This window comes from Streptosporangium album, assembly GCF_014203795.1.
GTDB classification, from domain to species: domain Bacteria; phylum Actinomycetota; class Actinomycetes; order Streptosporangiales; family Streptosporangiaceae; genus Streptosporangium; species Streptosporangium album.
Genome location: NZ_JACHJU010000001.1, coordinates 170,501 through 285,843 on the forward strand (window position 1 = coordinate 170,501; position 115,343 = coordinate 285,843).

Here is a 115,343-nt window from a genome sequence, read left to right on the forward strand (position 1 = left end):
CGTGCCTCCAGCCGGAACTCCGGGGCCGCGTCCAGCTCGGCCGCGGCGAGCTCCCAGGTCTGCACGGCCCGCAGGTACGGCGAGCACCACACCACCTCGGGCGCTCCTCCGGCGGCCAGGCGCCTGCCCAGCTCGCCTGCCTGCCGCCGGCCGAGCGGGCTGAGCGGCGTGCCGTGGTCGGGCTCCCCCAGGTCGACGGCCGCCCCGGTGGCGGACGCCTCGTCGAAGGCGGCGTTGGACGCGCTCTGGCCGTGCCGTACAGCGATGATCACAGAAGGCATGACTCCAGCGAACCCTCCCGGCGCTCCGCAGGCAAGGCCTACCGCCCCGACGTGGTGTCGCGCCGCTCCAGCCACGGAGATCGGTTCGTCACATGAAGTCCACCTCCGCGTGCGGCAGGCCGTCCGACAACGACGGGAAGCCGGGGCCCCGGTCGAAGAACGGCGCGTCGGCGGGCAGGAGTGCCTGAAGCTCGGCGCGGCGCAGGGCGGTGGCCTCGTCGTCGACGCGCGGGTCGTCGCCGGAGCCGCGCAGGACGACCCCGTAGTCGTCGCGGGCACCCTCGGCCGAGACCTTGCCGTCGCGGACGTCGGCGGCCACCAGCTCGGGATCGCGCTCCAGCGCCGGACCCCAGCCGCCGCCCCCGGTGGTGCGCACCCGGACGACCTCACCGGCGCGGACCGGCGAGTCGTCCACCAGACCCTCCATCTTCCGCCCCTCGATCTCCACGACGAACGGCCGACCGGCCCGGCCGCCGTTCACGCCCCAGCACGACAGGATCGAGCGGTCGGCGATGGACATGAACGAGGCGTCGCGCAGCATCCGCAGGTGCTTGTCGTAGCCGAGGCCGCCCCGGTAGAGGCCGGGGCCGCCGGAGTCGCGGGCCAGGGCGAGCCGTTCGACCCGGAACGGCCAGCGGGACTCGGCGAACTCGACCGGGATGTTGCGGGAGTCGGGGACGACGTGGATGGTGTCCTCGCCGTCGGCGTACCACCGGCCGCCGGAGCCGCCGCCCAGGACCTCCCTCATCAGGTACGGCGTGCCGTCCGCGGCGGCGCCGTGGACGCCGGTGTAGCGGATGGTCTCCTGGTCGGCGGGCATCCGGCCGCCGGTGGCCTTGGCCAGCACCCCGGCCAGCACGCCGAGCAGCCGCAGGATCACGAACGTCCGCGCGTTCGTGGGGGCCGGGAAGATCGGGGTGAGCAGCGTCCCCTTCTCCGGGAACCTCATCTCGATGAGCGGGACGACCCCCTCGTTGACGTCCAGCTCGGCCATCCGCTCGGGCGTCTCGGCCAGGTTGCGCAGGATCGGCGCGAGCCACTTCTTCAGGAACACCCCGTCGGCGTAGTCTCCCGCGTGGTTGATCGGCCCCTTGGCCTGAGGTGACGTGCCGGTGAAGTCGATGACCAGCGGCGCGGGCGCGCTGTGGTCGACGGTGAGGGTGATCCGCTGGGCGTGCAGCCGGGGCTCGTCCACGCCGTCGTGCTCGGCGTAGTCCTCCCACACGTGGGTGCCCTCGGGGATCCGGGCCAGCAGTTCGCGGCGGAACGTCTCCGTGGTCTTGGAGATGATCGCGTCGAAGCACGCCTCGACCGCCTCACGCCCATAGCGGCCGAACAGCTCCCCCAGCCGCCGCGCGCCCATCAGGCAGGCCGAGCACTCGGCGTCCAGGTCTCCGGCGAGCGAGTCGGGCATCCGCGAGTTGCGCGTCATGATCGTGAGGGCCGCCCGGTTGGGCACGCCCCGGTCCCACAGCTTGATCGGCGGGACCATGAGCCCCTCCTCGAACACGCTGCGCGCGTGCGAGGGCATCGATCCGGGGACCGCCCCGCCGATGTCGTCGTGATGGCCGAACGCCTGCACGAAGGCGACCACGGCGCCGTCGTGGAAGACCGGGACCGTCACGCACAGGTCGGGCAGGTGCCCGATGCCGCCCTCGGACAGGTAGACGTCGTTGTGGAAGAACACGTCGCCGGGGTTCATCTCGGCTGCGGGGAAGTCCCTGACGACGGGCTGGACCAGCGCCGAGTAGGACCTGCCGGTCAGCTTGCGCAGCCGTACGTCGTGGATGCCCGCCCGGAAGTCGTGCGCGTCGCGGATCATCGGGGAGCGGGCCGTGCGCGCGATGGCGGTCTCGACCTCCTTCTCCACCGACGCGAGCGTGCCCTCCACGATCTCCACCAGCACCGGGTCGGCTCCGTTCATCGGCCACTCCGCGCTCACCGGTCGCTCATCCCTCCTCGATCGCCGCTCATCCGGTCGTTCAGCGCTCACGGCGGACCTCCAGGTTTCCGAACTCGTCCACGGTGGCGGTGAAGCCGGGATGCACCGGCAGGGTGGAGCCGTACTCCTCGATGACCGCGGGGCCGGTGACCGTCGATCCGGCGGTCAGGTCGGCGCGCCGGTGGATCGGCGCCGGGCCCCACCCGTCGTAGAAGACCTCGCGGACCGTCACCGGCCGGGGGTCGGCCGTGCCGTACGGCCTGCGCCCGATGGCGGGGCGGGTGATGGGGCCGATGCCGGAGACGCGGAGGTTGACCCACTCGACGCCGTGCCGTGGGTCGTCGCGGTAGCCGTAACCGTAGAGCCTGCGGTGCGCCTCGTGGAAGCGATCCAGCACCTCGGCGCGCCACGCCTCGTCCAGCGGCCCGGCCGGAGCCGGCACCCGCACCTCGTAGGCCTGGCCGTAGTAGCGCAGGTCGGCGCTGCGCGCGTAGACGTGCCGGTCGGCGGCGAACCCCTCGCGGTCGAGTGCCTCGGCGGCCTGCCCCTCCAGGTCGCCGAAGATCTCGGCGGCCGAGTCGAGGGAGAGGTCGCGCGTCACGAAGGTGCGCACGTAGTCGTTCTTGACGTCCACGGTGAGCAGGCCGAATGCCGACACGTTGCCGGGGTCGGGCGGGACGATCACCGACGGCAGGCCGAGGATGTCGATCAGCCGGCAGACCAGCAGCGGGCCCGAGCCGCCGAAGGCGACCATCGGGAAGTCACGCACGTCCAGGCCGCGCTTGACGGTGAGCCGGCGGATCGCGTTGGACTGGTTGAACGCACTGATCTCCAGGATGCCGGCCGCGGTCCGCTCGGGGCTCAGCCCGAGCTTGCCCGCCAGCGCCTCGACCCCCTGCCGGGCGGCCTCCGCCTCCAGCGGGATCTCCCCGCCGAGCAGGTGCGCCGGCACCCGCCCGAGGAAGACGTGCGCGTCGGTGACGGTGACCTCGGTGCCGCCCCGGCCGTAGCAGAGAGGGCCCGGATCGGCCCCGGCCGACTTCGGGCCGACCTTCAGCGTGCCCTCCGGCGAGATCCACGCGACGGACCCGCCACCCGCCCCCACGGTCACGATGTCGATCATCGGGATCTTGCACGGGTAGCGGCCGACGCTCCCCTCGGTGGTCAGCGACGGCTCCCCGTCGACCACCACCGCGACGTCGGTGGAGGTGCCCCCGCCGTCCAGGGTGATCACCGACCGGTGTCCGGCGGTGGACGCGACCAGCGCGGCGCCGAGCGCGCCCGCAGCGGGACCGGAGAGCACGGTGGTGATCGGCTGGTTGACCACCTCGGCGGCCGACAGCACGCCGCCGTTGCTCTTCATCACCGAGAACGGCATGCCGAGGCGGCCCGCGAGGCCGGCGATGTAGCGGCGCATGGTCGGCTTGACCGCGGCGTCCACCAGGGTGGTCACCGACCGCTCGTACTCGCGGTACTCGCGCAGCACGTCACTGGAGATCGAGACGACCGCGCCGGGGTGCTCCCGTTCGATGACCTCGCGCATGCGCAGTTCGTGTGCGGGGTTGGCGTAGGAGTGCAGGAAGCACACACCGATCGCGGTGATCTCCCGTTCCCGGAACCACCCGGCCGCCGCCACCGCCGCCGCCTCGTCGAAGGGCCGGACCTCGGCGCCGGTGTGGTCGAGGCGCCCGCCGACGGTCCTGACCCGATGCACCGGGACGATCCGGGGCGGTTTAACCCAGAAGTAGGAGTTGCCGTACCCGTCGGGGACGCTCTGCCTGGCGATCTCCAGGATGAACTCGAAGCCCTCGGTGGTGACGAAGCCGAGGTCGGCGATGCGATCCTCAAGGAGCTGGTTGGTGGCGACGGTGGTGCCGTGCACGACCGCCGACACGGTCTGCAGTCCCGCTTTCGTAAGAACCTTCCGCACCCCCTCCAGGAACCCGTCGGCGGGATCGGCGGGTGTGGAGGGGGTTTTGGTGGTGGTGATCTCACCGGTCTGCTCGTCCACCGCGACCACGTCGGTGAACGTGCCCCCGGTGTCGACCCCTATACGGACGCTGCGCATGTCCCCGTGTCTACCCAGTTCTACGGAACCGGCAAATCGGCGGACCCTGCCGAAGCTGGGCCGCGTCCTTGGGCACTGTTGGCGGCGGGAGCCCATGACGGGGTCGATCACCTTGGGCACGGTCAGCGGCGCGGGCCCGCGGTCGGGCCGATCACCGCGGGCCGATCACCGCGGGCCGTCAGCGGCGGCGCGGGCCCATCGTCGAGCCGATCACCGCGTCGGCGTCGTGCGCGTGCACCTTCGCCGCGAGCCGGATGGCCATCTCGTTGGTACGGCGCAGCTCGGCCTCGACCCGGTCCTTGCCCGACTGGCCGACCTGGACGCCGAAGTAGGCGCCGATGATGGCACCCGAGACACCGACCAGACCGGCGAAGGGGGCCGCGGACTCGCCGTTGCGGAACGCGATCACCACGAAGGCGATGAGAAGGACGATCAGGCCCGTGACGACGACGTAGAACCCGTAGCGCCAGCGGGCCGCCTCGGCCTGCGCGGCGACGGTCTCGTCCTCGCTCATCATCGCCGCGAGCGCGATGGGCATCTCGGTGGTCTCGGCCGACGACATGGCCGGAGACGTGGGTGCGGGGATCTTGTTGAGGGGCGGACCGGAGTTTTTGGTGGTCGTCACAGGGTCTCCCACTTTCGATAGGCCAAAATGAATCTCCCATGCTTCGAGCAATAGCGCCAAGTCAGGCTATGTCACGTTGGTTCACCACTCTTACCAGCGCACCGCCTGCCCAAACACTCCCATCAGACCCACTAAGCTGACCCCCCGTGACCGAATCGTCTGCCCTCTCAGCCGTTCCCGTCGGATCCCGTGACGGGGTGCTGCGCTTCTACTTCGGCCCGATGGACTGCGGCAAGTCCACGCTGGCCCTGCAGATGAACTACAACCACGGCCGCCAGGGCAGGCGCGGACTGGTGCTCACCAAACACGACCGCTCGGGCGGCCCGCAGGTGACCAGCCGGATAGGTCTGGGCAGCGAGGCCATCGAGGTCGTCGACGACCTCGACCTGGTGGCCCTGGTCCGCGGTCACCAGCGCGTCGACTACGTGATCTGCGACGAGGCGTGCTTCTACACCGTCGACCAGATCGAACAGCTCGCCGACCTCACCGACGACTTCGGCATCGACGTCTACGCCTTCGGCCTCGCGTCGGACTTCCGGTCACAGATGTTCCCCGCCGCCCAACGCCTGTTCGAGCTGGCCGACGAGATCAACCGCCTGCAGGTGGAGATCCTGTGCTGGTGCGGCCGCCCCGGCCGCCTGAACGCCCGCGTGGTCGGCGGCAAGCTGGTGCGCAGCGGCGAGCAGGTGGTCATAGGGGACACCGGCGCCGATCCGATCCGCTACCAGGTGCTGTGCCGCCGCCACTACCGCGCGGGCGACCTCGGCGTCTCCGGCTGACCCCTCCCCTCTTCTCCTCTCGTAGCCGGGCCCCGCGTCAAGGGAGGCACCCCGATACGCGGGGCCGGGCCCACGGCGTCAGCGGGCTGTGCGACGTCCGTACCGGCCTCGGCGGGCCGGTGGTGGACCGGGGCCTCCACACCCCTGACCGTTCCTCCCCATACGACTGTTTGAAGTGGTCAGGCGTTCAATCGTTCCAACCCGAAATCCGATAAATGCGGCGTTTCTACTTCGAATATTCGCCCCATAAGCCTCATCCGTCACAGCTATGTTGATCAAGTTTCACCGACAGCCCCGATGGAGCTCCCTTGATCCTCAGTCGACGGACGACGATCCCTGTGATCGTCACCGCTCTCACCCTCATCGCCTCGGGAGGTGCCGCCACCGCGGCGGCGCAACCCGCCGCGACGGCGTCACCAAGCGCGACAGCGTCACCGAGCGCGACGGCGCCGACGGACATCACCGTGCCCGCATCCAGCAACATCTTCGTCAGCCAGGCGGAACCCACGAAGTCCTTCGCCGACGCCACCTGGATGTCCGTCTGTTCCAGTACGTGCAACGGCAAGACCAACGGCGAGCGCCGCGCGCTCACCGGCTTCACCCTCTCGGGCATCCCCAAGGACGTCGAAGACGTGAAGCTGACCCTTGAGGTGATGCCCACCAGGACCACCGACACCGTGATCACGGTGCACAAGGTGACCGACACCTGGTCCAAGGACACCACCACCTGGAACAGCAAGCCCGCGCTCGGTGAGACCGTCACCACCCACACCGGCTTCACCGCGAACAAGGCGGCGCAGTTCGACGTCTCCTCGGCCTTCACCGGCAACGGGAGTTACTCCTTCGCCCTCACCTCCGGGGATGGTCCCGTCAGCGTCCTCTACTCCTCGCGGGAGACGGGCGACAGGGGGCCGCGTCTGAAGATCAGCTATACCCCGGCCTCCACCACCACCCCGCCGCCGGCGAGCGGGAACTGCCTGCCGTTCGACAAGCCCTCACCGGCCGCGCTGCGCTCCTTCGACAAGAAGGTCTTCGCCTTCTACTTCCCGCCCTATCCCCTGTCGATCGACAACAAGGACCCCGCCAAGGACCAGTACGCCTCCTGGCTCGACCCGCTGGGCTCCAACGGGATGTACGCCGCCCAGGGCGGGCACTCACGTGACCGGCCGCTGCCGCGCCCGGTACGCTCGGACAAGAACTGGCGCCAGCTCGACTTCGAGGTGGAGGTACGGCAGGCGATCGCGATGGGCCTCGACGGGTTCATCTACGAGCATCACACCTCGGCCACCGACCAGCGGTTCAACCAGTTCCCCTTGATGCTCGCGGCGGCCAAGGCAGTCGACCCCGGCTTCCGGATCATGCTCAGCCCCGACTTCCCCACGGCCAAGGACGCCTCCCCCGACAAGGTCATCTCGGACGTCCTGATGGCCAAGGGACACCCGTCGCTCTACACGCTCGACGACGGCACCATTCCGCTGGCGCCGTTCTATCCGGAGCGGCAGTCGCCGTCGTGGTGGGACAACGTGCGCGGGAAGCTGGCCGCCAAGGGCATGAAGACGTCGCTCATGCCGATCTTCCTCGATTGGAACAGCAGCGGGAAGACGGAGTGGAACGACCACGTCACCGGCTACTCCTCGTGGGGCAACAGGTGGGTGAGCTCGGCCGACACCCTGCGTAAGGCGAGCGTCGAGGCGCACAAGCGAGGGCGCCTCTACATGGCGCCGATCGCGTTCGAGGACGTGCGCCCCAGGGACAAGCGCTTCTGGGAGCCGTCCAACAGCCAGAACCTGCAGCAGTCGTTCCTGAAGGCCGCGGAAGGCGACGCGGACATCATCTCGCTCATCACCTGGAACGACTACGCCGAGTCGTGGCTGGCGCCCTCGGTCGAGCGGGGTTACGCCCCTGCCGACCTGATCGCCTACTACACGACACTGTTCAAGACCGGGAAGACCCCGGTGGTGGCCCGCGACGCGCTCTACTACTTCCACCGCAGCCACCGCACCGACGCGCCGTTCGACGCCACCAAGCAGACCATCGGCGCGATCAAGATCCCCTACGGCGACACCGCGAAGAACACCGTGGAGCTCGTCGCCTTCCTCAAGACACCGGGCAAGCTGGTGATCAGGCAGGGCGACCAGGTCAGCACGTCGGACGCGCAGGCGGGGCTGGTCTCGTTCAAGGCGGAGATGGTGCCGGGTACGACACCCGTCTTCGAGCTCCAGCGTGGCGGGAAGACCGTCCAGACCCTGACAAGCAAGACCCCGATCCGTAAGAGCGTCGTCTACCAGGACCTGATCAACCACGCAGGAGGCGGCCTGACCTGCAAACGCCCGTGATCACTGGGGTGGCGTCCCCTCACCGGTGGGGGGGACGCCACCTCAGGTGTGTCCGTAGGGACCGGCGCGGATACCGCAGGCGTCCTCAGGTCGCGCAGTAACCGTCGTTCTCGCAGGCGTCTCCGTCGACCTTGGCGGCCGTCGGTGTCTGGCCGGTCCGCTCGGCGACCTCTTCGAGGGCGGCGAGCAGGGTGTCCTCGGGCTGAGCGCCGGAGACGGCGAACTGGCCCTCGAACAGGAACAGCGGCACCGAGCTGGCCCCCAGCGCGCGGGCGCGTGACAGCTCCTCCTTCACCGCCGCCGCGCCGTCCTCGCCGTCGAGGTCGGCCCGGACGCCGATCTCGTCGGCCAGCCCGGCGAGCACCTCACGCGAGCCGACGTCGAGGCCGTCGGTGAAGTGGGCGCGGAAGAGGGCGTAGAGCGCCGCCTCCCCCTTGCCCTGCTCCCCGGCGAGCTGGATGAGGCGGTGCGCGTCGAAGGTGTTGGCCTGGATCGAGTGGTCGAAGTCCAGCGCCAGCCCGTCTTCCTCAGCGACGTGGGTGACGCGCCCGAACATCTGCGCGGCCCGCTCGGCCCCGCCGAACTTGGCCGCCGCCCATTTCAGGGTGAGCTCGCCGTTGGAGCCGTCCCCGGCCGAGTGGATGGTCCACCTGCGTTTCTGCTTCAGGTGCTTGGCGACCACCTGCTCGCAGGTCAGGCGGGTGCCGCCGCCGAGGGTGAGGATGAAGGAGGAGCGGACCCGCAGCACGTACGCCTGCCGGTGCTCCTCCAGGAAGGTGCGCAGTTGGGGGCAGGCGCCGTACACCTCGTCCCCGGCGACGAAGTCGACGCGCATGCCGTCGGCATAGGCGCCGGTGAGCAGGTCGATGGCCAACTCGCCCTTGGTGGCGAAGGCCGGCTCCAGCGGCAGTCCGATGATGATCGCGATGACCGGGTCGTCGATCTGCTCGGCGGGGATCCACTGCCGTGAGCCGAACAGCGCGTGCCCGGCCCCGCTGCGGATGTAGGCCAGGTGGACGGTGTTGATGCCGTTGTCGATGCCACCCGCGCAACCCATGTGCCGGCGCTTAACGCCCGCTGTGGCCTGCACGGCCCCGGCATGTTGAGGATTTGATCGGGTTTGATTCTTTGCGTGTGACCGGTGCCGACCTTCGCGGCCGGTAATCTCTGCCCCAATCCGGGCATGAGAGGGGGCACGACTCCCCAAGATCGGGGTTCTCACACCAACCGATCTCCAGGGGGAATCGTGCCCGCTGCCGCCCTATCATCGCCGACCAGCCCCGCCCGAGGTGCCGGCTTGGGTCATGACGTGCCATCCGGTCGTGGTGGTGAGGGCGGGCTGAGGGCGCGATTCCGGGTTATCTGTGACAAACGGGCCGTCTACAACACGCTGCATTCCCTGGAGTCGATTTTGGCGGTGGCCGCGTTCGGTACGGCGACGGTGGGAGGGGACACGGTGACCGCGATCAGCCACTGGGCCGATGATGCCCCGCAGGAGATCTTGGCCGGGCTGGGGTGCAGGCGCGATCCGTTCACCGGTCGGCACTATCCGCCCAGCGAACGCACCCTGCGCCGGGTCCTGGCCCAGACCGACGGGGACGAGCTGGACCGGCAGACCTGCTCCTACCTGGCCGGCGGCCACGACGTCCGCGATCTGTCGGCACCGGGCCACGGGGAACGGGCCGGAGAGCGGGACGGGGGCGATGGCCGGGAAATTCCCGCCGAGCTCCGCGTCGGTCAGGGCTGTGAGCGTGAGGGGCGCCGGGCCGCTCAGCGGACGCGGGAGCGTCCTCGGCCTGCGGGGATGCTGGAGGCAGGCGCGGCTGACGGCAAGACCGTGCGCGGCGCGGGCCATGGGCAGGCGAGCGCACCGCAACTGCTGTCGTTGCTGCATCACCGCCGTGGCGTGGTGCTGGGTCAGCGGCAGATCGCCGACAAAACCAACGAGGTGCCCGAGCTCGCGCCCCTGCTGGCCGACGCCTTGTGCGGCAGCGACGTGGCCGTTATCACCGCGGATGCGTTGCACACCGCCCGCGAAAGCGCCCGGCAGATCAGCGAGGACTTCGGCTGCTACTACGTGCTTGTCCTCAAGGAGAACCAGCCCAGTCTCCTGGCCGCGGCCCAGGCCCGGCTCGCCCCTGGAACGGATGCAGACCACGAGCGGGCCGGCACCGGGCACACCGAGGCCGACCGAGGCCACGGCCGCATCGAAAGCCGCACCATCCGCACCGCGCTCGCCATCGGTCTGGACTTCCCGCACGCCGCACAGCTCTTCCGGATCGTGCGACACGTCGCCGACCTGGACGGCCACGGCACCAGCAAAGAGGTGGCCTACGGGATCACCAACGCGCCCCCGGACGTGGCCGGTCCCGCGCATCTGAGCACCTACGTTCGCCAGCACTGGAGCGTGGAAAATTCCGAGCACTACGTCCGAGATCGCACCTTCCACGAGGACGACTGCCAGGCCAGAACCGGACAGCTGCCTCACGTCCTGGCCACCCTACGCAACCTGGTCATCAGTACGTTTCGTCAACGCGGTCATGTCAACATCGCGCACGCCCGCAGGCATTACACCCACGTCCCACAACGACTCCTCACGCTGTTCACCCTGTGAACGCGGTATCAATCGGACCAGCCACACTCAAATCCTCAACATGCCGGGGCCGTGCCCGAGAATGTCGATGAGCGCCTCCCATATGTGACCGGCCGAGGCTAAACGATCCCCCTTCTTGACCTCGTAGTTCGACTGCCACGGCGAGACGCTTCCGCACGGAGCCGTCGCCGCTGCCTGCGCCAGGGGCACGGCCTGGCTTTTTTTCTTCGGCGACGGCGGGGGCGTCGTCTCACGAGGGGCCGGCTCCTTCACGAACCGTCCTTCAAATAGTAAGGCGTTCTTCGGCGGTTCGGCCCTCGGTGAAAGGTTTTTCACCTGCGCCGTTGTCGATGTACGGCCCGCATCCACGAGCGAGGGGAAGCCGGCTGCCGTCCCGGTCGACTGGACTGGGACCGGCCCGCCCCGAAGGGCGACGACCGCAGGCACCGCCGGACCGGAGTCAGCGACCACAGGTCCTGCGGTCAACGCCAAAAGGCCAGGAAGTAATGCCAGCAGGGCCGGCACTCTCATATTGGCCAACAAGCGCGATAAACGAATCAATGACAAACTGCGGCGCATATGCCGTCACACTCCGAACCACAACGAGGGGGCTCGCAAGGAACCCGAACGTCGCTCTCAACCGCTACGGAGGCTCGTGCGGTTCGGAGCATTCTTATGTCGTGATCAAGATATGCATTGACTGTCACATTCAACAAGAGTCGCAATAATCACAAAATGAAAACGAGCCCTATCCGGCAAGCGACGTTCCGTAATCACCTCTTCAATTCGGAGAGGAAAGGCCGAGCCGTGACCTGCCGGATCAGACTTCAGGGTGAGGGAACGGAACCCGGGACGAGGAGAAATGTGCCGGCCTCCGCGCACAGCGACCGCGCCGCCCGGCCGCTCCCCCATCGAAGGTGCGTTCGCCGGCGCCGCCGCAGAGCTCTGCGGCGGCGCCGGCGAACGGCGCCGCCCCTACGGGGTCTGCGGCGAGGGGCGGAGTTCGAAGGCCACCGCCGGGTCGAGCGCTCCCCAGACCAGGAACATGTCGGGGCCGTAGGCGTTGGACACGCCCACCGTGGCGCCGCCGTCGCGGACCCGCTCGTCGTCGGGCAGGTCGCCGTACTGCAGGAGGATCCGCCCGTCCGGGTACAGCACCGCCTCGAACGAGATGCGCAGTTCGGTCCCTCTGAGCCCGACGTTGCGCCATTCGACCACGAACCGCTGGTCGGCCCCCTGACCCGTTGTCGCCGTGAGCACCGCGGCGCTGTCGTCGACCACCAGGTCCGCCCAGAACGGGCTCGCCCACGACCATTCGGGGTTCAGCGGGTCGTAGAAGAGCAGGGTGCCCGTGGGCGTCACGCCCACGGCGTTGAAGGTGCCGCGGGACAGGGGGAAGGCGAACGGCAGCGGAATCATCGCGCTCTGCATCTCGCCGACGTCGGCCGGGTCGGTGGCCGGGACGTACGCCTTCGGCTTGCGGGAACAGGCGAACCCGGAGGGGTCGATCGGCATGCCCGCCGTCAGGTCGAGCACGGTGTCCTCCGCGACCGCTATCTTGCGCTGGGCCTGCACCTCGCACGCGCGGGTCAGCACCTGGACGAACTGCGGGCCGCCGTGCACCCCGGTCAGGGTGTACGCGCCCTTGTCGTCCGTGGTCGTGGACGGTGTCCTGGAGTCCTGGAGCGCCACCATCGCCCCGGCGAGGGGCTTGCCGGAGCTGTCGCGCACGGTTCCGGTGATCGTGTTGTCGCCCGGGTAGACGGTCAGGCCGGCCGTGACGACCTGGCCCTCCTCGGTGATCGTGGCGGAGGCCCTGGCGTACTCCCACTCCACGTCGGTGATCACGACGCTGTACGCGCCCTGCGGCGCGAAGAACCGGTAGACGCCCGAGGCGTCGGTGACCGCGGTCAGGATCACGGTGGCGTCGCTCGGACGGTACAGGCTGACTTCGAGGCCGGAGACGGGCTTGCCGTCGGCGGTGCCGACCACGCCCTGCACGACGCCCGAGCCGTAGAACCTGATACCCATCCCCGGCCGCAGCGACGGCTGGTTCACCGAGTAGTCGAACGCCTCCAGGCCCGTGCCGTTCTCCAGGCCGACGGTGGCCGAGCCGCCTCGTGGCGCGTTGCCGACCGGAAGGGTCTTGTACTGGAAGAAGATCTGCCCGTTCTCGTGCAGTTCGAGGGAGAAGGTCAGCCGGGCGGTCGGCTGGGCGACCAGGCTGACGTTGCGCCACTCGATCAGGAAACGGCGGTGGGGCGCCGTGCCGAGCGACGCCGACAGCACGCTCGCCGAGGAGTCCACCATGAGGTCGTCCCAGAAGGCGTAGACGGACGCGTTGGGCAGCCCGCCGCTGGGGATCGCACCGTTCTGCGACTGGTTGTTGAGCCGCTGGAAGTTGAGGAAGCCGTTGGTGGAGATGTACGCCTTGGTGTACGGCTTGCCGTACAGGGGGAAGGTGAACGGCAGCGTGACGGCGGTCGCCGCGTCGTCGCCGGTCAGCGGCAGCACGGTGGTGCCCGCGGTCCAGGTGGGCTTGGGCAGCACGTCGCACTTGTTGCCGAAGCCGTCCTTGCGCAGCGGTGTGTTGATGGTGACGTACTCGTCGCCGTCGACGACGACGGTCGTCGTGGTGGAGGCGCCGCAGCGGGCGCCCTTCACGCTCACGCGCCAGGTGCCCACGGGCACCGCGGCCATGCCGAAGGAGCCGTCCGCGGACGTGGTCACCGTCGGGTACGGCGTCCCCTCGATGGTGACCGCGACACCCGGCAGCGGTTCGCCTCCGGTCTGCAGCACCTCGCCCAGGACGTCGTACTTGGGCAGGCTGGCCAGGTGCCATTGGAGGGTGGAGGTGGCGCCCGAGGTGACGGTGGCCTTCAGGGTGGCGGGTGCGAAGCCGAACGCGGCGGCCGTGACCTCGTACTCGCCGGGGGCCGCCGCGACGCTGAAGACGCCCTGGGCGTCGCCGGTGACCGTACGCCGCGCGCCCGAGGCCGACACGGTGACGGCGGGGTTGGGCAGCGGGGTGCCGTCGAGGTCGGTGACGGTACCGGTGAGCGTGCCGGTCGCGCCGCGCGGGGCGAGCAGCACGGCGGCGAAGGCGTCGAGCCGTCCCTGGCCCCACACCCGGTTGTTCTCCTTGGTGCCGCCGCAGCTGTAGTCCTCGGTGTCGACCGCGGTCTCGTCCAGCAGGCGCCTGGTGGTCGCGATGTCGCCGCGCAGGCTGGGAGCGGCCGACCAGAGCAGCGCGATCGCCCCCGCCACGTGCGGGGTCGCCATCGAGGTGCCGCTGAGGACGTCGTACTTGCCGCCCGGCACCGAGGAGCGGACCGAACTGCCGGGCGCGGTGATGTTGGGCTTGATCCCGGTCGCGTCCTCGGCGCCCCGGCTGGAGAAGGAGGCGATCTGCCCGTCCTCCCCGAACGCGCCGACGGCGTAGGAGCCGTCGTAGTCGCCGGGGGAGTGCGCGGTCCCGCAGGCCGGCCCCTCGTTGCCCGCGGCGAACACCGGGAAGATGCCCGCCTGCGTCCAGGAGCTGACGATCTGCTGGTAGAACGGGTCGGCGGCGGCGCCGCCCCAGGAGTTGCTGACGATGTTCGGCGCCAGGTCCGGCCGGGGGTTCTGGCCCTTGAGGTCGGTGGGGGCGAGTATCCACTGCCCGGCCGCCAGCAGGTCGGCGTCACTGCACGAGCTGGTCGCGCAACCCTTGGCGGTGATCCAGGTGGCGCCTGGCGCGACGCCCGTGTGGTTGGCGCCGCCGTCGTCGCCGACGATCGTGCCCATGGTGTGCGTGCCGTGCCCGTTGTTGTCGCACGGGGTGACGGACGGCACGCCGCAGACGAGGGTCGGGTCGAACCAGTTGTAGTCGTGGACGTAGGCGCCGCCCGCCCGGTAGCCCCGGTAGTGGGTGGCCAGCGCCGGATGGTCGTACTGCACCCCCGAGTCGATGGTGGCCACCACGACGCCCTCGCCCCTGACACGCAGTTCGTTCCACACGCGCGGGGCGCCGACGCGGTCCACGCCCCATTCCACGCCCGCCGCCTGGGCCAGGGCCCGCGGCTGGACCTCCGGCTTCGGCAGCTTGACGGAGCCGGCCATCCTGACCCCGGCCACGTCGGACCGCGCGCCGAGCCGGTCGACCAGTTCGGCGTCCGCGCCCCGCACCAGGATCGTGTTGACGAGCCAGTAAGGCGTGAAGTCGACGTGGGCCTTCCTCAGCAGCGCGCGCAGACCGCGCTGGCTCCGGTCCGCGGTCGCGGTGAGCGCGCGGAAGCCGTACGCGGTCTTGTCCGCGTGTTTCTTCAGTGAACGGGTGGCCGACAGGTCGGCCTTCTCCTTCAGGGTCACGAAGACGTCGGCGCCGCCCCGGGTGGAGAGCGTCTCGGCCAACCGCGGTTCGAGCCGGGAGGCGGGTGTGGGAGGCGCGGCCGAGGCCTGGGCCCCGTTCGCGGACAGGGCCGTGAGCAGGGTCAGGACCACGGGCAGGGCGAGCCGGGGCACGAGGGAGGCCAGGCGCATGGCGGGGAGTTCCTTAGTTGAAGATCGAGTCGAGGTGGGCGAGTACCTGGTTGGCGGTCATGCCGACCAGTGCCTGGCCGTCCACCGCGGAGCGGTCGTCGCGCAGGATCGCGCCCATGGTGCCGCCGCCCGGGGTGTCGGCGTCGGCCTGGATGTAGGCGTCGACCAGGCCGTTGATCTCGTCGATGAGGTTCTGGGTGATGATGACGCGATCGCCCGCGGGGGTGCCGACCGTGTGGAAGGCGGGCTCCATCGACTGCATGAGATGAGCGGTCTTGCCGCGCAGTCCGTCGTCGGCGACGAGCAGGTCCATGGCGCGGCTGTTGGTGCGGGCGTAGAGCTGGGCGTAGTGCATGGCGGCGCCCGACTCGGCGTTCTCGAAGAGCTCGCGGGTGCGCAGCAGGGCCGCCACGGTGGCGTCGGTGCTGGAGCCGTCCGGGTCCATGGCCTCCAGCCCCACGCCGGTCAGCGACTCGTCGGCGAAGCACATGCACCGCTGGCGGGGCGACTCGTAGGTGCCGTCGATGCCGACCGCGCCGAACGCCCGCCACACCTCCTGGCCCTCGGGCGAGGTCTTGCCGTACAGGTCGTAGGCGGCCTGGATGGCGCCGACGCGGGTGTCGGTGAATCGGGAGGAGGGGCCGAGGTAGACGGTCAGGTCGCGATAGGCGATCTCGGCGGTCTTCCGCATGCCGATCCTGGTGGCGAGGATGTACCAGGCGTGGCTCGGGATGAGGCTGTTGGCGTGCACCCAGCCGCTGTCGATGCAGCCGAGCCGGTATTCGCTGTAGTGCGCGGGATGCGGGCCCCACGGATCCGAGACCGCGTGCGGGTTCGCGAGGTCGCGGATGATGCCCAGTGGAGTGCCCACCCCCGCCTTCCAGGCGGTGCTGCCGGTGACGCGCTGCTCGACCATCGCGGCGAACACGTCGGAGAAGCTCTCGTGCAACGCGCCGCCCTGGAACAGCGGGAAGAGGCTGGCCGAGCGGTAGGTGACGCCGTGCTGCCACTCGTGGGCCACGACGGTCAGCGTGCCCATGCCCTCGCCGAAAGCCGTCTGCTCCTCGTTGGGCATGAAGAAGGCGTTCCGCTCGGGCGGGCCGTTGACCTTGGAGGAGTAGCGCGCGCCGGCGTTCATGGCCGCGCCCTGTCCGTCGAAGCTGTCGAGGCCGAAGGTCGACAGCATGTAGTCGTAGAACATGCCGCTGTGGTCGTAGATGTCGTTCACGTCGGCGACCGAGGCGGGACCTTGGCCCTCGTTCCTGGCCGGGTCGTCGTCGGTCTCCGGGTTGTTCTTGAGGTCCCAGACGTGCCGTTCCCTGATCTCCAGGCGGGTCGGCTCGAACTTGACGATCCGGCCCGTGCTGAGCGCGTCGACGAAGTAGGCGGTGGAGCGGCCGTCGGCGGTCGCGAGCCAGACCCGCCAGGTGAGGGTCGCGGGCACGGACTTGCCGGGGTGGGGATCGTCGGGCAGCACGTAGAGCGCGGGAGGCTCGACCAGTTCGGCGCCGGGAAGGACGCGCGCCGCTGCGGCGGTGGCCGCCTCCGGTGCCAGCGTCGGCACCGTCGCGGGAACGGCGAGGTCGGGGATGAGGCCGTTGGTGAGCGCCTGCACGGTCCTGCCCTTGACGTCGCGGTGCACGCCGACGCGGGCACCGTAGACGGGGACGCCGCCGATCTCCTGCTGGAACCAGTCGTGGCGTCCGCCGAGCCGGTCCTTGAGCCGCGCGGGCAGGGCGCGCAGCTGGGCGACCGGGTCCTTGACCGCGAACAGGCCCGCGTTGGCGCGCAGCCACGACTTCACGTCCTTGCCGACGGGGCTGTCCACCGACACCTGTGTCGGCACGCCGAGCCACGGGTCTCTGGCCAGGTTGACCGACATGTCGCCGGTCGGCTTGAGCCGGTCGGTCCGCGCGCCCACGGCGGCGAGCGCGGCGCTCACGCCGGGGCGGTAGTAGTCGGCGGGCGGCTCCTCGGGCGCCCCGGCCGCGGCCATCGTCATCGGCTCGGCGGGCTTGCCGGAGCCGGAGCCGGGTCTCGGCGCCGCGACGGCCGAACCCGGCACGGTGAGCTGCGCGATCAGGAGCAGTACGGCGAACCCGGCCAGCGCCTTGACCTGCCGCGGCAGCCGTACGGCCCGCGCCACCTGGCCGAGCAGGCCCGCGCCCGCGCACCACGCCAGGCCGAGGCCGAACGCGACCGCGGGAGGGGTGCTGACCGTGGCGAGGGTGCCGGGCGCGAGTGCGGCGGTCACGGTCGCGGCGAGGGTGACGATCGCCGCGTAGACGGCGGCGGCGGCCAGCAGCCGGGTCCCGCGCCGGTAGGTCCCCGGTGAGCGTGCGCCGGCGGTGAGCCAGCCGGCCGCCAGGCCGCCGAGCAGCGGGCCGAGCACGAGCAGCGCCAGCGGGGAGCCCTGCAGCAGGAACTGGACGGGCCAGATCCTGCCGCCGGAGTGCAGCGCGGGCGCCCACCAGTCGACGGGCCCGCCGGTCGCGGCGGCGGCCGTGGTCGTCACGCCGTTCGCGCTGCCGGACAGGAAGCCGCCGACCAGCCCCTCTGTGCCGCCGGTGAGCAGGGCGAGCACCGCCCAGGTCACCGCGGCGCAGACCGCAGCGGCGACGGAGCCCGCCCTCAGTGCGACCAATGATCCATGCAATGCCTTGCCCATGGGGGCCTCCACGCGTCAGCCGGGCATCGTCGAAGAAACGTCGAAGGAGAGCGGGGAGATCCGGCCGGGACCCTTGATCACCTGGAGTGTGCGGCCCTGATTAGTGCCTTGTCAATCATGAAATTTCGGTCTTGACCGCCTATCGGTAAGGGGTTACGTTTTAGGCCAATTTGATCTTCGGTCCGGCGGAGTGAGCCGCCCCGAGCCTCACTGACCAGCCCGTTCGAGGATTCATCCCGCGTGTCCGGGAGGCCTTAGGTGCTTCGCAGGTTTTACCTGATCATGCTCGCCGCCGCCGTTCTCTCCGTCAGCCTCACGCTCCCCGCGCTGGCCGACCCCGACCCCGGCCCCCAGCCGACGTCCCGTGACCGACACACGGTCTCCGTCGGGGTGCCGGGCCAGAAGAAGACCACGCGCGAGCGCGCGGCCAGGTCGGCCCAGGCCGCCAAGGACCGCTCCGCCGCTCCCCGGGCGGCGTTCGCCGGAGCCGTGGACCCGGTGGGCACCACGGCGGCCGACGCCGTGGAGTTGGCCGTCGCGATGGAGTCCGACGGATCCGTCACCGGAGCCAGGTATCTCACGACCCCGCCCGCACCCGGCACCAACGGCGTGGCCACCGGCCTCGCGGGCGTGTCGGGCGCCTCGGCCCTGCTCACCACCGGCGACGCCATGCTCGCCCCCGAGCCGAACGACTTCCAGTCCTCGGGCCGCAACTCGGGAGGCGGCAAGGTCCGCGGCGACAGCGCGTACGACGTCACCGTCCTGGAGGTCGACGTCAACGCGCCCGCGTGGGCGACCTGCCTGACGTTCGAGGTGAAGTACTTCAGCGAGGAGTTCCCCGAGTTCGTCCGCAGCGCCTACAACGACGGCTTCGTGGCGGAACTCGACAGGACGACCTGGACGACGGCCGGTTCCACGATTCTGGCGCCCGACAACTTCGCCTACGACCCGTCGGGCAACGTCATCTCCACGAACACGACCGGCCAGCTCGCGATGAGCGCGTCGGCCGCCGTGGGCTCGACGTACGACGGGGCGACACCGCTGCTGCGGGCCGGCACCCCGGTCGAGCCCGGCGCGCACAAGGTGTTCCTCTCGATCTTCGACCAGCACGACGCGGTCTACGACTCCGCCGTGCTGCTGCGCCAGATGCACTTCACCCAGGACGAGGCCGGCAAGTGCGGCGCCGGCGCGAAGCCGGTGACCAAGCCGGTGATCTTCGTACCCGGCATCCTGGGCAGCAGGCTCGTGGACGAGTCGGGTGAGGAGTGGTGGCCCAAGACGGGGACGCTCCTGACCAGCCGCAAGGACGAACACCTCGACAACATCATGCTCAACGACGACGGCCAGACCGACGCCAAGAGCAACGGCGTCTACGCCTCCGAGGTCATCGACAAGATCGCGCTGCTGCCGATCTACTCCGGCGCCATCAAGCTCATCGAGGACGCCGGATACGTCCGCGGTGACATCGAGGCCCCGCACGCGGGTGAGAACTTCTTCCTCTCCCCCGTCGACTGGCGGAAGTCCGCCGCCCACAACGCGGCCGAGCTGCTGCGCAGGATCGACAGGGTCAGACAGGCGACGGGGGCCGACCGGGTGAACCTCATCGCCCACTCCCAGGGCGGGCTCGTCACCCAGGCGCTGGTCAGGGACCCGGACTCGGTCGGCAAGGTCAACCGCATCGCCAGCCTGGGCACGCCCTACCTCGGTGCGGCCAAGGCGATCGGCGTCATGCACTTCAAGAACCCGTGCGTGATCGACCTCCTCGGCAAGTGCCTGCTCAACCGCGACGAGGCCGCGAAGATCACCCGCAACTTCCCCGGCTTCCTCGAACTGCTGCCGTCCGACGCCTACCACGGCGTGGTCGGCTCGCCGGTCAACAAGATCCCCGGAGGGCCGCTCAGCCCCGGCGAGGTGCGCGACCTGATGCGGGACAAGAACCTGACCCTGATCGACAGGGCGCGGGCCTGGCACCAGGCGGTCGACAAGTGGGACCCCGTCGACCCGCACGTCGGCCTCACCCGGCTCGTGGGCGACGGCGTGACCACCCCGGTCAGCCTGGACTCCTTCAGCGAGATGGCGTGCGACGAGAAGCACGGCTGGTGGCGGAGCTGCAAGCCGCAGGACGCCTCCCGCGTCAACTGGAGCGACCACGGGGACGGCACGGTCCCGCTGGGGTCCGCCCAGCTCACCGCCGAACTGCGCGGCAACGCGGTCACCCTGGCCCCGTACGACAAGGTCAACCACACGGGCCTGCCGAACAAGTCGCAGGTCATGAGCGCCGCGATCTACTCCATCCAGGGTGAGGGGCCGACCCAGGGCACGCTCGGCCTGCTCGACCAGGAGGCGCCCGTGCCCATGGTCGACGCCAATGGCCTGACCGGTACCGAACTGGTGGTGAGAGGGCCGGTCAACGTGCTCCTCACGGACGCGTCCGGGCGGCGCACCGGGTTCACCGACCCCGCCACCGAGACCGAGGTCGAGGACATCCCGGGTAGCTCCTACGCCGCGGGAGCGGGGACGATCAAGCACATCTCGGCGCTCCTCACCGCGGGCAAGGCGTCGGCGGTGATCAACAGCACCGACTTCGGCTACGTCTACATTCAGGTGCGCAACTGGGTCAACGGTGCCGTGACCTCGACCTACGCCTACGAGCCGATCCTGATCGACCCCAACAACCGCATCGCCTTCGCATCACCCGGCATCACGGTGCCCGCGACCAAGGTCGGTGTGGTGCCATGCGACAGCTGCCCCACCCAGCAGCCGCTCTCGACCGTCACCGGTGCCGCCGCGGGCGACGAACTGCCGCCGAACGCGACGGCGACCGTCACCTACGACGAGTACCAGGGCCGCAAGCGCGTCCACATCACGGCGAGCGCCGGCGACACCGGAGGCGCGGGCGTCGAGCGCATCGAGTGGGCCATCCAGCCGAGCGACGACGCCGAGCGGCCGGCGTACGCGACCTACGGCCAGCCCTTCTACTACTTGAAGCCCGAGGGCTCCTCCTCCACGTGGACGCTGTACGTGCGCGCCATCGACAAGGCGGGCAACATCGAAAGTTCCTACACGCAGATCCCGCTCAACCTCTGAGGTCAGGCGGAACGACCGCCCACCAGGTCGCAGAGCGACTCCAGGACCCGCCGCGCCGGCGAGTCGGGGAGTCGCTCCGCGGCGGCCCTGGCCCGTGCCGTGTACTGCTCGGTCACCAGGCGGGCCGAGGCCATGCCCGGTGAGGCCCGCAGCAGGTCGAGCGCCTCAGCGTGCAGCGCGGGGTCCGTCACGGGCCCGGCGCCCAGGATCTCGCGCAGCCGTACGGCTCCCGCCTCCCGGAGGGCGTGCAGCATCGGCAGCGTGACCAGGCCGGCCCGCAGGTCGGTGCCCTGCGCCTTGCCGGAGTCGACCGGCGGCGACAGGATGTCGATGAGGTCGTCGGAGAGCTGGAAGGCGACACCGAGGGCTTCGCCGTACTCCGCCAGGGCCTCGACGACCCGGTCGTCGGCGCCCGCGCAGATGCCGCCGAGCCGTACCGCGAGCGCGATCAGCGCGGCCGACTTGTCGCGGACCACGTCGAGGTAATGCTCGACCTCGTCCTCACCGGTCCCCGGCCCCGCCACCTCCCTGACCTGTCCCCTGACCAGCCGTTCGAAGGCGTGTGCCTGCGCTCTCCTGGCGGGCTCGCCGAGGTTGAGGCTGATGGTGGCGCCACGTGCGAACAGGTGGTCGCCGACCAGGATCGCGATCGTGTTGCCCCAGCGGATCTGGGCGCTGGGCACGCTGTGCCGCAGCGGCGCCTCGTCCATGACGTCGTCGTGGTAAAGGGACGCGGCGTGGATGAGCTCGACGGTCACCGCCGCGTCCAGCACCGAAGCGGCCTCGGGGTCGCCGAACTGCGCGCCGAGCAGCACGAGCAGGGGGCGCCACCGCTTGCCTCCCGCGTCGAGGAGGTAGCCCGCCACCTCGACGATGAGCGGATCGGGAGAGTCGGTGGCGACCTCGCGCAGCCGGACCTCCACCTCCCCCATGCTCTTACGCAGGTGCGCGGCCAGCCCGTCGTCGGCCGGAAGGAGCTGCTCCAGAGCGGATCCCCGCATGTCCGTCTTCCCCCGAGTCACGAAATTTCAGGACCTTGGGGACTCTAGCGCTTCATGATCCGCCTTGTGGACAGGTGTCCTTCGCCGGGGCCGCGGAGCCCCGGCCCGGACCACCTCATGCGAGACAGAGCCGGGCCGGGGTCATCGGGCGCGCGGAGAATCAGGACTCGTCGGCCATCTCCTCCAGGCGGGCGGCGAGCCGGTCGGCTTCGTCGTCGGCCAGCGCGGCCGCGGCACGCCACCAGGCGAACCACTCACCGCTGCGCCACATCCAGTCGACGCGCTCGATCGCGGCGATGACGTCGCCCCTGACCCGCCAGGGCTCACCGCCCTGCCCGGCCGAGGCGCCGTGGCGCAGGGCCCAGACGCGCAGGATCTCCGCGGCGGCGGCGTCCACCGGCTGCGCGTAGGGGTCGGGGTCCTCCTCCAGCGGGTGCGGACCGAGACCGGCCGCCACACTCCAGCTCCACTGGGCCTCGGCCGGACGGGAGTAGCGCAGCGAGTCGAAGTCCAGGTTGGAGCCGAGGCTTCCGTCCGGCCGTCCGAGCACCACGGCGTCGAGCCGGCCACCCGCGTCGAAGGAGACCACGACCCGCTGTCCCGGGGCGGCGTCCCCGGGCAGTTCGATGCGGTCCTCGGCCTGCCAGGAGTTCAGGTCGGTCACCCCCGCCGGCCGGCCCCACACCTCGTCGGCGACGTCGTCGGCGATCCAGACGGCGAGCGTCTCCAGCACCGTCAGATCGGTCCACGGTTCGATCGCGGTCGCGGTGCCGAGCAGCTCGTCCGGCGCGGGCAGTTTGCCGCCGCGCGACCGCCGCCACCACCGCCCGCCCAGGTCGCGGGTGCCGACCAGCAGCCCGGCCAGCGCCGCGAGCTCGGTGGATCTGCGGGTCAGCGGAGCGCCTCGGGCCAGCTCGGCACAGCGGGCGACGCGGTCGGCACCGAGCGTGGCCCCCGCCTCTCGGAGCAGGACGCCGGAGTCGGGGCGCTCCTCGCCCAGCAGGTCACGGATCAGTCGTCTGGCCTCGGTTCGGGCGTCCTCCGCACGTGCCTCGCGCATACGGGCCACGTTACGCCCGGCGCTCCCCCCGCGCGAGGGCCGCCGTCGCCAGGGCGGCTGCCCGGCTCCCTTCACGCGTGAGGGCCGAGAGGCGGGACGGCGGTGCCGTCGTCGTCCGGCGAGCCGGACCGGTAGGCCGCCCGCCCCACCATGTAGGCGGCCACCGTCGCCGTGACCACCTGGTACAGCAGGACCAGCGCGCCCACGCCGGTGACCAGGAACGTCATGAGCAGGGCCAGCGCCGGGGCACACACCGCCGCGGCGGCGTGCAGGATCAGCAGCGGCTCCATGTTCCCCCGGGCCCGTCGTCGGCCGACTCACCCGAAAATGACATGAGACGCGCGTTTCATTACGGGGACGCGCCGACCGCTTGACGCGAAAAGCCCTCAGTCTTCACCAGTGCATGATCGGCTTTTCCTGCCGACGCGGTCTCAGCTCCTCCTGCCGGTACGGCCGAGCAGCCAGCCGATCACGGCGCTGCCGAGCGCGATGCCCGCGCCCATGCCGAACGCCGCGAGGACCGGCCACACGCGGGCGTCCGTCACGGGCCGGTCTGCCGGACGCTCGAAGACCTGCGGGGCCGTCTCCCGGACGGCGACGGTCCCGGCCGGAGCGGTCACGGCGGGAGACGTCACGGCCGGGGAAGGCGCGACGGGGGCCGTACCGGAGGAGAGATGGCTTTCGACGGCGGAGAAGAACTCCCCCGCGGTCCTCTTGGCGACCGAGCTGAGCATGCGCTGGCCGACGCCGCCGATCATGCCGCCGATCACGGCCTCGGCGTCGTAGTCGATCCGGGTGCCGCCCTCGATCTCGCTGAGGCGGACCTCCACGGTGGCGTCCACGGTGCCGGGCGCGCCCTGGCCCCGGGCCCTGAGCACGAAGCGCTGCGGGGCGTCGGGCTCGGACAGCGCGACCTCCCCCTGGTAGACGCCCTTGATCGAGGCCACTCCGGCGGTGACCGTCATCCGGTAGGTGTCGGGTCCCGTCTCCTCCAGGCGCTCGCAGCCCGGGATCGTGCGCACGAGCACGGCCGGGTTCTGGAGCGCGGACCACACACGGTCCCTGTCGATGCCGAGCACGGCACTGCCTGCGAGCTTCACACCATGAACCCTAGGCAATCCCGTCCCGTACGGATAACAGCAACATCTGCCCTCCGGCACGGCGCGTGATTGTCAGAGACATCCGCGCCGTACGGCGTGCGGGACACCGGCGGGCTGCCGGGCCTCCTTACTTGGAGGAGGCCGGGTCCGCTACGGAGCCGCGAGCCCGCAGCGGTGCCCCCACCTCGTGCAGGTGCCGCAGTGCCTGGGCGTAGGAGCTGAAAAGCCCGCTCTCGAGATAGTCGATGCCCAGCTCCTCGCAGTACGCCCGCACGATCGGCTGGGCGCGGCGCAGGTTCGGCATCGGCATGCTGGGGAAGAGATGATGCTCGATCTGGTAGTTGAGCCCGCCCAGCACCGTGTCCACCACCCGTCCGCCGCTCACGTTGCGCGAGGTCAGCACCTGACGCCGGAGGAAGTCGAGCCGCTCCGCCCCCCGCAGCATCGGCATCCCCTTGTGGTTGGGCGCGAACGTGCAGCCCAGGTAGACGCCGAAGATCGCCTGGTGCAGCAGGAGGAACACCACGGCCTTGCCGGGCGACAGCACCGCGAACAGCGCGGCGAGGTAGGCGGCCACGTGCACGACCAGCAGCGCCGTCTCCAGCCCGCGGTTCCTCAGCGACGGGCGTGACAGGGCCCGGAAGCTGGCCACGTGCAGGTTGAAGCCCTCCAGGGTGAGCAGGGGGAAGAACAGGAACGCCTGCCTGGGGCCCAGGAACCTCGACAGTCCCCGGCTGACGGCGGCCTGCTCGACCGACCAGATCAGGACGTCGGGGGCGACGTCCGGGTCGTGGTCTTCGTGGTTGGGGTTGGCGTGGTGGCGGGTGTGCTTGTCCATCCACCAGCCGTAGCTCATGCCGATGCTGAGGTTTCCGGCCACCAGGCCGGCGATCTCGCTGGAGCGCCGGGAACGGAAGACCTGCCGATGGGCCAGGTCGTGGGCTACCAGCGCCACCTGGGCGAAGACCAGCGAGAGGAAGATCGCCACCAGCAGCTGGTACCAGGAGTCGCCCACCGCGAAGAAGGCGGCCCAGCCGCCGACGAAACAGACGGCGACGAGACCGAGCCGCAGGGCGTAGTATCCGTGGCGCCGCTCCAGCAGCCCCGCCTGGACGATCCGGCGTGAAAGCCTGGCGAAGTCGCTGCCCCGCTCTTGGTCTCTCCCGTCTACTGTTTCGGCGGCATCGATCGCGAGCGAGTCGGTCACGGTTCTCCTCAGGGGATCGGAACACCAGACATGATTAGCTGGCTATTAGCGCGTTATGAATTGGCACAAAAAAGCCGACTGGCCTAGGATCCCGCGACTGCCGTGATCACGGACCCCCGCGCCCACCCGGACTCGTGGTAGTGCTGACCCTACCCCGGCACCCGGCGGCGATATGGGGGGTAATCAAAGCTTTTCGGAGCGTTAGAAGCGGCCCCCGCCAAGCACCGCGCCCTCGGGGGCGGGCGGGGGACGGGAGGACGGCCCGCGGGGAGCGGAGACGGAAAGGGCGATCACCGCTGGTCACGGCGGAGGGGATGGTCGCCGGGGATCTCGACCAGGACGATGGGCACGCCGTCGGGATCCTCGATCCACATCTCGATCAGCCCCCACGGCTCCCTCTGCGGCGGGCGGACCACGCCGACCCCCGCGTCGCGCAGCCGTACGTGTTCGGCGGACAGGTCCCGGACCTGGAGCCAGATCGCGGAGATCCCCGCCGCCGCTCCGTCGGACCGGCCGGAGAGCTCAAGGAACCCCTGCCCGAGAAAGAAGACCAGACCCGGGTCCTCGGGAGGGCCGAACTCGCGATAGACCGCCAGCCCCAGGACGTCACGGTAGAACCGGCGGCTGCGCTCGGGGTCGGCGGGACGCACGAGGATGCGGCCGCTCAGTACTTCCATACGTCGACCGACCTCCCCCGCCTCCGGCCCCCGGCTCCCCGCCGACCGGCGACCGGCCGGTTCTCATCGGACTGCGGCATGTGTCCCCCTTTCCCTACCGGCAGCCTCCCCCCCAACGGCCCCATCCATGCCTCTCCGCGCCCGCCCCACGGGCTCGTGCCCGCCATAACGGCAGGTCGGCCCGGTGCGGAGTCGTGGACGGGCGTTGACGGGTCGGTTGGAACCCCGGCTGCTGGCAGGATGGTGGCCCATGACATCGGGGATATCAGGGACATCAAGGACGTCGCGGGCGACCAGATCGGCGGCGGCGTTCATGGTCCTGGCGGCGGGCGCCGCCGGATGCGGCGGCGACACCACCGGAGGTGCCCCCCGGCCCGGCCGCACCTCCTCCCCGGCCGCCAGCGCCTCTCCCACCCCGCCTCCGGGTCCCCCTGGGGCCCTGCCCAGGCCGGGTGAGGTGGGCCGGATCCCCCGGCCCACCGACGGACTGCCACCGGTGATCAGCTCCATCCCCACCAGGAGGAAGGTGGTCTTCCTCACCATCGACGACGGCTGGGAGCAGGACCCGGGCTTCATCACCCAGGTCAGGGACCGGCGGATCCCCATCACGGCCTTCGTCACCCGTGACGCCGTGGAGGCCAGGGGCGCGACGGACCCGACCGCCCAGGGGGGCAGGTTCGTGGGTGCCGGCAAGTGGGGCTACATGCGTGACCTGCGCGACGCGGGGGCGACGGTGGAGAACCACACGCTGACCCACCCGAACCTCATCACGCTCGGCTACGGAGGACAGAAGGCCGAGATCTGCGGCACCTCCGCGCTGATCCGCAGGCACCTCGGCAACAGGCCCACGCTGTTCCGGCCGCCGTTCGGCAACCAGAACATCCTGACCCGCAGAGCCGCGAAGGCCTGCGGCATCGACGCGCTCCTGCTCTGGACCGCGACCGTACAGCCCGGCGGGAAGATCGCCTACCAGGTGCCCGACAAGAAGCTCCGCCCCGGCGACGTGCTGCTGCTGCACTTCCGGCCGGACCTGTCACGGGACTTCCGCATCCTGGTCAACAAGATCAAGCGCCGGGGGTTCGAACTCGGCAACCTGGACGCCTACCTGAAGGCCGCGACCCGGTAGTCCGCACGCGACCCCGGACGGCCCGTCTCCCCCGCTTCCGTTCCAGCGCCATACTCGCGGCTCTCCGGAGCGGCGCTTGCACCGGGGATGCACGGTCCGCGGCGCGGCAGGCCGGGCCGTGTGACGAAGATCGCAGTAGTCCGCGGCGCCGGATCGCCACATTGCTCTACAGCTTGTAGTACTACTCTTAGTAGAACTACAAGCTGTAGAGCTTTTGACGGCGAGGGAAAGATGGACGCACTGGACCTGGCGCGGTGGCAGTTCGGGGTCACCACCGTTTACCACTTTCTGTTCGTACCCCTGACGATCGGCCTCGGCGTCTTCGTGGCCGGCCTGCAGACCGCGTGGCACCGTACGGGCAAGGAGCACTACCTCAGGCTCACCAGGTTCTTCGGGAAGATCTTTCTGATCAACTTCGCGATGGGCGTGGTGACCGGGATCGTGCAGGAGTTCCAGTTCGGCATGAACTGGAGCGAGTACTCGGTCTTCGTCGGCGACGTCTTCGGCGCCCCGCTGGCCCTGGAGGCGCTGCTCGCCTTCTTCCTGGAGTCGACGTTCCTGGGACTGTGGATCTTCGGCTGGGACAAGCTGCCCAAGCGCGTGCACCTGGCCACGATCTGGGCGGCGGTCATCGGCTCCAACCTGTCGGCGTACTTCATCCTCGCCGCCAACGCCTGGATGAAGCATCCGGTCGGCTACGAGGTGGTCGACGGCAAGGCACGCATGACGGACCTGTGGGCGGTTCTCACCAACTCCGCCGCGCTCGCGCAGGTTCCCCACGTGGTGGGCGCGGCCTTCGTCGTCGCCGGCGGGTTCGTGCTGGCGATCTGCGGCTACCAGGTCCTGCGGGAGCGGCGCGCCGGCCAGAGCACGCCGGCACGGCGGGGCGCGGGCATCTGGCGGACGCCGATGCGGGCCGCGCTGGTCATGACCGCGATCGCCGGGGTCGTGGTCGCGGTCAGCGGGGACACCTCCGCCAAGCTGCTGTACGAGCAGCAGCCGATGAAGCTGGCCGCCGCCGAGGGCCTGCGGCACGACACGGCGGGCGCGCCGTTCTCCCCCGTGCCGGGGGTGGAGGTGCCCATGCTGCTCAGTTTCCTGGCCACCAACGACCCGGACGCGGTCGTCCAGGGCACCGAGGACCTGCAGGCCCGGTACGCCAGGGAGTTCGGCCCGGCCGACTACCGGCCCAACCTGCCCGTGGTCTTCTGGTCCTTCCGTGTGATGATCGTCTTCGGGATGGCCACGGTGGCCCTGTCGGTCCTCGGCCTCTGGCTGACCCGCAGGCGCCGCCGCGACCCCGACGCGCCGCGCGCGGTCCCCGCGTGGTTCGCCCGCGCCTGCCTGCTGGCTCTGCCGCTGCCGACCGTCGCGATGATCTCGGGCTGGCTGCTCAGCGAGATCGGCCGCCAGCCCTGGACCGTCCAGGGCGAGCTGCTCACGGCCGCGAGCGTGTCGCCCGGCGTCAGCCTCACCGAGGTGGCCGTCTCGCTGGCGGTCTTCACCGCCCTGTACGGCGCGCTCGCGCTGGCGGAGGCCGTACTGATCGTCCGTCACGTCAAGACGGGCCCCGAGCCCGTCTCCCCCGCCCCGCCCGCGCCCCCCTCACGTGACGACGAGGACGCGGCCGCCCGGCTCCAGCCGTCCCTGATGTACTGAAGGCGGAAACGATGGAACTCACCACCTTCTGGTTCGCGGTCATCGCGTTCCTGTGGACCGGATACTTCGTCCTGGAGGGCTTCGACTTCGGCGTGGGCCTACTGGTCCCGGCGCTGTCACGGAACGAGGCCGAGCGCAAGCAGGTCCTCGGCACGATCGGCCCGGTCTGGGACGGCAACGAGGTCTGGCTGATCACCGCGGTCGGTGCGATGTTCGCCGCGTTCCCGGCCTGGTACGCCGGACTGCTCAGCGGGTTCTACCTGCCGATCGCGCTGGTCCTCGTCGGGCTGATCGTGCGCGGGATCGGCCTGGAGTGGCGGGGCAAGGTCCATCGCCCGTCCAACCGCGCCTGGTGCGACCTGGGCATCTTCGTCGGCAGCGCGCTCCCGGCCTTCCTGTGGGGTGCGATCTTCGCCCACCTGCTGCGGGGCAGCATGACGGCCGCGCTGGTCGGCGGGGTGTTCTCCCTCTCGCTGTGCGTGCTGCACGGCGCCGTCTTCGTCGCCCTCAAGGCGTCCGGCCCGGTGCGCGTCCGGGCCCGCCGCGCCGCGATGACGGCTTCCGTGGTGGCGCTGCCCGCCGCGGTGGTGGCGCTGTCGGCCATCCCCGCCGGGGGGGAGGCCTTCGGCCGGGCCGCGACCCCCTGGCTGTGGGCGTCCGCACTGGCCTCGGTGGCGGCCCTGTCCGCCGGGACCGCGCTGACCTGGCGTGGCCGGGACGGCTGGGCGTTCGCCGCCACCGCCTCGTCCGTCGCGCTGGGCTCCGCCGCCCTGTTCGGCACCCTCTGGTCGGCCCCCCTGCCCGGCCTCACGGTCGCCGAGGCCGCCTCCGGCCCCTACACGCTGGGCATGCTGACCTGGATCGGCCTGATCGCGCTGCCGTTCGTGCTCGGCTACCAGATCTGGTCCTACTGGGTGTTCCGCAAGCGCCTGGTCGCCGAGCCGTCCTGAGCTCCGGGCCAACCATAACGATCTCGCTCCCGAACTCCCGGTGTCGCATTTTGTAAAGGGAATGGGTTGATTTTTCAGGAAAACTTCTAAAACAATCCCTTCATGACACCCCCTAGCCTATTCCGACAACGGAACTTCGCGCTCCTGTTCGGTGCGGATATGATCAGCCAGGCCGGCACGCAGATCAGCGTGCTGGCCCTTCCGCTGGTCGCGGTAATCACGCTCAAGGCGAGCGAGTTGGACACCGGCCTGCTGTTCGCCGCACAGACCGCGGCATTCCTTCTGGTGGGACTGCCCGCCGGGGTGTGGGTCGACCGGATGCGCAAGCGTCGGATCCTGGTGAGCGCGGACCTGGTCCGCGGTGCGCTGCTGGCCTCGGTGCCGATCGCCTGGTGGCTCGGCGTGCTGACGCTCCCCCAGCTGTACGTCGTGTCACTCGGCATGGGCCTGGCCACGGTCTTCTTCGACATCGCCTACCAGAGCTACCTGCCGAGCCTGATCGCCAAGGACCGGCTGATGGACGGCAACTCCAAACTGGAGATCGTCCGGTCGGCGGCGGGCGTCACCGGCCCGGGCCTGGGCGGCGGCCTGGTCCAGCTGATCACCGCGCCGATCGCGGTGCTCGTGGACGCCGTCAGCTTCCTCGGCTCCGCCCTGTTCCTGTGGCGGATCGACGCCGTCGAGGAGGTGCCGGACCGCGCGGACCGGCGCGGACTGCTCAAGGAGATCGGCGAGGGGCTGCGCTACGTGGCCGGCCACCGCATCCTGCGGATGATCGCCGCCTCCACCGCCATCGCCAACCTCACGAACGGCATGCTGGCCGCCGTTGAGATGATCTTCCTGACCCGGGTGGTGGGCCTCACCCCGGGAGTGATCGGCCTGCTGTTCACCGTGGGATCCGTCGGCGCGCTCCTCGGCGCGACCGTCGTGGGCAGGGTGAGCCGGTGGGTCGGCTCGGCCCGGATCATCTGGCTGTCACCCCTCCTGACCAGCCCGTTCATGCTACTGGTGCCCCTCACCACCGCCGGCTGGAGAACGGGGCTGTACCCGGTGGCCATGTTCATGCAGACCATCGGCGTGGTGCTCTACAACGTCGGGCAGATCAGCTTCCGCCAGAGCGTCACCCCCGAGAACATGCTGGGCCGCATGAACGCGACCATGCGCTCCGTGGTCTGGGGCGTCCTCCCCCTCGGAGGCCTGATCGGAGGAGGGCTGGGCGAGATCTTCGGAGCCCGCACCACGCTGTGGATCAGCGCCACGCTGGCGCTGCTGGCCGTGGTGCCGCTCCTGCTCTCCCCGCTGCGCACGATGCGCGACCTGCCCACCGCGGACGAGGTCGGCGTCTGACGGCCTGAGGGCCGGGACCGGAAGATCAGCGCCTGGTGCCCGGGGAGGTCTCGGTCGCGGGCTTCGACGACATCCCGGTCGCGGCCGGCGTCTACCCGGGGCTGACCACGGTGCGCCTGCCGCTGACCGACATGGGCAGGCAGGCGCTGGAACTCGTGCTCAACCCGCCGGCCGCCCGGCCCCGGCGCCGCCGTACCGGCCACGAGCTGGTGGTCCGCGCCTCCACCGGCCCCGCTCCGGCGCCGTCCGGCCCGACCGGACACGCCCGCCGACCCGTCCCTCGCATGGCCGCAGGGACCGGCTTTGCGACCCCTGCGAGAGTTAATTTCGGTCCCGAAGTAACAAGTTGTTGACGTTGATGTGATCGTCTCGTACCTTCGGGGAAGCGCTTTCCCTGCGCTCTCCCCGAGCTTTTAGGTGGGCGGGATGCTGAAGACCAGATGGCTTCTCCCAACGATCGTTCTCGCACTCACAAGCCTTCTCCCAATGCCACAAGCAGCGGCTTTGCCCGTACGGCAGGCAGCCGCGCACACCGACGGAGCGCTCTCCGACCCGATCCCGGAGGATCCGATCCCCTCCGGCCTGGGGCTGACCGTCGAAGAGTTCGCCACATTCCCCAAATCAGAACCGACCCCGGCACCGACCGATCCACGGTTGATGCGATGGGCCCGAATCAACTACATCGGCGACGTTCCGGACGGCTCCGGACGCAAGTTCGTGCCTGACCTCAATGGCAAGCTGTATCTACTCAAGGACGGCGTGCAGCAGATCTACCTTGACGTCGGCGCCACGTTCGCGCCCCAGTTCTTCTCCGGTGCCGGCATGGGGCAGGGCTTCGGTTTCGTCACCTTCCACCCCGAGTTCAAGAAGAACGGCATCTTCTACACGGTCCACACCGAACGGGCCTCGTCCGCGACGAAGCCCACGGACATGCCGCCCCAGGCGGGCACCCTCTACCACGGCGTCGTGACCGAGTGGACGGCGGACGACCCGTCGGCGAGCACCTTCCACGGAAGCAGCCGGGAGATCCTCCGGCTCGGGTTCGCGGGTCAGATCCACGGGATCCAGCAGATCGACTTCAACCCGACCGCGAAACGCGGCAGCAAGGACTACGGGCTGCTCTACGTCGCGGTGGGCGACGGCGGCAAGGGCGTCGGCAACACCGAGCCCCAGACCCTGTCGGTGCCGTACGGGAAGATCTTCCGGATCGACCCGCGGGCCGGGAACAGCGCCGGCGGCAAGTACGGCATCCCGGCCGACAACCCGTTCGTGGGCAGGCCGGGCGCGCTCGGGGAGATCTACGCCTACGGGATGCGCGACCCGCACCGCTTCAGCTGGGACCCCGCCGGGCGGCACCGCATGTTCCTCGGACACATCGGCGAGAAGTCCATCGAGTCGGTCTACGAGGTCACGGCGGGCGCCAACTTCGGATGGAGCGAGCGGGAGGGGGCCTTCGTGTTCGACAAGACCACCTCGGACCCCTGCAACCGTCTCCACCCGCTGCCCGCCGACGACGCGAAGAACGGCTACACCTACCCGGTGGCCGCCTACGACCACAACCCTCCGCCGGGCTGGAACTGCACCTCCGACGTCGGGCGCGGGATCTCCGGCGGCTTCGTCTACCGTGGCCGCAATGCGCCTGAGCTGCGCGGCAAATATCTCTTCGGAGACATCGTCACCGGCCGCGTCTTCTACACCAACGAGCGTGAGATGAAGGTCGGCGCCAAGCCCGCCCAGATCTACGAGCTCATGGTCTACGACCAGACGGGCAAGCGGGTCACGACGCAGGACCTGGCCGGTGACGCCCGGGTCGACTTCCGGTTCGGCCGAGACAGCGCCGGCGAGCTCTACATCCTGTCCAAGGCCAACGGCAAGATCTGGAAGGTCACCGGCACGCGGCGGTTCGCCGACTGCGACGCCGGCCATACCCGGGTGAGCAATGTGACGCGGGCGGAGGACTGGACCCCGGTCACCCCGGCGAAGTGGCAGTTCCCCGGGAAAGAGGTCGTCCTGGCCGAGGCCGGGGAGTCTCGTCCCGGCCCCCGCCGCCCCTTCGAGTACGCGGTGCTCTCCGCGGGGCCGAAGTTCGGCTCGGTCCAGGTTGACGGCGAGGTCCGGCTGGACACCCCCGTCGAGGTCACCAACCGCGATGTGATCGTCGTGTTCGGCTACCAGAGCGACACGCAGTTCTACTACGCCCACCTGTCGACGGACAACACGATCTATCCGCACAACGGGATCTTCGCCGTGAACAACGCCGACCGGGTGCGGATCGAGGACCAGTGGGACGCGGTGCGTTCGAGAGGCGCCAAGCCCGCCGTCACCGATGAGCAGTGGCATCAGGTCAGGGTGAAGCACTGCACCGACTCGGGGGAGATCGCCGTGTACGTCGACGGCGCGAAGACTCCGCTGATGACCGCCGTCGACACGACCTTCACCTCCGGCCGGGTGGGTTTCGGGTCGTTCGACAACATCGGCAGGCTCCGTGACCTCAAGGTCACCGGCACCCGGGTGAACGACTGACCGTACGAGCGTGACCACGGCGCTGCCGGGGCGGACGTTCCGCCCCGGCAGCGCCCGCAGTGCCCGACGACGCACCAGGAGAAGTCAGTGAGAGATCATCACGTGTACGTCAGTCATGATGCCGCGGCGCCGGGACGCCGCCGGCCACGCGGACTCGCGGCCGCCCTTGCGGCCGTGGCGCTGTGCGGGTCGTTCGCGACGGCCCCAACTCCAACACGCCGGACCCGAACGACCACTACAACGCGGTCGGGCTGGCGGGCGTTCTCACCGGCACCTCCCAGGGTCACGACGTCCGCGCCCTGCTCGAAGTGATCAATGTGTCGGGAGAGCTGCGGGTGGTCGCGCTCGGCAGGCGCGTCGACGGCGGCAGGTCCCAGACGTTCGCCGCCAACGAGGCGTGGCAGAGCGTGCTGCCGCCCAACGAATGGGTGTTCCTCACCGCGACCTTCGATTTCGACGAGGGCACCATGGCGCTGTACAAGAACGGCCGGCCGCTCGACGGCGCCTACACGCTCACGGATGATCCGTGGGAGGTCGCCGGGCCGCCGGAGCCGGACCTCACCTCGGCGACGGACCCCCGAGGCATCAAGATCGGCGGCAGTTTCCCCCAGAACACCAAGGAGCAGAACCCGTGTGACTGCCGGCTTGACGACCTGATGTTCCTCGACCGGGCCGTGACCGGGAAAGAGGTCCTCCAGCAGTACCGCTGGGCCACCAAGAATCACCCCTGATCCGGCCCGTCCCGCCGGGGGAGCCCGAAGGCACGCTCCCCCGGCGGGTCCGCCGGGGCACCGCCCCTGCCCGCCTGGCCGGATGAGGTCCAGCGTGAGCTCCGCGGGAATCGGCGGTTCACCGGGTGGACGACCTGAGGCGGAGCCGGACGCCACCGCCTTACGACGGGGATTGATCCGCCGGTCGGGTTCCAGACCTCGCCTCGTCACGGCCGGCCCCGAGCTCAGCCGGCGGAACGGCGCAGGTCGAACAGCTCCGACGGGGAGATCGGCATCCTGTCGATCTCGATCCCCTCGGCGTCCTCGACGGCCGAGGCGATCACCGCCGACACCGGGATGACCCCGGCCTCACCGGCCCCCTTGATCCCCAGGGGGTTGAGCGGCGACGGGGTCTGCAGGTGGGCGGTCTCGATGAAAGGCACCTCGGTGGCGTAGGGCATCAGGAAGTCCATGAACGAGGCGTTCAGCAGCTGGCCGTGCTCGTCGTAGACCATCCGCTCGTACAGCGCGCCGCCCACCCCCTGGGCGACGCCGCCGTGGATCTGTCCCTCGACGATCATCGGGTTGATCAGGTTGCCGCAGTCGTGGACGACGGCGTAGCGCAGGATGCGGATCTCGGCCGTCAGCGGGTCGGTCTCGACGATCGCCGCGTGCATGCCGGAGGCGAAGGTCGACCGGAGCGGCGAGTAGTAGTCACGTCCCTCCAGCCCCGGTTCCTCCCCTTCCGCGACCGGCGGCCGGTCGAAGGACGACGCCCCCGCGAACTGGGTCGCCCGGGCCGCCTCGGCGTCGAAGGCGTAGCGCAGGGGATTGGACAGCACCGCCACGGTCGCCAGCGGGATCGCGGCCCCGGGCGAGCCCACCACCCTCACCTCGCCGTCGGCGATCTCCAGGTCGCCGGGATCGGCCTCCAGCGCGTCGGCGGCGATCCGCAGGGCCTTCTCCCTGACCTTGCGGCACGCCAGCGCGATCGCGTTCCCGCTCATCACCGCGGCCCGCGAGGCGAACGTGCCGACCGCGTAGCCGAACCTGCGGGTGTCGCCGGTCACCACCGAGACCCGCTCCAGCGGCACGCCGAGCTCGGTGGCGGCGATCTGCGCGAACACGGTCTCGTGGCCCTGCCCCTGGGAGGTGAGCCCGGTGGAGACGTGCACCCGGCCGTCGGAGGTGATCTGGACGTGGCCGCCCTCGTACGGCCCGACACCGGTGCCCTCGACGTAACAGCCGATGCCGATGCCGATCCTCCGTCCCTCGGCCGCCGCCCTGGCCTTCAGCTCGGGGAAGGAGTCCCAGCCGATGAGTTCCTTGAGCATCCGCAGCGATTCGGGGTAGTCGCCGCTGTCGTAGATCAGCGGGCGGCCGTCCTGGAAGATCAGGCCCTGGTCGTAGGGGAACTCGTCGGGCTGGATGAAGTTGACCGCGCGCACCGCCGTACGGTCGGCTCCCAGGTGGGCGGCGATGTGGTCCATCGTCCGTTCCATGCAGAAGACGGCCTGCGGGCGGCCGGCTCCCCGGTATGGAGTGACCTGCACGGTATTGGTGTAGATCGAGGAGAACTCGACCCGGTAGGCGCCGATCCGGTAGGGGCCCGGGAGCTGGGTGGAGGTGATGATCGGCACGATGATCCCGTACGGGGTGTAGGCGCCGTGGTCGTGCAGGATGGTCACGTCCAGGCCGAGCACCCGGCCGTCGTCGTCGAAGCCGACCCGGACGGAGTGGACCTGGGCCCGTTCGTGCGCCGAGGAGACGAAGTGCTCACGGCGGTCCTCGGTCCACTTGACCTCGCGGCCCAGCGCGATGGCCGCCCAGGGGACCAGCAGCTCCTCCGGCCACGGGTGCACGATCTTGACTCCGAAACCGCCGCCCACGTCGGGCGCGATCACCTCGACCTTGGGCAGCGGCAGGCCGAGCCTGGCCGCGACGGCCATGCGGACGCTGGTGGAGGTCTGGGTGCTGGTGTACACGCGCAGGGACTGGTCGTCGGCGTCCCATCGGGCGTACACGCCCCGCCCTTCGAGCGGCATCGACGCGCTGCGCTCGATGTCGAGCCGGAAGGACAGGGTGTGCGGCGCCGCCTCGATCGCCTCCCGCGCGCCGAGCCCGGCCGCCGAGGGCACCTCCTGGACCAGGTGCGCGCCGACGTTGCCCGGCACGTCGTCGTGGACGAGCCGGGCGGACCGCGCCGCCTCCTCCACCCCGACCACCGGTTTGAGGACCTCGTAGTCCACCCGGATGAGCGCGCAGGCGTCCTCGGCAAGGTAGCGGTCGCGGGCGACGACCATCACGACGGGCTCACCGACATGCCTGACCAGGTCGCGGGCGAGCGGGTAAGCGGTGCGGCCGTGGGTCAGCGCCGGGTGCGGGATGAGCAGCGGCAGCGGCTGGGCGAGCAGGGCGGGCAGATCCTCCCAGGTGTAGATCGCCACCAGCCCGTCCACGTCGAGCGCGGCCGACACGTCGACGTCGCGGATCCGGGCGTGCGCGTGCGGGGACCGGACGAACGCCGCCTCCAGCGCGTGCGTGCCGAGATCGTCCAGGTAACGCCCCTGGCCGGTGAGCAGCCGGGGGTCCTCCCGGCGGCGCACCGGCTCGCCGAACAGCTTCGTCGTCATGCCGCCCCCGCCCGCTGCCTCGCCGTGCATCACGTCTCCTCCGCCATGATCTCGGCCGCGCGGTGGACGGACTTCACGATGTTCTGATACCCCGTGCACCGGCACAGGTTGCCGGAGATGCCCTCCAGCACCTCCTCGCCGGTCGGCGACGGGTTGTCGCGCAGCAGGGCGGTGACGGTGCACAGGAAACCCGGCGTGCAGAATCCGCACTGCAGGCCGTGGCATTCGGCGAAGGCCCGCTGCACCGGCGACATCGCACCGTCGGGGGCGGCGAGCCCCTCCACCGTGGTGATGTCGTGCCCGTCCACGGTGACCGCGAACGTCAGGCAGGACCGGACCGGCTCGCCGTCCAGCAGCACCGTGCAGCACCCGCATACCCCGTGCTCGCATCCGACGTGTGTACCGGTCAGACCGAGATCGTGCCGGAGGCAGTCCGACAGCAACCGCCGCCCCGGCACCTCGACCTGCCGGACCACGCCGTTCACGGTCAGTGTGATCGCGATGTCCGTCACCGGCTCACCGTTCCTCGTCCGCCGCATCCGCGGCCTCGTCCGCCGGCCCGTCTCCCCGCTCCTGGCCGGGCCGTCCCGCCCCGGCTCCGCTCAGGCATCGAGAGCCGCCCGCGCCGCGTCCCGCAGGGCCTGCTCGGCGAGGACCCCGATGAGATGGCGCCGGTAGCCGGCGCTCGCGTGGATGTCGGCCTCCGGCTCGATCCGGTCCTGTACGGCCCGCGCCGCCGCGTCCCAGCCGGCCGAGGCGGGCGGGCGATGGCCGCAGACCTCGGTGACGTCGACGAGCACCGGGACCGGTCCCACGCTCACGCACGCCACCCTGGCGACGGTGATCCGCAGGTCGTCGTCCAGGCTGACCAGCGCCGCGATCCCCGCCAGAGCGTAGTCGCCGTGCCGCCTGGCCACCTCGCGGAACGCGGTGCCCGAACGCGCCGGGAGCAGGGGGAAGAGCGCGGAGACGGCCAGCTCCCCCGGTCCGGTGGCCGACTCCATGGGACCGGTGAAGAAGGCGGCGGCGGTGACGTCGCGGGTGGCGCCGCGCCGGGCCAGCCGCACCGAGCCGCCGAGGAGGGCGAGCACGGCGGGCAGTTCGGCGGCCGGGTCGGCGTGCACCAGGCTGCCGACCACCGTGCCCCGGTTGCGGATCACCGGGTGGGCGACCAGCCTGAGCGCCTGGCGCAGCAGCGGCTGGGCGGCGGCGACGGGTTCGGAACGCTCCACCTGCGCGTGCCTGGCCAGCGCGCCGACCCGGACGCCGCCGGGCTCCACGTCGAGGGTGGCCAGCTCGGTGAGGCGGTTGATGTCGATGAGGTGAGCGGGCGCGGCCAGTCGCATGTTGAGCATCGGGATCAGGCTCTGGCCGCCCGCGAGCACCTTCCCGTCCGCTCCGGCCTCGGCGAGGGCGTCGAGCGCCTCGCCGAGAGAGCGGGGAGCGTGGTACTCGAAGGGAGCGGGTTTCACCCGGACGTCTCTTTCTCGTGCCCGTCCCTGGCGCCGGGTCCGCCGTCGGGCACGGGGAGCTCCGCGGTCCCGGTCCGGCCGGACAGCGCCCTGAGCAGGTGGTAGCCGCCCACCACCACGATGGTGCCGAACGCGATGCCCTCCAGCGGGAATTTCGGGCCGACCATGTGCCTGACCGGCCCGATGGCCAGGATGATGCCCGCCCCGATCGGGATCATGTTGATCGGGTTGGAGAAGTCGACCCGGTTCTCGATCCAGATCTTCGCGCCGAGCAGGCCGATCATGCCGTAGAGGATCACCGTGATGCCGCCGAGCACACCACCGGGGGTGGCCGCGACCAGCGCGCCGAACTTGGGGCACAGGCCGAAGAGGATCGCGATGACGGCCGCGATGTAGTAGGCGGCCGTGGAGTAGACCCTCGTGGCGGCCATGACCCCGATGTTCTCGGCGTAGGTGGTGGTCGGGGAGCCGCCGAAGGCGCTGGCGACCGCGGTGGCGGCACCGTCGCCGATGATCGCCCGGCCCAGGTAGGGGTCCACGTCGGTGCCGGTCATCTCGCCGACCGCCTTGACATGGCCCACGTTCTCCGCGACCAGCGCGATCAGGGCCGGGAGCACCAGCAGGACGGCGGAGAACCTGATGTCGGGCGCGTGCATGTCGGGCAGGCCGATCCAGTCCGCCTGTGCCACGCCGGCGAAGCTCACCCGCGGATGCGTGTCGACCGCACCGGTCGCGGCGTTGTAGGCGGTGATGTTCCCGAAGACCCTGTCGGCCGCCCAGGAGAGGGCGAAGCCGATGACCAGCCCCAGCAGGATGCCGATCCGGCCGATGAACCCCTTGAACAGCGCGATGATCAGGAAGGTGACGACCATGGTGATCAGGGCGATCCACTGGTCCTGCGGCCAGTAGACGTCGGCGACCACGTAGGCCAGACCGAACCCGATCAGCATGACGACCGCGCCGGTGACGACGGGCGGGAACACCCGGTTGATGACCTGCACCCCGAGGTAGTGGATCGCCACGCCCACCAGGGCGAGCACCAGGCCGACCACGAGGATCGCCCCGGTGACGATCGCGTCGACCGCGGGCGTGTCACCGCCGAAGATCGCCCGGATGGACACCACGCCGCCCACGAACGAGGCGCTCGTCCCGAGGTAGCTGGGGATCTTCCCTTTCACGATGAGCAGGAACATGATCGTCGCGATGCCGGAGAACATGATGGCGAGGTTGGGACTCAGCCCCATGACCAGCGGGAAGACGAACGTCGCACCGAACATGGCGATGACGTGCTGCGCGCCGAAGCCGGCCATGCGTGGCCACGACAGCCGCTCGTCCGGTCTGACCACCTCTCCGGGGGCCAGGTGCCTTCCGTCGCCGTGCTTGGTCCAACCTGCAACCATCAAGCCCCACCCTTTCACCGGGCCGTCGGTCGGTGGCCACCCCGCAGGCATGCCTCCGGCGAATCCCATGCTGTCGTTGCGGGCACATTAGGCCCGTGGCCTTCCCCTTACACTGTCATGATCTGCCAAAACTGATCCACTGACCAGGGGTCGACTCGCGCACAGCGTGATCGACGGGAGGTGAGACGGCGGTCAGGCCCGGGTGGCGACGACGCGGATCTCGAAACCGTCGCCGGCGACGACCTGCCCGGCGCGGATCTTGCAGGTCTTGCGGAGCTCGACCTCGCCGTCCACCATGACGTTCCCCTCCGCGATGAAGTGCTTGGCCTGACCGCCGGTGTCGGTGACGGCGCAGTACTTCAGCAGGTCGCACAGCGGGATGTAGTCGGTCTCCAGCTCAAAGGTCTCGTTCACGGTCCATGAGTTTAGATGCCGCGCATCCGCAGGACGTGCAGCGCGAGGGTGAGGTTCAGGCGCAGGTGGGCGTCCTCGGTGAAGTTGCCGAGCATCCGCTCCAGCTTGCCGATGCGGTAGCGCAGCGTGTTGTAGTGGAAGTGCAGCCGGCGGGCCGTCTCGGCGACGTTGAGGTTGGTGTCGAGCAGCACCTGCAGGGTCCGGCGGAGGTCGGCGTTCTCGGCGTCGTCGTCGGCGGCCAGCGGGCCGAGGGCCTCGCGGACGAAGGCGTGCAGCTCGGCGGTGTCGTTGACCAGGGACAGCAGCCGGTAGACGCCGAGCTGGTCGAAGTGGGCGACCGCGGCCGGGCCGTGGAGCTGGCGGCCGACCCTGGCCGCCTTCACCGCCTGGCCGTACGCCTCGGGGAGGGCGTCGGCTCCGGCGGCGGTACGGCTGGCACCGGTGGAGAAGGTGGCGGACAGTCCCTCGGCGAAGGCCGTGGCGGCGTCCTTGGCCAGGCGGACGGTGTCGACGGCCGCGTCCACGACGGTGACGACCTCGTGGGAGAAGCCGGCCACCGCGCCGCGCGGGTCGTGACGGCGCATCGCGGCGGTCCAGGAGGCGACCAGGCGGTCCTGGGCGACGCGCTCGTCCCTCTCGGGGTCGAGTTCGGCCACCAGCACGGTGACCGGACGCTCCAGATCCCAGCCGAAGGCCCTGGCCCGCGAGGCGACCCGCTCGACGCCGCCGGCCCGGCCGGTGAGCACGTCGCGCAGGAAGTCGGCGCGGTATTTGCTCTCGACCGCGTTGACGGCCTCCTGCCGGGTCACCACGAGCGCGGCGACGGTGGCGGCACGTTCCAGGATTCCGACGTCGCTGTCGGCGACCGGTCCGACGGGGCCGCGGGCGACGATCCGGCCGTGGTGGTGGCCGCCCGCGACGACGGGGACCGAGGTGTGATGCCCGTCGGCGGCCCCGCGCAGTGCCGCCAGGTGGTCGGCGGGCCCGGCGGAGGCCAGCATCTGGCCGGCCCCGTCCAGCACCGCCACGGCCACGTCGAGCAGTCCGGCCACCTCGGCCGTCACCTCGCGGAGCCCGCCCCCGGCCAGCACGACCTGGACCAGCGCCCGGTGCGCCTCCTCGGCCCTGGCCAGCACGGCGGCCTGCCGGTTGAGGATGTCGGTGAGCACCTGGTTGAGGATGTCGTCGAAACCGACGTCGTCGGGGAGCTGGATCAGCGGGAAGCCCAGCCGGTCGGCCTGTTGCACCATCTCCTCGGGGAGCCGCTCCACGTAACGGCCGAGCTTGATGGCCAGCGCGGCCAGGCCGCGCTCGTCCAGGTCGGCCACCAGCCGGTCGAGCGACTGGGGGGTGTTGCGCAGCGGGTAGCCGGTGGTGAGCAGCAGCTCGTGCGGCTTCACCCAGGCGAGGACGTCGGGAACCTCCATGACGTTGAGCCGCTGAACGATCCGGCCCAGGCCCCGCTCCCCCGCCAGCAGCCGGGCCCCCGCGAGGGTCGAGACGCCGAGGACCTCGCTGACGGCGACTCCGTGGATGATCGTGCCGGTGCTTGCCAGACGCACGGGAGGTTCCATGCTGCGATTGTGACCGATGGAGCCGTCTGTCAGGAAGAGCCAACCTTTTGGCCGACTGTTGGCATCTTTCTCCGTACGGCGGTGATCAGAGGCCGTTCTACGGTCGGCTTCAATGGGTCAGGGGATGGGGGAATCCGTGATCGAGCAGAGCGGACGGACCGGCGGTCACAGCACCGCCCCGGGGCCACCGAGGGAGGCCCTGTGACCGTTGCGACACGCCCGGGGGGCCGGCGGGCCCACGCGCGGACGGACGCGACCGGCGCGGCCAGCACGGCTCTGCGCCGGATGCTGGAGTCGCCCCGCCGCCCCGCGCGGGTGCTGGCGGCCTTCCCGTCCGGGATCTACCTGGAGGTCCGCACCGAGCTGGAACCGCACGTGGTCGCGCTGGTGACGGAGAGCGCCACCAGGCTGCCCAACTCGATGGTGGTCACCGGCACGATGCCGCAGGTCGCCGTCGGGGACGAGGCGCATGTGGGCGACGGCTCGATCGAGGTCGGACGGCTCAGCCTGCGGGCGCGCCGCTGGTGGAATCCGGCCCCGGTGCTCGGCCCGGTGGATCCGGTACGGCTGGCGGCCGCGCTGCCCGCGATGACGGAACTGTGCGACCGGTCGGCGCGGCGTCCGGGGCTGGAGGGCAACGGTGCCGCCGACCTGCTGTCCGAAGGCTGCGCGCAGGCGTCCCTGGTACGGGGCGTCATGGCCGCCGAGCAGCTCGTCGGGCTGGGCCCGGGGCTCACTCCCAGCGGTGACGACATGCTCGCCGGGCTGCTGGTGGCGCTGCGGCACCTGGGCGCGGCGGCGGGGGTGCCCCGTGCCGTCTGGCTGGCCGGCTGGCTGGCCGCCGCGGTCACCTTCGACGCCCGTGGCAGGACCACTCCCATCTCCGCGACGCTGCTGCACTGCGCGGCCCGGGGCGAGGCCAGCGGCGAGGTGCTGGCCGTACTGCGGGGGCTGGCGGGGCGACAGGCGCTGGATCCGGCGCTGCACCGGCTGCTCCGGCTCGGCCACACGTCGGGAGCGGATCTGGCCTGGGGGTTGCGCATCGGCCTCGCCGCCGTCGTCAGTCTGGGGGGCGGGGCGGGGTGAGCGCTGATCTGGTGCGGATACGCACGGGGGTGTACCACGACTCGGTGAGCCTGATGAAGGTCAGCCAGGCGGTCACCGCCCTTGCGGGGGTGGAGGTCGCGGTGGTGGCGATGGCCACGGAGCTCAATCGCGAGATGGCCGCCGAGCTGGGCTTCGACCTCCCCGAGGCGGACCCGGCCGACCTGCTGGTCGCCCTGCGGGCCGGCGACCCGGGCACGCTGGAGGCGGCCGACGCCGAGCTGGACCGGCTCCTGGCCGCTCTCACCGGCGCTTCGGCGGAGGTGGCGGCGGCTGCCGCGCACCCGCCGCGCACCGTGCGCGCCGCCGCGCGCGGCCGGGCCTGCACGCTGGCCCTGGTCTCGGTGCCGGGACCGTACGCGTTCGCCGAGGCGATGGACGCGATCGAGGCCGGCCTCTCTGTGATGATCTTCAGTGACAACGTGCCGGTCGAGCAGGAGGTTCTGCTCAAAAGGCGTGCCGGTGAGCTGGACGTGCTGGTCATGGGGCCTGACTGCGGCACCTCGGTGATCGGCGGGGTGGGTCTGGGCTTCGCGAACGTGCTCCGGCCCGGCCCTGTCGGGATGGTGGCCGCCTCGGGGACCGGCGCCCAGCAGGTGAGCTGCCTGCTGGACCTGGCGGGCGTGGGGGTCAGCCACGTGCTGGGCGTGGGAGGCAGAGACCTGTCGAAGGAGGTGGGCGGGCGCTCCACGCTCCGCGCGCTCCAGGCCCTCGACGCCGATCCGGCGACCGAACTGATCGTTCTGATCTCCAAACCGCCCGCTCCCGAGGTCGCGCACGCCGTGCGGGAGGCCGTCGCCGCGCTGGAGACCCCCGTGGTGACCGCGCTGCTCGGCACCGGCTCCGGCGACCTGACCACGGCGGCCGAGACCGCCCTGCGCGCGCTCGGGGTGCCGGTGCCCGCATGGCGGTCGTGGCCGGCGCCCGCGACGCCCGGAGCGCACGGGCGCACGGGGACGCTGCGAGGCCTGTACTCGGGCGGGACGCTGTGCGCCGAGGCCCGGCTGGTCGCCGGGGCCGGGGAGTTCACCGACTTCGGCGACGACGCCTACACCCGTGGCCGGGCCCATCCGATGATCGACCCCACGCTCCGCCTGGAGGCGCTGGCCGAGGTGCCGGCCGGCGACGTCGCCCTGCTCGACGTGGTTCTCGGGCACGGCGCCGACCCCGGCCCCGCGGCGCGGCTCGCTCCCGCGGTGGCCGCGGCGGTCGGCAGGGGCGTGCCGGTGGTCGTCGCGCTGGTCGGCTCCGCGGGCGACCCCCAGAGGCCGGACGTCCAGGCCGAGGCGCTGCGCGCGGCGGGGGCCGCGGTGTTCGCCTCCAACGCCCAGGCCGCCGGGCACGCGTCCGGTCTGCTCGCGAGCCCCCGTTGACCCGCCGTTCCCCGCTCAGGAGATGCCGATGACGCTGCCCATGCTCTCCGGAGAGCCCCGGGTGATCACGGTCGGGGCCGAGATCCTCGGCGAGGCCCTGGACGCGCAGGCGGTGCCCAGGGTGGGGGTGGACTGGCGCCCGCCGATGCCCGGCACCGCCGGCGACCTGGCCCGGGTGCTCTCCGACCCGCGCAGGGACCGCGCCAACGCCACGGCCGTGGGCCGCCTGGTGTCCGCGCGGCCCCAGCTCGTCGCCGTACGGCCCGCGCACGAGGTGCTGGACCTGCCCCGGGGCACGTTCCTGCACGCGGGACCGCCGATCGACTGGGAACGGGCGTCGGGCCCGATGCGTGGCGCGCTCGTCGGGGCGATGCTGCTGGAGGGGCTGGCCGCCGACGCGGGAGAGGCCGGCGAGCGGCTGGCGGCCGGAGGCGCCCGGCTGGAACCCTGCCATCGTCATCGGACGGTGGGCCCGATGGCGGGCGTGGTCAGCCCGTCGATGTGGATGTTCGAGGTCCGTGACGCCGAACACGGCGGCACCGCCTACTGCTCGCTCAACGAGGGCCTGGGCAAGGTGCTGCGCTACGGCGCCTACGGTCCGGAGGTGCTGACGCGGCTGCGCTGGATGGACGAGGTGCTCGGCCCCGTCCTGCGGGCCACCCTGGAGCGGACCGGACCGCTGGATCTGCGGGCGCTGACCGCGCAGGCCCTGCAGATGGGCGACGAGCTGCACAACCGCAACCGGGCCGCCACCTCGCTGCTGATGCGGGAGCTGGCTCCGGGGATCGTGGACGCCGCCCCCGGCCACGCGGCCGAGGTGCTGCGTTTCGTCAACGGCAACGACCACTTCTTCCTCAACGCGGGCATGGCGGCGTGCAAGGTGAGCGCGGACGCGGCCAGGGACGTGCCCGGCTCCACCATGGTCGTCGCGATGGCCCGCAACGGCACGGACTTCGGCGTCCAGGTCTCCGGGCTGGGTGACCGCTGGTTCACCGGCCCGGCGGGCGTGCCGGACGGTCTCTACCTCGGCGCGTACGGCCCCGCGGACGCCAACCCCGACATCGGCGACTCCACGATCACCGAGACGGCGGGGCTGGGGGGCTTCGCGATGGCCGCGGCCCCGGCGATCGTCAGGTTCGTCGGCGGCGACGTGTCCGACGCGATGGCGGCGACCCGGTCCATGTACGAGATCACCCTCGCCGAGCATCCCGCCTACCAGATTCCGGCCCTCGACTTCCGGGGCACACCGGTCGGCGTCGACGTCACGCTGGTCGCCAGGACGGGCCTGCTGCCCACCGTGAACACCGGTATCGCGGGCCGGGTCGCGGGCACGGGACAGGTCGGCGCGGGTCTGGTGAGCCCACCCGCCTCGGCCTTCACCGCCGCCCTGACGGCGCTGGCCGAGGCGGCCGATCCCGGCGGCGGATCGGTTAAGTAACCGTTTTCCGGGAAACCGCGGCCCGAAATTCATGATCGAATCATGGTGGACGCGGCGGCATATCACGGCTCGGCATCGGCTCTCGAGCAGCAGGTCAGCGGCACGGGGAGCGGCACAACCGGCATTTAGTGCGATACTCACCCCGCCGCACCAACTTCCATTACCTAATGTGATCCCGATATCGTGTCCAACCTTAGAAATAAGGTTGATCGTGGGGGGGGACGGGGTACGATGACCGATCGCTTGCTCGGTAAGGCCCCGATGGGACCGGAGCACGAGAGCGTCGGCGCGACCACGCCGACGGTGCAGGGCAGGCTGGTGGGCCGGCGATACCGCCTGATGTCACCGGTCGGCCGGGGCGGCATGGGCATGGTGTGGCACGCGCACGACGTCCTGCTCGACCGGGACGTCGCGGTCAAGGAGCTGATCCTTCCCTACGGGCTGGACCACGCGGGCAAGCAGGTGGCACACCGTCGCATGCTGCGCGAGGCCCGCTCGGCGGCGCGGCTCAGCCACCCCGGGATCGTCACCGTCCACGACGTCGTCGAGGAGGACGGCCGTCCCTGGATCGTGATGGAGCTGGTCCGCGCCTGGTCCCTGGAGCAGGCCGTACGGCGGAGCGGGCCACTGCCCGTCGCGCAGGCCGCCGAGATCGGCGTCCGGGTGCTCGACGCGCTCCGCCACGCCCACGCCGCCGGGGTCCTGCACCGCGACGTCAAACCCGGCAACGTGCTGCTCACCTCCGACCGGGTGGTGCTCACCGACTTCGGCATCGCCGCGATAGAGGGTGACGTCGCGATCACCCAGACCGGCCCGCTGATGGGTTCTCCCGCCTACATCCCGCCGGAGCGGCTGTCCGGCCGGCCGATCACATACGCCGCCGACCTGTGGTCCTTCGGCGCCACGCTGTACGCGGCCGTCGAGGGCCGCCCTCCCTACGAGGGCCCCGACGCGGTGGCCGTGCTGGGCGCGATCCTCACCCAGGAGCCCATCCGGCCGCAGCGGGCCGGGGCGCTGGTCGCCGTCATCGAGGGCCTGCTCCGCAAGGACCCCGCCGACCGGATGACCGCCGCCCAGGCGTCGGACCTGCTGGACCGGGTGCTGCGCAGCCACGGTTCCACTCCCCCGGACCGCGGGGCCGACCCGCCGCTCTCCCCGGCGGCGTTCCCCGGCGGCTCCACGCCGATGCACCTCATGCCGCCGCTGGACCCAGCCTCCGGGCCGATGCCCTCGCGGATCATCGAAACCCCTTCCGGTCCGGTACGGGTGCCCTACGACGCGCCGGGCGGTTACGCGACCCCGCGCGACGCGCTGTCCGGCCCCTCCGGGGCGCACCGCACCGGCCTGCCCTCCATCCCGGGACGGCCCCCGGCCGAGGCCGTCGATCCGCCGGGCACGCCGGACGGCTTCCCCACCGGCAACCAGCGCGGTTACGAGGCACTGCGCAGTCCGTCGGCCGACCTCGGACGTCCCTCGACACCCGATCCGCTGACCGGTTCCACCGGCGAGGCCCAGAGCGTTCCACCGCAGGGCTCCTCCGGAGCCGCGCGGTGGCCCGCCGCGTCCGCGGACGGCCCGGCCACCCGCGATGCCACGCAGGACCCCCGGTCCGCGACGGCGCCCAGCCGGCTGGAGGGGCGCAGGAGTTCCCGCCGGCGGGCGAGGGGCGGCGGCACCTGGATGCGCAAGGGCCGGCCGACCCCGCTCCTGCTGCTGCTGGCCGGCGGAGCCGTGGTGCTGGCCGTGCTGGCCGCGCTGCTCATCCTGCTCCCCGGCGGCGGCCCGGACACGGCGGGGTCCCCGGACCCGTCTCCGGCGATCCCCACGGCCGCCACACTGGCCGATCAGGCGCCGCAGACACCCGGTGAGGTCCCGGAGGGGTTCAGGACGCTGAGCGGGGCAGGCGTCTCCGGCGCGGTGGCCAAGGGCTGGGCGGTGAAGACGGAGAAAGACGGGCCGGTCACCTTCGCGGGCCCGAAGGACGGCGGGCGGAGCATCGTCGTCACCAAGGTCCCGGTCGCCGATCCGGTGACCGCGCTCAGCCGGGCGAGCAAGAAGGGACTGGACGAATACATCGAGGTCGGGGTGGCGCCGGTCCGGTACGGCAGGTGGAAGGCCGCCGACTGGGAGTACACCTACGTCCGGCCCGGGAGCGTCGTCCCCATGCACGGGCTGACCCGCTACGTCGCGCTCGACGGCCAGAGCGCCTACCAGATCACGTTCGCGATGCAGGACCTGGACTGGGAGAAGAGCAACCCGCTCCGGCAGACCTTCCTCGACACCTTCACCCAGGTCGGCTGAGCTCCGGCGACCGCCTCCAGGGGAACGCCATGAGTGATGACAGACTTCACTCGTGACCAAAACCCCCACAGATGTTGATATTTCCCCTATAGGTAAGGGGGAGGTGGCCGCCGTTCAGCGGCGGACACTCGCCGTCCTGTCCCTCGCCCAGATCACCAGCGGGGCCGGGGTCGCCGTGGGACTCGCCCTCGGTTCGCTGGTGGTCGGCAAGCTCTCCGGCTCTGTGGCGATCAGCGGACTGGCCGGAACCGCGAGCGTGCTCGGCGCCGCGCTGCTGGCGCTGCCCACCGCCAGGGCCTCCGGCCGGGGCGGGCGCCGGAGGGGGCTGACCCTGGCCTACGGCTCGGCCCTGCTCGGCTGTCTGACCGTGGTGATCGCCATCACGGTGGGCTCATGGCCGCTGCTCCTCGCCGGACTGGTGCTCTTCGGCGGCGCGAGCGCCGGAAACCTGGCCTCCCGTTACTCGGCGACCGACCTGTCCGCCCCGGGGCATTCGGCACGGCACCTGTCATGGGTGGTGTGGGCCGTCACGATCGGCTCGGTCGCCGGTCCGAACCTCGTGGAGCCGGCCGACCATCTCGCCCGCCGGGCCGGCCTCGCCCCGGACGTCGGCCCGTTCGTGTTCTCCCTACTGGCCTTCGCGATCGCACTGGGCATCATCGCGGCCGGGCTACGCCCCGACCCGCTGCTGCTGGCCCGCTCGGTCGCACCCGCCACGTCCGCGGCCTCCATGACACCGGCGGCACGGACCAGGGGCACACTGCGCACCGCCTGGCAGGTCCTGCGCGCGACACCGGCCGCGTCGCAGGCGCTGGTCGCGATCGCGGTCAGCCACACCGCGATGGTGTCGGTCATGTCCATGACGCCGATCCACCTCAACCACAACGGCGCCACCTATTCGGTCATCGGCATCGTGATCAGCATGCACATCGCGGGCATGTACGCCCTCTCACCGGTGGTCGGCTGGCTGGCCGACCGGATCGGCCGGATCCGGATGCTGGTGCTCGGCATGGCCCTGCTGCTCGCGGCCGCCGTCCTCGCCGGTACGGCGGGGCCGCACGGTGTCGTGCAGGTGTCGGTCGCCCTGGCCCTGCTGGGCGTCGGCTGGTCCTGCGGCCTGATCTCCGGCTCGGCGATGCTCAGCGAGGCCGTGTCGCTGGAGCACCGCCCCGCCGTACAGGGCCTGTCGGACCTCCTGATGAACGCCTGCGGCGCGACCGGCACGGTGGTGGCGGGAGCGATCGTGAGCACCCTGTCCTACGGCGCGCTCGGCACGGTGGTGGCCGTCATGGTGACGATCACCGGCGCGTGGCTGACGCTGAGACGCCCCTGAGCGCCCGCATCGATCACCACCACCGGCCGCCGTGCCCGAGCCAGCATCAGCGCCCCGCTCAACCCCGCAGCGCCACCGCCGAACACCACCACGTCATAGCCGTCCCTCAGCTGATCGGTCACCATGACCACCTCCACGACAAATACGCGAGCCCATCAGCCATTTGCGCAAACTCCTTTGCCGACATGGCAAACTGATGACATGGACAACAACCTCGGCCAAGCGCTCACCGCGGTCGGACCCCGGCTACGCGCGCTGCGCCGGCAGCGCGAAACCACACTGGCCGACCTGTCGGCGACGACCGGCATCTCGGTGAGCACCCTGTCCCGGCTGGAATCCGGCACCCGCCGGCCGACCCTCGAACTACTGCTCCCTCTGGCCAGAGCCCACGGCGTCACGCTCGACGAACTCGTCGACGCCCCACCCACCGGAGACCCGCGCATCCACCTGCGCCCGGTCACCCACCACGGCATGACCATGCTGCCCCTGACCCGCCGCGCCGGCGGCATCCAGGCATACAAGCTCGTGATCCCGGCCGGCAGCCACCGAAGGGAACCCGATCCACAGACCCACGAGGGCTACGAATGGCTCTATGTCCTCAATGGACGGCTGCGGCTCGTCCTCGGTGAACACGATCTGGCGCTCTCACCCGGCGAAGCCGCCGAGTTCGACACCCGCGTACCGCACTGGTTCGGCGCCACCGACGCCGAACCGGTCGAGTTCCTCAGCCTGTTCGGCAAGCAGGGCGAACGCGCACACCTCCGCGCCCGCCCCAAGACAGAACACCCACCCCGGCAACCCGACTAGTTGTACCCGGCCAGGAGGTTGGTAGCAGTGGGCGCGTCTGGTTGACGTAGGGATGTCGCTGGACGGGTTCGTGGCGAGACCGAACCACGCGATGGACTGGATGACCGGGATCTCGTTCCGCCCCGGCCTTGTCGAGGAGTACGCCGAGACGACCGGCGCCGTGCTGGGAGGTCGGGATGGCTTCGATGCCTACCCCGACGTCAGCGGTATCTACGGCGGCGCGTGGCAGGGGCCGGTGTCCGTCCTCACGCACCATCCCGAAGACGCGCAGCCCGCCGGGGGGCGCCCCCGTCCGACTCGAGCTGCTCAACGGCGATGACCCCTCGGCCGCAGTGAACGTGCGGTACCACCCGGTCGCGACCAGGTCGGTCAGAGCACATGGTCGGTCTGGAGACCCGGTCGTCGCGTCCGCACACGATGCCGACCCGCACCAGCGACGAGGTTGAGCAGAAGGTGCTCGCGGCCCTCCCCGAGGGGAAGCCACCACACCCGTGAGCCCGGGTCAGCGGTCCCCGGGGGTGACGAGTCCCGCCTCGTAGGCGGCGATGACGGCTTGAGCCCGGTCACGGGCGCCGATCTTGGCGAACAGGCTGGTCACGTGGTTCTTCACGGTGGAGGCGGCCAGGTGCAGGGTCGTGGAGATCTCGGCGTTGGACCGGCCGCGGGCGATGAGCGCCAGCACCTCCCGCTCGCGGTCGGTGAGCTCGGAGAGCGCCGTCGGAGCGATCGCGTGCCGGGGCCGGGATGCCTGGACGAACGTGCCGATCAGCCGGGTCAGCAGCCGGGGCGCGACCGCCGACTCACCCCGGTGCACCACCCGCACGCCCTCCACCAGTTCCTCCGGGGAGATGTCCTTGGGCAGGAAGCCCGACGCCCCGGCCCGCAGCGCGTCGACGACGTACTCGTCCAGGTCGAAGGTGCTCAACGCGAGCACCCGCACCTCGGGCAGCTCGGCGGTGATCGCGCCGGTGGCGGTGACGCCATCGGCCCGCGGCATGTGCAGGTCCATCAGGACCACGTCCGGCAACAGTTCGCGAGTGCGGCGCAGCGCCTGCTCGCCGTCCTCCGCCTCACCCACCACGGCCATGTCGTCCTGGGCGTCCAGGATCATCCGGAAGCCCGCACGGACGAGTGCGTGGTCGTCCACGACCAGGACCTCGATCACGTCTTCCCCTCTCGTACGGCGGGCGCGGGCGGCACGGCGGACGCGGGAACGCGGGCGCGGACCTCGAAGCCCCCTTCGGGGCGCGGCCCGGCCCGCAGCCACCCGCCGCAGGCGGCCACCCGCTCGGCCATGCCGTCCAGGCCGAACCCGCCCTCCATGACGCCCACGCCCGGCCCGTCGGCGACGCCCGCGCCGGAGCCGTCGTCGAACACCTCGACCTCCACCGTCCCGGGCCGTAGGTGATCCGGACGCTGACCCGCGCGCCGCCCGCGTGCTTGCGGATGTTGGTCAGCGCCTCCTGGACGATCCGGTAGATGGTGTGGTCCACCGAGGCGCTCAGCTCGACCGGATCACCGGCGACCTCGAACTCGACCGGCAGGCCGGTCTCCCCCGCCCTGGCGACCAGCGCGGGCAGCGCGGCCGTGCCGTACCCGGCGGACTCCGTGCCGGGGGCGTCGTCGGCGCGCAGCACGTGCAGCAACTGCCGCATCTCCGCCATGGCCTCACGCCCGGCTCGCTCCGCGGTGAGCAAGGTGGTCTGGGCCTGTCCGGGATGGCGGGTCATGGTCGTGCGGGCCGCGCCGACCAGCACATTCATCGTGGTGATGTGGTGGGCCACCACATCGTGCAGCTCCCGGGCGATCCGGCGGCGCTCGGCCCGCACGGCCGCCTCGGCGAGCTCGGCCCTCGCCCGGTCCGCCAGCTCCCGGCGGAACCGCAGCAGCTGGCCGAGCCCGACGACGACCAGCGCCCCGAGCGCCCCCGTCATCGACGGTCTCTCCCCCCGGACGAGGTAGAGCACCTGGACGGTGACGGAGCCGGACAGGTCCACCACCGCGGCCGCGATCCAGGCACGCCGCGGCGCGCCGTACCGGCCCGCGGAGTACAGCGCGCACGTCGCCGCCCCGCCGACCCAGGCGGTCCCGCCGATCACGACGGTCACCAGATGGCAGGCCACCGCGAGCGTCAGGACGGCGAACGGCCGGTCACGGCGCCAGAGCAGGGCGGCCGAGGCAGCGGTGTCGAGCAGCAGCACCACGGGCAGGGGCACCCGCACACCCATGGAGAAAGCGAGTATCGCCTGAAGCACCCAGACGAGCAGCGCCAGCAGGAGGTCGGCGACGCGTGGCCGGCGGAACGCCCGCCACGCCACCCGCAGACCCCTCATGATCAAAGAGTAGGCCATGCCGGCGTAACTCGTCCGTTGCCTCCGAGCCGGATCAGACGGACCCGGGCCGGCCGATCCGGCGCGAGCCCGGCCGGCGCCGGCTCACTTGGCGTCGGCGTAGCACCGCACCGCGAGGGCCTGCATCGGGAACCGCACCGGGGTCGGGCCGAACAGCAGCCCCGTCGCCTCCTCGGCCGCCCGGTCGACCGCCGCGACGACCTCCTCGGCCAGCTCCGCCGGACAGTGCACCATCACCTCGTCGTGCTGGAAGAACACCAGCCTGGCCGGGGCGGGCAGCAGTCCGCGCAGCACGGCCATGAGCGCCAGTGCCCACTCCGCCGCGGTGGCCTGCACCACGAAGTTGCGGGTGAACCGGCCCCGGTCACGGGCCGCCCGGCTCCCCTCGGGGCCGGAGACCAGCTCACGCCAGCGGGCCGAGGGCGGCGGGCAGGTGCGGCCGAGCCAGGAGCGGACCAGGCGGCCCTCCTCCCCGCTCCGCGCGGCGTCCTCCACGAACTGGTAGGCCCTGGGGAAGCGCTGCCGCATCACCGCCAGCAGCTTGGGCGCGTCCCCGCTGGTCCCGCCGTACATCGCCGACAACATGGCGAGCTTGGCGTTGTCACGCTCGCCGCCGAACGGCTGGGCCAACGCCTGGTAGAGGTCGGTCTGCCCGGCCGCCCTGGCCAGGCCGCCGTCCCCGGCCATCGCGGCCAGGACCCGGGGCTCGAGCTGGGCCGCGTCGGCGACGACCAGCGTCCAGCCCTCGTCGGCCACCACGACCTTGCGCATCACCTTGGGGATCTGCAGCGCGCCGCCGCCACTCGTGGCCCACCGGCCCGACACCACGCCGCCCACCACGTATTCGGGCCGGAAGCGGTGGTCGCGGACCCACTGGTCGGCCCAGACCCAGCCGTGGAAGCTGTAGATCCTGGCCAGCTCCTTGTAGGCCAGCAGGGGCGCGACACCGGGATGGTCGATCTTCTTGATCTCATGGGCCCGGGTGGAGGCGACCGGCAGGCCCACCGACTTGAACGCCCTGACGATCTGCTGCGGGGAGTCGGGGTTGAACGGCGTGCCGAAGGCCGCCGCCACCTGGTCGGCCAGAGCCTGGAGCTTGGCCGGCCGCATGCCGTGCACCGGGCGCGGGCCGAGCAGGCCGGTCAGGAGGGTGTCGTGCACGTCCTCCCGCCAGGGCATGCCCTCGTGGCCCATCTCCGCCGCGATGAGCGCCCCCGCGGACTCGGCGGCGACCAGCAGCCGGAAGCGTCCCGGATCCTCGACGGACTCGATCCGCCTGAGCTGGTCGGCGTGGACCTCGGCGACCAGGTCGGCGTCGGGCGGGGGCGGCTCCTCCTCGAACAGGGTGGCCTGCCGCGCCCGCGGCCCGTGGTGGTCCTCCGGCACCGGGAGGCCGTGCAGCCGCGCGTGGGCGGCCCGGGCCGAATGGGGCTCGCCGTAACGCCCCTCGTATCCCAGCAGCAGGCCCTCGGTCAGCGTCAGGTCGTGGCAGCGCGTCAGCCGCACGCCGGAGGCGAGCAGCGCGGGATAGACCTCTCTCGTGTCGGCCCAGACCCAGCGCGGCCGGCCGGCCTCCAGCTCCCGCACGGCTCCCGCCAGCTCGGCGACGGCCCGTGCGGCCTGCCCGTCCGGCCGCAGGACACCTCCACCGCCGGGACCTGCGGCGACTGCCACGTTCATACGCCCAGCCTGCCATGGAGGACCGACATTTCCGATCAGAGGAGCGAGATCACGACCTCGTCCTCGAGCGGGGGTTCGATCTCCTGCGACAGGCAGCCGGTGGCCGCGAAGCACCGGATCTTCAACGCCTGCGGCGTCACGGACACATGCAGGAAGCTCTTGAAGAACGGCGGGGTGTCCCAGTCGGACAGCTCCGACAGGTAACGGTGGAAGACCCTGCCCACGGGCAGCCGGAACGGCATCGGCCAGCCGCCGAGAATACGCGCCGCCCAGCGCATCCGCCGGGTGATGCGGGCGGGCGGGACATCCCGGACCGGGGTGTTGCCGATCTGCCTGGACATCAGCGTCGCGCTCTCCGCCGGCGTCAGGTAGAGCCAGCGCATGCGCAGCCGCTCGCTGTAGAGCTTGCTGTAGAACGACAGCGAGTCGCCGCGGAGCGGGTAACACCTGTAGTCGTCCTCGTGCACGCCGCCGACCGTGACCCTGGGGGTGGTGTGGGTGGCGTGCATGAAGGCCCCGGAGCCGCCCGCCACGATGTACTGGATCGTCCGGTCACCGGCCCTGATCGGGAAGCGCTGGTAGTTGTGCACGTCGCCGCCTATCGCCGCGACGTAGTTGTGCGCGGGATCGGCGACGATGTCGTCGACCGTCCCGCCCCCCTCCAGCTTGGACGGCTTGTACTCGTTACGGGTGTAGATGGGCTTGCCGGTGATCAGCACCTTGGGCCGGGGATCGCGCGAGACCTCGCGCAGCCACTGCGCCTGCTCCCGGTCCAGCGTGCTGTGGATCCCGGTGTCCACTCCCACGATGAGCAGTCCGGGGGTCTCCATCGCCCAGTACGGCGCGGGCTGCACGGCCTGCTGCTCGGGCAGTGGCCGGTGCTCGCGCGCCCTGGCCAGCCGGGCCTCGTCGATCCTCTCCGGCTTGCGCCAGAGCAGCCCTCGCAGCCCGGCGGGCGACAGCGTGAACCCCTGCCGCTCGGCCTTGAGGGCGGGGGCGTCGCAGAAGACGCGCATGAAACCGCCGAGCCCGTCGTACCAGTCGTGGTTGCCCGGGACCGCGTAGATCGGCGCCCGGTAGTCCTGGTAGGGACGGAAGAACTTGTCGTCGTACTCGTTCCCGGACCCGGTGGGGTAGATCACGTCACTGGCGATGACGGCGAAATCGGTGTCCGCGCCGATTTTGAGCAGGCCGGGGACCACGGCGTACTGCGAGGCGTCGCCCTCCCCCGTGTCACCGAGGACGAGGAAGGAGAACTCCGGCCCGACGTCCATCGGGATCCGGAAGGAGGGGTCGACGCCCCGCTCTCGCTGGGACGCCACCCAGCGCGCCCGGACCTGCCCCGAGGGGTCGCCGAACAGGCCGGCGAGGACCTCGTTCCTCGACCTCCAGATGGTGCGAGGGCTGAGCCAGGTGAAGGATTTCCCGTTGGGCCGCAGATCCTTGAAGGTGCCGATCTCGGTGCAGGCCCAGCCCGCTCCCTCCTCCGAGACCCGGGAGGAGACCTCACGCCCGCGCTCCGCAGCCCGCCCGACATCAGTCATGACCATATTTTGGCGTTGATCTTACGGAACCGCACCCATTCCCGGCGCCCGCACCCGGCGGCGCTCTGGGAGCCCTCGGAAGCCGGTGGAAACGGTCAGAGACGGCCCAGCCGGAAGTCGTCGAAGTGCGCCGCGGTGGATCTCCGGTTTCCCGAGGTCTGGCGCGCCATGAGTCCCACCGCGCCCGCCTTGAGCGGTGACTCGTCGTCGACCACCGTGGCGACCCGTTCGTCGTTCACCCAGAACGTCAGCAGGACCCGCCGCGGCTCCTGCAGGCAGACCGCGCGCAGCGTGACGAGCTTGTCGGCGCGGTATCTGGGGATCCGTTCAGCGAGCGTCAAATCGCGCGCGTCGCCCTTGATCCTCTTGGCAATCGAGGCGCGGCCGTCTCGGCGGATGTGGAATTCGTAGCCATCGTCGGCGTTCTGATCGCGGCGGCCGTGGCAGTAAAGACCCGCCTGGCCATCCGGTTCGCCGTCCGGCATGCGCATCTTGACGCTCAGCGAGGTCGCCTTCGGCGGCAGGACGTTGATCGGCGCATTCGCGAAATGCTCAAGGTTGTCGCCGTGAGTGGTGAGGCTGTAGTAGCCCGGATATTGGCCGTAGGAAAAGTCGTCCCGCGGCCAGCCCTTGTTCTGAGAGAAGTCGTCGGCGAACACCAGCTCCGCCTCATCAGGAGGGCTCTCCTCGAACCAGAGGCGCACTCCCCCCCCGCGGCCAGGGCCAAAGCCAGAACCGCTCCACCGATGGCGAGCCATCTGGGCGGCGACTTGCGGGCCGGCGCGCGGCGGCGACCCCCCGAAGAGGCCTTCGGCCTGCGTCCGCCGGGGTGCTCTCCCGCGGGCGGGTCGGGGTTGGGCCGTCCCGGTGCCGGCGCGGAGTCGAGGAGGGTCAGCCGGAGGGTCCCGGCGATCTTCTCGTTGTCCACGTCGCTCCGGCCGACCAGGTGGTCCAGGAGCTGCTGGGCCGTCGGCCGTCGAGCGGGGTCCTTGTGCAGTGCCGCCTCGACTGCCTCGCGCAGGCCGGGATCGAGGCCGTTGAGCATCGGGGGCTCGTGCACGACCTTGTAGAGCACCTCGGTGAGCGTCTTGCCGCCGAACGGGGCGCGGCCGGTGGCGGCGAACGCCACCACGCAGCCCCAGGAGAAGACGTCGAACGCCTGGGTCACCGGCTCACCACGGAGCGCCTCGGGGGCCATGTAGTCGGGGGTGCCGACGATCCGGCCGGTGGCGGTCCGCTCGAAGAGGGTGTCGAGCGCGCGAGCGATGCCGAAGTCGATGACGCGCGGCCCGAGCGGGGACAGCAGTACGTTGGCGGGCTTGAGGTCGCGATGGACGACTCCGGCACCGTGGATCGCGGTGAGGGCGGTGGCCACCCCGACGGCCAGCGCCTCCAGATTCGAGCCCGTCAGCGGGGCGGCTTCCGCCAGCGTGGGGCCGGGAACGAACTCGGTGACCACGTAGAGGGGATCGCCGGTCAAGTCGGCGTCCAGCACCGGCGCCGTGCAGAACCGACGCACGCGCTGGGCGGCCGTCACCTCGTCCCGGAATCGTTCGGCGAAGATCGGATCACCGGCCAGCTCCGTGTTGATCACCTTGACCGCGACCCTCGTCCCGGCCGGATCCTCAGCGAGGTAGACGGTGCCCATCCCACCCCGGCCCAGCCGTTCGATGACCCGGTAGGGCCCTAACGACGCTGGATGACCGCTCGAATCCTGCTGTTTCATTCCCCCATGCCCTCTTCGCTCCCGTAAAGATTGATCATCGTAGCGGGAGGCGTTCGGGAACAGGGCTCGATCTGCACGAACCTGCCAGGAGACCGTCGCGGGCGGCCCGGACGCCGCGGGCGATCACCCGCGGCGGGCGGCCCGCCACGTGGCACTACTGGCTCTGAGCCATCAGCACGCCGGGGTTGAGGATGCCCTCCGGGTCGAGTCTGTCCTTGACCCCGCGCAGGATCTCCACGCCCAGGTCGCCGATCTCGGTGGCGTAGGCCTCCCGATGGTCGCGGCCGACGCCGTGGTGGTGTGAGATCGTGCCTCCGGCCGCGACGATCGCCTCGCTGACCGACCGCTTGGCCTCCTCCCACTGGACGAGGGGATCTCCGCTCTGGGCCGTGACGACCGTGAAGTAGAGCGAGGCGCCCGTGCCGTACACGTGGGAGACGTGGCACATCACCAGCGGCGAGCCGAGCGAGGCGTGCAGCGAGAGCCGTACGGCGTCGTAGAGCCGGGGGAGGTTGGACCAGAACCCCGCCGTCTCCAGCGTCTCCACCGTGGCTCCGGCGGCGAGCAGGGAGTCGCGCAGATAGGGCGCCGAGTAGCGGCCGTGCGCCCAGGAGTCCCCCGGCCCGGGACCGAGAGGGACACCGCCGAGCCCGGCCAGCACCGCCGCGGCGCCCTCCCGCCGCGAGCGCACCTCCTCGGGCAGGCCCTCGTAGCCCGCGATGACCAGGCAGCCCGCGTCGGCCGCCAGGCCGCCGAGCTCGCCCGGCCGGGCCAGGCCGATCATCGTCTCGGTCTCGTCGGAGAGCCGGAGCACGGTGGGCACGGGACCGTCCTGAGCGAGCCGCCGCAGTGCGGCCGAACCCGCCGCGAACGACGCGAACCGCCAGCCCTCGTAGATCCGCTCGGCGGGGGCGCGCCGCACGCGGAGCCGTAGAGAGGTGATCACGCCGAAGGCGCCTTCGGAGCCGAGGATCACCTGGCGAAGGTCGGGACCCGCGGCGGACTTGGGCGCACGGCCCAGGTCGAGGGTGCCTCGGGGGGTGGCCACGGTCAGCCCGACGACCATGTCGTCGAAGCGGCCGTATCCCGCCGAGGCCTGGCCGCTGGAGCGGGCCGCCGCGAAGCCGCCCAGCGTGGCGTACTCGAACGACTGGGGGAAGTGCCCCAGGGTGAGCCCGTGCCCGGCGAGGAGCCGCTCGGCCTGCGGCGCGCGCAGCCCCGGCTCGATCTCCACCACCATCGACTCGGCGTCCACCGAGACCAGCCGGTTCAGCCGGGCCAGGTCGAGGGCGACGACCCCGGCGAAGCCACGCCGGGCGGCCACCAGGCCGCCGACCACCGAGGTGCCCCCGCCGAACGGGACCACCGCGACCCGGTGCGCGGCACAGACCCGCAGCAGGTCCAGCACCTCGGCGTGCGAGCCGGGCAGCACCACGGCGTCCGGGGCGTCGGAGCCGTCTCCCGCGCGCATGCGCATCAGGTCGGGGGTGGACTTGCCCCGGGTGTGCCGGATGCGCGCGTCGTCGTCGGAGCGGACGTGGTCGGCGCCGACGATGCCGCGCAGCTCGGTCAGGACCAGCGGGGAGAGCGCCACCACGGGCAGCCGCACCTCGCCGAAGCTCACCGCCGGGGTCTCCGGCGCCTGCACGCCCAGCATGTCCCGTAGCAGCCCGCGGATCGGTCCGGGCAGTTCGGAGGCCTTGGCGGGATCGCCCCAGCCGGACCAGAGCATGGGTTCGGCGGCGTTTGTCGGAATTTCCACCTCTACACTGTGACAGATGACGTCCATCCGTCACAATACGACCATGGGAAACGGCGACCCGGTCCTCGACGCCGCCCGCGAGATGGTGCTCGCGGTCGGGGTGCGGCGGACCACGCTCACCGACGTGGCGCGCCGGGCCGGGCTCTCCCGGATGACGATCTACCGCCGCTGGCCCGACGTGCGCGGCCTCGTCGCCGATCTGATGACCCGCGAATGGGTGCTCGTCGCGAGCCGGTTCGCCACCGAGGACCCGGTCACCGCGGCGGTCGGGGTGGTGCGGGAGCTGCGCGACCATCCGCTCTGGCGCAAGATCGTCGAAGTGGATCCCGAGCTACTCCTGCCGTACCTGCTTCAGCGCAGGGGCTCCAGCCACGAGGCCATGCTCACGCTCGTCGAGTCGGCGATCGCGCGAGGTCAGACCCTGGGCACCGTACGGCCCGGCGACCCCGGGACGCTGGCCAGGGCCGTGCTGCTGACCGCCCAGTCCTTCCTGCTGTCCGGCCCGACCATGCTCGGCCCCCTCACCCAGGACGACCTGGACGCCGAGCTCGCCACGCTCCTGGAGAGGTACCTGCGCCCGTGAACTCCTCCCTCAACGCCGCCCGCCGCTCGCGCGAACTCGCCGAGGCCGGGGACCTCGTGGTGGACGTGCTGGTGGTCGGGCTGGGCGCCACCGGCGCCGGAGCGGCGCTCGACGCCGCCTCCCGGGGCCTGTCCGTGGCCGCGATCGACGCCCACGACCTGGCCTTCGGCACCTCCAGGTGGAGTTCCAAGATGATCCACGGCGGGCTCCGCTACCTGGCCAAGGGCCAGGTGAAGGTGGCGCACGAGAGCGCGGTGGAGCGCGGCGTCCTGCTCCGCCACACCGCCCCGCACCTGGTGCGGGCCGCGCCGTACCTGCTGCCGCTGACCCCGGCGGTGTCCAGGGCCCAGGCGGCCACGGTGATGACCGGCTACCGGCTGGGCGACGGGCTGCGGGCGGCGGCGCGCACGCCCCGCCGGCTGCTCCCCGGCCCCTCCCGGATCTCCACCGGACGGGCCCTCGCCCTCGCCGCGCCGCTGAGCCCGGACGGGCTGCGCGGTGCGCTGCTGTCCTGGGACGGGCGGCTGGTCGACGACGCGCGGCTGGTGGTCGCGCTGGCCAGGACGGCCGCGTCCTGGGGGGCGAGGATCCTGACCCGATGCCGGGCGCTGGAGCTGGCCGGGGATGGGGCACGGGTCCGCGACGAGCTCACCGGGGACGTCTTCACCCTCCGGGCCAGGGCGGTGGTCAACGCCGCCGGGGTCTGGGCCGCCCAGCTCGACCCGGACATCCGGATGCGTCCCTCGCGGGGCACCCACCTGGTGCTCCGGCCGAAGACCCTGCCCGGCCTGCGTGCCGGGCTGCACGTGCCGATCCCGGGCGAGAGCAACCGGTTCGCGCTGGTGCTCCCCCAGATCGACGGCCGGATCTACGTGGGACTCACCGACGAGCCGGTGAAGGGGCCGATCCCCGACGTCCCGGAGGCGCCCGAGGAGGACGTGACGTTCCTGCTCGGCGTGCTCAACTCGGTCCTGGACGTGGCGGTCAGGCGGGAGGAGGTGGCCGGGGCCTACGCCGGACTGCGCCCGTTGCTCGCCGCCGAGGGGCGCACCGCCGACCTGTCCAGAAGGCACGCGCTGCTGACCTCCGCGGACGAGGTCGTCACGATCGTGGGCGGCAAGCTGACCACCTACCGGCGGATGGCCCAGGACGCGGTCGACCGGGCGGTGCGGCTGCGGGGCCTGGACGCGGGCGAGAGCCGTACGGCGCGGCTGCCCCTGGTCGGATTCACCCCCGGGGGCGCCGGGACGCCGGGACGGCTGGAGGAGCGCTACGGGAGCGAGGCGGGGCCCCTGCGGGCGCTCATGGCGGAGGATCCCGCGCTGGCCGAGCCGCTGCCGACCGGGGTCACCGGGGCCGAGCTCGTCTGGGCGGTCCGGCACGAGGGTGCGCTGGACGTCGGGGACCTGCTCGACCGCCGGACCCGCATCGGCCTGGTCCCCGCGGACCGGACGGCCGCCCTGCCCGCGGCGCGGGCCGCCCTGGAATATTGACAGGCATTGTTTTTCGCGCAGCTATTGACAACAGGGCATTGACACCAGTTGACACCACCCTCTTGACGCAGGGCCCTCGGAGGCCCTATGGCCTCATCCGTGCCGGGCGTCCCCGACACCCCCCGCGCCACACCTTCAAGACCGTTAGGTTAGTCTAACCTAAGTCTCAAAGGGAGGGGTGCGCGTGACCAGGAGGAGCGTTCCGGATCGGGCGGCCAAGGGGTGCACGCACCCCCGGGAATGCCACACGGGCGCCCTGCCGGTTCTCGCCAGCGCGACCGTGGGGGCACGGTTCTGGCTGCTCATCGAGCACTCCGGCCCCTGGGCATCCCATCTGGAGGACTGCTTCCTCCCGGAGGACGTACACACTCTTATCAAACGGGCCACGAGCCTCGGCATCCGGCCCCAACTCATCCGCCGCCCCGGGCGGCGGAGCCACCGGAGCACCGGCATTCACGTCATGGTCGCCGACTCCACGGCCGCCGAACCATGGCTCGCCGAGGGCGTCATCGCAGGTCCGGACGATCTTGACATGGATGCCTTGGCGGCCGGAGTGGTCCCGGAGTCCTGCATACTTGTGAGTGAGCCGGTATTTCTGGTCTGCACGCATGCCAAGCGCAACGCGTGCTGCGCCCGCATTGGACTACCCCTCGCTCGTGCTCTGGCGGAAATATTGCCAGACAGAATATGGGAAACATCACATGTCGGCGGCGATCGCTACGCCGCCAACCTCGTGTGCTTGCCACACGGGCTTTACTACGGCAGCATGTCTCAGGCTGCTGCGATCGCGGCAGCCGACGCGTACCGGTCCGGCGAGGTGATCCTCGACCGTTTCCGGGGACGCGCGGGCATCCCTGAGCCATTGCAAGCCGCCGAGCATTTCGTCCGCTCCCATACGGGCGAGCTCTCGGTCGGCGGAGTGGCCGTGGAATCCTCCAGGTCGGACGGCGGCACAACCGAGGCGTTGGTGCGCGGTAGTGACGCTCGTTTTCGGGTAGTGGTTGAGCCCATGACGTTGACAACGCCATGCGGTACGGCTTGCGCCGACACGATCACTACCTATCGGCTGGTTTCGCTGGACAGGGTCACACCTGTGCGGTACGCCACGTCCGCCCTCACCTGACCTGAGGGAACATCACGGCCAATCCAGGCGTTGGAATCAGGGACGTCATAAACGTCCAATGCGGCACTAACCCGAAATACCCTCACTAAAAGGTGGTTTTCTCATGTCTCAGGTACGTCGGCAGACCGCCCGTCCTCGGCCCAGCTGGGGCTGGCAGGATGACGCCGCGTGCCGGGGTGAGGACCTCGTGCTCTTCTTCGGTCCCGACGGCGAGCGTCAGCCCGAGCGTGACATTCGCGAGCGTAAGGCCAAGGCCATCTGCGCCCAGTGCCCCGTACGCGCCGAGTGCCTTGACTACGCGCTGTCCCGCCCGGAGAAGTACGGCACCTGGGGCGGCCTGAACGAGGACGAGCGCGCTTCCGAGCGTCGCCGTCGCATGCGCCGCGCCGCCAGCGCCGGCATCAGCGCCGTCGCCTGAGCAGTACCTCCACCCGGCTTCCCCCTCGTGTGATCTCGCTGATTCCCCTGCGAGATCACACGTCGCTGTGTAGGGTCAGGATGTTTCAGGCGCCGAACGCGCCGAGAAACACCGGACGGTAGGACCATCGGCGGCGCCGGACCCGCATTTCCGGTCGGCCGCTTACAGTCCCTCTCACTCTAGGCCATCATCGCTCCCCCGTGGACGCTCAACCTCGCGGGGGAGTTTTCCGTACATCCCGCCGGCCGCATGACGGCAGCGGCTTGACCTGAGGTGCCGAGCAGTTGGGGCAGCTCCGGTCGACCCACGGCGCCGTGGTGACGAATCCCCGCCTGCGCCACACGACCGGACGCCCGTCGTCGGCGTGAAACGCCTCATAGACGTCCTCCCACACGTGCAGGCAGCGCAGGCACTGGAAGTCCCAGGCCTCGGTGACCGCGTCGATCTCTTTCATGAACTCTCTCCTCGCATGATGCTGTGCTGATCCGGACGGCGAGCCGTCGGACCTATATGCGAGAGATGCTCAGCAGTGTCAGCCGATCGGGCTGGGCCTGTGGCAGGGCGGGGAATCCTCCGGCGTCCGCCCTCCGGCCCGGCGCCCCGCTCGCCGGCGACGCCACGGCCGGGAGGCCGGGGATGGCGGCCCCCCTGTTCTGCGCGCGCGGATCACGCCTGCTCTGGCCGTGACGGACGAGGGACACGGCAGGCGGTCCGTCGGCAGGCTGCGCGTCGCCGACGACGACCTCGGCGAGCGACCCTCCCGACACCCCCACGACCTCCGGGTGCCAGCCCAGACAGAGCCCGAGGCAGACGAGGAGCGCGATCCACGGCGCCGCCCGGCGGCGCCGTGAGGATGCGCGTCCGCGCAGGCCGGCGATCACACCTGAAAGCTTACCTACTGAGAGTAGTTGAACCTATGCGACGAGTAATAACAATGGATCGCCCGGGAGCGTAACCATGGCCGAGCCGGTGAAGCGGAAGAGGGCGTGGCGGACCGGGACCGGCGCGCGGCCGCTCCCGCCCGCCGGGGCGGCGGGCGGGAGCGGGCAGGCACCCACTCCTACCGCATGCGGGAGACGCTTGCCCTCACCGTCCGTCCGGAGTCACCACGCCCCGGAGGTCACGGACGGCTCCGGCCGGACTTCCGCATCTCCTTGTGGATGACCTTCCACCGGTTCTGCAACTCCTTGCGGAGCCGCGCGTCACTCCTGGACGCCATCCAGGCGGCCTCACGCTGGAGCTTGTTCCAGCTCTCCAGCCGCCGTTCGGGCAGCGTGCCGTCCTCGATCGCGGCGATCACGGCGCAGCCGGGCTCGCTGTTGTGCACGCAGTCGGCGAAGCGGCACCGCCCGGCGAGGCCCTCGATGTCGGAGAAGACCATGTCCACGCCCTCACCCATGTCGTACAGGCCGACGCGGCGGATACCGGGCGTGTCGATGATGAGGCCACCACTCGCGAGCGGGATGAGCTCGCGGTGCACCGTGGTGTGGCGCCCCCGGCCATCGCCGGCCCTGACCTGCTGGGTCTCCATCACCGCCTCCCCCGCAAGGGCGTTGACCAGCGTGGATTTGCCCGCGCCCGAAGCACCGAGCACCACGGCGGTGCGCGTCCCCTCCAGGTAGCCGCGCACGATCTCGACCCCCTCACCCGTGACGGAGCAGACCGCGTGCACGTCCACTCCGGGGGCCGCCGTGGCGACCTCTCGCATCAGGAAGTCGAGGCCGTCGCCGATAAGGTCGGACTTGGTGACGAGCACCACCGGCCGGCCTCCGCTCTCCCAGGCCAGGGCGAGCAGCCGCTCGATCCGGCCCAGGTCGGCGGTGTCGGTCGCGTGCAGGGCGGGTTCGGCGACGAACACGACGTCGACGTTCGCCGCGAGCACCTGCCCCTGGGAGTCGCCGGACAGGCCGCCCCGGGAGACCCTGCCGACGCCACCGCGCACGAACGCGGTACGGCGGGGCAGGAGCGCCTCGAGCTCCAAGCGGCCCTCGGGCAGCCTCCGGAGTGCGGCCCAGTCCCCCACACAGGGCAGGGCGACGGGATCGGCGGCGGCGGACCGCCGTACGTGCGCGCTGTAGTGGACCTGCGAGTGGCCGTCGGCGGACAGCACCTCGGCGGCGCCGCGGTCCACGCGGGAGACCCGGGCCGGGATCAGCCCGTCGGGGAGCTCGGCGGCGAGAGAGTCGTTCCAGCCGAGCGAGGAGAGAATGGAAGAACCAGAGAACACTGGCGAAGACAACGTGGGTACACCCTTTGGAAGAGCCGGGCGCCCCTGCGCGAGATGGGCTAGGCGGGCACCCGGAGGTTGATGGATGGCAGGCTCACCAGAACGACCCGCATAAATCCTCACCTCCGGAGTTCGTGGCCACACGCCTTACGGCACGGCTTCGTGACAGAAGATTAGCGCAGACCCGCCCTTCGCGCGCAAGCCGTTAACGGCACACCGCCATGACATCGGCGGCCGGAAACCACCTCTCCGGAACATCACTTCGCCGAGGACGCGCTGGCCCGTCCGGTGCGGGGCGAGCTGTGCGTCGAGGCGATCCGTCTGGGACGGCTCGGCCGGCGGCCCCTTCAGCCCATCCCAGCCCGGAACACGAGATCCCGCCCGATCGAGATGATCGGACGGGATCTCGGCGCCTTCTCTCGGGCCATCTCGTCAACGGCCCTTGGTGCGGCAGGACGGATCCGCCGGCAGCGTCACGCGTGTTCCGAGGCCCTGCCGGATCAGGTCACAGGCCCGGAGCCGGGAAGTGCGAGGTCAACTCCGTGACCTCGCCGTGGACCCGGGTGATGACGTGCTTTGCCTCGTCCTCGTCCTTGGCGAGAGCGGTGACGACCTGGTCGATCCAGGCGCCGATCTGCCGCATCTCGGTCACCCCCATGCCCCGGCTCGTCACTCCGGCGGTGCCGATGCGGATGCCCGAGGGGTCGAACGGCTTACGCGTGTCGAAGGGCACGGTGTTGTAGTTGGTCTCCAGGCCGGCCCTGTCCAGTGCCTGGGCGGCGGGCTTGCCACCGATGCCCTTGGGGGTCAGGTCGAACAGGATGAGGTGGTTGTCGGTGCCACCGGAGACCAGGTCGAAGCCGCGCCCCTTGAGCTCTTCGGCCAGCGCCTTCGCGTTCAGGACCACCTGGCGGGCGTAGTCCCTGAAGTCGTCGGTCGCCGCCTCCTTCAGCGCCACCGCGATGGCCGCCGTGGTGTGGTTGTGCGGACCGCCCTGCAGCCCCGGGAAGACGGCCTTGTTGAGCGCGGTGGCGTGCTCGTCGGAGGTGGCCATGAGCATCGCGCCACGGGGACCGCGCAGGGTCTTGTGGGTGGTGGTGGAGATGACGTCCGCGTGGCCGACCGGCGACGGGTGGGCGCCACCGGCCACCAGGCCGGCGATGTGCGCGATGTCGGCGGCGAGCACCGCGCCGACCTCACGGGCGATCTCGGCGAAGGCTGGGAAGTCGATCGTGCGCGGGATCGCGGTGCCACCACAGAAGATCAGCTTGGGCCGCTCACGCAGGGCGATCTCACGGACCTCGTCCATGTCGACGCGGCCGGTGTCCTGGCGCACGCCGTAACGGACCGGGTTGAACCACTTGCCGGTGGCCGAGACGGACCAGCCGTGGGTGAGGTGGCCGCCGAACGGCAGGCCCATCCCCATCACGGTGTCGCCCGGCTGCAGGAAGGCCAGGTAGATGGCGAGGTTGGCGGGCGAGCCCGAGTAGGGCTGGACGTTGGCGTGGTTCACGCCGAACAGGGACTTGGCCCGCTCGATGGCGAGCGTCTCGACCTGGTCGATGATCTGCTGGCCCTCGTAGTAACGCCTGCCCGGATACCCTTCCGAGTATTTGTTGGTGAGAACGGTGCCGGTCGCCTCCAGAACGGCCTTGGAGACGTAGTTCTCCGAGGCGATGAGCTTGACGGTGTCGGCCTGACGGCGCTCCTCCGCCCTGATGAGCTCGGCGATCTGCGGATCGACGCTGGAAAGAGAACTCATGACGCGTTGACTCCCTGTGTCATCGTTGACATCGCGCGAAAACCCAGGCGCACGGCCTTCGCCATTCCGCTCCCCGGTGGTCTCTCCCACCAATGCGCCAGTCGCGCTTTAGACGATAGCGGACCGTCCGGCCCTACCCGGCACGGCTCGTACGGCCTGCTCCGTTCACCGGCCAGAGCCGGTCCACCTCGGCGTTGAGCGTGGCCCCGATGAGCACGGCCAGCGCGGTGATGTAGAGCCAGAGCAGCACGGCGACCGGGGCGGCGAGCGAGCCGTAGATGGAGACCGGCGAGAACCAGGCGGCGAGCACCGTGCGCAGCACCGCCGCGCAGGCGATCCAGATGACGAGGGCGAGCAGTGCCCCGGGCAGCTCTCGCCACCAGCGCGTCCGCACCGGAACGCTCACGTGGTAAAGCAGGGTGAGGAAGAACACCGAGCCGACGACGACCACCGGCCAGTAGAGGCTGTCCACCAGCGCGGCGTAGTCCGGGGGCAGGGCTCCGCGCAGCGCCGCGGGGCCGAGGACGAGGACCGGCATGACGAGCAGCCCCATCAGCAGGCCCGCGAGATAGAGCCCGAAGGACATCAGCCGGGTGCGGATGATGCCGCGTTCCTCGCCGAGCCCGTAGGCGACCGAGATCAGGTCCACGTAGACGAACAGCGCCCGCGAGCCCGACCACAGTGCCAGCAGGAAGCCCAGCGAGATCAGCGAGACCTGGTTCTCGGGCTTCAGCACGTCGTCGACGAGCGGTGTGACGACGGTGTCCACGGCGTTGTCGGTGAAGAGCAGGTGCGCCTGCGTGTCGATCCAGTCCGTGACGTTCTGCAGCGTCTCCGGGCCGAACACCCGGGTGAGCTGGCCGAGCACGCCGATCAGCCCGAGCATGAACGGCGGCAGCGACAGCAACGCGAAGAAGGCCGCCTCGCCGGCCAGGCCGGTGACGCGGTAGGCGACACCGGCGTTGGTCGTGGCGCTGGCCAGCGCCCACATGCCCGTCCCTCGGGCCCAGGAGAGCCCGGCCCGGATCCTGGCCCGGCGCCCGCGCGGCGAGCTCCGGTCGGGTCCGGGCCGGTGTGCCGGAGCGTCGGTGGGCGTCATGGCACACCACGGTATTTCCTGGGGGTGCTTGATCACGAGTCCGCCCGGCAACGATCGAATCAACCACCCGCGCTACCTGCGGTGGAACACGGCGGCGTCGTCCACGTCGACGATCCGGGCGCCCAACGGCAGCAGCGACACCGGGATCAGCTTGATGTTCGCGATCCCCAGCGGGATGCCGATGATCGACAGGAAGAGCGGGATCGAGGTCAGCAGGTGCCCGATCGCCAGCCAGATGCCGGCCACGACGAACCAGATCACGTTGCCGATGGTGGAGAGCACGCCCGCATCGGGGTCGCGCACCACGGTCCGCCCGAAGGGCCACAGCGCGTAGGCGGCTATCCGGAACGACGCGATGCCGAAGGGGATGGTGATTATCAGAACGCAACAGATGACACCCGCGATGACATAGCCGATCGCCAGCCAGATCCCCGCGAACACCAGCCAGATAACGTTCAGTAGAGTCCGCATGATCTGAGCATTTCAGATGGGATCGGACCGATTCCATCCGGCATGCCCCTGGGAAATCCCTGATCCGAGCGGCGCCCGCCCCTCACCCGGCGCCCCGGCGAACGCCTGGGCGACCCGGGTCCACGCCCGCGCCCCCTCACCCCGCACGTCCAGAGAGGTGTCGTCGAGGTGGCGGCGCTGGACCACCAGGAGGCAGAAGTCGAGCGCCGTGCCCCTGACCACGTCCGCCGCCCCAGCCGGCCCCGCCGTCCACGGTGATCCGTCGGGCATCGTCAGCTCCACCCGGATCGGTCCGGCGGGCGGTGTCAGTCCGCGGATCGCGAAGCCGTACGGCATGGCCCGGACCCCGAGCGTCGCCACGTGCCTGAGCCTGGTGGTGGGGACGCGGACGAGGCCGAGCGCGTCGGCCACGTCCTGGCCGTGTGCCCAGGTCTCCATCAGCCGCGCGGTGACGAAGGACGCGGCCGACATGTCGGGGCCGTACCAGGGCAGCCTGGCCGAGGGATCGAGCCGGGCGAGGGCCTCCAGGCTCCGGGCGCGCGCGGTGCGGAACCAGCCGTGGACCTGGCCGGCCGTGAGGGTGCGCGAGGCGGCCACGAGCTCGTCCACCGCGGAGTCGCCCCGGCCGAGGAAGGCCGGCAGCGTGGCCCGGAAGGCGTCCGGGTCGGTCGCGGCGGCGGTGGCGGCGTCGTCGAACCAGGCGAGGTGACTGATCTGGTCGCGCACCGTCCAGCCCTCGGCCGGGGTGGACAGCTCCCATCCGGCCGGGTCGAGCCCGCCGATCATGGCGTTGAGTTCGGCGGTCTCGGCGCGCAGATCGGCCGACAGCTCGTCCATCAGGCCCATGACGCCTCCCTGTTCCCGTCCGGACAGAGAGTACCGAGCGCTGTTCTAGGAGGACAGCCCCCACAATGGAGATGTGATCTGCGAACAGTGCAAGAAGCGCCGTCACACCGAGTGCCGGGGCGGGTCGTGGTGCGACTGCCAGCATCAGGAAGCCGAGCGGCCCTCCGAGTCGCCGCTGGACTGGCCCCGCCAGGGGTGAGCCGGGCCAAGGTTGTGCCTGCGAAGAGTCCAGAGTGTGGACCCGACATTGGACATCTCGGGCGGCCAGGGTATCGTCTGAGACATGCCAGCGGACCCATTGCTCGTCGTGCGACGCCACGTCGACCTTCTGCGTGTCCGCAGTGCCATCTGTTGTGACGTCCGTTGACCGTCGCCCCTCGCTGATTTCATCCAGCTCGGGCGCGCGACAGGCGTCCTCTCCTTGTGAGCGAGCGACACTCCGGCCTTGACGGTGAGGCGGTGGATGTTTCCTGTGCGTGTCCGGAAATCACTCCATCGATCCAAAGGACGCGCACATGACGACCCCGGCCAGGCCGGCTAACCGCCACCACAAGCGCCCGCGCGGCGAAGGTCAGTGGGCTCTCGGATATCGCGAACCGCTGAACAAGAACGAGGAGAGCAAGAAGAACGACGACGGCCTCAACGTCCGTCAGCGGATCATCGACATCTACTCCAAGAACGGTTTCGACTCCATCGACCCCGCTGACCTGCGGGGCCGGATGCGCTGGTACGGGCTGTACACCCAGCGCAAGCCCGGGATCGACGGCGGCAAGACCGCGATCCTGGAGCCGGAGGAGCTCGACGACCGCTACTTCATGCTCCGGGTCCGGATCGACGGGGGCCGGCTCAGCGTGGAGCAGCTGCGCGTGATCGCCGACATCTCCAACCTCTACGGCCGGGGCACCGCCGACGTCACCGACCGGCAGAACATCCAGCTCCACTGGATCGAGATCGAGGCCGTCCCCGACATCTGGAAGCGGCTGGAGGCCGTGGGCCTGTCCACCACCGAGGCCTGTGGCGACACCCCGCGCGTCATCCTGGGCTGCCCGCTCGCCGGGATCGACACCGAAGAGGTCCTCGACGACTCCAGCGCGCTGATCCAGGAGATCCACGACACCTACATCGGCGACCCGGCGTTCTCGAACCTGCCGCGCAAGTTCAAGTCCGCGGTGAGCGGCTGCCCGGCGCACTGCACCGTCCACGAGATCAACGACGTGGCCTTCGTGGGAGTGGTCAACGAGCGCGGCGAGAAGGGCTACGACCTGTGGGTGGGCGGCGGCCTGTCGACCAACCCGATGCTGGCCAGGCGGCTGGGCGTCTTCCTCACCCCCGAGCAGGTCGCCCCGGCCTACGGCGGCGTGATCGGCATCTTCCGGGACTACGGCTACCGCCGCCTGCGGCACCGGGCGAGGATCAAGTTCCTGGTCAACGACTGGGGGGCCGAGAAGTTCAGGGAGATCCTCGAGACCGAATACCTCGGCTACGCCCTGCCTGACGGCCCGGCGCCCGAGCAGCCGCGTGGCGGGCGCCGGGACCACGTGGGCGTCTTCCGGCAGAAGGACGGCAACTTCTACGTCGGGTTCGCCCCCAAGGTCGGCCGCCTCGACGGCGACAAGCTGCACCTCATCGCCGACATCGCCGAGCGGCACGGCTCTGACCGGGTGCACACCACGGTCGAGCAGAAGATGGTCATCCTCGACGTGGCGCCCGGCCGGGTGGACAGCCTCGTCGCCGAGCTGGAGGCCAACGACCTGCGGGTCACCCCCTCCACCTTCCGCCGCCAGACCATGGCCTGCACCGGCATCGAGTTCTGCAAACTGGCCATCGTCGAGACCAAGGCCACCGCGGCCGACCTCATCGACGAACTGGAGCGGCGCCTGCCGGACTTCTCCGAGCCGCTGACCATCAACGTCAACGGCTGCCCCAACTCCTGCGCGCGCATCCAGGTGGCCGACATCGGCCTCAAGGGCCAGCTCGTCGTCGACGACAAGGGTGAGCAGGTCGAGGGCTTCCAGATCCACCTGGGCGGCTCCCTCGGCGTCAACCCGGGCTTCGGGCGCAAGGTCCGCGGGCTGAAGGCCACCGCCGAGGAGCTCCCCGACTACGTGGAGCGCGTCGTGCGCAACTTCGAGAAGCAGAAGAACGAGGGCGAGACCTTCTCCGGCTGGGTCCAGCGCGCCGACGAGGCGGACCTCAAATGAGCCGCCCGGCGGCCCGTGGGGGAAGGAGAGGCCGGTGAGCGAGCGAGCGGTCCCCTTCCACTGCCCCTACTGCGGCGAAGAGGACCTCGAACCCTACGAGGGCGACGGCGGCTGGTACTGCCGCTCGTGCGTCCGCGCGTTCAAGCTGAAATTTCTTGGAATCGGAGTGCGGTCATGACGCGGAGCGAACCCGACGTAGTGAGCGCAGTGGTCCGCGAGGCACGATGCGTCGTGCCGGAGGCGCGCCCGGTAAGCCCGTGCGTAGCGAATGAGGAGTGGTGAGCGACCGATGACACTGGTGGACATCGAAGTCGGATTACGCGAACAGCGCGGCGCGCTCGACCTGCAGGACATCGTGGAGTCGGCGGCGAAGTTCCTGGAGGACGCCTCCGCCCTGGAGATCATCCGCTGGGCGGCGGCCACGTTCGGCGACCGTCTCTGCCTGACCTCCTCGATGAGCGACGCCCTGCTGATCGACCTGGTCAGCCGGGTAAAGCCGGGGGTCGACGTGTTGTTCATCGACACCGGCTACCACTTCGCCGAGACGATCGGCACCCGCGACGCCGTACGGCAGGTCTATGACGTCAACGTGATCGACGTGAAGCCGTCGCGGACGGTGGCCGAACAGGAGCGCGACCTCGGCCCGCGTCTGTTCGGGCGCAACCCGGACCTCTGCTGCTACCTGCGCAAGGTGGAGCCGCTCAACCGGGCGCTGGAGCCGTACCTCGCCTGGGTCTCCGGCATCCGCCGCGACGAGGCGGTCACCCGCGCCGACGTCAAGGTCGTGGAGTGGGACGCCAAGCGCCAGATGGTCAAGATCAACCCGATTGCCCGGTGGACGCAGGACGACGTCGACAACTACATGGCCGACAACGGCGTGCTGATCAACCCGCTGCACTACGACAACTACCCCTCGATCGGCTGCGCCCCCTGCACCCGTCAGGTCGCCCCGGGCGAGGACCCGCGCAGCGGCCGCTGGGCCGGCATGGCCAAGACGGAATGCGGGCTGCATCTTTGACGCTCTCCCCGCGGCTGAGGCCCCGGGCCGAAGCCCGGGGCCGGGACGCCGGAGGCATGTGATGACGCGGCGCGGCGCGGCGGCCGCGATCCCGCTGGTCGCGGTGGCCCACGGATCCCGTGACCCGCGCGCCGCCGCGACGGTGGAGGACCTTCTCGACCTCCTGCGGCGGGCACGCCCGGAGCTCCCGGTCCGCGCCGCCTACCTCGACCACGCCGCTCCGACACTCGCCGGGGCGCTGGCGGAGCTGACCGAGGCGGCGGTCGTGCCGCTGCTGCTCACCGAGGCCTACCACAGCCGGGTGGACATTCCCGGCGCGCTGGCCGAGCTGACGGCCCGCAGGCCACTGCTGCGGGTGCGCAGGGGGGCCGCCCTGGGCCCGCACCCCCTGCTGATCACCGCCCTGGAGCGGCGGCTGGCCGAGGCCGGGGTGCGGATCGGCGACCCCCGCACCGCGGTGGTGCTGGTCTCCGCCGGCTCCAGCGACCGGCGGGCCAACGCGACGGTCTCGGCGGTGGCCGCGGACTGGGCCGGTGGGCGCGGCTGGTGGTCGGTGACCGCCGCCTACGCCTCGGCCGCCGAACCCACCCCCGAGCAGGAGGTCCGGCGGCTCCTGCGCGCCGGGGCCCCGCACGTGGTCGTGGCCCCGTACCTGCTGGCCCCCGGCCGGTTCGCCGACCGGATCCGCCGCGACACGCTGGCCGCGGGCGCCGAGACCGTCGCCGACGTGCTCGGCGCCGCCCCCGAAGTGGCGACGGTGCTGATCGAGCGCTACGAGCGGGCCGTGCGGACGGCGGAGCGGTCGGCCACCGCCTGACCGGTACGGCTCAGCCGGCCGGCTCGCCGTCCGCGGCCTTCCCGGCGCCCTCGGGACACCGGAGCACGACCATCCGGCCGGTGGCCGGGTCCACCTGGCGGACGTTGTCCCGGCAGGGCGGATACGTCAGCTCGTTCACCTCGATCGACCACTCGAGGGGAAACTCCTTTCCCCCGGCGAGCCGCTCCTGCCAGCCGTCGAAGAGCTCGTCCGTCTCGGCGAGCATGTCCTCGACCTGCTTGCCCGCCGTGTCGACCTCGCCCGGCAGCACGGCCACCGACACGACGTGTTCCCGGGCCTGCTTGCGGATCTCCGCCCAACCCACGAAGAGCGGGCCGCCGGGAATCTCTCCGCAGTACTGCCGCAGGGGGGTGCCCCCGTCGACCCAGATGAGCACGCGCCGGAGCGGGCCGTAACAGGTGACCCGCGCCCCGATCGGGGCGTCGCCCGCCCTGACCTGGAGTTTCTCACGCGTCCCCGCCGCCGTGTAGTCCCGCCCGGCGAGTTTCCGGCTGGGGACGGGATCCCCGATGGGCCAGGAAACGGTCGGCAGAACAGGGGACGGCTGGGCCATGACGCCGGTCCAGGGGTCGCCGGGAACCACGGTGGCGGTGCCGGCCGCGGGGAGGGCGAACGCCGCCGCGGCGACGATGCCCAGCGCGGCCACCCCGCCCAGGACCCCGGCGCGGCGGCGCCTGATCCTGCGTGCGCGGCGGTCGACGTCGGCGACGGTCACGCCCCCGTGCAGACCGTCCTCGCCCTCCCGCCGGAGGATCTCGCGCAGGTCGGATTCGGTGATGGTCAACTCAGCTCCCCGTGGTGATCGCGGCGATCGCCGCGGGATCGACGCGCAGCCGGGCCAGGGCACGGCTCGCCTGGCTGCGGACGGTCACCGCCGAGCAGCCGAGGATCTCGGCGATCTGCGGGTCGGGCAGGTCGGCGAAGTACCGCAGCACGATCACGGCCCGCTGCCCGTCGGGCAGAGTGGCCAGGGCGTGCCGTACCGCCTCACGCGCCCCGATCTCGCCCGTCGGGTCCGCCCCCGCCATGTCGGGCAGGTCGCCGACCGGCATCTCCGCCCGCCATTGCCGCCGCCACCAGGAGGCGTGGGTGTTGGTCAGGATGCGGTAGACGTACGGGTCGGGGTTGTCGCCCACCCGCCGCCAGGCGAACCACGCCTTGGCCAGCGCCGTCTGCAGGAGATCCTCCGCCGTGCCCCAGTCGCGGCACAGCAGGTAGGCGGTCTGCAGCAGACGGGCCGAACGCTGCTCCACGTAGCGTTCGAAATCGGCCCGATCTCGCATTCGGGGTCCTCACTATTCGGTGTCCGTCACCGATCACTACGTGATGGCCGCCCCGAAACGTTGCACGCGCCCCGAAGTATCCGCGGAAATCCCTCTCCGGGAGGTCCCGTCGGGAACCCCGTACCCCGGCCGAAGTCGCGGGTGCGCGGCGGCCGTCCTACGGCCGGTGGTGGGAATCGGGCGGCGGGAGCCGCCGGTACGGCTCGCCCGTGAGCTCCCCGCGCAGCTCGTTCCAGTGCTCGCGCCAGGCGGCCCACGCCTTCTTGACGGGCTTGGCCCTGGAATCGCCGATCACCTTGACCTCGCCCATGAGCACGTAGGCCTTGACCCGGATGAGCGGCACGTTCATGCCGGGAGGAGCCTCAAGGACCTGGACCTTCTTGTCCCCCATGATCGCGATGCCTTCGAGGTCGACGTCCACGCCGTCCGGAACGATGATCTTCACGTCACCCATGACCGCGGTGGCCACGATGTCCACCACACCGGTGCGGACCTCGGCCTCGCGTAGGTCGAGCACCACGTCACCCATGACGGCGACCGCCCCGAGCCCCTGGTCGATCCGCCACTTGCCCCGGCGCTTGGAGTCGCCCATGACGGCCACGGACCAGCGCCGCGACCGGCCCTCCTGCGCCGCCGGGACCGGAGCCGGCGCGTGGGCCTGGGCGGGCGACGGCAGGTCCGAGGTGATGACCGCCAGCTCGGCCTGGGTGACGGCGGTATAGGCCGCCTCCGTGCGCTCGGTCAGCTCGCCGAGGGTCAGACGCCCTTCGACGGAGGCGATACGTAACCGTTCGACGACCGCCTCCCGTTCCGCGTCGGAGGCCCGTATCGCGTCGGGTTCGTTCATGACTCACAACATATCGCGAGTTGTCTCCAGAGTGGATCCTTCGGAAGGAGGAGCCCCGGACTACATCCCGGACGGCGACCCTCGGCTCTCCCGGCCACCTATGATCCGGAGACATGTATGAAGAACTTCTGGAAGCGGTGGCCGGGAACGACGCCGAGCGGGTCGAGCGCCTGCTCCAGAGCGGGACCGGTGCCGACCCGGACGGCGCCGGCGAGACGACGGCCCTGTACCGGGCCTCGACGGACGGCCGTACGGCGATCGTACGGGCGCTGCTGGCCGCCGGGGCCGACGCCAACCGGGCCAGCGGCGGCGAGGACGAGGGGCTGCCCCTGTCCGGGGCCGCGGCCTGGAACCACGCCGAGGTCGCCGAGGCGCTGCTGGCCGCCGGGGCCGAGGTGTCCGGGCGGGAGACCGGCGGGTGGACCGCCCTGCTCTGGGCCGCCGCCAACGGCCATGCCGACGTGCTCACGGTGCTGCTGGAGGCGGGGGCCGACGCCGAGGAGGCCAACGAGAGCGGCGAGACCGCGCTCACCCTGGCCACCCGGCGCGGGGCGCTGGGCGCGGTGCGGGCGCTGCTGGACGCCGGCGCCGACCCCACTCGTTCGGACGGCGAGGGCGACACACCGCTGACCATCGCCTACGACTGGCTGGGCACCCAGCTGGAGAGCGCGCTGCTGGACCAGCTCACCGACCAGGCCCCGGAGGGTTCCCAGTTCGTCGTGGGCCGCAGCCGCGCCGCGGACGGCACCGACCTGGTGACCGTCGCGGCCGTGGGACCGGACGGGACGCGCACGGCCGAACTGCAGTGTCAGCGGGGTCACGCGGCCGTCGCGACCCTGCTGGAGGACGCGGCCTCGGAGCGGCTGCCCTTCGACGACCTGGTCGAGCGGGCGCTGCCGTACCGGGACGTCGACGAGGAGGCCGAGACCTGGTGGACCGTGGCGAGCTCGCTGAGCCGCCGCGGAGACGAGGAGACCTTCGAGTCCGCGGCGCAGCTGTGCGTCAGCGAGGACCCGCGTAAGCGCGAGTTCGCCGTGGACGTGCTCGCGGAGTTCGGCTTCGCCGAGGGCGACAAGCCCTTCCTTGAGCGGACGCTGCCGATCCTGCAGCGGATGGCCGCCACCGAGGGTGACGAGCGGGTGCTGCGCTCACTGCTCGGCGCGTTCGGCCACCACGGCGACCCGCGGTCCCTGCCGGAAGTGCTGGAGATCATCACCGCCGACGGCTGGGCGCGCACCCAGGCCGACCCGGCCGCGCTGGCCGCCGTCCTGCCCCCGGGCCACAGCGAGGGGCTCGCCCTGCTCATCTCGATGACGCAGGACCCCGACGAGGAGGTCCGCGACTGGGCGACCATGGGCCTGGCGGGGCTGGAGGAGGACACCGACCAGATCCGCGACGCGCTGGCCGCGCGACTCGACGACGAGGATCTGAGCACGGTGGCCGAGGCGACCCGGGGCCTGGCCACGCGGGGCGACGCGCGCGCCCGCAAGGGCGTGGACCGTGTGCTCGCCGAGAGCGACGAGGACGACGACTACATCCGCGACCTCGTCAGCACCTCCTGAGGGACAGGCCTGGCAACAGGTCCGACGCCGGCGCCGAGGTGGAACATCACGGCGCCGTCGTCCGGCCGACGGGTGAGAGGAGCCTGGACATGGACGCCCTCTCCGCGGAGACCTACCGGTCAGAGCACGCTCGGGCCTGGCGACCCTCCCTCGCCGGGCTCGCAGCCAACGGCCCACACCCGGCATCCTCGATCGATCGGTCGATCATCTGACCCATCCCTGACGTCTCTGGTGGTAGGCCGCCACGGCCGCGGCGGCCTGGCCGTCGTCGGCCAGCAACCGGGTGAGCCGGTCGAACCTGCGGCTCGCGCAGAGCGCGTAGGTCTCGGCCCACCATTCGGCCGGGCAGTCCCGATAGCGGTCCAGGACCAGCAGGGGACGGCAGAACCTCATGATCCACCGCCACTCCGGGGTCTCGTCCATCTCGTCCAGGTCGCACAGCGCGTGCCCGATCATGTGATGGACCAGCGCGCCGGACGAGTGCGCCCCACCGGTGATGACGACCGTCCGCCCCAGGTAGACCCCGGCCGAGTCCGCCGCGACCCGGGCGTCGCAGGAGTCGTCCGGCTCCGGTGGTTCGGCGAGCATGTCCGTGCCGAGCCAGATCCCGTCGAGGTCCTCGGCCAGCCGGGTCGCGAGGTGGACCGGGAGTCCGGCCAGCTCGTCCACCACGTCCACCAGCTCCCGGCGCGCTCTCCCGGACCAGTGCCGGTGGATCACCCGCTCCAGCACCCCGCAGTCGCGGGTGCCGTCCCGCGGCAACGGCTCGCGATGGCCCACATGGCCCACATGGCCCGCCTGGTTCGAAGGGGGAGTCCTCATCCGGAGCGCTCCGTTCTACCGGGAAGTGTTTCCGGTGGTAAACGTCCGCTGCGGGACCGTTCATTACAGGCTGATGCACGGATATTCGGTACGGAAAGAATGCGATCCTTCACCGGTGCGTCCCCATTCACCGGTCTACCCTCGGCCTCGAAAGCCGATCGGATACGGCGGCCGTCACCGATTACCCCAAAAGAGGATTAATCATGAAAATCAGCCTTAAGGAACCAGGTGTGGTCTGTGCCGTCGCGCTCTCAAGCGCCCTTGCCGCACCCCCATGCACGGCCACCGCTCACGCGTCCGGCCCGAGGCCCGCGTCCCGGTGTGAGACCGACACCGCGCAGGCGGTCGCGGCACAGCTCCAGAGAGCCCCGGACGGACGGCTCACCTCCCCGGACACGCTCTCCTACGGCGGCGGCGCGGAGGTGATCGCCTTCCGGCCGCCGTCCTGCGCCGCCGCCCGCCGGAACACCGAGCGCGACTGCGACGAGGACGGCGTCCTCGACAACGCGGTGTGCCTCTACGACCGCAGGGCCTTCGAGGGCTCCCGCCAGGCCATCAAGGCAACGGGGACGAGAAGGCTAAATGGGTCAATTGCCATTATGTCCATTAAAAATGATCGGCCTTTCATTTTCCTTGTCAAAAAGACCCCGGCTGAACGTGGAACCTGCTTCTCTCCGGGTGAGGGCTACGGCAACACGGGCCAGGTGGCCGGGCAGCGATGGGTGGACGCCCATCCCAGCCTGCGCGAGTGCGGCGCCCTCTGAGGACCCGCACCGGACGGGGTGCCGCTCCGGCGGCCCCGCGTCATCGGTCACGGGCCGCCGGTCACGACGTCCTCCCCTCGCCCCTCACCCAGGCGCTGACGGCATAGGTCCGATACTCCTCCACAGCGGGTCGCGAGCCACCGGCGTCATCCGCGCCGGCGGTCCTGATGAGCTCGGTCGCCAGAAGACCGCCGGTCACCGAGCTGACGACGAACACCCCCAGCAGCGGCCCGTCCTCGAAACCGAACGCCTGTCCCGGCCTCCCCGCCCGGTCTCTTATCCGCCCGAGCGATCTCAGATCGTCCTGACCCGCGAAGACCCGCCACAACACCGCCGCCAGGGCCGGCTCGACCACGTCGTAGGAGTAGAGGTTCTCCATCGCCCGGACGAGGCGGCGCGTCTCCGTCATCGTGGTCTGCGGCTCGGTGCCGAGGAGTTGCCCGCGCAATCGCGTCCAGGACCTCGACAGCATGGCCGCCCTCGGTTCCAGGCCTTCCGCCCGGCCGCCGCCCTGGGCGGGCTCGGGGACCGAGGGCCGGCTCCCGGGCGAGATCCCCGCCCAGCCGCCGCCTCCGAACGGCCTGCCCGGCGTCCTCGTCGTGTGGTAGACCCCCTTCCCGCTCACCGGCGTCCACCGCCTGACCACCCACGGCATGATCTTCGAATCCGTGCCGCCCGGCTCGACGGCGGTGGCGAGCAGCCACTCCTCGGTCCTGACATAGCTCCATGGGCCGGGCGCGGGGCGTGGCCGGCCCGCCGCGAGCGCGGCCAGCTCCAGCAGCCGGGCCGAGGCCGGCGGGAAGGACGCCATCGGGCGGGGCGAGGATTCCCGCAGGGGTTCGGTGGCCGAGATGCGCGTGATCCTCGCCAGGTCCTCCGGGATCTCCGGGCCTTCGGGACCGGCCTCCGGCGGGGCGACGGCGGGAGGGCGCCCCTGCGGGGCACCGGCGGGCGCCGGGGCCTGCCGGGACTCCGGCGGTATCCGGAAGGGGATCACCGTCGCCACGGCGACCCCGAGGGCCGTGACGGCGAGGGCGGGCCCCCGCCCTCGCAGCCACCCTCCCCTCGTCCGCCGGGAGGCGCCCTCACGCAGGATCCGCCCGAGGATCTCCTCCTCGTCGCCGGCGCCCACACTCCCGCTCACCTCGTGCGGGGGGATCGGGTTGTGCCTGACCATCAGCTCGCGGATCTCGTCGCGCCCTTCCGAGGTCACCGCTCCCCCTCCCCGCACTCCAGGCGCATCTCGCGCAGAGACTCGCCCAGCCGCAGGCGCGCCCGGCAGAGCCGTACGCGGACCGCGTTGGGCGTCAGGCCGAGGATCGCACCGATCTCCTCGACCGTGAGGTCCTCCCAGTAGTGCAGGCGGAGAACCTCGCCGTCCTTGGGGCGCAGCCGCGCCATGGCCGTCTCCATAGCGGTCCGGATCTCCTCCTCGTCGCGGAGGCCGCCCTCCGGCAGGTCGGGCGGCAGTTGTCGCAGCAGTCCGGCCAGGCGCTGCCTGCGGCGCTCACCCCGGGTCGCGTTCCGCACATGCCCCCAGGCCACGCGGTACAGCCAGGCGACGACGGCCCTGTCATCCCCCCTGGGGAGTCGATGCCTCTTCCGCCAGGCCGTGTGGAAGGTGCAGGAGGCGATGTCGTCGGCCGCCGTGCGGTCGACGCGGCGTGCCGCGTACGCCCACACGGACCGGTAGAAGGTGCGGAACATCCAGTCGAACCATTTCTCCTCGTCGTCCTCCGCCACGGCCGCCCCTTCCCAACATGCCGTCATCGTTCCTACGTCCAGCACCAAGGGTTCGATTACAGATCTCACACAGAAGTCAACGGAAAGTCACGCACCGTCCCGCTCCCGGCGAGGGGCGCGGCGCGGGTGAGGCGGACGGGCGGCAACGAACGCTCCGGCGGCGGTCACCGTGATCTCGGCGAGTAGGGTCGTTGGTGGCTAACGCTTCGTGATCGAAAGGACATCGCCATGGCGACGACACGTACCGCGACGACTCATTGGAAGGGCGCCCTGCTCGACGGTTCGGGCACCGTCTCGCTCGAAACCTCCGGGGTGGGCACGTTCGATGTGTCCTGGCCCTCGCGGGCCGAGCAGGCGAACGGCAAGACCTCGCCGGAGGAGCTCATCGCGGCCGCGCACTCCTCCTGCTTCTCGATGGCCCTGTCCCACGGCCTGGCGCAGGCGGGCACCCCGCCGCAGGCGGTGGACACCACGGCGGATGTGACCTTCCAGCCGGGTGAGGGCATCACCGGGATCGTCCTGTCGGTCCGCGCCCAGGTTCCGGGGCTGTCCGCCGAGGAGTTCCAGAAGGCGGCGGAGACGGCCAAGGCGAACTGCCCGGTGAGCAAGGCCCTCGCGGGCACGACGATCAGCCTCAAGGCCGAACTGCTGAGCTGATCACCCTTGTCCGTGGCCGTGCGTGCTCCGCCGGGGCGCGCGCGGCCACGGCCAGGCACCGTGAGCCTCGGGGGCTCCGGATGCCCCGCATGGGGGGACGGCTCAGTCCGGCCGTCCGTGTTCCCCGCCGCACAAGGGTGACAAGAACGACAACACCCTGCACACGAGGGCCAAACTGGAGGAGAATAGGGCTACATGCGCGAAGTCTGGCCTGGAGAGCCGTACCCACTCGGTGGCACCTGGGATGGCGTGGGCACCAACTTTTCGGTGTTCTCCGAGGTGGCCGAGCGGGTTGAGCTGTGCCTTTTCGGGGACGACGGGCGGGAGGAACGGGTCGACCTGCCCGAGGTCGACGGGTTCGTCTGGCACGGCTACTTCCCGGGGATCACCCCGGGGCAGCGGTACGGCTACCGCGTCCACGGCCCCCATGAGCCTTCCCACGGGCACAGGTGCAACCCCTCAAAGCTGCTCCTGGACCCCTATGCCAAGGCCGTCGAGGGCGACGTGACCTGGAACGCCTCCCTGTTCTCCTATCCGTTCGCCGATCCGGCCGGCCGCAACGAGGAGGACAGCGCCCCCTTCATGCCGAAGAACGTGGTGGTCAACCCGTTCTTCGAATGGGGCGACGACCGGCTCCCCCGCACGCCGTACCACCAGACGGTCATCTACGAGGCGCACGTGCGCGGGCTCACCATGCGCCATCCGGCGGTGCCCGAGGAACAGCGCGGCAGCTACGCGGCGCTGGGCCATCCGGCGGTCATCGAGCACCTGCAGAGCATGGGTGTCACCGCGGTCGAGCTGATGCCTGTGCACCAGTTCGTGCCCGAGCACGCGATGGTCGCCCGGGGGCTGACCAACTACTGGGGCTACAACACGATCGCCTACCTGGCTCCGCACAACGCCTACTCCAGCTCGGGACAGCGCGGCGAGCAGGTGCTGGAGTTCAAGGCGATGGTGCGGGCGCTGCACGAGGCCGGGATCGAGGTCATCCTCGACGTGGTCTACAACCACACCGCCGAGGGTGACCACATGGGGCCCACGCTGGGCTTCCGGGGCATCGACAACGCGGCCTACTACCGGCTGCACGACGGGGACCGGCGTTACTACCTCGACTACACCGGCTGCGGCAACTCCCTCAACGTCCGTTCCCCGCACGCGCTGCAGCTCATCATGGACTCGCTGCGCTACTGGGTGCTGGAGATGCACGTCGACGGCTTCCGGTTCGACCTGGCCGCCGCCCTCGCCCGCGAGCTGCACGACGTGGACCGGTTGAGCGCCTTCTTCGACCTGATCCAGCAGGACCCGGTGATCTCCCAGGTGAAGCTGATCGCCGAGCCGTGGGACGTGGGCCCAGGCGGCTACCAGGTCGGCAACTTCCCGCCCCTGTGGACGGAGTGGAACGGCAAATACCGTGACAGCGTGCGCGACTTCTGGCGCGGGAGCGGATCCGCGATGCCGGAGTTCGCCTCCCGGCTGACCGGGTCAGCCGATCTCTACGCCACCTCCGGCCGGCGCCCGGTGGCCTCCATCAACTTCGTCACCTGCCACGACGGGTTCACGCTGACCGATCTGGTCTCCTACAACCGCAAGCACAACGAGGCCAACGAGGAGAACAACCGCGACGGCACCGACGACAACCGGTCATGGAACTGCGGCACCGAGGGTCCGACGGAGGATCCGGAGATCGCGCGCCTGCGCCGCCGTCAGCGCCGCAACTACCTGGCCACCCTGTTCATCTCCCAGGGCGTGCCGATGCTCCTGGCGGGCGACGAGTTCGGCCGGACCCAGGGCGGCAACAACAACGCCTACTGCCAGGACAACGAGATCTCCTGGGTCGACTGGTCACTGGTCGCCGAGGAGAAGGACCTGCTCGGCTTCGTCAGGAGCCTGTCGGAGCTGCGGCGCGGGCACCCGGTCTTCCAGCGGCGCAGGTTCTTCCACGGCCGCAAGGACGGCAACGGCACCCGTGACATCGTCTGGCTCACCCCCTCGGGCGAGGAGATGTCGGCCGCCGACTGGCACACCGGCTACGCCAAGTCCCTGACCGTCTTCCTGAACGGCGACGCCATCACCGAGCCGGGCCCGCGCGGTGAGCCGATCCTGGACGACTCGTTCCTGCTGCTGATCAACGGCCATCACGAGGACATGGACTTCACCGTCCCCGACGCCAAGTACGGGGCGGGGTGGCGGACCGTGCTGGACACCGCGGCCGACGGGCGCAGGGACCGGCGGTCCTCCGGGGAGTTCCGGTCGCCGAAGTCCGTGATCTCGGTGACCTCGCGCTCCATGCAGATCCTGCACTGTCCCAGGGCCTAAAGCCCGGTCGCGACCGCGGCGGTGAGCAGCACCAGGACGAACGTGGTCAGCCCTGCCAGGCCGTGCAGCACGACGGCGAGCACGGGGAAACCCTGTTCGGCGCCGCGCGCGTGCCGGCCTCCGCCCAGCCAGCGGGTGAACATGGTGAAGCCCAGCAGGGCGGAGGCCGCGAGCACCCCGAACGACACCCACGCCAGGGTCCGCTCGGAGGTGAGCACGTAGGCGACCCAGCAGCCCAGGGCGGAGACCGCCAGGCCGGGATGGGCGAAGACCAGCACGGCGGGGAACCGGGTCACCTTCGTCCGCTGCTGGCGCAGGCCCCCACCGGAGAGCCAGAGATACAACAGGTAGATCCCGGCCATCGCTGTGATCAACCATGTCACTATCGCGACCAGCCCCACAAACCCTCCCAGATCTCCCAGAGTGAATCATGTAACGAGAGTCAGTCGAAGTCACCAGAAGCGTCGAATCCGTTATCGACAGTGGTGGTGACGTCCCTGATCCGCCGCTGTGCCAAGGTAGGGGAATGCGTCTTATCCACCCCGCCTCCTCCGGCGACGTCGACCTCGCCCGGGTCTACGCCTACCCGGACGGCCCGTGTGTCCGGGTCAACATGGTGGCCAGCGCCGACGGCGGGAGCTGGCTGGAAGGGCGGTCGGGCGGGCTGTCCGGCAAGGGCGACCGGCGGATCTTCGGAGTGCTCCGCGGGCTGGCCGACGTCGTCCTGGCGGGAGCGGCGACCGTGCGGACCGAGGGGTACGGCCCCGCCCGGCCGAGAGAGTCGTGGCGCCCGCTGCGCGAAGGCCGCCCGGCCGCTCCGCCGGTGGCCGTGGTGACCCGGCGGCTCGACCTGGACCTGTCGGGCGCGCTGTTCACCGAGGCAGAGCCGGGCGCGCGGACGATCGTCGTCACCTGCGACGCCGCCCCCGAGGAGCGCCGGAAGGAGGCAGCCAGGCACGCCGAGGTGATCGTGGCCGGACACGACGGGGTGGACCTGGCGTCGGCGGTCAGGGAGCTCGGCGAGCGCGGTCTGGGCAGGGTGCTGTGCGAGGGCGGGCCCAACCTCAACGCCCAGCTCGCCGAGGCCGGTCTGATCGACGAGCTCTGCCTCACGCTGAGCCCGGCCCTGGTCGGCGGGGACGCCGCACGGATCCTGAACGGCCCGGCCTCGCTCACCCGGCTCCGCCTGGCGCACGTTCTGGAGGAGGAGGGCTTCCTCTTCACCAGATATATTCGGACCTCTGGTGAGCCGGCCGGGTGAGTTCAGGGCGCCGGGCACGACGACACATGTTCGAGGGCGCCGGCCCCCCATCCCTGGAGCGCCGCGTCGCTCCCGGTGCGATCTCCCGCTGGAGCGCCACCAAGGGCCTGTCCTTCGTCCCGCTGAGGCCGGAGCTGGTGGTGGAGGTCGCCTACGACCACATGGAGGGGCGCCGGTTCCGGCACACCGCCCAGTTCCGCCGCCAGCGGGACGACCGCACCCCCGAATCGTGCACCTACGAGCAGCTCGAACAGCCGGTCTCCTACGATCTGGACGACATCCTGGCCGGATAGAACATCATTCCGGTAGACAGAAGCACAAAGAAACGATATATCTCGATCATGGCCAGATCATCCTCCTCCGACGACGAGCTCAGAGCCGCCGTGGCGGCCCGCCGCGACCTCGGGCCCGAGTACGAAGACTCCCTGGTGGAGGGCTTCCTGGACAAGATGGACCAGGAGATCGACCGGCGGGTGGACGACCGGATCGCCGCCCGCTCCCGCAAGGAGGCCCCGGCGGTCCGCCCGTCGGTGGACGCCGGCCAGCGCCTGGCGCTGTCGATCGTCTCCGTCGTGTTCGGCGTGATCAGCACGGTGGCCCTCGCCGTCACGGACACGGAATCGTATGTGATGGTGCTCGTCTGGCTCGGCATCGTCAGCGTGAACGTGGCCTTCGCCCTCGGCCGGCGCCGGTAATCCTGAACGAAGGGGTCCACGCCCTTCGAAAATCCGGTTCAGAGTGTGGCGCTGGAGAGACGGGACACGCGCAGGTAGGTCTCGCGGGCCTCGTCGTTGAAGGAGGGCGACAGCACGCGGTCGGATCGGCCGTTCCCGTCGGTGTCGTCGAAGGCCGAGACGACACCGCCGACGTATCCCACCCCGCGCTTCTGCTCGTACCTGATGATCAGTGGGCCGCCGTCGGCACCGGGGGTCAGCGAACACTTCTGCGCGCGTCCGCCGCCCGTGGACGACTCCGAGGAGACGCCGAAGCACCAACGGAGCCGGCCGCCCGTGCTGGGGGACGTTCCGCCCGGATCGGCTTCCGCCGGGTAGCCGAAGACGTAGGCCGTCTGCCGGCCGGACTGATTCCACGCCAGCCCCTGAGCCCCGACGGCGTCGGCTAGGCGCTTGCCGCCCGCACCGTGGACGGTGACGAACGCGTAGTCGTAACCGCGGTCGCCGCCGCTGGTGAACTTCGGATGGAGGGCCGCCGCGGAGCCCGGGTAGATCCCGAAGGGGGCCTGGCCCCGGTCGTAGGCCGGCACGAAGACCAGCGAGGCGACGGCCTCGTGCCGCGCCGGGTCGTAGAGGCAGTGGCCTGCGGTCACCAGGAGGTTGCCGGACTCGGAGTTCACCGAGGTGGCCGAGCACCAGCGGCGACGCTCCCCCACTCGGAAGAACACCTTGCCGAGCGTCTGGGGAACGTTCGCGCGGATATGGCCTGGCTTCTTCTCACCGCTCGGCGGCTCCATGTCGTACGGGGGGACCGTGGCGGGGTCACCCGTGCTCACGGCACCGGTCCTGTTCCCCTCCGGCCCCCACGCGATGCCCTCGCCGTACGGCACGGCTGCCTCAAGTGCCTCCGGCGTCCACTCCGCGACGACCTCCTTGGCGACCTCCGGGGATGCGGTCAGGGTGAGCAGGGAGGAGGACACGGTGCCCTGGCCGTCTTCCCCCGACGGTCCGCTGCCAGGCCGGCCGTTCGCGTACACGAACGCCGCCACCGCCACCGCGACGACGGCGAGAGCGATCCCCGGCAACAGGTAACGCAGAGGGAGCTTTCCACCGTACGCCGGTCTCCGGCGGCGCGGCGGGGGCTTCCTCCGGGAATCCCCCGGGTGGGCGGCGGATTCCGGCACCGGCGGGATGCCCGTTCCCGCATGCGGCCTCAGGCCCGCTCCTCCGGCCTCCCCACCCGCCCCCTCCGGCGCGCTCGCGTCCGGATCCCCGCCGACAAGGGCCATCAGCACCTCCGGGGCGGCGGGCCGATCGGCCGGGTCTTTGGCCAGGCAGCGGGCGACCAGCGGTCGGAGGTCGGCGGGGAGCGCCGACAGATCGGGATCCGCCTGCAGGATCCGGTACATCAGAGCGGGGAAGTCCCGGCCGAAAGGGGGTTGTCCCGTGGCCGCGTAGATCATCGTCCCGGCCCAGCTGAAAATGTCCGACGCGGCGGCGACGTCACCGCCGGAGAGCTGTTCGGGCGACATGTAGGCGGGGGTGCCGATCCCGCCGGTCGTCGACGTCACGGAGTCCAGGGCACGTGCGATGCCGAAGTCGATCACCTGTGGGCCGTCGGGCCCGATGAGAACGTTACCGGGCTTGAAATCACGGTGGACGACCCCGGCGCGGTGGATGGCGGCCAGCGAGGCGGCCGTGCTCACCGCCAGGCGGTGCAGCGCCCCGGGGCTGTAGGGGCCCTCCTCGCCGACGATCTCTGCCAGGGAGGGGCCGTCGACGTACTCGCTGACCACGTAGGGACGCTCGTGGTCGACCGCCGCGTCCAGCACCCTGACCGTACTGAACTCCGCGACGCTGCTCGCTGTCTGGATCTCGCGTATGAAACGTTCCATGGCCCGGCGGTCGGTGACCATCCTGGGGTGGATCGCCTTGACCGCGACCCTCTCCCCCGAAGGCGACTCGGCGAGATAGACGACCCCCTGCCCGCCCGCCCCGATGCATCCGAGCAGGCGGTAGTCACCCAGATGGCTGGGATCGTCGGCACGTAAGGACTGGATCGTCGGCATTCGGTCTCCCCCGTGACCCGATGAGATCAATGCGGCAGACCCTAGCAAAACCCGCGATCATCGATTCCCCGCCCGCGGCGAGCGGCCGGGTGCGGCGGGACCGGTCACCTACCGCGAGTCGCCGCGCGCCTTGCTGGGCTGCACCCGCTTCGGCTCACCCGGCATCTTCGGGTAGTTCGGCGGATAGGGCATGTCCTCGTGACCGTCGCGCTCGAACCACTCCAGGAGGGGCTCGATCGAGAAGGCCCGCTCGTCGATCGCCGCGTGCACGTCGCCCAGCTTGGCGAACCGGGCCGGGACCGTCCGGATGTCGAAGTCGCGCGGATCTGCGTCCTCCAGCTCCTTCCAGGTGAGCGGGGTCGAGACCGGGGCGTACGGTCTGGCCCGCACCGAGTAGGCGGCGGCCACGGTCCGGTCGCGGGCGTTCTGGTTGTAGTCGATGAAGACCCGCTCCCCCCGCTCCTCCTTCCACCACGCGGTGGTGGCCAGGTCCGGAACGCGGCGCTCCACCTCCCGGGCGAAGGCGATCCCTGCGTAGCGCACCTGGGTGAAGTCCCAGCGCGGCTCGATCCGCACGCTGATGTGGATGCCCCGGTTGCCGGAGGTCTTGGGGAAGCCGGTCATGCCGAGCTCCTGGAGGATCTCGGAGGCCACGGAGGCCACCCTGCGCGCCTCCTCGAAACCGGTGCCGGGCTGGGGGTCGATGTCGACGCGCAGCTCGTCGGGGTGGTCGGTGTCCGAGGAGCGGACCGGCCAGGGGTGGAAGTCGATGGTCCCCAGGTTCGCGCAGTAGGCGATGGCGGCGACCTCGGTCACCTTGAGCGCGTCGGCGGTGCGCCCGCCGGGGAAGCGGACCGTGACCGTCTGGAGCCACTCGGGGTGCTTGGGGGGCATGCGCTTCTGGTAGATGCCCTCGGTCTCGACCCCGTCGGGATGGCGCTTGAGATAGGTGGGGCGGTCGTACAGGGCGCGCAGCGCCCCTTCGCCCACACTCACGTAATACTCGACCAGCTCGCGCTTGGTCGCTCCGATCTCCGGGAAGTAGATCTTGTCGGGATTGGTGACCTTGACGACCCGGTCCCCGACGGTGAGTTCGATGTACGGCGACGCCATAGGGCGAACCGTACTCCATAGGGGGCGGGTCCGCCCCGGAGCCGCCACGGCGGCGGGACCGGGCTCTCGACGGGACGGACCGCATGACCACCTGTCTCGCTCTCCGGTTCCGGGCGCTGGCGCGCCACCCGGCCGGCGGCATCCGACCGCCCAGTTGATCGTTGGACGGCCTGACAGGTGATCTCACCCTTAACCAGGAAGGCAAGAACCCCCCACACTTAATGACGCAAAATCGGACATAAATGGATGCTTCGCCCACAAGGTTTTTTCGGGCGGACATCCGGCCCTCACAGGAGACGCCCGGCGACCACATAGGCTGGGGGCATGGACAAGGTGGTCAAGAGCGACGCCGAGTGGCGCGTCCAGCTCTCTCCCGAGGAGTTTCACGTTCTCCGCCAGGCGGGCACCGAGCGCCCCTTCACCGGAGAATACGTCGACACCAAGACCGAAGGCGTCTACAGCTGCCGCGCCTGCGGCGCCGAGCTGTTCCGGTCGGACACCAAGTTCGACAGCCACTGCGGCTGGCCGAGTTTCTATGAGCCGTCGAAGTCGGAGGCGGTGACCCTGATCGAGGACCGTTCGCTCGGCATGACCCGCGTCGAGGTCCGCTGCGCGGCCTGCGACTCACACCTGGGCCACGTCTTCCACGGCGAGGGCTACGGCACGCCCACCGACGACCGCTACTGCATCAACTCCGTGTCGCTCCGAATGGAGCCCACCGGCTGACCATCGGCCCCGCCGGGGCCGGAACGCACGACACTCAGGCCTCCCCAGAAGGTGAAGACGGCCGGAGGCCGGGTAAAGCGAGATCACGCATCGTATGCGGACGTCTCCGTAAAGTGATCTTTCTCAGGGAGCCGACGTGCACATCCGGCACAGGTGGGAGGTCATCGAGAGCATCGGCAGGGTCAGGACCCAGCGCTGCGTGCTCTGCGGCAAGACCCGGGTCAGGGTGAGCTGAGCGGCCGGGACGCCCTCGCTACCCCCCGGGCTTGGGATGGGTGACACGGCAGTCGGAGTCGCCGGGCCCGAGGATGTTGGCCAGCACGGGGTTGCCGTTCTCCCCGAACTTCGCCTGGACGAAGACCACCGGCTTGGACTCGCCGAGCTCCCCGACGAGATAGTTCACACCCGTCTGGCACAGCTTCAGTGCCTGCTTCGAGTTGTTCGCCGACTCCGGGAGATCCGTATATATCCGGAGATAGCCTCCAACGATGCGGATGTCCTTGACACGCTTGGTCGCCTTGTGGCTCGCGAAGTAGGCAAACGCCTTCTGGTCACTGTGCTTGGACGGTCCGGCCGCCTCCGCCTCCGCCTCGTCCGCGGCCCGCTTGTCCGCGCCGGACGTGGCGGCCGTCACCGGGCCGCCTCCCGCGGAGGCGGCCTTCGGGGGCGCGGGGACCGCCCGCCCCTGCGCCTGCGGCAACGACTGCGACTGGACTCCGGACCGCGCCGGCGGGGTCCGGAGCAGGGACCCGCCCAACGCCAGCCCCGCGACGGCCAGCGCGGTCGCCCCCACCGCGATCTCGAGAACCCGTGCCTTGGCCTTCCTTCTCCGGCGTCCACGCTCGCGCCGTGTGGACCGTGCCAGATCCTGGCCCTTCTGCACCCTTGGCCTCCCGGAGAGAGGTGGTTTTCCCTGAGTATGACAAACCACGTGAGGATATCGACCGTTTCCGAGGATCCGTCTGGCACCGCACACGCCCGCGTGACGGCGCCCCGCCGCCCGAAGACGCCCGGGAGCGGCGCCGGGCGGGGTGAGTAGCGACGACGGAGCCCCGGCCCCGCCTACGGCAGCGCGGCGATCAACTCGCTGACCGGCTTGCGGATCCCCGTGTAGAAGGGGGTCTCCTCCCGGGTGTGCCGCCGGGCCTCGGCGGCGCGCAGGGTCCGCATCAGGTCGACGATGCGGTGCAGGTCGTCGGCCTCGAAAGCGAGCATCCACTCATAGTCGTTCAGCGAGAAGCAGGCCACGGTGTTGGCCCGCACGTCCGGATAGTCGCGGGCCATCCTGCCGTGTTCGGCGAGCATCCGGCGGCGGTCGGCGTCGTCCAGAAGGTACCACTCGAGGGAGCGGACGAACGGGTAGACGCTGACGTACCGCCGCGCCTCCTCCTCGGCCAGGAAGGCCGGGATGTGTGACTTGTTGAACTCGGCCGGGCGGTGCAGCGCCATCGCCGACCAGACCGGCTCGGTCAGCGTTCCGAGGCCGGTGCGGCGGAACCGGGCGTAGGTCTCCTGCAGATCCTCGGCGGTCGGCGCGTGCCACCAGAACATGAAGTCGGCGCCGGCGCGGAACCCGGCCACGTCGTAGAGGCCGCGGGTGACCACGTCCTTCTCGGCCATCTGGGCCAGGAGGTCCTCGACCTCGTCTGCCATGCCCTCGCGATTGCCCGGGCAGCGCTCGGTCAGCTTGAAGACCGACCACATCGTGTAGCGGATCACCTGGTTCAGGTCGCGTGCCTTGGGCCGCGGGTTCCCGTCCGTCGTCCTCACCCCTCCGTCAACTCCGCCGACTCGTCAGCGAATCGGCTTTCCCGTCCCATTCTCCCGTGGGGTCCAGGTGGTCCAGAATCCGGGCCGCCGCGGTGCGGGCGGTGGAGACACAGGCCGGGATGCCGAGGCCGTCGTAGGCCGCGCCGCACAGGGCCAGACCGGGCTGGGTCGCGACGGCCGCGCGGATGCGGGCGACCCTGTCGAGGTGGCCCACGTCGTACTGCGGCAGGGAGCCGCCCCAGCGGGTCACCCTGGAGTCCCGCGGCAGCCCGCGCACGCCCATGACCTCCACCATCTCGGCCATCGCCAGAGCCACCAGCTCGGCGTCGTCGCGCTGGAGCACGGCCTCCTCGCCGATGCGGCCGATCGAGCACCTCAGCAGGATCAGATTGGGGTCGGCCTCGGTCAGGTGCGGCCACTTGACCGAGCTGAACGTGACGGCCTTGATCGGGCGTCCGTCGACGGGCGGGACGAGGTAGCCGCTGCCGGCCGGCGGCCGGGGGAACGCCTCCCGCGGATAGGCGAGGGTGACGATGGCCATGCTGGCGTAGTCGATCCTGGCCAGCTCCGCGGCGGCCAGGGGCGCCTCTCCTGCGAGCAGGCGGCTCGCCGAAGGGCCGGGGGTGGCGACGATCACCGCGTCGGCCTCGATGACCTCGGGCTTGGGCACCGGCCCGGCCACCAGCTGCCAGCCGGTCGTGGTGCGGCGTATCTCCCGGACCGTGACCCCGGTCCTGATCTCGGCGCCGGACGCGGCGGCCACGGCCTCGGGCAGGGTGCCCATCCCCCGCCGCAGCGTGGTGAAGACGGGCCCGGCGTCCTTGGGCGCATCGGCGCTGACCTCTCGGGCGGCGGCGAGCAGCGACCGCTCCGAGCGCGCGGCGATGGCGATCTTGGGCATCGTCGCGTCCAGCGAGAGCCGGTCGGCCTGACCCGCGTAGACGCCGCCGAGCAGCGGCTCGATCAGACGCGCGACGACCTCGTCGCCCATCCGGGCGCGGATGTAGGCGGCCACCGACACGTCGGTGCTGACCCGCGTGGCCGGGAGGATCTGGTCCAGCGGCACGCGGGCGAGGCCCGCGGGGCTGAGAATCCCCGACCTGGCCAGCGCGATCAGGTCGGACGGGACGCCCATGACGTGCCCCTTGGGCATGGACCTCAGCACGCCCCGGGACAGGATGGCCGCCTGGGTGGTGCCGGGATGCCGTAGCTCCTCGCCCAGGCCGACCATCCGGGCCAGGTCCTTGCCCTCGGGCCGCCGCGCGAGCATCGCCTCCGCCCCGGCGTCGGCCGAGACCCCCGCCACCTCGGTGGCGTACAGCTTGCCGCCGATCCGCCGGGCGCCGTCGAGCACGGTCACCCGGACGTCTCCTCCGCCCTGGCGCAGGTACCACGCGGCGGCCAGCCCCGCGATCCCGCCGCCGACGACCACCACATGGCACCGGTTGCCTTCCATGACTCCTGACCGTACCGTCCCCCCTGCCCGGTCGCGCGTCCCGCCACCCCGGAGCCCCGGAGCCCCGGAGCCCCGGAGAACGTGACGCCATCGTGATGCCTCCCGCCAAACCCCGCCCGCGCCGTCGCCGTCAACAAGGGCATGAGCAGATTCCGGTACGGCTCCCGCCTGGCGGTCACGCTGGCGGGGATGGTGTTGTTGGCGTCGGCCTGCGGGGGCGGCGAGGCGACCATGCAGTCCGCGCAGTCCGCCGACGCTCCGGCGGCCGAGCGGAAGGCGGTGGCCCAGGACGGAGGCACCGCTTCGAGCGCCCGCGTGCCCAGGGCACAGAGATCGGCGGCGGCGTCGGCCGGCACGGCGGGGCAGCAGGTCACGGTGGTCCCGCAGGACCGGGCGATCATCTACACGGCGGAGATGACGGTCCGGGCCAAGGACGTCACCGCGGCCGCCGACAAGGCCCGGCAGGTCGTCGCCGGTGCCGGCGGCTACCTGGCGATGGAGAAGTCGGACGCCTACTCCGGTGGCGAGGGCTCCGCGCAGCTCGTCTTCAAGGTCCCGCCGCAGGGCTATCCCGCCGTCCTGGACCGGCTGGGCAAGGAGCTCGGCACGCGCGAGTCGCTCCAGCAGAACACCGAGGACGTCACCGAGCAGGTCGCCGACGTGGAGAGCCGGCTGAGGTCGGCGAAGACGGCGCTCGACTCGCTGCGCACGCTGATGAAGAAGGCCGACACGATCGGCCAGGTGCTGGACGTCGAGCGGGAGATCTCCGGCCGGGAGGCCGACCTGGAGTCGCTCCAGGCGCGGCAGAAGTCGCTGGCCTCGCAGACGAGCCTGGCGACGCTGACGCTGAACCTGGTGGGCCCGGCGGCCGTGGTCCCCGAGCCCGAGGAGGAGCCGTCCGGATTCCTCAGCGGGCTGCGATCGGGCTGGAAGGGGTTCGTCACGGCCGTGAAGATCGGGCTGACCGTCCTGGGCGCGCTGCTCCCCTGGATGATCGTGATCGTTCCGCTCGGGTGGGTGGTCCTCCGGCTCGGTCGTACCAGAAGGGGAACCTCCCGGACGGCGCCCGCGCCGTTCACCCTCGAGCCGTTCACCCCTGATCCGGACCCGGACGGGCCCGGACAGGCCGCAGACGACCCCGGGCAGGAGCCTGCCCCCTCCGAGCGCTCATAGGACCCGCGCGCCACCGGCCCGCCCCGCAGGGACCCTCATCCAGCGGCGCGCGGACCCGGCGTCCGCGGGCGGGGCCGTCAGCGGGCGGACGCCTCGTGCACGAAGTCGGTGAGGCGGGCGAGCTGGTCGGGGTCGGCGCCGGGCGGCACGCCGTGGCCCAGGTTGAAGATGTGGCCCTCGGCCTTGGCACCGCGGGCGAGGATGTCACCCGCGCGGCGCTCGACAACCTCCCAGGGGGCGAACAGCGTCGCCGGGTCCAGGTTGCCCTGGAGCGCTTTGCCCGGCCCGACCCGCCGGGCGGCCTCGTCGAGCGGGACCCGCCAGTCGACGCCGACGACGTCGGCCCCCGCCTCGCCGAGCAGGCCGAGCAGTTCGCCGGTGCCCACGCCGAAGTGGATGCGGGGGATGTCCAGGTCGGCCAGGCCGGCGAAGATGCGGCTGGTGTAGGGCAGGACGAACTCACGGTAGTCCTCGGGGGCGACGGCGCCGACCCAGGAGTCGAAGAGCTGGACGGCCGAGGCTCCGGCGGCCGCCTGGACGCGCAGGAAGCCGAGGGCGATCCCGGTCAGCCGGTCCATCAGGGCATGCCACAGGTGCGGCTCGCCGTACATCATCGCCTTGGTGTGGTCGTGGTTCTTGGAGGGCCCGCCCTCGATGAGGTAGGACGCCAGGGTGAACGGCGCGCCCGCGAAGCCGATGAGCGGGGTCGGGCCGAGCTCCCCGGTCAGCGCCCGGATGGCCTCGGTGACGTAGGAGACGTCACCGGGCTCGATCGGGCGCAGCCTCTTGACCGCGGCCGCGTCCCTGATCGGCTCGGCCACCACCGGGCCGACGCCGGGCTTGATGTCCAGGTCGATCCCGATCGCCTTGAGCGGCACCACGATGTCGCTGAAGAAGATGGCCGCGTCCACGCCGTAACGGCGGACCGGCTGCATCGTGATCTCAACGATCAGGTCGGGGGTGGCGCACGCGGTGAGCATCGGCACCGTTCCGCGCACGGCCCGGTATTCGGGCAGCGAGCGACCTGCCTGGCGCATGAACCACACGGGGGTGTGGGAGACGGGCAGGCGGCGGCAGGCGCGCAGGAACGGAGAGTCGGCAAGCTCGGGAGTCACCCTCCCAGGGTGCCATGCCAGGGGTACGGTCCGCTCATCACGTCCATTACCTGGGGTTCTCGCTATGAAATCACCGGCTATTCAATGGGATCACCGTCAACAACACCCAGATAGTTCCAAGTCATGATGACGATCTAGTTTTGACGGTTTTGAGTGCTTCGTCCGTCAAAAAGTGATGTGGGCTCGTCGCCCGCGTCGCCGGACGGCACGAGGCGATCATGTTTCCGGGTACAGTTCCTCCCATTGACGGATCTGGCACGCCCCCCGGCTGGTCCAAATGTTCGTCAAGTCACCGCGCGGCATCGATTCCGGCATCACTTTCGGGACACGCCGAGCACGTTGCGCGGAATTGTCGGCGCGACGTGCCAACGTCGGACCACGACCCGACGAAAGGCCCGTGCGATGTCCACGATGTGGAGTTCAACCGAACGCCGCGGTGAGCACTGTGCTATATGTGCCGCCGAGCGGGTTTTCGAGCAGCCCGCCCGTTCCGACGGCCACGGACCGGGCCGGTGTCCCGAGTGTGCCTGTGTCGAATGCGGTCACGCGCTGTTCCCCGGAGTTCCCGATGGCGAGGGCGCGTCCGCTCTCCGCCGGGCGATGGCAGTAGCTTGATCGGCTCCAATGGCTCTTACACCTACCCCAGTGGTCCCCATGCGCTCAGTTCCGACCTACGCTTCCGATATGACCCTCGGTGAGGCACCGCCCGCTCCCGCCGTCTTCCGGCGTGCGGCGGCCACCCTGCGCCCTGGCGAGGTCAGACCGGAGATCGAGCTGGAGGACATCCCCGCGCCCCAGCGTCTGGCTCCTTACTCGGCCGCCATCGGCGCCTCGGTCTACCGCGACGACGACGAGCTGGCGGTCGGCCGCCTCATCATGCTCTTCGACCCGGACGGCCAGCGCGGCTGGGACGGGCAGTTCCGGCTGGTCGCCTACGTCCGGGCGGACATGGAGCCGGAGATCACCGAGGATCCCCTGCTCGGGCCCGTCGCGTGGAGCTGGCTCACCGAGTCGCTCGACGCGCACGGCGCCGGTTACACCGCGGCCGGGGGGACCGTCACCCGGGCCGTCTCCGAGGGCTTCGGCAACAAGGCCGAGGACCCGGTCACCACGGAGCTGGAGCTGCGCGCCTCCTGGTCTCCGCTGGAGGAGGACCTTTCCAGCCATGTCGCCGCCTGGTGCGATCTGATGTGCCTTGCGGCGGGTATACCACCCCTGCCACCCGACGTGGCGACTCTGCCGCCACGCCGTCGCGAAGATCCGGAGCCCTTCCGAACGTGACCGACGAGACAACCATCGTTCCGCTGCTGGAGCCACGAGAGGGAATCCCACCCGTCATCGAGGACGCAGCCGCCCTTGCACATGTCGTGCGCGCCTTCGCCGAGGGCACCGGCCCGGTCGCCGTGGACGCCGAGCGAGCCTCGGGCTACCGCTACAGCGGCCGCGCCTACCTCGTGCAGCTGCGTCGCTCCGGTGCGGGTAGCGCGCTGATCGACCCGACCCACTGCCCGGATCTGTCGGAGCTCGACGCGGCGCTGGCCGACACGGAAGTGGTGCTGCACGCGGCCTCCCAGGACCTTCCCTGTCTGGCGGAGCTGGGCTTTCATCCCCGCAAGCTGTTCGACACCGAGCTGGCCGGGCGCCTGCTCGGCTACGAGCGGGTCGGCCTCGGCATGATGGTGGAGAACGTCCTCGGCTTCAAGCTGGAGAAGGGCCACTCGGCGGCCGACTGGTCCGCCCGCCCGCTGCCGGAAGACTGGCTGCGCTACGCGGCGCTCGACGTCGAGGTCCTGGTCGAGCTGCGCGACGTCCTCCACGAGGAGCTGGAGTCCAGCGGCAAGCTGGGGTGGGCGCGCGAGGAGTTCGCCTCTGTGCTGGCCTACCGGAGCCCCGCGCCGCGGTCGGATCCGTGGCGGCGCACCTCCGGGATCCACAAGGTCCGCTCACTGCGCGGGCTGGCGGTGGTCCGGGAACTGTGGACGCTCCGCGACGGGTTCGCCAGTGAGGCGGACCTGGCACCCGGCCGGGTCCTTCCCGACTCGGCGATCGTCGCGGCCGCGCTGGAGCTGCCCCGCACCACCAAGGCGCTCACCGAGATCCCGCCGTTCACCGGCCGCAGCGCCCGCCGGCACCTGCGCGAGTGGCTGGCGGCGATCGGCAGGGCGCGCACGCTGCCGGAGTCGGAGCTCCCGCAGCCCAGCACCCAGGGTGACGGGCCGCCGCCCGCCAACCGGTGGATGGACCGTGACCCGATCGCCGCGCGGCGGCTGGCCGCCGCCAGGGCCGTGGTGGCGGCGCTCGCCGACGAGCACCACATGCCGACGGAGAACCTGCTCCAGCCCGACGCGGTGCGCCGCCTGACCTGGGAACCGCCCTCGCTCATCGAGGAGGAGACCATCTCGGCCCGGCTGCGCGAGCTGGGCGCCCGGGAGTGGCAGATCGGCCTGACCGTCCATCCGGTGACCAAGGCGCTGATCCGGCTGGAGACCAAGGGCGAGATCTGACCGGTTCCGCCGCCCGCTCCCACGGGGGCGCGGGTCCGGGGTCCAGCCCTCTCCATCGCCCGTCGGCACGGATTCTCCCCGGTGCGGCGGAGCCATCGCGCGCGGGCCCCGCCCGTACACCCTTCCCGTGCTCTCCACCATGTGGACTGAGGAAAGGTAAGCGCTTGCCCAACATGTCGGGCTGCCGTACGGTAGTCTGGAAAGCGCTTTCCATAGGAGGCTCAAGAAGATGTCCCCGCGAAGCATCGGCGTCGTGATGAACGGTGTCACCGGCCGCATGGGTTACCGCCAGCACCTGGTCCGCTCGGTCCTGGCGATCAACGAGCAGGGCGGCGTGGCGCTGTCCGACGGCAGCCGGGTGACGCTCAGACCGGTACTGGTGGGCCGGAGCGCCGAGAAGCTGGAGAGGCTGGCGGACGACCACGGCATCGCCGGCTGGACCACCGACCTCGACGCGGCTCTGGCCGACGACGACAACCTGATCTACTTCGACGCTCAGGTCACCCAGGCCCGGGTGAAGGCCGTGCTCAAGGCGATCGACGCGGGCAAGCACATCTACGCCGAGAAGCCGACCGCCGAGACCTTCGACGACGCGCTGGCGCTGGCCGAGGCCGCGACCGCCAGAGGCGTGAAGAACGGCGTCGTGCAGGACAAGCTCTTCCTGCCGGGGCTGCTCAAGCTCAAGCGCCTCATCGACGGCGGCTTCTTCGGCCGGATCCTTTCGGTGCGCGGCGAGTTCGGCTACTGGGTCTTCGAGGGTGACTGGCAGACCGCGCAGCGCCCGTCGTGGAACTACCGCGCCGAGGACGGCGGCGGCATCGTCCTGGACATGTTCCCGCACTGGGCCTACGTGATGGAGAACCTGTTCGGCCGGGTCCGCTCGGTCTACGCCCAGACCGCCACCCACATTCCCGAGCGGGTGGACGAGCAGGGCAGGACCTACCCGGCCACCGCCGACGACGCCGCCTACGGCGTCTTCGAACTCGACAACGGCATCGTGGCCCAGATCAACTCCTCCTGGAACGTCCGGGTGAACCGGGACGAACTGGTGGAGTTCCAGGTGGACGGCACGCACGGCAGCGCCGTCGCCGGGCTGCGCAACTGCCGCGTCCAGCACCGCGCCACCACCCCCAAGCCGGTCTGGAACCCCGACCTCGCCGTCACCGCGCGTTTCCGGGACGACTGGCAGGAGGTTCCCGACAACGACGAGTTCGACAACGGCTTCAAGATCCAGTGGGAGATGTTCATCCGCCACGTGGTCGAGGACGCGCCGTTCCCCCACGACTTCACCTCCGGCGCGCGGGGCGTCCGCCTCGCCGAGCTGGGCCTGCGCTCCTCCGCCGAGGGCCGCCGCCTGCCGGTGGAGCCGTGATGACCTACCGCGCACGGCCGGAGCCGGGACTCCACGCCTTTGAGGAGTCTCGATGAGGATCGCGCTGCCCGGCGGTGAGCACACGCTGCGCGAACCGGTGACGTGGGCGAGGCCCGCCGGTCCCGCGGAGAGCCGGACCGTCTACGCGGCCGCCCACGTCGTCGCCGACCCGCTCGGCGACAACACCCCCGGCTCCCCCGCCGCCGTCGACTGGGAGGCCACCCTGCGCTTCCGCAGGCACCTGTGGTCGTACGGCCTGCGGATCGCCGACGCCATGGACACCGCGCAACGCAACATGGGCCTGGACTGGGCGGCCACCCGCGAGCTGATCCGGCGCAGCGCCGCCGAGGCGGCGGAGTTCGGCGACACGGCCACGCTGGTGGCCTGTGGCGCCGGCACCGACCACGCGCCGGACGCGGGGACGCTGGAAGAGGTGGTGGCCGCCTACACCGAGCAGATCGAGACCGTGCGGGACGCGGGCGCCGGTGTCATCGTCATGGCCAGCCGCCAGCTCGCCCGGATCGCGCGGGGCCCCGAGGACTACCACGCGGTATACGGCAAGCTGCTCTCCCAGACCGACCGGCCGGTGATCCTGCACTGGCTGGGTGAGATGTTCGACCCCCACCTGGCGGGCTACTGGGGCTCGGCGGACGTGGGCGAGGCCACCGCGGCGTTCCTGGCACTGGTGCGCGAGCACGCACCGATGGTGGACGGCGTCAAGGTCTCGCTGCTGGACGCCGAGCACGAGATCGGGCTGCGGGCGGCGCTGCCGGAGGGCGTCAGGCTCTACACCGGCGACGACTTCAACTACCCCTCCCTGATCAAGTCGGGCAGCCACGCGCTGCTGGGCATCTTCGACCCGATCGCCCCGGCCGCCGCGGCCGCCCTGCAGGCACTCGACGCGGGCGACCTCGGCCGCTACGACGAGATCATGGATCCCACGGTCGCCCTCGCACGGAAGATCTTCGAGAGGCCGACCTACAACTACAAGACCGGCATCGTCTTCCTGGCCTGGCTCAACGGCCACCAGGAGGCCTTCACCATGGTCAACGGCGCCCAGGCGGCCCGATCGCTCCCGCACCTGGCCGAGGTGTTCCGCCTGGCCGACCGCGCCGGGCTGCTGACGGACCCCGAGCTGGCGGTCCACCGGATGCGGTCGCTGCTGGCGGTGCACGGGCTGTGAACGAGCGGATCGGAGGAGGACGGACTGTGAGCGAGCGGGCAGCGGGCGGGAAAGGGACGATGAGCCGTTTCTCGCTGAACCAGTGGACCACGAAGCGGTGGTCGGTGGCCGAGGCCGTCGACGGATGCGTACGGCACGGCGTCGAGGCCATCGGCCTGTGGCGGCAGAACGTCGCCGAGCAGGGGCTGGACGAGACCGTGAAACTGGTCGCGGACGCCGGGCTGCGGGTGTCGTCCCTGTGCCGGGGCGGCTTCCTGACCTCGCAGGACGCGCTCGACGACAACCGCAGGGCGATCGACGAGGCGGCCGCGCTGAACGCCGCGTGCCTGGTCATGGTCGTCGGCGGCCTGCCGGGGGTGGCCCCCGGCGAGCCCCTGGGCGCCTTCGACCGGGACCTCGCCGGAGCGAGGGAGCGGGTCGCCGAGGCGCTGGCCGTACTCGCCCCCTATGCCGGTGCACGCGGGGTCAGGCTGGCCCTGGAACCGCTGCACCCGGTGTACTGCGCCGACCGGGCGGTGCTGTCCACTCTCGGGCAGGCGCTCGACCTCGCGGAGCCGTACCCGGCCGAGCAGGTCGGCGTGGTCGTCGACACCTTCCACATCTGGTGGGACCCGCAGGTCCTGGCCCAGATCGCCAGGGCCGGGGACCGGATCGCGAGCTACCAGGTCTGTGACTTCCTTCACCCGCTCCCCGCCGACGTGCTGCTCGGCCGGGGCGTGATGGGCGACGGCGTGATCGACTTCGCGCCGCTGACCAGGGCCGTGGCCGAGGCGGGCTACACCGGGGACATCGAGGTGGAGATCTTCAACGCCGACGTGTGGGCCGCCGATCCGGACGAGGTCCTGACCCGGGTCAGGACCAGGTTCGGCGAGCTGATCGAGGTCTGACACCCGTGTTCGGACGTGCCGACTCGACCCGGATAAGGGATTCACGTTGGAGTGACGTGGTAGGTAATCGTACGGTGGTGTCATGACGACCGCAGAGAGCGAAACCCGTCCCGCCATACAGCGGCCGCCGGAACATGTCATGGCCGTACTGGAAACGATCAAAGAGTGGGAGGCCGCCAATCCGGACTCCGCACCGTCCGGACACGGGGAGGCGATTCTGTGGGCTCTCGGCGAGCGTGAGCAGGCGCCGATCAGTGGCCGCCCGACGTCGGGGGGCCTGCCCACGCTCGCAGACGCACGCGCGGAGATCGACGCCTCCGAGCGGGTGCCGCGCGAGGGCAAGGTCGTCCCGGCCGACGGGGTCGTGAGCACCCTGAACTGGTTGATCGGCGCCAAGGACGGGTTGCCGATCCCCGGGCGCCGGTCCTCCGAGGGCTGGGGACACCTGGTCGGCGGACGCGGGGTGATCCTCCGCACCGAAGCCGAGATCGGCCGGGTCGCCGAGCTGGCGCGAGCAGGCAAGCCGAGCGCGTCGAGCGACTGGGAGCGGGAGTGGTGCTCCGGAACGATCGCCGTGTGTGAATGGGTGCTCGGCACCCGCTCGAAGTCACCCGTCCGGAACACACCGCGTCCCATTCACGGACCGACCGGGCTCAACCTCGGAATGGAGGAGACCGCGGCCGAGGACGTGTCCCGGCAGCTCGGGCGGGGCCGTCAGCACTCCCCCGGCTACGGCGACGGGGTCATGCGCACGATCCGCTGGCTGCGGGGGCAGGTCACCGTCGCACCCGTGAACGAGCAAGGCCGACCGACGATCAGCAACCGCTGAGCGCCCCCTACGACGCGAACGGCCCGGACACCCGCAGGTGTCCGGGCCGTTCCGCCATGCCGGGAGGGGAAGGAGACAGCCTCGGCGCCGCGAGGCCCGGCCCACCCCTACGGAGGGCTCCAGCGCGGCGGGAGACGGCCTACGACAGGCTGCGGGCGCTCTCGCGGAGGACGACCTCGCCGGCCACGTGCACGACGCGAGGCTCCTCGTCCGGGCCGAGTGCCAGCTCCAGCGCGCGGGCGCCCATGTCGGCCAGCGGCAGCCGTACGGTGGAGAGGGCCGGGACCAGGTCCCGGAGTGTGGCGATGTCGTCGAACCCCGCCACCGAGACGTCCTCGGGCACCCGGATGCCACGGCCCCTGAAGGAGGCCAGCGCGCCTACGGCCATCACGTCGTTGACGGCGAACACGCATGTGGCGCCGGAGACCACGGCCGCCGCCGCGTAGCCGCCGTCGCGGTCGAAGGAACCGTGCACGATCTGCGGCGCCGGCAGGCCGAGCTCGGCGAGCGCCCCGGCGAATCCGGCCGTCCTGTCGCCGGCCGTGATCAGCCCGGCGGGACCCGCGAGCACGGCGAAGCGCCGGTGCCCCAGCCCGGCGAGGGCCCGGGCGAGTGCGGCCGCACCCTCACGGTTGCCCGGCACCACCGAGTCCACCCCGAGCAGGTCCTGGCCGACGCAGGCCACCCGCCCACCGGTCTGACGGTAGCGGTCGAGCTCCTCACGGAGCCTGCCGGTCACGTGGGGGTCGGCCACCCGGGACCCGGCGAGCAGCACGGCGCCGACCCGCTGCGCGTTCAGGGTCGAGACGTAGGCGATCTCCCGTTCGGGGTCGCGGTGCGTGGTTCCGACCATGACCACGAGCCCCTGGCTCTCGGCCACCCGCATGACTCCGTCCGCGATCGCGGCGAAGTAGGGGTCGGTGAGGTCGTGGACCACCAGCCCGATCACGTTGCTGGCCCCCCGGGCCAGCGTCTGCGCGGCCACGTTGGTCCGGTAGCCGAGCTGGGCGGCGGCCAGTTCCACCTTGTCCCGTAAGGACGCCCCCACCTGCCGGGTGCTCCCGTTGAGCACCCGTGAGGCCGTCGCGAGCGAGACGCCCGCCTGCCGCGCGACATCCTCAAGCGTGACCACCGACAACCTCCCGGAAAGCGTTTTCCAAAGTCTGCCAGAGATGCCTGCCCCCCGCACCCCGGACGCGGCCGGCTCTTCGAGAGGCCCGGCATGCGGCATCGTAACGCTCTGTCGCGAGAACGGACACCCTCCAAGGGAGCGCGGCCGCCCTGGCTGCACAAGGTATTGTTACCGACGAGTAGCATAGGCGGGAAGCCACCCAGCAACGAGGAGCGAACCCCGTGCCTTCCTCTCGTGACGTCGTATTCGTCGACGGTGTGCGCACGCCCTTCGGCAAGTCCGGTCCCAAGGGCCTGTACGCCGAGACGCGCGCCGACGACCTGGTGATCCGCGTCATCCGCGAGCTGATCCGGCGTAATCCCAATCTGCCGCCGGAGCGCGTCGACGAGGTGGCCATCGCGGCCACCACCCAGATCGGTGACCAGGGCCTGACCATCGGCCGTTCCGCCGCGGTGCTGGCCGGACTGCCCAAGAGCGTGCCCGGCTACGCGATCGACCGCATGTGCGCCGGAGCCATGACCGCCGTGACCTCGGTCGCCGGTGGCATCGCCTTCGGCGCCTACGACGTCGCCATCGCCGGCGGCGTCGAGCACATGGGCCGTCACCCGATGGGCGAGGGCGTGGACCCCAACCCCCGCTTCCTGGCCGAGCAGCTCGTGGACGGTTCCGCCCTGGTCATGGGAATGACCGCGGAGAACCTGCACGACCGCTACCCGACCATCACCAAGGAGCGCGCGGACGCCTTCGCCCTCGCCTCCCAGGAGAAGGTCGCCAAGGCCTACGCCGACGGCAGGATCCAGCCCGACCTGGTCCCGATGGCCGTCCGGTCGGCGGAGAAGGGCTGGGGCCTGGCCACCGCCGACGAGGGCCCCCGCCCCGGCACCACCCTCGACGGGCTCGCCACCCTGAAGACCCCGTTCCGCCCGCACGGCCGGGTCACCGCCGGCAACGCCTCCGGGATCAACGACGGCGCGACCGGCTGCATCGTGGCCGCCTCGGACGTCGCCGAGGAGCTCGGGCTCACCCCCAAGATGCGCCTGGTCTCCTACGCCTTCGCGGGCGTGGACCCCGAGGTCATGGGTGTCGGCCCGATCCCGTCCACCGAGCGGGCGCTCCGCCTGGCCGGGCTCTCCATCTCCGACATCGGCCTGTTCGAGATCAACGAGGCCTTCGCCGTACAGGTGCTGGCGTTCCTGGAGCACTTCGGCATCGCCGACGACGACTCCCGCGTCAACCCCTACGGCGGCGCGATCGCCTTCGGCCACCCGCTGGCCTCCTCGGGCGTGCGGCTCATGACGCAGCTCGCACGCGAGTTCGGCGAACGCCCCGACGTCCGGTACGGCGTGACCACGATGTGCGTCGGCATGGGCATGGGCGGGACGGTCATCTGGGAGAACCTGGGCTGGGAAGGTAAGAAGTGACGGACATCAAGGAACTCTTCGCCGACGAGGTCGTCACCAGGGCGACCGTCCGCGATGTGGAACTGCCCTACGGGGCGGGCACCATGGCGCTGATCACGCTGGACAACGGCTTCGACCACACCAAGCCCTCCACGTTCGGCCCCGGAGGTCTCACCTCCCTGAACGAGGCACTCGACGCGATCGCGGGCCGCGGCGACCTGGCGGCCGTGGGCGTCGTCGGCAAGCCGTTCATCTTCGCGGTGGGCGCCGATCTCAAGGGCGCCGCCATGGTCGCCGAGCGGGACCAGGCCCTTGCCATCGGCACGCTGGGCCACCAGGTGTTCCGCCGTCTCGGTGAGCTGGACGTGCCGTCGTTCGCGTTCGTGAACGGCGCGGCGATGGGCGGCGGTCTGGAGGTCGCCCTCCACTGCACCTACCGGACCATCTCCTCCGGCGTGCCCGCCGTGGCGCTGCCCGAGTGCTTCCTCGGCCTGGTGCCGGGCTGGGGCGGCACCCAGCTGCTGCCCCGCCTGGTCGGTCCGGCCACGGCCATCAAGCTGATCATCGAGAACCCGCTCTCGCAGAACCGCATGATCAAGGGCAGGGACGCCTTCGCGGCCGGCATCGCGGACGCGATGTTCGAGCCCGCCGACTTCCTGGAGGAGTCGCTGCGCTGGGCGGCCCGGGTGCTGCGCGGTGAGGTGACCGTCTCCCGCACCGACCACACCGCCGAGGACTGGTCGAAGACCGTCGCCGACGCCCGCTTCCTGGTCGACATGAAGCTGCGCGGCGCCTCCCCCGCCCCCTACCGGGCGCTGGAGCTGATCGAGCTGGCCCGGACCGCCTCGCGCGAGGAGGGGTTCGACGCCGAGAGCCAGGCGCTGGCCGGCCTCCTCATGGGCGACGAGCTCCGCGCCGGCCTCTACTCCTTCGACCTGGTGCAGCGCCGGGCCAAGCGGCCGGCCGGTGCCCCCGACAAGTCCCTGGCCCGCAAGGTCACCAAGGTCGGCGTCGTCGGCGCGGGCCTGATGGCCTCGCAGATGGCGCTGCTGTTCGCCCGCCGCCTGGAGGTCCCGGTCGTACTGACCGACCTCGACCAGGCGCGGCTGGACAAGGGCGTCGGCTACGTGCACGCCGAGGTCGACAAGCTGCTCGGCAAGGGCCGCGTGTCCGGCGACCAGGCCAACCGGCTCAAGGCCCTGGTGACGGGCTCGCTGACCAAGGACGCGTTCGCCGACGCCGACTTCGTCATCGAGGCGGTCTTCGAGGACCTGAAGGTCAAGCAGCAGGTGTTCGCCGAGGTGGAGGCGGTCGTCTCCGCCGAGTGCGTGCTGGCCACCAACACCTCCTCGCTCTCCCTCACCGAGATGGCCGCGGGGCTGCGGCACCCCGAGCGGGTCGTGGGCTTCCACTTCTTCAACCCGGTCGCCGTGATGCCGCTGCTGGAGATCATCCGGGGTGAGAAGACCGACGACGCGACACTGGCCACGGCCTTCTCGGTCGGCAGGTCGCTGAAGAAGTCGTCGGTGCTGGTCAAGGACGCGCCCGCGTTCGTGGTCAACCGGATCCTGACCCGGTTCATGGGCGAGGTCATCGGCGCCGTCGACGAGGGCACCCCGCTGGAGGTCGCCGACCACGCGCTGGACGGGCTCGGCCTGCCGATGACGCCGTTCACCCTGCTCCAGCTCGTCGGCCCGGCCGTCGCGCTGCACGTCGCCGAGACCATGCACGCGGCCTTCCCGTCCCGCTACGGCGTGTCGGAGAACCTCGCGCGGCTGGTCGCGGCGGGCAAGCCCGGCGTCTACGCGCCGGACTTCTCGCTGGACGCGGAGGCCGTGACCCTCTTCTCCGGCGGCACCTCCCCGTCGACCGCCGAGGAGGTACGGCTGCGCGCGCTGCGGGCGCTTGAGGAGGAGATCCGCATCATGCTCGACGAGGGCGTGGTGGCGGCGGCCCAGGACATCGACCTGTGCATGATCCTCGGTGCCGGCTGGCCGTTCCATCTGGGGGGCGTCACGCCGTACCTGGACCGGACGGGCATCGCCGAGCCGCGCTTCCTGCCGCCGGGTGTGGCCTCCGTCCCCGCGTAGCGACGCCTCGTCGCCGGAGGCGTGCCGCCGTCCCGCCCGTGGGGCGGGCGGCGGCACGCCTTCTCAGCTCGCGCACGCCGTACGGGCCGCCGGAACCGGGGACGGTCCGTGGTGGTCAGGGAGCGCCCGTCGAATGCCGCGACAGCCGGCTGTGACGGTAGCTGTAGGTGACGTACACGACGACGCCGATGATCATCCATATGACGAACCTGAGCCAGGTCTCCACCGGAAGGTTGAGCATCAGGTAGAGGCAGGCCAGCACCGACAGGATCGGCACCAGCGGGACCAGCGGGGTGCGGAAGGAGCGAGGGAGGTCCGGACGGGTGCGCCGCAGGATGACCACCGCTATCGAGACGATCACGAACGCGAAGAGCGTGCCGATGTTGACCAGCTCGGCGATCGTCGACAGCGGCACCAGCCCCGCCAGGATCGCGACGATGACACCCACCAGGATGGTGATCCGGTACGGCGTGCCGAACTTCGGGTGGACCTTGGCCAGAACGGCCGGCAGCAGGTGGTCCCGGGACATCGCGAACATCACCCGCGACTGGCCCATCATGAGGATCATCACGACGGTGGTGAGACCGGCCAGCGCGCCGATGCTGATGAGCGTCGCCGCCCAGGTCTGGCCGACCGCCTTGAACGCGTCCGCCAGCGGCGCGGACTCGCTCAGCCGGGAGTAGGGCTGCATGCCGACGACGACCAGGGAGACCGCGACGTACAGCAGGGTGCAGATGGCCAGTGAGGCGATGATGCCGATCGGCAGGTCGCGCCGCGGGTTGCGGGTCTCCTCGGCCGCGGTGGCGACCACGTCGAAGCCGATGTAGGCGAAGAACACGATCGCCGCGGCGCTGAAGACGCCCAGCATGCCGAAGGCGACGGGGCTGATCCCGAACAGCACCTGGATCAGCGGCGCCGCGAGGCCCCCCACCGCCGGGGTGGACTTGGCGGGCGGGATGAACGGGCTGTAGTTGGCCGCCTTGACGAAGAACAGCCCCGCCACGATGACGAGCAGGACCACCGCGAGCTTGATGGTGACGATGATCAGGTTGAGCCGGGAGGAGAGCTTGATCCCGGCGACCAGCACGGCGGTGAGCACCAGCACGACCAGCGCCGCGGGCAGGTTGAAGGTGGCCCCCTCCCCGGCGATCGCGGCGGGCAGGGTGATCCCCATGGAGGACAGCAGCGAGGTGAGGTAGCCCGACCAGCCGACCGCCACGACCGCGGCGGCGAGCATCAACTCCAGCGTCAGGTCCCAGCCGATGATCCAGGCGGGGAACTCGCCGAGGGTGGCGAAGGCGAAGGTGTAGGCCGATCCCGCGACCGGCACGGTAGAGGCGAACTCGGCGTAGCAGAGCGCGGCCAGCGCGCAGACGATCCCGGCGACCACGAACGACAGCGCGACCGCGGGCCCCGCCAGATCCCTGGCGACCCGGCCGGTGAGGACGAAGATGCCGGTACCGATGATGACGCCGATGCCGAAGACGGTCAGGTCGAGCGCGGAGAGATCCTTACGCAACCGGTGTTCGGGAGCCTCGGTGTCCCGGATCGACTGTTCTATCGACTTGATACGGAAAACCGTCATGATTCCCCCTTACCTACCAGAGTTGCCGTTCTCCATGGATCAGGTCATGCCCGCCTGATCAACGGCTGAACGGGAAGGTAAGGGTTCTTTCGGGGAAAGTCCCTGATGCCCTCGGCACTCTCACGCGACACCATCGACCCATGCTCTTGGACATGTTGGGCCAGTTGGACCCCTATCTGGTCGGCGCGGTGTTGCTGGCCGTGCTGGCGCTGGACGGTTCCCTGCTGATCGGGACCGTGCTCCCCGGGGACGCGGCGATCGTCGTGGCGGGGACCACGCTGACCGGCGCCGCCGAGATCGCGGTGGCGGCGGTCGCCGGGGTGATCGGTTGCTACCTGGGCGCCACCGGCGGCTGGCTGATCGGCCGCCGGTACGGCTCGCGCGTCCGCCACAGCAGGGCCGGGAGGTGGGTCGGCGAACACCGCTGGGCCCGGGCCGAACGGCTGGCGACCGGCACGGACGGCGGCCCCGCCCTCGCCGCCGCCTCCTTCCTGCCCGTCGTCAACTCACTGACCCCGGTCCTCGCCGGAACCTTCGGCATGCCCTACGTCCGCTTCATCCGCTGGACGCTGGCCGGCAGCGTGACCTGGGTGACCACCTACCTGGTGCTCGGCTCCGTCGCCGGCGAGTTCGCCCGGCAGAACCAGCACCTGATGGTGCCGGTGGCCGGATGCCTCGCCCTCCTGGCCGCGGGCCTCGTCGTGATCGGCAGACGGGCCCGCGCGAGCAGGACGGCCGAGGTCAGCGAGCCGGATCGTTCTCCAGCGCCGGAGACCGTCTCGCCACCGCCTCGGTGATCTCGCGGGCGATGTCCTGCGCGGTCAGGCCGATCTCGTTGAGGATCTTCGCCCGCTTGGCGTGGTCCAGGAAGCGCTGCGGGATGCCGTAGGTCCGGATCGGGACGTCCACGTCGGCGTCGCGGAGCATCCTGGCGACCGCGTCGCCGACGCCGCCCACCCGGCCGTTGTCCTCCACCACCACCACCAGCTTGTGCGCGCCGGCGGCCGTCACCAGCGCCTCGTCCAGTGGCTTGACCCAGCGCGGGTCCACCACGGTCGTCGAGATCCCCTGGGCGTCGAGCAGGGTGGCGGCGTCCAGGCACAGCTCGGCCATCGGGCCGACGGAGACGAGCAGCACGTCCGGATCGCCCGTACGCAGCACGTCCATCCCCCCGAGCCGCCCGACCGCCTCGATCTCGGTGGCCACCGGCCCCTTGGGGTAGCGGACGACGGTGGGGCCGTCGTCGACCTCCACCGCCTCGGCCAGCAGCTCGCGCAGGCGCGGCTCGTCACGCGGGACCGCGACGGACAGCCCCGGGATGACCTGGAGGATCGACAGGTCCCACATGCCGTTGTGGCTGGCGCCGTCGTCACCGGTGACGCCCGCCCGGTCGAGCACGACCGTGACCGGCAGCCTGTGCAGGGCGACATCCATGAGGAGCTGGTCGAAGGCGCGGTTGAGGAAGGTCGCGTAGATCGCCACCACCGGGTGGAGCCCGCCGAGCGCCAGGCCGGCGGCGCTGGTGAGGGCGTGCTGCTCGGCGATGCCGACGTCGTAGAGGCGGTCGGGGTAGGCCTCGGAGAACGGGATCAGCCCGGTCGGGCCGAGCATCGCGGCGGTGATGGCCACGATGTCCTGCCGCTCGGCGCCCAGCCGCACGATCTCCTGGCTGAAGACGTTGGTCCAGCCGTGCGGCTTGGGCTTCTCCTCGCCGGTCAGCGGGTCGAAGACACCCGGCGAGTGGAAGCAGTCCTCGTCGTGGTTCTCGGCGAAGGAGTAACCGAAGCCCTTCTTGGTGAGCACGTGGACGATGACCGGGCGGCGGAAGCCGCGGGCCTTGCGCAGCGCGGCCTCCACGGCCTGCTCGTCATGGCCGTCGACCAGGCCGATGTATTTCAGGCCGAGGTCTTCGAACATGACCTGCGGGGCGAGGACGTCCTTGATGCCCTTCTTCATGCCGTGCAGCGCGTCGTAGAACGGGGCGCCCACCACCGGGACCTTCGTCAGGTTGTCCTTGACGAACTCCAGGACGTCCTCGTAACGCTGGGTGGCGCGCAGCGAGGCCAGGTGCGAGGCGAGACCACCGATGGTCGGCGAGTAGGAGCGGCCGTTGTCGTTGACCACGATGATCAGCGGCAGGTCCCTGTGCGCGGCGATGTTGTTGAGCGCCTCCCAGGCCATACCGCCGGTGAGCGCGCCGTCGCCGATCACCGCGACGACCGTGCGGTCGACCTCGCGGCGCAGCTTGTACGCCTTGGCCAGGCCGTCGGCGTACGACAGCGCGGTGGAGGCGTGGGAGTTCTCGATGATGTCGTGCTCGGACTCGGTCTGGCTCGGGTAACCCGACAGGCCGCCTTCCTGTCGGAGCGTCTCGAACTGCGCGGCGCGGCCGGTGAGCATCTTGTGGACGTAGGCCTGGTGGCCGGTGTCCCAGAGGATGCGGTCGCGTGGCGAGTCGAAGACCCGGTGCAGGGCGATGGACAGCTCGACCACACCGAGATTGGGTCCCAGATGGCCTCCGGTGCGGGCAGTGGAACTGACCAGCAGGTCCCGGATCTCGGCGGCCAGCCGGGGCAGCTCGCCCGCTCCCAGCAGCTTGAGATCCCGTGGTCCCTTGACCGTCTCCAGAAGACTGCCAGGTCGTCCGGTCCGCTCGCTCACGGAATCATCCCCTCTGTTCCAGTCAGCATCAGACCGAGTCTAGTTCGCGTGGCGGGCGGCGCCTCCGGTGACGGGGATTCTGCACGTTTTATTCACACTTGCAATACTCTTTGCCTCACCATGAGCACTCTCCCCTTTAGGCAACTATCGTCACTCATCGTCGCTTCGCTGGCTTTCCCCCTGGTCATGGGTGTGGGAGTCGCGAACGCCGCCGCTCCGTCGACCGCCAAGACCTCCGCCGTGAAGGAGCAGGCCCCGCCGCGTGGCCGTGCCGCCGCGACGGCCAACCCCATCTACCGGACCGGCACGCTGCCCGCCGTACGGTGCGCCACCGGGCAGATCCGCGCGGGGAGCGCGGCCTCCTACAAGGTCTTCATGACCCGCGTCGACCGCTGCCTGAACCTGGCGTGGAAGACGCAGTTCAAGAAGGCCAGGCTGCCCTTCGCCCAGCCCAAGCTCCGCTTCACCACCTCCAAGGTCAGCAGCCCGTGCGGCCGCTGGCCCCAGGGGGCCGGGGGCTACTACTGCTCCAGTAACCGCACCATCTACATCGGCGTCTTCCGGGATGTGCTGAAGAGCCCGTACGCCCCCAACCACGCCCAGTTCATGGCGCACGAGTACGCACACCACGTGCAGCAGCTCGCCGGCATCATGAACTACTACGGCCAGAGCGTCTGGCGGGCCGGGTCCTCCACCAAGCTCGCCTTCTCCCGCCGCCTCGAACTGCAGGCCGACTGCCTCGGCTCCGCCTTCCTGCGGCAGATCGCCGACGACCTGCCGGTCGAGCAGGAGCAGTGGGACGCGATGGTCGACTGGGTCGCCAAGAACGGCCAGAAGACCTGGGTGAAGAACGACCACGGCAAGGGCCGCAGCCAGGCCTACTGGATGCAGCGCGGCTTCAACGCGGGCTCCCCGTCCGCGTGCAACACCTGGACCGCTTCCTCCGGAACCGTCGCCTGACCATTTCCCGCTGACCATTTCCCGCCGGAAATGCGGCCGCGCTCTCCTCACGCGGCCGCATTTCCGCTTTCCCACCACATTGAATTACATTAGGGTTCGGGATCATGCGTACCCCCCTTATCGCCCTGATATCCGGCGTGCTCGCGGGTCTGTTGTTCGCCGGTACGGCCAGCGCAGGCGTCGTGGAACGGTCCGGCCCGGCGCCCACCGGCAAGACGGCCCAGACCGCCAACCCGATCTACAAGACCGGGAAGCTCGAACTCAAAAAATGCGAGGAGCAGCCGGTCATCTCCAACGACCTCGACTCCGCGCGTGTCTATCTCGAGTTTTTGATGGACTGCCTCAACGAGAGCTGGGAATACCAGTTCTCCAAGGCCAAACTGCCCTTCTCCAAGCCCTCGTTCGAGACGATCTCCCGCGCCGGCCGCCCGACCGCCTGCGGCAAATTCCCCAAGGGCGCCCAGGCGATCTACTGCAACGTCAACAAGAAGATCACCTTCCTGCTCAGCCCGGAGATCCTCTCCCAGTCGACCGAGCTGTTCCTGTTCGAGGTGGTGGCCCACGAGTACGGCCACCACGTACAACAGCTCTCGGGCATCATGGGCGCCTTCGCCAACCGGAAGTACAAGAGTGACAAGGCCTACCTCGCCGAGCTTCGCAAGATCGAGCTCCAGGCCGAGTGCTTCAGCGGCGCCTTCCTCGGCAGCGTCTGGCAGTCCCTGGGCCGCCGGCAGTCCGACTTCTCCTACGTCCTCGACTTCTCCTACGACACCGTCAGCCACGGCAAGGCCACCAACATCGCCTACTGGCTGAAGCGCGGCTTCAACCAGGAGAGCCCCGGTGCCTGCACCACCTTCTCCGCCCCCGCGTCCAGGGTCGCCTGACCTCCCCTTCCGGAAAGCCGCCCGTCGCCGTCCCCCAGCCGCGCGACGGGCGGCTGTTTTTCACCGGGCGGACGGCCTGTTCCCCTCCCGGGACGAGGTCTGTCACCCCGGTCGCGGAGACGACGGCCGCTCCAGGCGCGACACGGGTGGCGACGGACAGCGCACTCTGCGTAATGTGGTCATGCCACCTGTGTGCCCTTCACTCCACAACACCAGGTCGGGTCCCCCTTTGTTCGACGGCGAGGAGAGGAACGCGTTGGACACCACAGAGGTACGCATGCGGGTCCTGGAGACCGATGTGGCAGTGCTCAACATACGCACCGAGGAGAACAGGACGATGACGTCGGCGATGTTCGAGGTGCTCGGCGATCTGCGCACGGCGACATCGGAGCTCCGGACGGAGGTGACGGGGCTCCGGACGGAGATGACGGGGCTCCGGACGGAGGTGACGGAGCTCCGCAAGGGTCAGGACGAGCTCCGCGCGGGACAGGACGAACTCCGCGCGGGACAGGACGAGCTCCGCACCACCACCCAGGAGCTCAGGGTGAGTGTCGCCCAGCTCCGGATCACCACCGGGAAACTGGAGGCCGGTCAGGACGAGCTCCGGGCGGACATGTCCTCGGTCAAGCGGTCCGCCGGGAACCTGGAGACGTCGATGAAGCGGATCGAGGACGACGTGGCCGGGCTCAAGGCCGGTCACGTCGAGCTGCGCAACCTGGTGGCCGGCCTGATCAAGTGAACCCCGAGGGCCGCCGGCCGCCCCTGGGATCGGAGCCGGCGGCCCCTCCTTCTCTCCGGACCGGGGTCTCCGCACCGCGGGGGAGAACGGCCCCGCACAACACCACCGCGGACCCCGACGAACCTCTACGAGGTCCACCGGACCGCCGGCGGGGGGCGGGTGCGGCCTGCGCCGTACGGAACGAGAAGATCAGGAACCCGCGCGGACGAGAACTTCCAGGGGGTCGGCGAGGACCTGGGCGAAGGCGAGTTCGGCGGCGCCGACGAGGGTGGCGTCGTCGCCGAGGGCCGAGGTGCGCAGGCGGAGGCTTTCGCGCGAGGGGGGGAGCGCGTCGACGGCGAGGCGGCTGCGGACCTGGGCGGCGGACCCGAGGTAGACCTCGCGGAGCATGCCGCCGAAGATGACCATCTCGGGGTTGAAGACGTTGACGAGGTTGGCGACGCCCAGGCCGAGCCAGTCGCCGACGCGGCTCAGCGCCGCCTGCGCGACGATGTCGCCGCGGTCGGCGGCGTCGACCACGGCCCGGACGGCGTCACGGCCCATCTCGGGACCGAGGCGGCCCGCGGCCTCCAGCACGGCCCGCTCCCCCGCCTCGGCCTCCAGGCAGCCGAGTGAGCCGCAGCCACAGGGCCGGCCCTTGGGGTTGACGACCATGTGCCCGACCTCGCCGCCGAAACCCCGGTGGCCGCCGAGCAGCTGACCGTTGACGATCACACCGCCGCCGATGCCGACGTCGCCGTGGAGGTATATGAGGTCGCGGCAGCCGACGCCGACGCCCCGGGTGTGCTCGGCGAGGGCGGCGAGGTTGGCGTCGTTGCCCACCGTCACCGGTAGGCCGAGCGCCAGCCTGCGGGTCATCTCCTCGGCGAACGGCACGTCTATCGAGCCCATGTTGGGCCCGAATCTGATGATCCCGTCGCCGCGGCCCACTCCCCCGGAGAAGGCCGCGGCCACCCCGACGCACACCGTGTCGGGCCGGGTCTTGCGATGCATCTGCCGGGCGAACCCGGCGAGCGGGCCGACTATCTCGTCCAGGGTGAAGGGACCGCGGCGCCGTATCGTCTCGCGCCGGTCGAGGATCGTGCCGCCCAGGCCGACGCGGGCGGCGACCAGCCGGTCGACGCCCACGTCGAGGGCGAACACGTAGACCCGCGCCGACTCCGGGCGGACCACGAGGGACGGGCGTCCGGCCCTGCCGGTCTCCCTGGGGAGCTCCTCCCGGACCAGGCCGGCGGCCGTCAGATCGGCGGTGAGGGCCATGATGGTGCTGCGGTTGAGCCCCATCCGGTTGGTGAGTTCCGCGCGCGAGGTCGGACCGCTGAGGTGCACATGCCTGAGCAGGGCGCCGAGGTTGTGGCGCCTGATCTCCTCCTGGGAGGGGCCAGCCCGCATCGCTTGGGTTTCCTTCGAGGGGTCGGGGTCGCTGATCACCTTAGACCAGTGGCGGCCGCCCGCTTGCGGGACAGTGCGTCCACCCCTGCGGCCAGCAGCAGAACCGACCCGGTAACCATGAACTTCACCCCGGAGCTGTAGCCCATCAGACCCATGCCGTTCTCGATCACCGCGACCACGGTGCCGCCGAGGATGGCGTCCAGCACCCGGCCCTTGCCGCCGAACAGGCTGGTCCCGCCGATCACGGCGGCGCCCACCGCGTACAGCAGCACGTTGCTGCCGCCGGTGTTGGGGTCGACCGAGCTGGCCCGGGAGGCCGCGATGATGCCGCCGACGGCGGCCATGGAGGAACAGATCACAAACGCGCTGATCTTCATCCGGTCGACGTTGATGCCCGCCCGGCGGGCGGCCTCGGCGTTGCCGCCGACCGCGTAGAGGTGTCGCCCGAACGCGGTACGGCGGAGCACGAACGTCCAGACCAGCAGGAGCACCACGATGATCGGCACCACGATCGGCACGCCGGCGAGCGAGACGATCGCCGCGTTGCGGCTCCGCTCCACGTTGAGGAAGTAGACGGCGAGCCCGCCGAGCACCGCCAGGGCGCCCACCCGGACCGCGATCAGCGAGATCGGGTCGGAGGTCAGGCCCCGGGCGGCCCTCTTTCGCGCCCGCAGCAGTTGCAGCGCGGCGTAGGCGACGACTCCGACGGCCAGCAGCGCCCAGCCCAGCATGGGCGGGAGGTTCTTGTTGGCGACCGCGAGGATCGTCTGGTCGCGGATGGCGATGATGGTGCCGCCCTGGATCAGCAGCAGGACGAGCCCCTGGAAGGCCAGGAAGGCGGCGAGGGTCACCACGAAGGAGGGGATGCCGAGTTTGGTGACGATGGAGCCGAGCGTGGCGCCGATCACCACACCGGCCAGGATGGCCACCAGCACCGCCACGTACCAGGGAAGGCCCTGGTTGGTGAGCATGATCGCGAGGATCGAGGCGCAGACGCCGCTGGCGAAGCCCGCCGACAGGTCGATCTCGCCGAGGAGCAGCACGAAGACCAGGCCCATGGCGATCACGGTGACCGCGGCGCCCTGGGTGAGCAGGTTGGCGAAGTTGCCCGCGGTGAGGAAGG

Annotated in this window: 101 protein-coding genes and 1 riboswitch (2 of these 102 running past the window's edge); of the genes, 48 read left to right on the forward strand and 53 right to left on the reverse strand. The window is 70.8% G+C overall.

The genetic code is table 11. From position 1 onward, the window contains the following. The 4 genes from FHR32_RS00745 to FHR32_RS00760 all read right to left on the reverse strand — a co-directional run. A protein-coding gene (locus FHR32_RS00745) for a histidine phosphatase family protein (protein WP_184752020.1) crosses the window boundary here: on the reverse strand, positions 1 to 281 show its 5' portion. 373 nt of this gene lie to the left of the window's left edge; 281 of the gene's 654 nt are visible here — the first part of the coding sequence; the start codon lies at positions 279 to 281; the stop codon falls past the left edge of the window. Between the two features lie 88 nt (positions 282 to 369). Continuing rightward, positions 370 to 2,223: a hydantoinase B/oxoprolinase family protein gene (locus FHR32_RS00750; RefSeq protein WP_312881799.1), complete on the reverse strand. Its 1,854-nt coding sequence runs from the start codon at positions 2,221 to 2,223 to the stop codon at positions 370 to 372. Positions 2,224 to 2,263: 40 nt separating this feature from the next. Continuing rightward, positions 2,264 to 4,291, reverse strand: coding sequence for a hydantoinase/oxoprolinase family protein (locus FHR32_RS00755; protein ID WP_184752022.1), 2,028 nt, complete (start codon positions 4,289 to 4,291; stop codon positions 2,264 to 2,266). 178 nt (positions 4,292 to 4,469) lie between these two features. Then, positions 4,470 to 4,916, reverse strand: coding sequence for a hypothetical protein (locus tag FHR32_RS00760; RefSeq protein ID WP_184752024.1), 447 nt, complete (start codon positions 4,914 to 4,916; stop codon positions 4,470 to 4,472). Between the two features lie 146 nt (positions 4,917 to 5,062). On the opposite strand from FHR32_RS00760, the gene FHR32_RS00765 reads away from it, so the two are divergent. Then, positions 5,063 to 5,695, forward strand: a complete 633-nt coding sequence (locus FHR32_RS00765; RefSeq protein WP_312881800.1) for a thymidine kinase — start codon at positions 5,063 to 5,065, stop codon at positions 5,693 to 5,695. A gap of 308 nt (positions 5,696 to 6,003) precedes the next feature. Then, complete coding sequence (locus FHR32_RS00770) at positions 6,004 to 8,031, forward strand: glycoside hydrolase family 71 protein (RefSeq protein WP_184752026.1); 2,028 nt, start codon at positions 6,004 to 6,006, stop codon at positions 8,029 to 8,031. A gap of 85 nt (positions 8,032 to 8,116) precedes the next feature. Here FHR32_RS00770 and FHR32_RS00775 read toward each other — a convergent pair whose 3' ends face one another. Further along, the gene (locus FHR32_RS00775) at positions 8,117 to 9,253 is read right to left on the reverse strand and encodes a DsbA family protein (RefSeq protein WP_312881802.1); all 1,137 of its coding nucleotides are present in this window, start codon (positions 9,251 to 9,253) and stop codon (positions 8,117 to 8,119) included. 87 nt (positions 9,254 to 9,340) lie between these two features. Between FHR32_RS00775 and FHR32_RS00780 the strand changes: the two genes are divergently transcribed. Beyond that, entirely contained in the window at positions 9,341 to 10,645 is a 1,305-nt protein-coding gene (locus FHR32_RS00780) for an ISAs1 family transposase (RefSeq protein WP_184752030.1), read from the forward strand. 954 nt (positions 10,646 to 11,599) lie between these two features. On the opposite strand, the gene FHR32_RS00785 is transcribed toward FHR32_RS00780, so the two are convergent. Both FHR32_RS00785 and FHR32_RS00790 read right to left on the reverse strand, forming a co-directional pair. Further along, positions 11,600 to 15,145: an NIDO-like domain-containing protein gene (locus FHR32_RS00785; RefSeq protein WP_184752032.1), complete on the reverse strand. Its 3,546-nt coding sequence runs from the start codon at positions 15,143 to 15,145 to the stop codon at positions 11,600 to 11,602. 13 nt (positions 15,146 to 15,158) lie between these two features. Next, positions 15,159 to 17,813 carry a M4 family metallopeptidase gene (locus FHR32_RS00790; protein ID WP_184752034.1) on the reverse strand — a complete coding sequence of 885 codons (2,655 nt, stop codon included), beginning with the start codon at positions 17,811 to 17,813 and terminating at the stop codon, positions 15,159 to 15,161. A 258-nt stretch (positions 17,814 to 18,071) separates the two neighbouring features. Between FHR32_RS00790 and FHR32_RS00795 the strand changes: the two genes are divergently transcribed. Next, a complete protein-coding gene (locus FHR32_RS00795) occupies positions 18,072 to 20,900 on the forward strand; it encodes an alpha/beta fold hydrolase (protein WP_184752036.1) in 2,829 nt (942 codons plus the stop codon). Positions 20,901 to 20,902: 2 nt separating this feature from the next. Here the strand turns inward: FHR32_RS00795 and FHR32_RS00800 are convergent, their stop codons facing one another. The 6 genes from FHR32_RS00800 to FHR32_RS00825 form a co-directional block, all read right to left on the reverse strand. Beyond that, the gene (locus FHR32_RS00800; RefSeq protein ID WP_184752038.1) at positions 20,903 to 21,901 is read right to left on the reverse strand and encodes a polyprenyl synthetase family protein; all 999 of its coding nucleotides are present in this window, start codon (positions 21,899 to 21,901) and stop codon (positions 20,903 to 20,905) included. Positions 21,902 to 22,061: 160 nt separating this feature from the next. Then, positions 22,062 to 22,961, reverse strand: a complete 900-nt coding sequence (locus tag FHR32_RS00805) for a hypothetical protein (protein WP_184752040.1) — start codon at positions 22,959 to 22,961, stop codon at positions 22,062 to 22,064. Positions 22,962 to 23,032: 71 nt separating this feature from the next. After that, on the reverse strand, positions 23,033 to 23,251 hold the full coding sequence (locus FHR32_RS00810) for a hypothetical protein (protein WP_184752042.1): 219 nt from the start codon (positions 23,249 to 23,251) through the stop codon (positions 23,033 to 23,035). A 141-nt stretch (positions 23,252 to 23,392) separates the two neighbouring features. After that, positions 23,393 to 24,061, reverse strand: coding sequence for an SRPBCC family protein (locus FHR32_RS00815; protein ID WP_184752044.1), 669 nt, complete (start codon positions 24,059 to 24,061; stop codon positions 23,393 to 23,395). Between the two features lie 127 nt (positions 24,062 to 24,188). Beyond that, a complete protein-coding gene (locus FHR32_RS00820) occupies positions 24,189 to 25,268 on the reverse strand; it encodes a fatty acid desaturase family protein (protein WP_184752046.1) in 1,080 nt (359 codons plus the stop codon). Between the two features lie 290 nt (positions 25,269 to 25,558). Then, entirely contained in the window at positions 25,559 to 25,945 is a 387-nt protein-coding gene (locus FHR32_RS00825; RefSeq protein WP_184752048.1) for a VOC family protein, read from the reverse strand. 250 nt (positions 25,946 to 26,195) lie between these two features. Here FHR32_RS00825 and FHR32_RS00830 point away from each other — a divergent pair, with 250 nt between their 5' ends. The 7 genes from FHR32_RS00830 (at position 26,196) to FHR32_RS00860 (ending at position 34,281) form a co-directional block, all read left to right on the forward strand. Beyond that, positions 26,196 to 27,071 carry a polysaccharide deacetylase family protein gene (locus FHR32_RS00830; RefSeq protein WP_246465880.1) on the forward strand — a complete coding sequence of 292 codons (876 nt, stop codon included), beginning with the start codon at positions 26,196 to 26,198 and terminating at the stop codon, positions 27,069 to 27,071. A gap of 231 nt (positions 27,072 to 27,302) precedes the next feature. Next, the gene (locus FHR32_RS00835) at positions 27,303 to 28,730 is read left to right on the forward strand and encodes a cytochrome ubiquinol oxidase subunit I (RefSeq protein WP_184752049.1); all 1,428 of its coding nucleotides are present in this window, start codon (positions 27,303 to 27,305) and stop codon (positions 28,728 to 28,730) included. Positions 28,731 to 28,741: 11 nt separating this feature from the next. After that, complete coding sequence (gene cydB / locus FHR32_RS00840) at positions 28,742 to 29,680, forward strand: cytochrome d ubiquinol oxidase subunit II (RefSeq protein WP_184752051.1); 939 nt, start codon at positions 28,742 to 28,744, stop codon at positions 29,678 to 29,680. Positions 29,681 to 29,782: 102 nt separating this feature from the next. After that, positions 29,783 to 31,027 carry an MFS transporter gene (locus FHR32_RS00845; RefSeq protein WP_184752053.1) on the forward strand — a complete coding sequence of 415 codons (1,245 nt, stop codon included), beginning with the start codon at positions 29,783 to 29,785 and terminating at the stop codon, positions 31,025 to 31,027. A gap of 35 nt (positions 31,028 to 31,062) precedes the next feature. Next, positions 31,063 to 31,380: a substrate-binding domain-containing protein gene (locus FHR32_RS00850; protein WP_312881804.1), complete on the forward strand. Its 318-nt coding sequence runs from the start codon at positions 31,063 to 31,065 to the stop codon at positions 31,378 to 31,380. A 133-nt stretch (positions 31,381 to 31,513) separates the two neighbouring features. Further along, positions 31,514 to 33,550, forward strand: coding sequence for a PQQ-dependent sugar dehydrogenase (locus FHR32_RS00855; protein WP_221465205.1), 2,037 nt, complete (start codon positions 31,514 to 31,516; stop codon positions 33,548 to 33,550). 182 nt (positions 33,551 to 33,732) lie between these two features. Continuing rightward, positions 33,733 to 34,281: a LamG-like jellyroll fold domain-containing protein gene (locus FHR32_RS00860; RefSeq protein WP_184752057.1), complete on the forward strand. Its 549-nt coding sequence runs from the start codon at positions 33,733 to 33,735 to the stop codon at positions 34,279 to 34,281. A gap of 224 nt (positions 34,282 to 34,505) precedes the next feature. Here the strand turns inward: FHR32_RS00860 and cutA are convergent, their stop codons facing one another. The 6 genes from cutA to FHR32_RS00890 all read right to left on the reverse strand — a co-directional run bounded on the left by cutA (position 34,506) and on the right by FHR32_RS00890 (position 41,753). Continuing rightward, positions 34,506 to 36,923 carry an aerobic carbon-monoxide dehydrogenase large subunit gene (gene cutA, locus FHR32_RS00865; protein WP_246465884.1) on the reverse strand — a complete coding sequence of 806 codons (2,418 nt, stop codon included), beginning with the start codon at positions 36,921 to 36,923 and terminating at the stop codon, positions 34,506 to 34,508. Further along, entirely contained in the window at positions 36,923 to 37,405 is a 483-nt protein-coding gene (locus FHR32_RS00870) for a (2Fe-2S)-binding protein (protein ID WP_312881805.1), read from the reverse strand. Before FHR32_RS00870 ends, cutA begins: the two co-directional genes overlap by 1 nt. Positions 37,406 to 37,495: 90 nt before the next feature. Continuing rightward, positions 37,496 to 38,365 carry an FAD binding domain-containing protein gene (locus FHR32_RS46510; protein ID WP_184752061.1) on the reverse strand — a complete coding sequence of 290 codons (870 nt, stop codon included), beginning with the start codon at positions 38,363 to 38,365 and terminating at the stop codon, positions 37,496 to 37,498. Beyond that, positions 38,362 to 39,765: a uracil-xanthine permease family protein gene (locus FHR32_RS00880; protein ID WP_184752063.1), complete on the reverse strand. Its 1,404-nt coding sequence runs from the start codon at positions 39,763 to 39,765 to the stop codon at positions 38,362 to 38,364. The genes FHR32_RS46510 and FHR32_RS00880 overlap by 4 nt, the downstream gene beginning before the upstream one ends. 192 nt (positions 39,766 to 39,957) lie before the next feature. Then, positions 39,958 to 40,179 (reverse strand): RNA-binding S4 domain-containing protein, encoded by a 222-nt coding sequence (locus FHR32_RS00885; protein ID WP_184752065.1) that lies wholly within the window; start codon positions 40,177 to 40,179, stop codon positions 39,958 to 39,960. Positions 40,180 to 40,190: 11 nt separating this feature from the next. Beyond that, on the reverse strand, positions 40,191 to 41,753 hold the full coding sequence (locus FHR32_RS00890; protein WP_184752067.1) for a PucR family transcriptional regulator: 1,563 nt from the start codon (positions 41,751 to 41,753) through the stop codon (positions 40,191 to 40,193). A gap of 201 nt (positions 41,754 to 41,954) precedes the next feature. Between FHR32_RS00890 and FHR32_RS46515 the strand changes: the two genes are divergently transcribed. The 5 genes from FHR32_RS46515 (at position 41,955) to FHR32_RS00915 (ending at position 49,302) form a co-directional block, all read left to right on the forward strand. Beyond that, on the forward strand, positions 41,955 to 42,839 hold the full coding sequence (locus FHR32_RS46515; RefSeq protein ID WP_184752069.1) for an oxamate carbamoyltransferase subunit AllH family protein: 885 nt from the start codon (positions 41,955 to 41,957) through the stop codon (positions 42,837 to 42,839). Next, entirely contained in the window at positions 42,836 to 44,230 is a 1,395-nt protein-coding gene (locus tag FHR32_RS00900; RefSeq protein WP_312881807.1) for an AllF/FdrA family protein, read from the forward strand. Before FHR32_RS46515 ends, FHR32_RS00900 begins: the two co-directional genes overlap by 4 nt. Positions 44,231 to 44,258: 28 nt before the next feature. Continuing rightward, positions 44,259 to 45,668: a YlbE family protein gene (locus tag FHR32_RS00905; protein WP_184752071.1), complete on the forward strand. Its 1,410-nt coding sequence runs from the start codon at positions 44,259 to 44,261 to the stop codon at positions 45,666 to 45,668. 231 nt (positions 45,669 to 45,899) lie between these two features. Then, the gene (locus tag FHR32_RS00910; RefSeq protein WP_246465886.1) at positions 45,900 to 47,969 is read left to right on the forward strand and encodes a serine/threonine-protein kinase; all 2,070 of its coding nucleotides are present in this window, start codon (positions 45,900 to 45,902) and stop codon (positions 47,967 to 47,969) included. A gap of 103 nt (positions 47,970 to 48,072) precedes the next feature. After that, positions 48,073 to 49,302 (forward strand): MFS transporter, encoded by a 1,230-nt coding sequence (locus FHR32_RS00915; RefSeq protein ID WP_312881810.1) that lies wholly within the window; start codon positions 48,073 to 48,075, stop codon positions 49,300 to 49,302. On the opposite strand, the gene FHR32_RS46520 is transcribed toward FHR32_RS00915, so the two are convergent. Next, on the reverse strand, positions 49,227 to 49,427 hold the full coding sequence (locus FHR32_RS46520) for an FAD-binding protein (protein WP_312881812.1): 201 nt from the start codon (positions 49,425 to 49,427) through the stop codon (positions 49,227 to 49,229). The genes FHR32_RS00915 and FHR32_RS46520 overlap by 76 nt on opposite strands. A gap of 76 nt (positions 49,428 to 49,503) precedes the next feature. Between FHR32_RS46520 and FHR32_RS00925 the strand changes: the two genes are divergently transcribed. Both FHR32_RS00925 and FHR32_RS00930 read left to right on the forward strand, forming a co-directional pair. After that, on the forward strand, positions 49,504 to 50,109 hold the full coding sequence (locus FHR32_RS00925) for a helix-turn-helix domain-containing protein (RefSeq protein WP_184752075.1): 606 nt from the start codon (positions 49,504 to 49,506) through the stop codon (positions 50,107 to 50,109). 70 nt (positions 50,110 to 50,179) lie between these two features. Next, positions 50,180 to 50,428 (forward strand): hypothetical protein, encoded by a 249-nt coding sequence (locus FHR32_RS00930; RefSeq protein ID WP_221465206.1) that lies wholly within the window; start codon positions 50,180 to 50,182, stop codon positions 50,426 to 50,428. A gap of 183 nt (positions 50,429 to 50,611) precedes the next feature. Here FHR32_RS00930 and FHR32_RS00940 read toward each other — a convergent pair whose 3' ends face one another. The 7 genes from FHR32_RS00940 to FHR32_RS00970 all read right to left on the reverse strand — a co-directional run bounded on the left by FHR32_RS00940 (position 50,612) and on the right by FHR32_RS00970 (position 59,142). Next, entirely contained in the window at positions 50,612 to 51,274 is a 663-nt protein-coding gene (locus FHR32_RS00940) for a response regulator transcription factor (protein ID WP_184752079.1), read from the reverse strand. After that, positions 51,180 to 52,442: a sensor histidine kinase gene (locus tag FHR32_RS00945; protein ID WP_184752080.1), complete on the reverse strand. Its 1,263-nt coding sequence runs from the start codon at positions 52,440 to 52,442 to the stop codon at positions 51,180 to 51,182. Before FHR32_RS00945 ends, FHR32_RS00940 begins: the two co-directional genes overlap by 95 nt. A gap of 102 nt (positions 52,443 to 52,544) precedes the next feature. Further along, complete coding sequence (locus FHR32_RS00950; protein ID WP_184752082.1) at positions 52,545 to 54,140, reverse strand: bifunctional 3'-5' exonuclease/DNA polymerase; 1,596 nt, start codon at positions 54,138 to 54,140, stop codon at positions 52,545 to 52,547. Positions 54,141 to 54,175: 35 nt separating this feature from the next. Beyond that, positions 54,176 to 55,684 carry a metallophosphoesterase family protein gene (locus tag FHR32_RS00955; protein ID WP_184752085.1) on the reverse strand — a complete coding sequence of 503 codons (1,509 nt, stop codon included), beginning with the start codon at positions 55,682 to 55,684 and terminating at the stop codon, positions 54,176 to 54,178. Between the two features lie 95 nt (positions 55,685 to 55,779). Next, on the reverse strand, positions 55,780 to 56,175 hold the full coding sequence (locus tag FHR32_RS00960) for a LamG domain-containing protein (protein WP_184752087.1): 396 nt from the start codon (positions 56,173 to 56,175) through the stop codon (positions 55,780 to 55,782). Positions 56,176 to 56,183: 8 nt separating this feature from the next. After that, positions 56,184 to 57,410 carry a serine/threonine-protein kinase gene (locus FHR32_RS00965; protein WP_184752089.1) on the reverse strand — a complete coding sequence of 409 codons (1,227 nt, stop codon included), beginning with the start codon at positions 57,408 to 57,410 and terminating at the stop codon, positions 56,184 to 56,186. 154 nt (positions 57,411 to 57,564) lie between these two features. Next, positions 57,565 to 59,142, reverse strand: a complete 1,578-nt coding sequence (locus FHR32_RS00970) for an FAD-binding oxidoreductase (protein ID WP_184756297.1) — start codon at positions 59,140 to 59,142, stop codon at positions 57,565 to 57,567. 46 nt (positions 59,143 to 59,188) lie between these two features. On the opposite strand from FHR32_RS00970, the gene FHR32_RS00975 reads away from it, so the two are divergent. From FHR32_RS00975 to FHR32_RS00990, 4 genes are all read left to right on the forward strand, one after another. After that, entirely contained in the window at positions 59,189 to 59,755 is a 567-nt protein-coding gene (locus tag FHR32_RS00975) for a TetR/AcrR family transcriptional regulator (protein WP_184752091.1), read from the forward strand. Next, positions 59,752 to 61,248, forward strand: a complete 1,497-nt coding sequence (locus FHR32_RS00980) for a glycerol-3-phosphate dehydrogenase/oxidase (protein WP_184752093.1) — start codon at positions 59,752 to 59,754, stop codon at positions 61,246 to 61,248. The genes FHR32_RS00975 and FHR32_RS00980 overlap by 4 nt, the downstream gene beginning before the upstream one ends. 280 nt (positions 61,249 to 61,528) lie before the next feature. Next, complete coding sequence (locus tag FHR32_RS00985) at positions 61,529 to 62,371, forward strand: ferredoxin family protein (RefSeq protein WP_376773358.1); 843 nt, start codon at positions 61,529 to 61,531, stop codon at positions 62,369 to 62,371. Between the two features lie 103 nt (positions 62,372 to 62,474). Continuing rightward, positions 62,475 to 62,789, forward strand: coding sequence for a WhiB family transcriptional regulator (locus FHR32_RS00990; RefSeq protein ID WP_012893126.1), 315 nt, complete (start codon positions 62,475 to 62,477; stop codon positions 62,787 to 62,789). 208 nt (positions 62,790 to 62,997) lie between these two features. On the opposite strand, the gene FHR32_RS00995 is transcribed toward FHR32_RS00990, so the two are convergent. The 7 genes from FHR32_RS00995 to FHR32_RS01025 all read right to left on the reverse strand — a co-directional run bounded on the left by FHR32_RS00995 (position 62,998) and on the right by FHR32_RS01025 (position 69,194). After that, on the reverse strand, positions 62,998 to 63,243 hold the full coding sequence (locus FHR32_RS00995) for a hypothetical protein (RefSeq protein ID WP_184752096.1): 246 nt from the start codon (positions 63,241 to 63,243) through the stop codon (positions 62,998 to 63,000). Positions 63,244 to 63,295: 52 nt separating this feature from the next. Further along, positions 63,296 to 63,670: a hypothetical protein gene (locus FHR32_RS01000; RefSeq protein WP_184752098.1), complete on the reverse strand. Its 375-nt coding sequence runs from the start codon at positions 63,668 to 63,670 to the stop codon at positions 63,296 to 63,298. Between the two features lie 239 nt (positions 63,671 to 63,909). After that, positions 63,910 to 65,016 (reverse strand): ribosome small subunit-dependent GTPase A, encoded by a 1,107-nt coding sequence (gene rsgA, locus FHR32_RS01005; protein ID WP_312881814.1) that lies wholly within the window; start codon positions 65,014 to 65,016, stop codon positions 63,910 to 63,912. A gap of 505 nt (positions 65,017 to 65,521) precedes the next feature. Next, positions 65,522 to 66,778: a serine hydroxymethyltransferase gene (gene glyA / locus FHR32_RS01010; protein WP_184752102.1), complete on the reverse strand. Its 1,257-nt coding sequence runs from the start codon at positions 66,776 to 66,778 to the stop codon at positions 65,522 to 65,524. Between the two features lie 34 nt (positions 66,779 to 66,812). Next, positions 66,813 to 66,893: riboswitch (ZMP/ZTP riboswitch) on the reverse strand. A gap of 18 nt (positions 66,894 to 66,911) precedes the next feature. After that, positions 66,912 to 67,877 (reverse strand): YihY/virulence factor BrkB family protein, encoded by a 966-nt coding sequence (locus tag FHR32_RS01015; RefSeq protein WP_184752104.1) that lies wholly within the window; start codon positions 67,875 to 67,877, stop codon positions 66,912 to 66,914. A 72-nt stretch (positions 67,878 to 67,949) separates the two neighbouring features. Then, positions 67,950 to 68,348 carry a YccF domain-containing protein gene (locus tag FHR32_RS01020; RefSeq protein WP_184752106.1) on the reverse strand — a complete coding sequence of 133 codons (399 nt, stop codon included), beginning with the start codon at positions 68,346 to 68,348 and terminating at the stop codon, positions 67,950 to 67,952. Positions 68,349 to 68,360: 12 nt separating this feature from the next. Then, positions 68,361 to 69,194: a TIGR03084 family metal-binding protein gene (locus FHR32_RS01025; RefSeq protein ID WP_184752108.1), complete on the reverse strand. Its 834-nt coding sequence runs from the start codon at positions 69,192 to 69,194 to the stop codon at positions 68,361 to 68,363. 283 nt (positions 69,195 to 69,477) lie between these two features. On the opposite strand from FHR32_RS01025, the gene FHR32_RS47095 reads away from it, so the two are divergent. The 5 genes from FHR32_RS47095 to FHR32_RS01045 all read left to right on the forward strand — a co-directional run bounded on the left by FHR32_RS47095 (position 69,478) and on the right by FHR32_RS01045 (position 73,230). After that, entirely contained in the window at positions 69,478 to 69,561 is an 84-nt protein-coding gene (locus tag FHR32_RS47095) for a putative leader peptide (protein ID WP_350917820.1), read from the forward strand. A gap of 148 nt (positions 69,562 to 69,709) precedes the next feature. Next, the gene (locus tag FHR32_RS01030; protein ID WP_184752110.1) at positions 69,710 to 71,395 is read left to right on the forward strand and encodes a nitrite/sulfite reductase; all 1,686 of its coding nucleotides are present in this window, start codon (positions 69,710 to 69,712) and stop codon (positions 71,393 to 71,395) included. A 34-nt stretch (positions 71,396 to 71,429) separates the two neighbouring features. After that, positions 71,430 to 71,573, forward strand: a complete 144-nt coding sequence (locus tag FHR32_RS01035; RefSeq protein ID WP_012893136.1) for a hypothetical protein — start codon at positions 71,430 to 71,432, stop codon at positions 71,571 to 71,573. A 111-nt stretch (positions 71,574 to 71,684) separates the two neighbouring features. After that, positions 71,685 to 72,413: a phosphoadenylyl-sulfate reductase gene (locus FHR32_RS01040; RefSeq protein ID WP_184752113.1), complete on the forward strand. Its 729-nt coding sequence runs from the start codon at positions 71,685 to 71,687 to the stop codon at positions 72,411 to 72,413. A gap of 61 nt (positions 72,414 to 72,474) precedes the next feature. Next, on the forward strand, positions 72,475 to 73,230 hold the full coding sequence (locus FHR32_RS01045; RefSeq protein WP_184752115.1) for a sirohydrochlorin chelatase: 756 nt from the start codon (positions 72,475 to 72,477) through the stop codon (positions 73,228 to 73,230). 10 nt (positions 73,231 to 73,240) lie between these two features. Here FHR32_RS01045 and FHR32_RS01050 read toward each other — a convergent pair whose 3' ends face one another. The 3 genes from FHR32_RS01050 to FHR32_RS01060 all read right to left on the reverse strand — a co-directional run bounded on the left by FHR32_RS01050 (position 73,241) and on the right by FHR32_RS01060 (position 75,381). Next, complete coding sequence (locus FHR32_RS01050) at positions 73,241 to 74,035, reverse strand: hypothetical protein (protein ID WP_184752117.1); 795 nt, start codon at positions 74,033 to 74,035, stop codon at positions 73,241 to 73,243. A 1-nt stretch (position 74,036) separates the two neighbouring features. Then, positions 74,037 to 74,534 (reverse strand): SigE family RNA polymerase sigma factor, encoded by a 498-nt coding sequence (locus tag FHR32_RS01055; protein ID WP_184752119.1) that lies wholly within the window; start codon positions 74,532 to 74,534, stop codon positions 74,037 to 74,039. Positions 74,535 to 74,691: 157 nt separating this feature from the next. Continuing rightward, positions 74,692 to 75,381 carry a DUF1707 SHOCT-like domain-containing protein gene (locus tag FHR32_RS01060; RefSeq protein WP_184752120.1) on the reverse strand — a complete coding sequence of 230 codons (690 nt, stop codon included), beginning with the start codon at positions 75,379 to 75,381 and terminating at the stop codon, positions 74,692 to 74,694. A gap of 113 nt (positions 75,382 to 75,494) precedes the next feature. Between FHR32_RS01060 and FHR32_RS01065 the strand changes: the two genes are divergently transcribed. Then, a complete protein-coding gene (locus tag FHR32_RS01065; protein ID WP_184752122.1) occupies positions 75,495 to 76,943 on the forward strand; it encodes an ankyrin repeat domain-containing protein in 1,449 nt (482 codons plus the stop codon). A 204-nt stretch (positions 76,944 to 77,147) separates the two neighbouring features. Here FHR32_RS01065 and FHR32_RS01070 read toward each other — a convergent pair whose 3' ends face one another. Then, positions 77,148 to 77,765, reverse strand: coding sequence for a hypothetical protein (locus FHR32_RS01070; RefSeq protein ID WP_184752125.1), 618 nt, complete (start codon positions 77,763 to 77,765; stop codon positions 77,148 to 77,150). Between the two features lie 203 nt (positions 77,766 to 77,968). Here FHR32_RS01070 and FHR32_RS01075 point away from each other — a divergent pair, with 203 nt between their 5' ends. Continuing rightward, on the forward strand, positions 77,969 to 78,529 hold the full coding sequence (locus tag FHR32_RS01075) for a hypothetical protein (protein WP_184752127.1): 561 nt from the start codon (positions 77,969 to 77,971) through the stop codon (positions 78,527 to 78,529). Between the two features lie 61 nt (positions 78,530 to 78,590). On the opposite strand, the gene FHR32_RS01080 is transcribed toward FHR32_RS01075, so the two are convergent. Further along, the gene (locus FHR32_RS01080) at positions 78,591 to 79,742 is read right to left on the reverse strand and encodes a hypothetical protein (RefSeq protein WP_184752129.1); all 1,152 of its coding nucleotides are present in this window, start codon (positions 79,740 to 79,742) and stop codon (positions 78,591 to 78,593) included. Further along, positions 79,739 to 80,272 (reverse strand): RNA polymerase sigma factor, encoded by a 534-nt coding sequence (locus FHR32_RS01085; RefSeq protein ID WP_184752131.1) that lies wholly within the window; start codon positions 80,270 to 80,272, stop codon positions 79,739 to 79,741. The genes FHR32_RS01080 and FHR32_RS01085 overlap by 4 nt, the downstream gene beginning before the upstream one ends. A 228-nt stretch (positions 80,273 to 80,500) precedes the next feature. On the opposite strand from FHR32_RS01085, the gene FHR32_RS01090 reads away from it, so the two are divergent. Continuing rightward, complete coding sequence (locus tag FHR32_RS01090) at positions 80,501 to 80,929, forward strand: OsmC family protein (RefSeq protein WP_184752133.1); 429 nt, start codon at positions 80,501 to 80,503, stop codon at positions 80,927 to 80,929. A gap of 195 nt (positions 80,930 to 81,124) precedes the next feature. After that, on the forward strand, positions 81,125 to 83,245 hold the full coding sequence (gene glgX, locus FHR32_RS01095) for a glycogen debranching protein GlgX (protein WP_184752135.1): 2,121 nt from the start codon (positions 81,125 to 81,127) through the stop codon (positions 83,243 to 83,245). On the opposite strand, the gene FHR32_RS01100 is transcribed toward glgX, so the two are convergent. Further along, on the reverse strand, positions 83,242 to 83,628 hold the full coding sequence (locus FHR32_RS01100; protein ID WP_312881820.1) for a hypothetical protein: 387 nt from the start codon (positions 83,626 to 83,628) through the stop codon (positions 83,242 to 83,244). The two genes, glgX and FHR32_RS01100, sit on opposite strands and share 4 nt — an antisense overlap. Positions 83,629 to 83,771: 143 nt before the next feature. Here FHR32_RS01100 and FHR32_RS01105 point away from each other — a divergent pair, with 143 nt between their 5' ends. From FHR32_RS01105 to FHR32_RS01115, 3 genes are read left to right on the forward strand one after another with little or no spacing between them, the layout of a single operon-like run. After that, positions 83,772 to 84,506: a pyrimidine reductase family protein gene (locus FHR32_RS01105; RefSeq protein ID WP_184752139.1), complete on the forward strand. Its 735-nt coding sequence runs from the start codon at positions 83,772 to 83,774 to the stop codon at positions 84,504 to 84,506. Positions 84,507 to 84,532: 26 nt separating this feature from the next. Next, positions 84,533 to 84,799, forward strand: coding sequence for a hypothetical protein (locus tag FHR32_RS01110; RefSeq protein ID WP_246465892.1), 267 nt, complete (start codon positions 84,533 to 84,535; stop codon positions 84,797 to 84,799). A gap of 48 nt (positions 84,800 to 84,847) precedes the next feature. After that, on the forward strand, positions 84,848 to 85,201 hold the full coding sequence (locus FHR32_RS01115) for a hypothetical protein (RefSeq protein ID WP_184752141.1): 354 nt from the start codon (positions 84,848 to 84,850) through the stop codon (positions 85,199 to 85,201). 38 nt (positions 85,202 to 85,239) lie between these two features. Here the strand turns inward: FHR32_RS01115 and FHR32_RS01120 are convergent, their stop codons facing one another. Further along, positions 85,240 to 87,249, reverse strand: coding sequence for a protein kinase domain-containing protein (locus FHR32_RS01120; protein WP_184752143.1), 2,010 nt, complete (start codon positions 87,247 to 87,249; stop codon positions 85,240 to 85,242). A 108-nt stretch (positions 87,250 to 87,357) separates the two neighbouring features. Next, positions 87,358 to 88,362, reverse strand: coding sequence for a non-homologous end-joining DNA ligase (ligD, locus tag FHR32_RS01125; RefSeq protein ID WP_184752145.1), 1,005 nt, complete (start codon positions 88,360 to 88,362; stop codon positions 87,358 to 87,360). Between the two features lie 324 nt (positions 88,363 to 88,686). Between ligD and msrB the strand changes: the two genes are divergently transcribed. Next, the gene (msrB, locus tag FHR32_RS01130; protein ID WP_184752147.1) at positions 88,687 to 89,088 is read left to right on the forward strand and encodes a peptide-methionine (R)-S-oxide reductase MsrB; all 402 of its coding nucleotides are present in this window, start codon (positions 88,687 to 88,689) and stop codon (positions 89,086 to 89,088) included. 253 nt (positions 89,089 to 89,341) lie between these two features. On the opposite strand, the gene FHR32_RS01135 is transcribed toward msrB, so the two are convergent. From FHR32_RS01135 to hemG, 3 genes are all read right to left on the reverse strand, one after another. Further along, positions 89,342 to 89,971 carry a hypothetical protein gene (locus FHR32_RS01135; RefSeq protein WP_184752149.1) on the reverse strand — a complete coding sequence of 210 codons (630 nt, stop codon included), beginning with the start codon at positions 89,969 to 89,971 and terminating at the stop codon, positions 89,342 to 89,344. Positions 89,972 to 90,150: 179 nt separating this feature from the next. After that, on the reverse strand, positions 90,151 to 90,792 hold the full coding sequence (hemQ, locus tag FHR32_RS01140) for a hydrogen peroxide-dependent heme synthase (RefSeq protein ID WP_246466359.1): 642 nt from the start codon (positions 90,790 to 90,792) through the stop codon (positions 90,151 to 90,153). A gap of 73 nt (positions 90,793 to 90,865) precedes the next feature. Next, positions 90,866 to 92,314 (reverse strand): protoporphyrinogen oxidase, encoded by a 1,449-nt coding sequence (gene hemG / locus FHR32_RS01145; protein WP_184752153.1) that lies wholly within the window; start codon positions 92,312 to 92,314, stop codon positions 90,866 to 90,868. A gap of 141 nt (positions 92,315 to 92,455) precedes the next feature. Between hemG and FHR32_RS01150 the strand changes: the two genes are divergently transcribed. Further along, positions 92,456 to 93,487, forward strand: coding sequence for a DUF4349 domain-containing protein (locus FHR32_RS01150; protein WP_184752155.1), 1,032 nt, complete (start codon positions 92,456 to 92,458; stop codon positions 93,485 to 93,487). 77 nt (positions 93,488 to 93,564) lie between these two features. Here FHR32_RS01150 and hemE read toward each other — a convergent pair whose 3' ends face one another. Together hemE and FHR32_RS45690 are read right to left on the reverse strand one after the other, a co-directional pair. Continuing rightward, positions 93,565 to 94,602, reverse strand: a complete 1,038-nt coding sequence (hemE, locus tag FHR32_RS01155) for a uroporphyrinogen decarboxylase (protein WP_184752157.1) — start codon at positions 94,600 to 94,602, stop codon at positions 93,565 to 93,567. A 420-nt stretch (positions 94,603 to 95,022) separates the two neighbouring features. After that, positions 95,023 to 95,148: a hypothetical protein gene (locus FHR32_RS45690; RefSeq protein ID WP_281390813.1), complete on the reverse strand. Its 126-nt coding sequence runs from the start codon at positions 95,146 to 95,148 to the stop codon at positions 95,023 to 95,025. Positions 95,149 to 95,286: 138 nt separating this feature from the next. On the opposite strand from FHR32_RS45690, the gene FHR32_RS01160 reads away from it, so the two are divergent. The 6 genes from FHR32_RS01160 to FHR32_RS01185 all read left to right on the forward strand — a co-directional run bounded on the left by FHR32_RS01160 (position 95,287) and on the right by FHR32_RS01185 (position 101,377). Further along, on the forward strand, positions 95,287 to 95,883 hold the full coding sequence (locus FHR32_RS01160; protein ID WP_184752159.1) for a DUF3000 domain-containing protein: 597 nt from the start codon (positions 95,287 to 95,289) through the stop codon (positions 95,881 to 95,883). Next, entirely contained in the window at positions 95,880 to 97,106 is a 1,227-nt protein-coding gene (locus tag FHR32_RS01165) for a ribonuclease D (protein WP_184752161.1), read from the forward strand. The genes FHR32_RS01160 and FHR32_RS01165 overlap by 4 nt, the downstream gene beginning before the upstream one ends. A gap of 229 nt (positions 97,107 to 97,335) precedes the next feature. Next, positions 97,336 to 98,478: a Gfo/Idh/MocA family protein gene (locus tag FHR32_RS01170; RefSeq protein WP_184752163.1), complete on the forward strand. Its 1,143-nt coding sequence runs from the start codon at positions 97,336 to 97,338 to the stop codon at positions 98,476 to 98,478. Between the two features lie 52 nt (positions 98,479 to 98,530). Further along, the gene (locus tag FHR32_RS01175; protein WP_184752165.1) at positions 98,531 to 99,661 is read left to right on the forward strand and encodes a dihydrodipicolinate synthase family protein; all 1,131 of its coding nucleotides are present in this window, start codon (positions 98,531 to 98,533) and stop codon (positions 99,659 to 99,661) included. 59 nt (positions 99,662 to 99,720) lie between these two features. Further along, a complete protein-coding gene (locus FHR32_RS01180; protein WP_184756298.1) occupies positions 99,721 to 100,548 on the forward strand; it encodes a sugar phosphate isomerase/epimerase family protein in 828 nt (275 codons plus the stop codon). An 82-nt stretch (positions 100,549 to 100,630) separates the two neighbouring features. After that, the gene (locus FHR32_RS01185) at positions 100,631 to 101,377 is read left to right on the forward strand and encodes a hypothetical protein (protein ID WP_184752167.1); all 747 of its coding nucleotides are present in this window, start codon (positions 100,631 to 100,633) and stop codon (positions 101,375 to 101,377) included. Positions 101,378 to 101,516: 139 nt separating this feature from the next. Here FHR32_RS01185 and FHR32_RS01190 read toward each other — a convergent pair whose 3' ends face one another. Further along, positions 101,517 to 102,509, reverse strand: a complete 993-nt coding sequence (locus FHR32_RS01190) for a LacI family DNA-binding transcriptional regulator (protein ID WP_312881825.1) — start codon at positions 102,507 to 102,509, stop codon at positions 101,517 to 101,519. Between the two features lie 221 nt (positions 102,510 to 102,730). Between FHR32_RS01190 and FHR32_RS01195 the strand changes: the two genes are divergently transcribed. After that, the gene (locus FHR32_RS01195; RefSeq protein WP_184752172.1) at positions 102,731 to 103,930 is read left to right on the forward strand and encodes a thiolase family protein; all 1,200 of its coding nucleotides are present in this window, start codon (positions 102,731 to 102,733) and stop codon (positions 103,928 to 103,930) included. After that, entirely contained in the window at positions 103,927 to 105,999 is a 2,073-nt protein-coding gene (locus FHR32_RS01200; RefSeq protein ID WP_184752174.1) for a 3-hydroxyacyl-CoA dehydrogenase NAD-binding domain-containing protein, read from the forward strand. Before FHR32_RS01195 ends, FHR32_RS01200 begins: the two co-directional genes overlap by 4 nt. A 115-nt stretch (positions 106,000 to 106,114) precedes the next feature. On the opposite strand, the gene FHR32_RS01205 is transcribed toward FHR32_RS01200, so the two are convergent. Then, complete coding sequence (locus tag FHR32_RS01205) at positions 106,115 to 107,584, reverse strand: amino acid permease (protein WP_184752177.1); 1,470 nt, start codon at positions 107,582 to 107,584, stop codon at positions 106,115 to 106,117. Between the two features lie 140 nt (positions 107,585 to 107,724). Here FHR32_RS01205 and FHR32_RS01210 point away from each other — a divergent pair, with 140 nt between their 5' ends. Then, on the forward strand, positions 107,725 to 108,381 hold the full coding sequence (locus FHR32_RS01210) for a DedA family protein (protein ID WP_184752179.1): 657 nt from the start codon (positions 107,725 to 107,727) through the stop codon (positions 108,379 to 108,381). Here FHR32_RS01210 and dxs read toward each other — a convergent pair. Continuing rightward, complete coding sequence (gene dxs, locus FHR32_RS01215) at positions 108,326 to 110,245, reverse strand: 1-deoxy-D-xylulose-5-phosphate synthase (RefSeq protein ID WP_184752181.1); 1,920 nt, start codon at positions 110,243 to 110,245, stop codon at positions 108,326 to 108,328. The genes FHR32_RS01210 and dxs overlap by 56 nt on opposite strands. A gap of 192 nt (positions 110,246 to 110,437) precedes the next feature. On the opposite strand from dxs, the gene FHR32_RS01220 reads away from it, so the two are divergent. From FHR32_RS01220 to FHR32_RS01230, 3 genes are all read left to right on the forward strand, one after another. Continuing rightward, complete coding sequence (locus FHR32_RS01220) at positions 110,438 to 111,205, forward strand: neutral zinc metallopeptidase (RefSeq protein ID WP_184752183.1); 768 nt, start codon at positions 110,438 to 110,440, stop codon at positions 111,203 to 111,205. A gap of 104 nt (positions 111,206 to 111,309) precedes the next feature. Further along, complete coding sequence (locus tag FHR32_RS01225) at positions 111,310 to 112,089, forward strand: neutral zinc metallopeptidase (protein ID WP_184752185.1); 780 nt, start codon at positions 111,310 to 111,312, stop codon at positions 112,087 to 112,089. Between the two features lie 256 nt (positions 112,090 to 112,345). Continuing rightward, entirely contained in the window at positions 112,346 to 112,828 is a 483-nt protein-coding gene (locus tag FHR32_RS01230; protein ID WP_184752187.1) for a hypothetical protein, read from the forward strand. A gap of 189 nt (positions 112,829 to 113,017) precedes the next feature. Here FHR32_RS01230 and FHR32_RS01235 read toward each other — a convergent pair whose 3' ends face one another. Together FHR32_RS01235 and FHR32_RS01240 are read right to left on the reverse strand one after the other, a co-directional pair. Then, the gene (locus FHR32_RS01235; RefSeq protein WP_184752189.1) at positions 113,018 to 114,220 is read right to left on the reverse strand and encodes an ROK family transcriptional regulator; all 1,203 of its coding nucleotides are present in this window, start codon (positions 114,218 to 114,220) and stop codon (positions 113,018 to 113,020) included. 35 nt (positions 114,221 to 114,255) lie between these two features. Further along, positions 114,256 to 115,343, reverse strand: partial view of a sugar ABC transporter permease gene (locus FHR32_RS01240; protein ID WP_184752191.1) — the 3' portion only. The gene runs 160 nt beyond the window's last position; 1,088 of the gene's 1,248 nt are visible here — the last part of the coding sequence; its start codon lies off the right edge, out of view; the stop codon is at positions 114,256 to 114,258.

Excerpts from the sequence above, each read along its gene's own strand:
- FHR32_RS00755 (WP_184752022.1), bottom strand. The coding sequence starts at position 4,291 with ATGCGCAGCGTCCGTATAGGGGTCGACACCGGGGGCACGTTCACCGAC.
- FHR32_RS00785 (WP_184752032.1), bottom strand. The coding sequence starts at position 15,145 with ATGCGCCTGGCCTCCCTCGTGCCCCGGCTCGCCCTGCCCGTGGTCCTG.
- FHR32_RS00790 (WP_184752034.1), bottom strand. The coding sequence starts at position 17,813 with ATGGGCAAGGCATTGCATGGATCATTGGTCGCACTGAGGGCGGGCTCC.
- FHR32_RS00800 (WP_184752038.1), bottom strand. The coding sequence starts at position 21,901 with ATGCGGGGATCCGCTCTGGAGCAGCTCCTTCCGGCCGACGACGGGCTG.
- FHR32_RS00805 (WP_184752040.1), bottom strand. The coding sequence starts at position 22,961 with ATGCGCGAGGCACGTGCGGAGGACGCCCGAACCGAGGCCAGACGACTG.
- FHR32_RS00810 (WP_184752042.1), bottom strand. The coding sequence starts at position 23,251 with ATGGAGCCGCTGCTGATCCTGCACGCCGCCGCGGCGGTGTGTGCCCCG.
- FHR32_RS00825 (WP_184752048.1), bottom strand. The coding sequence starts at position 25,945 with ATGGAAGTACTGAGCGGCCGCATCCTCGTGCGTCCCGCCGACCCCGAG.
- FHR32_RS00830 (WP_246465880.1), top strand. The coding sequence starts at position 26,196 with ATGACATCGGGGATATCAGGGACATCAAGGACGTCGCGGGCGACCAGA.
- FHR32_RS00835 (WP_184752049.1), top strand. The coding sequence starts at position 27,303 with ATGGACGCACTGGACCTGGCGCGGTGGCAGTTCGGGGTCACCACCGTT.
- cydB (WP_184752051.1), top strand. The coding sequence starts at position 28,742 with ATGGAACTCACCACCTTCTGGTTCGCGGTCATCGCGTTCCTGTGGACC.
- FHR32_RS00845 (WP_184752053.1), top strand. The coding sequence starts at position 29,783 with ATGACACCCCCTAGCCTATTCCGACAACGGAACTTCGCGCTCCTGTTC.
- FHR32_RS00855 (WP_221465205.1), top strand. The coding sequence starts at position 31,514 with ATGCCACAAGCAGCGGCTTTGCCCGTACGGCAGGCAGCCGCGCACACC.
- cutA (WP_246465884.1), bottom strand. The coding sequence starts at position 36,923 with ATGCACGGCGAGGCAGCGGGCGGGGGCGGCATGACGACGAAGCTGTTC.
- FHR32_RS00880 (WP_184752063.1), bottom strand. The coding sequence starts at position 39,765 with ATGGTTGCAGGTTGGACCAAGCACGGCGACGGAAGGCACCTGGCCCCC.
- FHR32_RS00890 (WP_184752067.1), bottom strand. The coding sequence starts at position 41,753 with ATGGAACCTCCCGTGCGTCTGGCAAGCACCGGCACGATCATCCACGGA.
- FHR32_RS00905 (WP_184752071.1), top strand. The coding sequence starts at position 44,259 with ATGACGCTGCCCATGCTCTCCGGAGAGCCCCGGGTGATCACGGTCGGG.
- FHR32_RS00910 (WP_246465886.1), top strand. The coding sequence starts at position 45,900 with ATGACCGATCGCTTGCTCGGTAAGGCCCCGATGGGACCGGAGCACGAG.
- FHR32_RS46520 (WP_312881812.1), bottom strand. The coding sequence starts at position 49,427 with ATGGTGACCGATCAGCTGAGGGACGGCTATGACGTGGTGGTGTTCGGC.
- FHR32_RS00925 (WP_184752075.1), top strand. The coding sequence starts at position 49,504 with ATGGACAACAACCTCGGCCAAGCGCTCACCGCGGTCGGACCCCGGCTA.
- FHR32_RS00945 (WP_184752080.1), bottom strand. The coding sequence starts at position 52,442 with ATGAGGGGTCTGCGGGTGGCGTGGCGGGCGTTCCGCCGGCCACGCGTC.
- FHR32_RS00950 (WP_184752082.1), bottom strand. The coding sequence starts at position 54,140 with ATGAACGTGGCAGTCGCCGCAGGTCCCGGCGGTGGAGGTGTCCTGCGG.
- FHR32_RS00955 (WP_184752085.1), bottom strand. The coding sequence starts at position 55,684 with ATGACTGATGTCGGGCGGGCTGCGGAGCGCGGGCGTGAGGTCTCCTCC.
- FHR32_RS00960 (WP_184752087.1), bottom strand. The coding sequence starts at position 56,175 with ATGCGCATGCCGGACGGCGAACCGGATGGCCAGGCGGGTCTTTACTGC.
- FHR32_RS00965 (WP_184752089.1), bottom strand. The coding sequence starts at position 57,410 with ATGAAACAGCAGGATTCGAGCGGTCATCCAGCGTCGTTAGGGCCCTAC.
- FHR32_RS00970 (WP_184756297.1), bottom strand. The coding sequence starts at position 59,142 with ATGCTCTGGTCCGGCTGGGGCGATCCCGCCAAGGCCTCCGAACTGCCC.
- FHR32_RS00975 (WP_184752091.1), top strand. The coding sequence starts at position 59,189 with ATGACGTCCATCCGTCACAATACGACCATGGGAAACGGCGACCCGGTC.
- FHR32_RS00990 (WP_012893126.1), top strand. The coding sequence starts at position 62,475 with ATGTCTCAGGTACGTCGGCAGACCGCCCGTCCTCGGCCCAGCTGGGGC.
- FHR32_RS00995 (WP_184752096.1), bottom strand. The coding sequence starts at position 63,243 with ATGAAAGAGATCGACGCGGTCACCGAGGCCTGGGACTTCCAGTGCCTG.
- glyA (WP_184752102.1), bottom strand. The coding sequence starts at position 66,778 with ATGAGTTCTCTTTCCAGCGTCGATCCGCAGATCGCCGAGCTCATCAGG.
- FHR32_RS01015 (WP_184752104.1), bottom strand. The coding sequence starts at position 67,877 with ATGACGCCCACCGACGCTCCGGCACACCGGCCCGGACCCGACCGGAGC.
- FHR32_RS01020 (WP_184752106.1), bottom strand. The coding sequence starts at position 68,348 with ATGCGGACTCTACTGAACGTTATCTGGCTGGTGTTCGCGGGGATCTGG.
- FHR32_RS01025 (WP_184752108.1), bottom strand. The coding sequence starts at position 69,194 with ATGGGCCTGATGGACGAGCTGTCGGCCGATCTGCGCGCCGAGACCGCC.
- FHR32_RS47095 (WP_350917820.1), top strand. The coding sequence starts at position 69,478 with ATGCCAGCGGACCCATTGCTCGTCGTGCGACGCCACGTCGACCTTCTG.
- FHR32_RS01030 (WP_184752110.1), top strand. The coding sequence starts at position 69,710 with ATGACGACCCCGGCCAGGCCGGCTAACCGCCACCACAAGCGCCCGCGC.
- FHR32_RS01040 (WP_184752113.1), top strand. The coding sequence starts at position 71,685 with ATGACACTGGTGGACATCGAAGTCGGATTACGCGAACAGCGCGGCGCG.
- FHR32_RS01045 (WP_184752115.1), top strand. The coding sequence starts at position 72,475 with ATGACGCGGCGCGGCGCGGCGGCCGCGATCCCGCTGGTCGCGGTGGCC.
- FHR32_RS01055 (WP_184752119.1), bottom strand. The coding sequence starts at position 74,534 with ATGCGAGATCGGGCCGATTTCGAACGCTACGTGGAGCAGCGTTCGGCC.
- FHR32_RS01060 (WP_184752120.1), bottom strand. The coding sequence starts at position 75,381 with ATGAACGAACCCGACGCGATACGGGCCTCCGACGCGGAACGGGAGGCG.
- FHR32_RS01065 (WP_184752122.1), top strand. The coding sequence starts at position 75,495 with ATGTATGAAGAACTTCTGGAAGCGGTGGCCGGGAACGACGCCGAGCGG.
- FHR32_RS01070 (WP_184752125.1), bottom strand. The coding sequence starts at position 77,765 with ATGAGGACTCCCCCTTCGAACCAGGCGGGCCATGTGGGCCATGTGGGC.
- FHR32_RS01075 (WP_184752127.1), top strand. The coding sequence starts at position 77,969 with ATGAAAATCAGCCTTAAGGAACCAGGTGTGGTCTGTGCCGTCGCGCTC.
- FHR32_RS01090 (WP_184752133.1), top strand. The coding sequence starts at position 80,501 with ATGGCGACGACACGTACCGCGACGACTCATTGGAAGGGCGCCCTGCTC.
- glgX (WP_184752135.1), top strand. The coding sequence starts at position 81,125 with ATGCGCGAAGTCTGGCCTGGAGAGCCGTACCCACTCGGTGGCACCTGG.
- FHR32_RS01105 (WP_184752139.1), top strand. The coding sequence starts at position 83,772 with ATGCGTCTTATCCACCCCGCCTCCTCCGGCGACGTCGACCTCGCCCGG.
- FHR32_RS01110 (WP_246465892.1), top strand. The coding sequence starts at position 84,533 with ATGTTCGAGGGCGCCGGCCCCCCATCCCTGGAGCGCCGCGTCGCTCCC.
- FHR32_RS01115 (WP_184752141.1), top strand. The coding sequence starts at position 84,848 with ATGGCCAGATCATCCTCCTCCGACGACGAGCTCAGAGCCGCCGTGGCG.
- FHR32_RS01120 (WP_184752143.1), bottom strand. The coding sequence starts at position 87,249 with ATGCCGACGATCCAGTCCTTACGTGCCGACGATCCCAGCCATCTGGGT.
- ligD (WP_184752145.1), bottom strand. The coding sequence starts at position 88,362 with ATGGCGTCGCCGTACATCGAACTCACCGTCGGGGACCGGGTCGTCAAG.
- msrB (WP_184752147.1), top strand. The coding sequence starts at position 88,687 with ATGGACAAGGTGGTCAAGAGCGACGCCGAGTGGCGCGTCCAGCTCTCT.
- hemQ (WP_246466359.1), bottom strand. The coding sequence starts at position 90,792 with ATGTGGTCGGTCTTCAAGCTGACCGAGCGCTGCCCGGGCAATCGCGAG.
- hemG (WP_184752153.1), bottom strand. The coding sequence starts at position 92,314 with ATGGAAGGCAACCGGTGCCATGTGGTGGTCGTCGGCGGCGGGATCGCG.
- FHR32_RS01150 (WP_184752155.1), top strand. The coding sequence starts at position 92,456 with ATGAGCAGATTCCGGTACGGCTCCCGCCTGGCGGTCACGCTGGCGGGG.
- FHR32_RS01160 (WP_184752159.1), top strand. The coding sequence starts at position 95,287 with ATGACCCTCGGTGAGGCACCGCCCGCTCCCGCCGTCTTCCGGCGTGCG.
- FHR32_RS01170 (WP_184752163.1), top strand. The coding sequence starts at position 97,336 with ATGTCCCCGCGAAGCATCGGCGTCGTGATGAACGGTGTCACCGGCCGC.
- FHR32_RS01175 (WP_184752165.1), top strand. The coding sequence starts at position 98,531 with ATGAGGATCGCGCTGCCCGGCGGTGAGCACACGCTGCGCGAACCGGTG.
- FHR32_RS01180 (WP_184756298.1), top strand. The coding sequence starts at position 99,721 with ATGAGCCGTTTCTCGCTGAACCAGTGGACCACGAAGCGGTGGTCGGTG.
- FHR32_RS01185 (WP_184752167.1), top strand. The coding sequence starts at position 100,631 with ATGACGACCGCAGAGAGCGAAACCCGTCCCGCCATACAGCGGCCGCCG.
- FHR32_RS01205 (WP_184752177.1), bottom strand. The coding sequence starts at position 107,584 with ATGACGGTTTTCCGTATCAAGTCGATAGAACAGTCGATCCGGGACACC.
- FHR32_RS01210 (WP_184752179.1), top strand. The coding sequence starts at position 107,725 with ATGCTCTTGGACATGTTGGGCCAGTTGGACCCCTATCTGGTCGGCGCG.
- FHR32_RS01225 (WP_184752185.1), top strand. The coding sequence starts at position 111,310 with ATGCGTACCCCCCTTATCGCCCTGATATCCGGCGTGCTCGCGGGTCTG.
- FHR32_RS01235 (WP_184752189.1), bottom strand. The coding sequence starts at position 114,220 with ATGCGGGCTGGCCCCTCCCAGGAGGAGATCAGGCGCCACAACCTCGGC.